This is a genomic window from Streptomyces gossypii (assembly GCF_025165795.1).
Classification (GTDB): domain Bacteria; phylum Actinomycetota; class Actinomycetes; order Streptomycetales; family Streptomycetaceae; genus Streptomyces; species Streptomyces gossypii.
Genome location: NZ_JAJAGO010000009.1, coordinates 228,098 through 341,921 on the forward strand (window position 1 = coordinate 228,098; position 113,824 = coordinate 341,921).

104 protein-coding genes and 1 pseudogene (2 of these 105 cut by a window edge) are annotated in these 113,824 nt (G+C 71.1%); 79 read left to right on the top strand and 26 right to left on the bottom strand.

All coding sequences use genetic code 11. From position 1 onward, the window contains the following. From rplB to LHJ74_RS20675, 29 genes are all read left to right on the top strand, one after another. Window positions 1-181, top strand: the final stretch of a protein-coding gene (rplB, locus tag LHJ74_RS20535) for a 50S ribosomal protein L2 (RefSeq protein ID WP_260219567.1). Its footprint begins 656 nt before the window's first position; 181 of the gene's 837 nt are visible here — the last part of the coding sequence; the start codon falls outside the window, past its left edge; it ends in the stop codon at window positions 179-181. Between the two features lie 12 nt (window positions 182-193). After that, window positions 194-475 carry a 30S ribosomal protein S19 gene (rpsS, locus tag LHJ74_RS20540; RefSeq protein ID WP_260219568.1) on the top strand — a complete coding sequence of 94 codons (282 nt, stop codon included), beginning with the start codon at window positions 194-196 and terminating at the stop codon, window positions 473-475. Window positions 476-517: 42 nt separating this feature from the next. Then, window positions 518-865: a 50S ribosomal protein L22 gene (gene rplV / locus LHJ74_RS20545; protein WP_260219676.1), complete on the top strand. Its 348-nt coding sequence runs from the start codon at window positions 518-520 to the stop codon at window positions 863-865. Then, entirely contained in the window at window positions 865-1,734 is an 870-nt protein-coding gene (rpsC, locus tag LHJ74_RS20550; protein WP_260219569.1) for a 30S ribosomal protein S3, read from the top strand. Before rplV ends, rpsC begins: the two co-directional genes overlap by 1 nt. A gap of 3 nt (window positions 1,735-1,737) precedes the next feature. Continuing rightward, window positions 1,738-2,157: a 50S ribosomal protein L16 gene (gene rplP, locus LHJ74_RS20555; RefSeq protein WP_260219570.1), complete on the top strand. Its 420-nt coding sequence runs from the start codon at window positions 1,738-1,740 to the stop codon at window positions 2,155-2,157. Beyond that, complete coding sequence (rpmC, locus tag LHJ74_RS20560; RefSeq protein WP_260219571.1) at window positions 2,157-2,396, top strand: 50S ribosomal protein L29; 240 nt, start codon at window positions 2,157-2,159, stop codon at window positions 2,394-2,396. Before rplP ends, rpmC begins: the two co-directional genes overlap by 1 nt. Beyond that, entirely contained in the window at window positions 2,396-2,686 is a 291-nt protein-coding gene (gene rpsQ, locus LHJ74_RS20565) for a 30S ribosomal protein S17 (RefSeq protein WP_260219572.1), read from the top strand. Before rpmC ends, rpsQ begins: the two co-directional genes overlap by 1 nt. 160 nt (window positions 2,687-2,846) lie before the next feature. Next, window positions 2,847-3,215: a 50S ribosomal protein L14 gene (rplN, locus tag LHJ74_RS20570; protein ID WP_260219573.1), complete on the top strand. Its 369-nt coding sequence runs from the start codon at window positions 2,847-2,849 to the stop codon at window positions 3,213-3,215. Window positions 3,216-3,217: 2 nt separating this feature from the next. Next, the gene (gene rplX, locus LHJ74_RS20575) at window positions 3,218-3,541 is read left to right on the top strand and encodes a 50S ribosomal protein L24 (protein ID WP_260219574.1); all 324 of its coding nucleotides are present in this window, start codon (window positions 3,218-3,220) and stop codon (window positions 3,539-3,541) included. Continuing rightward, window positions 3,541-4,107, top strand: coding sequence for a 50S ribosomal protein L5 (gene rplE / locus LHJ74_RS20580; protein ID WP_260219575.1), 567 nt, complete (start codon window positions 3,541-3,543; stop codon window positions 4,105-4,107). The genes rplX and rplE overlap by 1 nt, the downstream gene beginning before the upstream one ends. A 2-nt stretch (window positions 4,108-4,109) precedes the next feature. Further along, a complete protein-coding gene (locus tag LHJ74_RS20585) occupies window positions 4,110-4,295 on the top strand; it encodes a type Z 30S ribosomal protein S14 (RefSeq protein WP_027749272.1) in 186 nt (61 codons plus the stop codon). A 266-nt stretch (window positions 4,296-4,561) separates the two neighbouring features. After that, window positions 4,562-4,960 carry a 30S ribosomal protein S8 gene (rpsH, locus tag LHJ74_RS20590; protein WP_260219677.1) on the top strand — a complete coding sequence of 133 codons (399 nt, stop codon included), beginning with the start codon at window positions 4,562-4,564 and terminating at the stop codon, window positions 4,958-4,960. Between the two features lie 20 nt (window positions 4,961-4,980). Continuing rightward, a complete protein-coding gene (gene rplF / locus LHJ74_RS20595; protein WP_260219576.1) occupies window positions 4,981-5,520 on the top strand; it encodes a 50S ribosomal protein L6 in 540 nt (179 codons plus the stop codon). Between the two features lie 3 nt (window positions 5,521-5,523). Continuing rightward, on the top strand, window positions 5,524-5,907 hold the full coding sequence (rplR, locus tag LHJ74_RS20600; protein ID WP_260219577.1) for a 50S ribosomal protein L18: 384 nt from the start codon (window positions 5,524-5,526) through the stop codon (window positions 5,905-5,907). 81 nt (window positions 5,908-5,988) lie between these two features. Continuing rightward, window positions 5,989-6,591 carry a 30S ribosomal protein S5 gene (gene rpsE, locus LHJ74_RS20605; RefSeq protein ID WP_260219578.1) on the top strand — a complete coding sequence of 201 codons (603 nt, stop codon included), beginning with the start codon at window positions 5,989-5,991 and terminating at the stop codon, window positions 6,589-6,591. Further along, the gene (rpmD, locus tag LHJ74_RS20610; RefSeq protein WP_260219579.1) at window positions 6,591-6,773 is read left to right on the top strand and encodes a 50S ribosomal protein L30; all 183 of its coding nucleotides are present in this window, start codon (window positions 6,591-6,593) and stop codon (window positions 6,771-6,773) included. Before rpsE ends, rpmD begins: the two co-directional genes overlap by 1 nt. 1 nt (window position 6,774) lies before the next feature. Next, window positions 6,775-7,239: a 50S ribosomal protein L15 gene (rplO, locus tag LHJ74_RS20615; protein ID WP_260219580.1), complete on the top strand. Its 465-nt coding sequence runs from the start codon at window positions 6,775-6,777 to the stop codon at window positions 7,237-7,239. A gap of 389 nt (window positions 7,240-7,628) precedes the next feature. After that, entirely contained in the window at window positions 7,629-8,942 is a 1,314-nt protein-coding gene (gene secY / locus LHJ74_RS20620) for a preprotein translocase subunit SecY (RefSeq protein WP_260219581.1), read from the top strand. Beyond that, entirely contained in the window at window positions 8,942-9,592 is a 651-nt protein-coding gene (locus tag LHJ74_RS20625) for an adenylate kinase (protein WP_260219582.1), read from the top strand. The genes secY and LHJ74_RS20625 overlap by 1 nt, the downstream gene beginning before the upstream one ends. A 128-nt stretch (window positions 9,593-9,720) precedes the next feature. Continuing rightward, window positions 9,721-10,563, top strand: a complete 843-nt coding sequence (gene map / locus LHJ74_RS20630; protein WP_260219583.1) for a type I methionyl aminopeptidase — start codon at window positions 9,721-9,723, stop codon at window positions 10,561-10,563. Between the two features lie 210 nt (window positions 10,564-10,773). Further along, window positions 10,774-10,995 (top strand): translation initiation factor IF-1, encoded by a 222-nt coding sequence (gene infA / locus LHJ74_RS20635; protein WP_003948620.1) that lies wholly within the window; start codon window positions 10,774-10,776, stop codon window positions 10,993-10,995. 62 nt (window positions 10,996-11,057) lie between these two features. After that, complete coding sequence (gene rpmJ / locus LHJ74_RS20640; protein WP_003956441.1) at window positions 11,058-11,171, top strand: 50S ribosomal protein L36; 114 nt, start codon at window positions 11,058-11,060, stop codon at window positions 11,169-11,171. 219 nt (window positions 11,172-11,390) lie between these two features. Next, complete coding sequence (gene rpsM, locus LHJ74_RS20645; RefSeq protein WP_260219584.1) at window positions 11,391-11,771, top strand: 30S ribosomal protein S13; 381 nt, start codon at window positions 11,391-11,393, stop codon at window positions 11,769-11,771. A 68-nt stretch (window positions 11,772-11,839) separates the two neighbouring features. Then, on the top strand, window positions 11,840-12,244 hold the full coding sequence (gene rpsK, locus LHJ74_RS20650) for a 30S ribosomal protein S11 (protein WP_004571845.1): 405 nt from the start codon (window positions 11,840-11,842) through the stop codon (window positions 12,242-12,244). Between the two features lie 106 nt (window positions 12,245-12,350). After that, window positions 12,351-13,373: a DNA-directed RNA polymerase subunit alpha gene (locus LHJ74_RS20655; RefSeq protein ID WP_260219585.1), complete on the top strand. Its 1,023-nt coding sequence runs from the start codon at window positions 12,351-12,353 to the stop codon at window positions 13,371-13,373. A gap of 135 nt (window positions 13,374-13,508) precedes the next feature. Next, complete coding sequence (gene rplQ, locus LHJ74_RS20660) at window positions 13,509-14,045, top strand: 50S ribosomal protein L17 (RefSeq protein ID WP_260219586.1); 537 nt, start codon at window positions 13,509-13,511, stop codon at window positions 14,043-14,045. Between the two features lie 91 nt (window positions 14,046-14,136). Beyond that, the gene (gene truA / locus LHJ74_RS20665; protein WP_260219587.1) at window positions 14,137-14,988 is read left to right on the top strand and encodes a tRNA pseudouridine(38-40) synthase TruA; all 852 of its coding nucleotides are present in this window, start codon (window positions 14,137-14,139) and stop codon (window positions 14,986-14,988) included. Window positions 14,989-15,134: 146 nt separating this feature from the next. Next, the gene (locus LHJ74_RS20670) at window positions 15,135-15,473 is read left to right on the top strand and encodes a hypothetical protein (RefSeq protein WP_260219588.1); all 339 of its coding nucleotides are present in this window, start codon (window positions 15,135-15,137) and stop codon (window positions 15,471-15,473) included. Next, window positions 15,470-18,541 carry a tetratricopeptide repeat protein gene (locus tag LHJ74_RS20675; protein ID WP_260219589.1) on the top strand — a complete coding sequence of 1,024 codons (3,072 nt, stop codon included), beginning with the start codon at window positions 15,470-15,472 and terminating at the stop codon, window positions 18,539-18,541. The genes LHJ74_RS20670 and LHJ74_RS20675 overlap by 4 nt, the downstream gene beginning before the upstream one ends. Window positions 18,542-18,569: 28 nt before the next feature. On the opposite strand, the gene LHJ74_RS20680 is transcribed toward LHJ74_RS20675, so the two are convergent. From LHJ74_RS20680 to LHJ74_RS20700, 5 genes and pseudogenes are all read right to left on the bottom strand, one after another. Further along, window positions 18,570-18,944: a nuclear transport factor 2 family protein gene (locus tag LHJ74_RS20680; protein WP_260219590.1), complete on the bottom strand. Its 375-nt coding sequence runs from the start codon at window positions 18,942-18,944 to the stop codon at window positions 18,570-18,572. A 132-nt stretch (window positions 18,945-19,076) separates the two neighbouring features. Then, window positions 19,077-22,049 carry a helix-turn-helix transcriptional regulator gene (locus tag LHJ74_RS20685; RefSeq protein WP_311203333.1) on the bottom strand — a complete coding sequence of 991 codons (2,973 nt, stop codon included), beginning with the start codon at window positions 22,047-22,049 and terminating at the stop codon, window positions 19,077-19,079. 207 nt (window positions 22,050-22,256) lie between these two features. Further along, window positions 22,257-24,308: a S8 family serine peptidase gene (locus tag LHJ74_RS34240; protein ID WP_311203331.1), complete on the bottom strand. Its 2,052-nt coding sequence runs from the start codon at window positions 24,306-24,308 to the stop codon at window positions 22,257-22,259. Window positions 24,309-25,029: 721 nt separating this feature from the next. Continuing rightward, window positions 25,030-26,163 (bottom strand): annotated as a pseudogene (locus tag LHJ74_RS20695) (M28 family metallopeptidase); the annotation flags it as partial. Between the two features lie 181 nt (window positions 26,164-26,344). Continuing rightward, entirely contained in the window at window positions 26,345-27,181 is an 837-nt protein-coding gene (locus LHJ74_RS20700) for a hypothetical protein (RefSeq protein WP_260219592.1), read from the bottom strand. 107 nt (window positions 27,182-27,288) lie between these two features. On the opposite strand from LHJ74_RS20700, the gene LHJ74_RS20705 reads away from it, so the two are divergent. The 6 genes from LHJ74_RS20705 to LHJ74_RS20730 all read left to right on the top strand — a co-directional run bounded on the left by LHJ74_RS20705 (window position 27,289) and on the right by LHJ74_RS20730 (window position 33,718). Further along, a complete protein-coding gene (locus tag LHJ74_RS20705) occupies window positions 27,289-28,908 on the top strand; it encodes an ABC-F family ATP-binding cassette domain-containing protein (protein WP_260219593.1) in 1,620 nt (539 codons plus the stop codon). A gap of 277 nt (window positions 28,909-29,185) precedes the next feature. After that, a complete protein-coding gene (rplM, locus tag LHJ74_RS20710) occupies window positions 29,186-29,629 on the top strand; it encodes a 50S ribosomal protein L13 (protein ID WP_260219594.1) in 444 nt (147 codons plus the stop codon). A 42-nt stretch (window positions 29,630-29,671) separates the two neighbouring features. Further along, window positions 29,672-30,190 carry a 30S ribosomal protein S9 gene (gene rpsI / locus LHJ74_RS20715; protein ID WP_260219595.1) on the top strand — a complete coding sequence of 173 codons (519 nt, stop codon included), beginning with the start codon at window positions 29,672-29,674 and terminating at the stop codon, window positions 30,188-30,190. A 190-nt stretch (window positions 30,191-30,380) separates the two neighbouring features. Next, a complete protein-coding gene (gene glmM / locus LHJ74_RS20720) occupies window positions 30,381-31,739 on the top strand; it encodes a phosphoglucosamine mutase (RefSeq protein WP_260219596.1) in 1,359 nt (452 codons plus the stop codon). 150 nt (window positions 31,740-31,889) lie between these two features. Beyond that, window positions 31,890-32,906 carry an ATP-binding cassette domain-containing protein gene (locus LHJ74_RS20725; protein WP_260219597.1) on the top strand — a complete coding sequence of 339 codons (1,017 nt, stop codon included), beginning with the start codon at window positions 31,890-31,892 and terminating at the stop codon, window positions 32,904-32,906. After that, the gene (locus LHJ74_RS20730) at window positions 32,903-33,718 is read left to right on the top strand and encodes an ABC transporter permease (protein ID WP_260219598.1); all 816 of its coding nucleotides are present in this window, start codon (window positions 32,903-32,905) and stop codon (window positions 33,716-33,718) included. The genes LHJ74_RS20725 and LHJ74_RS20730 overlap by 4 nt, the downstream gene beginning before the upstream one ends. Window positions 33,719-33,730: 12 nt before the next feature. Here the strand turns inward: LHJ74_RS20730 and coaA are convergent, their stop codons facing one another. Beyond that, complete coding sequence (coaA, locus tag LHJ74_RS20735; protein WP_260219599.1) at window positions 33,731-34,693, bottom strand: type I pantothenate kinase; 963 nt, start codon at window positions 34,691-34,693, stop codon at window positions 33,731-33,733. Between the two features lie 121 nt (window positions 34,694-34,814). Here coaA and LHJ74_RS20740 point away from each other — a divergent pair, with 121 nt between their 5' ends. The 8 genes from LHJ74_RS20740 to tsaE all read left to right on the top strand — a co-directional run bounded on the left by LHJ74_RS20740 (window position 34,815) and on the right by tsaE (window position 42,891). Then, window positions 34,815-35,054: a hypothetical protein gene (locus tag LHJ74_RS20740; RefSeq protein ID WP_260219600.1), complete on the top strand. Its 240-nt coding sequence runs from the start codon at window positions 34,815-34,817 to the stop codon at window positions 35,052-35,054. A 58-nt stretch (window positions 35,055-35,112) separates the two neighbouring features. Continuing rightward, entirely contained in the window at window positions 35,113-36,960 is a 1,848-nt protein-coding gene (gene glmS, locus LHJ74_RS20745) for a glutamine--fructose-6-phosphate transaminase (isomerizing) (protein WP_260219601.1), read from the top strand. Between the two features lie 112 nt (window positions 36,961-37,072). Then, complete coding sequence (locus LHJ74_RS20750) at window positions 37,073-37,441, top strand: holo-ACP synthase (RefSeq protein ID WP_260219602.1); 369 nt, start codon at window positions 37,073-37,075, stop codon at window positions 37,439-37,441. Between the two features lie 84 nt (window positions 37,442-37,525). Further along, complete coding sequence (locus LHJ74_RS20755) at window positions 37,526-38,971, top strand: NAD(P)H-hydrate dehydratase (protein ID WP_260219603.1); 1,446 nt, start codon at window positions 37,526-37,528, stop codon at window positions 38,969-38,971. A gap of 177 nt (window positions 38,972-39,148) precedes the next feature. Beyond that, the gene (locus LHJ74_RS20760) at window positions 39,149-39,871 is read left to right on the top strand and encodes a L,D-transpeptidase (RefSeq protein WP_260219604.1); all 723 of its coding nucleotides are present in this window, start codon (window positions 39,149-39,151) and stop codon (window positions 39,869-39,871) included. An 86-nt stretch (window positions 39,872-39,957) separates the two neighbouring features. Next, window positions 39,958-41,181 carry an alanine racemase gene (gene alr, locus LHJ74_RS20765; RefSeq protein WP_260219679.1) on the top strand — a complete coding sequence of 408 codons (1,224 nt, stop codon included), beginning with the start codon at window positions 39,958-39,960 and terminating at the stop codon, window positions 41,179-41,181. Beyond that, window positions 41,178-42,335, top strand: a complete 1,158-nt coding sequence (locus tag LHJ74_RS20770; protein WP_260219605.1) for an alpha/beta fold hydrolase — start codon at window positions 41,178-41,180, stop codon at window positions 42,333-42,335. Before alr ends, LHJ74_RS20770 begins: the two co-directional genes overlap by 4 nt. Beyond that, window positions 42,295-42,891 (top strand): tRNA (adenosine(37)-N6)-threonylcarbamoyltransferase complex ATPase subunit type 1 TsaE, encoded by a 597-nt coding sequence (gene tsaE / locus LHJ74_RS20775; RefSeq protein WP_260219606.1) that lies wholly within the window; start codon window positions 42,295-42,297, stop codon window positions 42,889-42,891. Before LHJ74_RS20770 ends, tsaE begins: the two co-directional genes overlap by 41 nt. Window positions 42,892-43,268: 377 nt before the next feature. Here the strand turns inward: tsaE and LHJ74_RS20780 are convergent, their stop codons facing one another. Beyond that, the gene (locus tag LHJ74_RS20780; protein WP_260219607.1) at window positions 43,269-43,829 is read right to left on the bottom strand and encodes a hypothetical protein; all 561 of its coding nucleotides are present in this window, start codon (window positions 43,827-43,829) and stop codon (window positions 43,269-43,271) included. A 257-nt stretch (window positions 43,830-44,086) separates the two neighbouring features. Here LHJ74_RS20780 and tsaB point away from each other — a divergent pair, with 257 nt between their 5' ends. From tsaB to LHJ74_RS20805, 5 genes are all read left to right on the top strand, one after another. Beyond that, the gene (gene tsaB / locus LHJ74_RS20785) at window positions 44,087-44,755 is read left to right on the top strand and encodes a tRNA (adenosine(37)-N6)-threonylcarbamoyltransferase complex dimerization subunit type 1 TsaB (RefSeq protein ID WP_260219608.1); all 669 of its coding nucleotides are present in this window, start codon (window positions 44,087-44,089) and stop codon (window positions 44,753-44,755) included. Continuing rightward, on the top strand, window positions 44,752-45,297 hold the full coding sequence (gene rimI, locus LHJ74_RS20790; RefSeq protein ID WP_260219609.1) for a ribosomal protein S18-alanine N-acetyltransferase: 546 nt from the start codon (window positions 44,752-44,754) through the stop codon (window positions 45,295-45,297). Before tsaB ends, rimI begins: the two co-directional genes overlap by 4 nt. Further along, window positions 45,294-46,454 carry a tRNA (adenosine(37)-N6)-threonylcarbamoyltransferase complex transferase subunit TsaD gene (gene tsaD / locus LHJ74_RS20795; protein WP_260219610.1) on the top strand — a complete coding sequence of 387 codons (1,161 nt, stop codon included), beginning with the start codon at window positions 45,294-45,296 and terminating at the stop codon, window positions 46,452-46,454. The genes rimI and tsaD overlap by 4 nt, the downstream gene beginning before the upstream one ends. After that, window positions 46,451-46,717, top strand: a complete 267-nt coding sequence (locus tag LHJ74_RS20800) for a hypothetical protein (protein WP_260219611.1) — start codon at window positions 46,451-46,453, stop codon at window positions 46,715-46,717. The genes tsaD and LHJ74_RS20800 overlap by 4 nt, the downstream gene beginning before the upstream one ends. A 91-nt stretch (window positions 46,718-46,808) precedes the next feature. Further along, window positions 46,809-47,498, top strand: coding sequence for a DsbA family oxidoreductase (locus tag LHJ74_RS20805; RefSeq protein ID WP_260219612.1), 690 nt, complete (start codon window positions 46,809-46,811; stop codon window positions 47,496-47,498). Here the strand turns inward: LHJ74_RS20805 and LHJ74_RS20810 are convergent. After that, entirely contained in the window at window positions 47,488-48,867 is a 1,380-nt protein-coding gene (locus LHJ74_RS20810) for a THUMP-like domain-containing protein (protein ID WP_260219613.1), read from the bottom strand. The two genes, LHJ74_RS20805 and LHJ74_RS20810, sit on opposite strands and share 11 nt — an antisense overlap. A gap of 34 nt (window positions 48,868-48,901) precedes the next feature. Here LHJ74_RS20810 and LHJ74_RS20815 point away from each other — a divergent pair, with 34 nt between their 5' ends. The 3 genes from LHJ74_RS20815 to groL all read left to right on the top strand — a co-directional run bounded on the left by LHJ74_RS20815 (window position 48,902) and on the right by groL (window position 52,206). Further along, on the top strand, window positions 48,902-49,903 hold the full coding sequence (locus LHJ74_RS20815; RefSeq protein WP_260219614.1) for a polysaccharide deacetylase family protein: 1,002 nt from the start codon (window positions 48,902-48,904) through the stop codon (window positions 49,901-49,903). A 223-nt stretch (window positions 49,904-50,126) separates the two neighbouring features. Next, window positions 50,127-50,480 carry a co-chaperone GroES gene (groES, locus tag LHJ74_RS20820; RefSeq protein ID WP_260219615.1) on the top strand — a complete coding sequence of 118 codons (354 nt, stop codon included), beginning with the start codon at window positions 50,127-50,129 and terminating at the stop codon, window positions 50,478-50,480. 106 nt (window positions 50,481-50,586) lie between these two features. Then, window positions 50,587-52,206, top strand: coding sequence for a chaperonin GroEL (gene groL / locus LHJ74_RS20825; protein WP_260219616.1), 1,620 nt, complete (start codon window positions 50,587-50,589; stop codon window positions 52,204-52,206). 137 nt (window positions 52,207-52,343) lie between these two features. On the opposite strand, the gene LHJ74_RS20830 is transcribed toward groL, so the two are convergent. Together LHJ74_RS20830 and LHJ74_RS20835 are read right to left on the bottom strand one after the other, a co-directional pair. Then, on the bottom strand, window positions 52,344-53,138 hold the full coding sequence (locus LHJ74_RS20830; protein WP_260219617.1) for an SDR family NAD(P)-dependent oxidoreductase: 795 nt from the start codon (window positions 53,136-53,138) through the stop codon (window positions 52,344-52,346). A 142-nt stretch (window positions 53,139-53,280) separates the two neighbouring features. Continuing rightward, on the bottom strand, window positions 53,281-53,937 hold the full coding sequence (locus LHJ74_RS20835; RefSeq protein WP_260219618.1) for an MOSC domain-containing protein: 657 nt from the start codon (window positions 53,935-53,937) through the stop codon (window positions 53,281-53,283). A 91-nt stretch (window positions 53,938-54,028) separates the two neighbouring features. Between LHJ74_RS20835 and LHJ74_RS20840 the strand changes: the two genes are divergently transcribed. After that, complete coding sequence (locus LHJ74_RS20840) at window positions 54,029-54,928, top strand: LysR family transcriptional regulator (protein WP_260219619.1); 900 nt, start codon at window positions 54,029-54,031, stop codon at window positions 54,926-54,928. 148 nt (window positions 54,929-55,076) lie between these two features. On the opposite strand, the gene LHJ74_RS20845 is transcribed toward LHJ74_RS20840, so the two are convergent. Next, the gene (locus LHJ74_RS20845) at window positions 55,077-55,391 is read right to left on the bottom strand and encodes a WhiB family transcriptional regulator (protein WP_260219620.1); all 315 of its coding nucleotides are present in this window, start codon (window positions 55,389-55,391) and stop codon (window positions 55,077-55,079) included. 372 nt (window positions 55,392-55,763) lie between these two features. Here LHJ74_RS20845 and LHJ74_RS20850 point away from each other — a divergent pair, with 372 nt between their 5' ends. From LHJ74_RS20850 to LHJ74_RS20870, 5 genes are all read left to right on the top strand, one after another. Further along, complete coding sequence (locus tag LHJ74_RS20850; RefSeq protein WP_003948568.1) at window positions 55,764-56,375, top strand: response regulator transcription factor; 612 nt, start codon at window positions 55,764-55,766, stop codon at window positions 56,373-56,375. 644 nt (window positions 56,376-57,019) lie between these two features. Further along, on the top strand, window positions 57,020-57,595 hold the full coding sequence (gene shbA / locus LHJ74_RS20855) for an RNA polymerase sigma factor ShbA (RefSeq protein WP_311203332.1): 576 nt from the start codon (window positions 57,020-57,022) through the stop codon (window positions 57,593-57,595). 199 nt (window positions 57,596-57,794) lie between these two features. After that, complete coding sequence (gene guaB, locus LHJ74_RS20860) at window positions 57,795-59,297, top strand: IMP dehydrogenase (RefSeq protein ID WP_260219622.1); 1,503 nt, start codon at window positions 57,795-57,797, stop codon at window positions 59,295-59,297. A gap of 132 nt (window positions 59,298-59,429) precedes the next feature. Next, on the top strand, window positions 59,430-60,545 hold the full coding sequence (locus LHJ74_RS20865) for a GuaB3 family IMP dehydrogenase-related protein (RefSeq protein WP_260219623.1): 1,116 nt from the start codon (window positions 59,430-59,432) through the stop codon (window positions 60,543-60,545). 163 nt (window positions 60,546-60,708) lie between these two features. Continuing rightward, the gene (locus tag LHJ74_RS20870; protein ID WP_260219624.1) at window positions 60,709-62,847 is read left to right on the top strand and encodes a catalase; all 2,139 of its coding nucleotides are present in this window, start codon (window positions 60,709-60,711) and stop codon (window positions 62,845-62,847) included. 93 nt (window positions 62,848-62,940) lie between these two features. On the opposite strand, the gene LHJ74_RS20875 is transcribed toward LHJ74_RS20870, so the two are convergent. After that, entirely contained in the window at window positions 62,941-64,203 is a 1,263-nt protein-coding gene (locus LHJ74_RS20875) for a nucleotide sugar dehydrogenase (RefSeq protein WP_260219625.1), read from the bottom strand. Between the two features lie 341 nt (window positions 64,204-64,544). Here LHJ74_RS20875 and LHJ74_RS20880 point away from each other — a divergent pair, with 341 nt between their 5' ends. From LHJ74_RS20880 to LHJ74_RS20905, 6 genes are all read left to right on the top strand, one after another. Beyond that, on the top strand, window positions 64,545-66,242 hold the full coding sequence (locus tag LHJ74_RS20880) for a glycerol-3-phosphate dehydrogenase/oxidase (protein WP_260219626.1): 1,698 nt from the start codon (window positions 64,545-64,547) through the stop codon (window positions 66,240-66,242). Between the two features lie 233 nt (window positions 66,243-66,475). After that, the gene (locus tag LHJ74_RS20885; RefSeq protein ID WP_260219627.1) at window positions 66,476-68,410 is read left to right on the top strand and encodes a serine/threonine-protein kinase; all 1,935 of its coding nucleotides are present in this window, start codon (window positions 66,476-66,478) and stop codon (window positions 68,408-68,410) included. 240 nt (window positions 68,411-68,650) lie between these two features. Continuing rightward, window positions 68,651-71,911, top strand: a complete 3,261-nt coding sequence (locus LHJ74_RS20890; protein ID WP_260219628.1) for a serine/threonine kinase C-terminal domain-containing protein — start codon at window positions 68,651-68,653, stop codon at window positions 71,909-71,911. 93 nt (window positions 71,912-72,004) lie between these two features. Continuing rightward, complete coding sequence (locus LHJ74_RS20895) at window positions 72,005-73,672, top strand: serine/threonine-protein kinase (protein ID WP_260219629.1); 1,668 nt, start codon at window positions 72,005-72,007, stop codon at window positions 73,670-73,672. Between the two features lie 131 nt (window positions 73,673-73,803). Next, the gene (locus LHJ74_RS20900) at window positions 73,804-75,429 is read left to right on the top strand and encodes a succinic semialdehyde dehydrogenase (RefSeq protein WP_260219630.1); all 1,626 of its coding nucleotides are present in this window, start codon (window positions 73,804-73,806) and stop codon (window positions 75,427-75,429) included. 18 nt (window positions 75,430-75,447) lie between these two features. Further along, a complete protein-coding gene (locus LHJ74_RS20905; protein ID WP_260219631.1) occupies window positions 75,448-77,370 on the top strand; it encodes a GMC oxidoreductase in 1,923 nt (640 codons plus the stop codon). Between the two features lie 58 nt (window positions 77,371-77,428). On the opposite strand, the gene LHJ74_RS20910 is transcribed toward LHJ74_RS20905, so the two are convergent. Both LHJ74_RS20910 and LHJ74_RS20915 read right to left on the bottom strand, forming a co-directional pair. Then, window positions 77,429-78,616 carry an LPXTG cell wall anchor domain-containing protein gene (locus LHJ74_RS20910; protein ID WP_260219632.1) on the bottom strand — a complete coding sequence of 396 codons (1,188 nt, stop codon included), beginning with the start codon at window positions 78,614-78,616 and terminating at the stop codon, window positions 77,429-77,431. Between the two features lie 901 nt (window positions 78,617-79,517). After that, window positions 79,518-79,886: a chorismate mutase gene (locus tag LHJ74_RS20915; RefSeq protein ID WP_260219633.1), complete on the bottom strand. Its 369-nt coding sequence runs from the start codon at window positions 79,884-79,886 to the stop codon at window positions 79,518-79,520. A gap of 380 nt (window positions 79,887-80,266) precedes the next feature. Here LHJ74_RS20915 and guaA point away from each other — a divergent pair, with 380 nt between their 5' ends. Further along, on the top strand, window positions 80,267-81,880 hold the full coding sequence (gene guaA, locus LHJ74_RS20920; RefSeq protein ID WP_260219634.1) for a glutamine-hydrolyzing GMP synthase: 1,614 nt from the start codon (window positions 80,267-80,269) through the stop codon (window positions 81,878-81,880). Between the two features lie 117 nt (window positions 81,881-81,997). On the opposite strand, the gene LHJ74_RS20925 is transcribed toward guaA, so the two are convergent. Further along, window positions 81,998-82,369 (bottom strand): hypothetical protein, encoded by a 372-nt coding sequence (locus LHJ74_RS20925; RefSeq protein WP_260219635.1) that lies wholly within the window; start codon window positions 82,367-82,369, stop codon window positions 81,998-82,000. A 72-nt stretch (window positions 82,370-82,441) separates the two neighbouring features. Between LHJ74_RS20925 and LHJ74_RS20930 the strand changes: the two genes are divergently transcribed. Then, complete coding sequence (locus LHJ74_RS20930) at window positions 82,442-82,903, top strand: GntR family transcriptional regulator (protein ID WP_260219636.1); 462 nt, start codon at window positions 82,442-82,444, stop codon at window positions 82,901-82,903. Then, a complete protein-coding gene (locus LHJ74_RS20935) occupies window positions 82,900-84,057 on the top strand; it encodes a DUF1648 domain-containing protein (protein ID WP_260219637.1) in 1,158 nt (385 codons plus the stop codon). Before LHJ74_RS20930 ends, LHJ74_RS20935 begins: the two co-directional genes overlap by 4 nt. 33 nt (window positions 84,058-84,090) lie before the next feature. On the opposite strand, the gene LHJ74_RS20940 is transcribed toward LHJ74_RS20935, so the two are convergent. Together LHJ74_RS20940 and LHJ74_RS20945 are read right to left on the bottom strand one after the other, a co-directional pair. After that, window positions 84,091-84,789, bottom strand: coding sequence for a response regulator transcription factor (locus LHJ74_RS20940; protein WP_260219680.1), 699 nt, complete (start codon window positions 84,787-84,789; stop codon window positions 84,091-84,093). 92 nt (window positions 84,790-84,881) lie between these two features. Then, entirely contained in the window at window positions 84,882-86,312 is a 1,431-nt protein-coding gene (locus LHJ74_RS20945) for an ATP-binding protein (RefSeq protein ID WP_260219638.1), read from the bottom strand. A 163-nt stretch (window positions 86,313-86,475) separates the two neighbouring features. Here LHJ74_RS20945 and LHJ74_RS20950 point away from each other — a divergent pair, with 163 nt between their 5' ends. Further along, window positions 86,476-87,954: a PspC domain-containing protein gene (locus tag LHJ74_RS20950; protein WP_260219639.1), complete on the top strand. Its 1,479-nt coding sequence runs from the start codon at window positions 86,476-86,478 to the stop codon at window positions 87,952-87,954. Next, a complete protein-coding gene (locus LHJ74_RS20955; RefSeq protein WP_260219640.1) occupies window positions 87,951-88,316 on the top strand; it encodes a hypothetical protein in 366 nt (121 codons plus the stop codon). The genes LHJ74_RS20950 and LHJ74_RS20955 overlap by 4 nt, the downstream gene beginning before the upstream one ends. 160 nt (window positions 88,317-88,476) lie before the next feature. Here LHJ74_RS20955 and LHJ74_RS20960 read toward each other — a convergent pair whose 3' ends face one another. From LHJ74_RS20960 to LHJ74_RS20970, 3 genes are all read right to left on the bottom strand, one after another. Next, complete coding sequence (locus LHJ74_RS20960) at window positions 88,477-89,010, bottom strand: DoxX family protein (protein ID WP_260219641.1); 534 nt, start codon at window positions 89,008-89,010, stop codon at window positions 88,477-88,479. 195 nt (window positions 89,011-89,205) lie between these two features. Further along, window positions 89,206-89,859: a hypothetical protein gene (locus LHJ74_RS20965; protein WP_260219642.1), complete on the bottom strand. Its 654-nt coding sequence runs from the start codon at window positions 89,857-89,859 to the stop codon at window positions 89,206-89,208. A gap of 152 nt (window positions 89,860-90,011) precedes the next feature. Beyond that, window positions 90,012-91,202: a C40 family peptidase gene (locus LHJ74_RS20970; RefSeq protein ID WP_260219643.1), complete on the bottom strand. Its 1,191-nt coding sequence runs from the start codon at window positions 91,200-91,202 to the stop codon at window positions 90,012-90,014. A 330-nt stretch (window positions 91,203-91,532) separates the two neighbouring features. Here LHJ74_RS20970 and pcrA point away from each other — a divergent pair, with 330 nt between their 5' ends. After that, complete coding sequence (gene pcrA, locus LHJ74_RS20975) at window positions 91,533-94,091, top strand: DNA helicase PcrA (RefSeq protein WP_260219644.1); 2,559 nt, start codon at window positions 91,533-91,535, stop codon at window positions 94,089-94,091. Between the two features lie 85 nt (window positions 94,092-94,176). Here the strand turns inward: pcrA and LHJ74_RS20980 are convergent, their stop codons facing one another. Beyond that, window positions 94,177-96,024, bottom strand: a complete 1,848-nt coding sequence (locus tag LHJ74_RS20980; protein WP_260219645.1) for a peptidoglycan DD-metalloendopeptidase family protein — start codon at window positions 96,022-96,024, stop codon at window positions 94,177-94,179. Window positions 96,025-96,425: 401 nt separating this feature from the next. Between LHJ74_RS20980 and icmB the strand changes: the two genes are divergently transcribed. Next, window positions 96,426-96,836: a coenzyme B12-dependent isobutyryl CoA mutase small subunit gene (gene icmB, locus LHJ74_RS20985; RefSeq protein WP_260219646.1), complete on the top strand. Its 411-nt coding sequence runs from the start codon at window positions 96,426-96,428 to the stop codon at window positions 96,834-96,836. A 37-nt stretch (window positions 96,837-96,873) separates the two neighbouring features. On the opposite strand, the gene LHJ74_RS20990 is transcribed toward icmB, so the two are convergent. Next, window positions 96,874-98,565 (bottom strand): DUF5691 domain-containing protein, encoded by a 1,692-nt coding sequence (locus tag LHJ74_RS20990; protein WP_260219647.1) that lies wholly within the window; start codon window positions 98,563-98,565, stop codon window positions 96,874-96,876. Between the two features lie 94 nt (window positions 98,566-98,659). Further along, window positions 98,660-100,138, bottom strand: coding sequence for an SWIM zinc finger family protein (locus LHJ74_RS20995; protein WP_260219648.1), 1,479 nt, complete (start codon window positions 100,136-100,138; stop codon window positions 98,660-98,662). 138 nt (window positions 100,139-100,276) lie between these two features. Here LHJ74_RS20995 and LHJ74_RS21000 point away from each other — a divergent pair, with 138 nt between their 5' ends. The 6 genes from LHJ74_RS21000 (at window position 100,277) to sucD (ending at window position 107,835) form a co-directional block, all read left to right on the top strand. Next, window positions 100,277-101,368 carry an ATP-binding protein gene (locus LHJ74_RS21000; protein WP_260219649.1) on the top strand — a complete coding sequence of 364 codons (1,092 nt, stop codon included), beginning with the start codon at window positions 100,277-100,279 and terminating at the stop codon, window positions 101,366-101,368. Then, the gene (locus LHJ74_RS21005) at window positions 101,365-103,803 is read left to right on the top strand and encodes a DUF5682 family protein (protein ID WP_260219650.1); all 2,439 of its coding nucleotides are present in this window, start codon (window positions 101,365-101,367) and stop codon (window positions 103,801-103,803) included. Before LHJ74_RS21000 ends, LHJ74_RS21005 begins: the two co-directional genes overlap by 4 nt. Beyond that, complete coding sequence (locus tag LHJ74_RS21010; protein WP_375546786.1) at window positions 103,800-105,023, top strand: VWA domain-containing protein; 1,224 nt, start codon at window positions 103,800-103,802, stop codon at window positions 105,021-105,023. Before LHJ74_RS21005 ends, LHJ74_RS21010 begins: the two co-directional genes overlap by 4 nt. A 139-nt stretch (window positions 105,024-105,162) precedes the next feature. Then, the gene (locus tag LHJ74_RS21015) at window positions 105,163-105,525 is read left to right on the top strand and encodes a hypothetical protein (protein WP_260219652.1); all 363 of its coding nucleotides are present in this window, start codon (window positions 105,163-105,165) and stop codon (window positions 105,523-105,525) included. Between the two features lie 230 nt (window positions 105,526-105,755). Beyond that, a complete protein-coding gene (gene sucC / locus LHJ74_RS21020) occupies window positions 105,756-106,928 on the top strand; it encodes an ADP-forming succinate--CoA ligase subunit beta (RefSeq protein ID WP_260219653.1) in 1,173 nt (390 codons plus the stop codon). Between the two features lie 22 nt (window positions 106,929-106,950). Further along, window positions 106,951-107,835, top strand: a complete 885-nt coding sequence (gene sucD / locus LHJ74_RS21025; RefSeq protein ID WP_260219654.1) for a succinate--CoA ligase subunit alpha — start codon at window positions 106,951-106,953, stop codon at window positions 107,833-107,835. A gap of 136 nt (window positions 107,836-107,971) precedes the next feature. Here the strand turns inward: sucD and LHJ74_RS21030 are convergent, their stop codons facing one another. After that, window positions 107,972-108,841 carry an RNA polymerase sigma factor gene (locus LHJ74_RS21030; protein WP_260219655.1) on the bottom strand — a complete coding sequence of 290 codons (870 nt, stop codon included), beginning with the start codon at window positions 108,839-108,841 and terminating at the stop codon, window positions 107,972-107,974. 326 nt (window positions 108,842-109,167) lie between these two features. Between LHJ74_RS21030 and LHJ74_RS21035 the strand changes: the two genes are divergently transcribed. Beyond that, complete coding sequence (locus LHJ74_RS21035) at window positions 109,168-110,661, top strand: cell division protein PerM (RefSeq protein WP_260219656.1); 1,494 nt, start codon at window positions 109,168-109,170, stop codon at window positions 110,659-110,661. A gap of 188 nt (window positions 110,662-110,849) precedes the next feature. Here the strand turns inward: LHJ74_RS21035 and LHJ74_RS21040 are convergent, their stop codons facing one another. Together LHJ74_RS21040 and LHJ74_RS21045 are read right to left on the bottom strand one after the other, a co-directional pair. Continuing rightward, window positions 110,850-111,470, bottom strand: coding sequence for a helix-turn-helix domain-containing protein (locus LHJ74_RS21040; RefSeq protein ID WP_260219657.1), 621 nt, complete (start codon window positions 111,468-111,470; stop codon window positions 110,850-110,852). Window positions 111,471-111,719: 249 nt separating this feature from the next. Next, window positions 111,720-112,595, bottom strand: coding sequence for a hypothetical protein (locus LHJ74_RS21045; RefSeq protein ID WP_260219658.1), 876 nt, complete (start codon window positions 112,593-112,595; stop codon window positions 111,720-111,722). Window positions 112,596-112,875: 280 nt separating this feature from the next. Between LHJ74_RS21045 and purN the strand changes: the two genes are divergently transcribed. Together purN and purH are read left to right on the top strand one after the other, a co-directional pair. Next, complete coding sequence (gene purN, locus LHJ74_RS21050) at window positions 112,876-113,514, top strand: phosphoribosylglycinamide formyltransferase (RefSeq protein WP_260219681.1); 639 nt, start codon at window positions 112,876-112,878, stop codon at window positions 113,512-113,514. Then, window positions 113,511-113,824 carry the 5' portion of a bifunctional phosphoribosylaminoimidazolecarboxamide formyltransferase/IMP cyclohydrolase gene (gene purH / locus LHJ74_RS21055; RefSeq protein WP_260219659.1) on the top strand. Its footprint extends 1,285 nt past the window's final position, so only the first 314 of its 1,599 coding nucleotides appear in the window; its start codon is at window positions 113,511-113,513; its stop codon lies beyond the right edge, outside the window. The genes purN and purH overlap by 4 nt, the downstream gene beginning before the upstream one ends.

The window sequence follows — 113,824 nt, forward strand, 5'->3', positions numbered from 1 at the left end:
GACCGTCCGCGGTGTGGTCATGAACCCGATCGACCACCCGCACGGTGGTGGTGAGGGGCGTACCTCCGGTGGCCGCCACCCGGTTTCGCCGTGGGGCCAGAAGGAGGGCCGGACGCGCTCGCCGAAGAAGGCCAGCAACAAGTACATCGTCCGCCGCCGCAAGACGAACAAGAAGCGCTAGGAGCGGGTTCAGATGCCGCGCAGTCTCAAGAAGGGGCCCTTCGTCGACGACCACCTGAGCAAGAAGGTGGACGTGCAGAACGAGGCCGGTTCCAAGAACGTCATCAAGACCTGGTCCCGCCGCTCGATGATCGTCCCGGCCATGCTCGGTCACACGATCGCGGTGCATGACGGCCGCAAGCACATCCCGGTGTTCGTCACCGAGTCGATGGTCGGCCACAAGCTCGGCGAGTTTGCGCCGACCCGCACCTTCCGCGGCCACGTGAAGGACGACCGCAAGTCGCGGCGTCGCTGACCGGCGGGTGTGAAGACTATGACTGACACCGAAGGGACAACCATGGAAGCCAGGGCCCAGGCGCGCTATGTGCGCGTCACGCCCATGAAGGCCCGCCGGGTGGTGGACCTTGTCCGTGGCATGGATGCCACGGAGGCACAGGCGGTCCTGCGCTTCGCCCCGCAGGCCGCGAGCGTGACCGTCGGCAAGGTGCTGGACAGCGCCATTGCCAACGCCGCGCACAACTACGACCACACCGACGCCGGCAGCCTCGTCATCTCTGAGGCCTATGTCGACGAGGGCCCGACCCTGAAGCGGTTCCGACCGCGTGCTCAGGGCCGTGCCTACCGGATCCGTAAGCGGACCAGCCACATCACGGTGGTCGTCAGCAGCAAGGAAGGAACCCGGTAATGGGCCAGAAGGTAAACCCGCACGGGTTCCGGCTCGGCATCACCACGGACTTCAAGTCGCGGTGGTACGCCGACAAGCTGTACAAGGACTACGTCAAGGAAGACGTCGCGATCCGCCGCATGCTCACACAGGGCATGGAGCGGGCCGGCATCTCCAAGGTGGAGATCGAGCGCACCCGTGACCGGGTCCGCGTCGACGTCCACACCGCCCGCCCGGGCATCGTCATCGGCCGCCGCGGCGCCGAGGCCGACCGCCTGCGGGGCAACCTGGAGAAGCTGACCGGCAAGCAGATCCAGTTCAACATCCTTGAGGTCAAGAACCCCGAGACGGATGCTCAGCTGGTGGCCCAGGCCGTCGCCGAGCAGCTCTCGTCCCGTGTCTCCTTCCGTCGTGCGATGCGCAAGAGCATGCAGACCACGATGAAGGCCGGCGCCAAGGGCATCAAGATCCAGTGCGGTGGCCGTCTCGGCGGCGCCGAGATGTCCCGCTCGGAGTTCTACCGCGAGGGCAGGGTTCCCCTGCACACCCTGCGTGCGAACGTCGACTACGGCTTCTTCGAGGCCAAGACGACCTTCGGCCGGATCGGTGTGAAGGTCTGGATCTACAAGGGCGACGTCAAGAACATCGCCGAGGTCCGTGCCGAGAACGCCGCGGCCCGTGCGGGCAACCGCCCGTCGCGTGGTGGCGCCGGTGGCGCCGGCGGTGGCGGCAGCGAGCGCCCCCGTCGTGGTGGCGAGCGCGGCGGCCGTGGCCGCAAGCCGCAGGCACAGTCCGACGCGGCACCCAAGGCCGAGGCGGCCGCAGCCGCTCCGGCTGCTGCTCCGGCTGCCGAGGCCGGTCCGTCCGGCTCCGCCGGAAAGGAGTCCTGACCAATGCTTATCCCGCGCAGGGTAAAGCACCGCAAGCAGCACCACCCGAAGCGCAAGGGCATGGCCAAGGGCGGCACTGAGCTTGCTTTCGGTGAGTACGGCATTCAGGCCGTGACTCCGGCGTATGTGACGAACAGGCAGATCGAGGCAGCTCGTATCTCCATGACGCGTCACATCAAGCGTGGTGGCAAGGTGTGGATCAACATCTACCCGGACCGCCCGCTGACCAAGAAGCCCGCCGAGACCCGCATGGGTTCCGGTAAGGGTTCGCCGGAGTGGTGGATCGCGAACGTCAAGCCCGGACGGGTGATGTTCGAGCTGTCCTACCCGAACGAGAAGATTGCCAAGGAGGCGCTCATCCGCGCCGCCCACAAGCTTCCGATGAAGTGCCGGATCGTTCGGCGCGAGGCAGGTGAGTCGTGATGGCGGCCGGTACCAAGGCGACCGAGCTCCGTGAGCTCGGCGACGAGGAGCTCGTCGGCAAGCTTCGCGAGGCCAAGGAAGAGCTGTTCAACCTCCGCTTCCAGGCGGCGACCGGACAGCTTGAGAACCACGGCCGGCTGAAGGCCGTCCGCAAGGACATCGCCCGGGTCTACACCCTCATGCGCGAGCGCGAGCTGGGCATCGAGACGGTGGAGAGCGAGACGGTGGAGAGCGCCTGATGAGCGAGACTAATGTGACTGAGACAGAGCAGCAGCGGAGCCGCGGCTTCCGCAAGTCCCGCGAGGGCCTGGTCGTCAGCGACAAGATGGACAAGACCGTCGTTGTCGCGGTCGAAGACCGCGTCATGCACCCGCTGTACCGCAAGGTCATTCGCCGTACCAACAAGCTCAAGGCTCACGATGAGCAGAACGCCGCAGGCGTCGGCGACCGTGTCCTCCTGATGGAGACCCGGCCGCTGTCCGCCACCAAGCGGTGGCGGATCATCGAGATCCTCGAGAAGGCGAAGTAAGACATTCCCCCCGGGATTCCCCGGGGGATCCGGTGATCAACACCGGAAACAACAGCCTGGTTTTGCCAGGAAAGGTTCCGCCAGGCTCGGTGGGGTGTGAGAGGTCCGCAGGTCGGCCCGCACACCCCGCCGGGAACCGGCAGACGATCAGGAGATAGACGTGATCCAGCAGGAGTCGCGGCTTCGTGTCGCCGACAACACGGGTGCGAAGGAGATTCTCACCATCCGTGTTCTCGGCGGTTCAGGCCGCCGCTACGCGGGCATCGGTGACGTCATTGTCGCTACCGTCAAGGACGCGATCCCGGGCGGGAACGTGAAGAAAGGCGACATCGTCAAGGCCGTCATCGTGCGCACCGTCAAGGAGCGCCGTCGCCCCGATGGCTCGTACATCCGCTTCGACGAGAACGCGGCCGTCATCCTCAAGACCGATGGCGACCCCCGCGGCACCCGAATCTTCGGCCCGGTGGGCCGTGAGCTGCGCGACAAGAAGTTCATGAGGATCATCTCCCTCGCGCCGGAGGTGCTGTGAGCATGAAGATCAAGAAGGGCGACCTGGTTCAGGTCATCACCGGCAAGGACCGCGGCAAGCAGGGCAAGGTCATCGTTTCCTACCCCCGCGACAACCGTGTCCTGGTCGAGGGTGTCAACCGGGTCAAGAAGCACACAAAGGCCGGTCAGACCGCTCGTGGTTCCAAGACCGGCGGCATCGTCACGACCGAGGCGCCCGTCCACGTGAGCAATGTTCAGCTCGTCGTGGAGCAGGACGGCAAGAAGGTCGTGACCCGTGTCGGGTACCGCTTCGACGACGACGGCAACAAGATCCGCGTTGCCAAGCGGACCGGTGAGGACATCTGATGACTGCCGCCACCTCCAGCACCGCACCGCGTCTCAAGACGCGCTACCGCGAGGAGATCGCGGGCAAGCTGCGTGACGAGTTCAAGTACGAGAACGTCATGCAGACCCCGGGTCTCACCAAGATCGTGGTCAACATGGGTGTGGGCGACGCCGCCCGCGACTCCAAGCTGATCGAGGGCGCCATCCGCGACCTCACCACGATCACCGGTCAGAAGCCGGCCGTGACCAAGGCCCGCAAGTCCATCGCGCAGTTCAAGCTGCGCGAGGGTCAGCCGATCGGTGCCCACGTGACACTGCGTGGCGACCGGATGTGGGAGTTCCTGGACCGTCTGCTGTCGCTCGCGCTGCCGCGCATCCGCGACTTCCGCGGTCTGTCGCCGAAGCAGTTCGACGGCGCGGGCAACTACACCTTTGGTCTCACTGAGCAGGTCATGTTCCACGAGATCGACCAGGACAAGATCGACCGGGTCCGGGGCATGGACATCACCGTGGTGACCACGGCGACCAACGACGATGAGGGCCGTTCCCTCCTCCGTCACCTCGGCTTCCCGTTCAAGGAGAACTGAGCATGGCGAAAAAGGCTCTGATCGCGAAGGCGGGCCGTAAGCCGAAGTTCGCGGTGCGTGGCTACACGCGCTGCCAGCGCTGCGGCCGTCCGCACTCCGTCTACCGTAAGTTCGGCCTCTGCCGCGTGTGCCTTCGTGAGATGGCACACCGTGGAGAGCTGCCGGGCGTCACCAAGAGTTCCTGGTAATTCCCTCGTGGCCGCGGTGGCATCCGCCCCGCGGCGACAGCGGAACCAGCCAGAACTCTCGGTAAGCACCAAGGCAGGCGAGCGCCCGGCCTCACATCCCGTAGGATCGTGGGGTTGGGCACCCGCCACCGCGCATCGCGGGCGGGCACGCTCGCATGAAACGCTTACTACGCCGTAGGTCCCCGCGCCGCACCCGTCCCGACCCAGATCGGGGAGAGGGATGGCGCATACAGGAAACCCCGGTGAGAGAGGCCGAAGGCCATCACATGACCATGACCGATCCGATCGCAGACATGCTGACGCGTCTGCGAAACGCGAACTCGGCGTACCACGACACCGTGTCGATGCCGCATAGCAAGATCAAGTCGCACATCGCGGAGATCCTCCAGCAGGAGGGCTACATCACCGGCTGGAAGACCGAGGACGCCGAGGTGGGCAAGAGCCTCGTCCTCGAGCTGAAGTTCGGTCCGAACCGCGAGCGTTCGATCGCAGGCATCAAGCGGATCTCCAAGCCGGGTCTGCGGGTCTACGCAAAGTCCACCAACCTGCCGAAGGTTCTCGGCGGCCTGGGCGTGGCGATCATCTCCACGTCCCACGGTCTCCTGACCGGTCAGCAGGCTCAGAAGAAGGGCGTGGGTGGGGAAGTCCTCGCCTACGTCTGGTAGTCGGGAACGGAGGTAAAGCAATGTCGCGAATCGGCAAGCTCCCCATCCAGGTTCCCGCCGGTGTGGACGTCACCATCGATGGCCAGACGGTCGCCGTGAAGGGCCCCAAGGGGTCCCTCGCGCACACCGTTGCCGCGCCCATCGAAATCGCCAAGGGTGAGGACGGCGTCCTGGCCGTCACCCGCCCCAACGACGAGAGCCGGAACAGGGCCCTGCACGGCCTGTCCCGCACGCTGGTGGCCAACATGATCACTGGCGTGACCCAGGGATACAGCAAGGCCCTTGAAATCAGCGGTGTCGGCTACCGCGTCCAGGCGAAGGGCTCCAACCTGGAGTTCGCGCTGGGCTACAGCCATCCGATTGTCGTCGAGGCGCCTGACGGCATCTCGTTCAAGGTCGAGTCCCCGACCAAGTTCTCGGTCGAGGGCATCGACAAGCAGAAGGTCGGCGAGGTCGCCGCCAACATTCGCAAGCTTCGCAAGCCCGACCCTTACAAGGCCAAGGGCGTGAAGTACGCGGGTGAGGTCATCCGCCGCAAGGTCGGAAAGGCTGGTAAGTAAGCCATGGCATACGGCGTGAAGATCGCTAAGGGCGACGCGTACAAGCGTGCCGCCGCCAAGCGCCGTCACATCCGCATCCGCAAGAAGGTCTCCGGTACGCCGGTGCGCCCTCGGCTGGTGGTGACGCGTTCCAACCGTCACATGGTGGCGCAGGTCGTCGACGACATCGCGGGGCACACGGTTGCCTCCGCGTCGACCCTCGACAGTTCCATCCGCGGTACCGAAGGTGACAAGAGCTCGCTGGCCAAGCAGGTCGGCGCACTGGTCGCCGAGCGTGCCAAGGCAGCGGGCGTCGAGACTGTCGTCTTCGACCGCGGTGGAAACAAGTACGCAGGGCGGATTGCCGCTCTGGCTGACGCCGCCCGTGAGGCCGGACTCAAGTTCTGACCCGGTGAGCGAGCCTTCGGGCGGGTTCAACGCCCGAAGGCGCGCCGAGCCGAGCGGCTGTAAACGAGAGAGGTAAATCCAATGGCTGGACCCCAGCGCCGCGGTGGCGGCGCCGGTGGCGGCGAGCGGCGGGATCGTAAAGGCCGGGACGGCGGCGGAGCCGCCGAGAAGACGGCCTACGTCGAGCGCGTGGTCGCGATCAATCGCGTCGCCAAGGTTGTAAAGGGTGGTCGTCGCTTCAGCTTCACCGCGCTGGTCGTGGTGGGTGACGGTGACGGCACCGTGGGTGTCGGTTATGGCAAGGCCAAAGAGGTACCGGCCGCCATCGCCAAGGGTGTCGAGGAGGCCAAGAAGAGCTTCTTCAAGGTCCCCCGCATCCAGGGCACCATCCCCCACCCCATCCAGGGTGAGGAAGCCGCGGGTGTCGTGCTGCTGAAGCCGGCTTCGCCTGGTACCGGCGTGATCGCCGGTGGCCCGGTGCGTGCCGTGCTGGAGTGCGCGGGCATCCACGACGTGCTGAGCAAGTCGCTCGGCTCGTCCAACCCGATCAACATCGTGCACGCCACACGGGCGGCTCTGAAGGGCCTTCAGCGGCCTGAGGAGATCGCCGCCCGCCGTGGCCTGCCGCTCGAGGACGTGGCTCCCGCCGCACTGCTGCGGGCGCGTGCCGGGGTGAGTGGCTGATGACTCGCCTCAAGATCACGCAGAAGCGTTCCCTGATCGGGACGAAGCAGAACCACCGCGACACGCTGCGGACCCTGGGTCTGAAGCGTGTGAACGACGTCTCCGTCAAGGAGGCCCGTCCCGAGGTCGTCGGCATGGTGCACACCGTGCGGCACCTCGTCACGGTCGAGGAGGTCGACTGACATGACTGAGCCTCAGGGTGTCAAGCCGCTGAAGGTCCACAACCTCCGCCCTGCTCCCGGTGCCAAGACTGCCAAGACCCGTGTGGGTCGCGGTGAGGGCTCCAAGGGCAAGACGGCTGGTCGTGGTACCAAGGGCACGAAGGCGCGCTATCAGGTGCCGGAGCGCTTCGAGGGTGGGCAGATGCCGCTGCACATGCGGCTGCCCAAGCTTCGTGGCTTCCGTAACCCGGCGCACAAGCAGTTCCAGGTGGTGAACCTGGAGAAGATCGCCGATCTCTACCCCGAGGGGGGCGAGGTCACGGTGGCCGATCTGGTCGCCAAGGGCGCGGTCCGCAAGAACGAGCTCGTGAAGGTGCTCGGCGACGGCGACATCTCCGTAGCGTTGCAGGTGACCGTGGACAAGGTTTCCGGTACCGCCAAGGAGAAGATCACCGCCGCCGGCGGTACCGTCACCGAGCTTGGCTGAGCTCGATGGCCGACCTGCCGGGGATGTCCTTCAAGGGCATCCCCGGTCGGTCGTTCAGGGAGCGCCGTCCACGGGGAGTCGACCGCCCCGGGGTACGGCGCTCACGGCGCGTGGTGCGTGCGGCTGCATGACGGAGACGGGTCCTCCTCTTGGACGACCCGACTCGGGTCCTCCTCTTGGACGACCCGACTCGGGTCCTCATCGTGAACGACCCGACGCTTCGGCAACACAGCGGATGCGCGTTCCAGGTGTCGCGAGCAAGGCGAAACGTCGACGACACTGCCTAGGTGGGCACGGTCGCCGGTAAGGTGTCGTGCACTGTTGATATCCGTCGATCCTCAAGACCGTCACCTCTCGCGTAGTTGATCGCGGGGGGCGCAGGAGGCCCCGTGCTCACCGCGTTCGCCCGGGCGTTTCAGACGCCCGACCTGCGCAAGAAGCTGCTGATCATGCTCGGCATCATCGTGCTCTTCCGGCTGGGGCAGCACGTACCGGTGCCGGGCGTCAGCTTTGAGAACGTCAACCAGTGTATTGACGAGGCCGAGGGAAACAGCGGTCTCTTCGGTCTGGTGAACATGTTCAGCGGTGGCGCTCTGCTGCAGCTGACCATTTTCGCCCTCGGGATCATGCCGTACATCACGGCGAGCATCATCCTGCAGCTGCTGGTTGTCGTGATCCCACGGCTGGAGTCCCTGAAGAAGGAGGGCTCTGCCGGGCAGGCGAAGATCACCCAGTACACCCGTTATCTGACCGTGGCGCTGGGCATTCTCCAGGCCACCGGCCTTGTCGCCACCGCGCGCAGCGGCACCCTCTTCCCCCAGTGCCAGGTGCGCGACGAGATCGTCCCCAACGACAGCATCTTCACGACGATCACCATGGTCGTGTGCATGACGGCGGGTACCGCGCTGGTCATGTGGCTCGGTGAGATCATCACCGACAAGGGCATCGGCAACGGCATGTCCATCCTGATGTTCATCTCGATCGCCGCGGGCTTCCCCGGCTCGCTGTGGGCCATCAAGCAGCAGGGCAAGCTGGCTGACGGCTGGATCGAGTTCTTCGCGGTCATCCTCTGCGGACTGGTGATGGTCGGCCTTGTCGTCTTCGTCGAACAGGCACAGCGCCGCATTCCCGTGCAGTACGCGAAGCGCATGATCGGGCGCCGTTCGTACGGCGGTACGTCCACGTACATCCCGCTGAAGGTCAACCAGGCGGGTGTGATCCCGGTCATCTTCGCCTCGTCGCTGCTCTACATCCCGGCCCTCATCGTGCAGTTCAGCAATTCGCAGGCCGGATGGGCGACCTGGATCGAGCAGAACCTGGTCGGAAGCGACAGCCCGGTGTACGTGGTGACGTACTTCCTGCTGATCGTGTTCTTCGCGTTCTTCTACGTCGCCATCTCCTTCAACCCCGAAGAAGTTGCTGACAACATGAAGAAGTATGGTGGGTTCATCCCGGGCATCCGGGCGGGACGTCCCACTGCGGAGTATCTGAGTTACGTGCTGAACCGCATCACGTGGCCAGGCTCGCTCTACCTGGGGTTGATCGCCCTGGTGCCCACCGTTGCGCTGATCACCCTCAACGCCGATCAGAACTTCCCGTTCGGCGGGACGAGCATCCTCATCATCGTGGGTGTGGGGCTTGAGACGGTGAAGCAGATCGAGAGCCAGCTTCAGCAGCGCCATTACGAAGGGTTCCTCCGCTGATGCGAATTGTCCTCGTCGGACCGCCGGGCGCAGGCAAGGGCACGCAGGCCGCGTACCTCGCCGAGAACCTGTCGATCCCGCACATCTCCACGGGTGATCTCTTCCGGGCCAACATCAGCCAGGGCACACCGCTCGGGCTGCAGGCCAAGGAATACATGAACGCGGGCCACTTGGTGCCCGACGAGGTCACCATCGGGATGGCCGAGGACCGTATGCGGCAGGACGACGCCGCCCAGGGCTTTCTGCTGGACGGTTTTCCGCGCAACATCGGCCAGGCCGAAGCCCTGGACACCTTCCTTTCGGCACACCGTCTGAAGCTGGACGCGGTGCTCGACCTGGAGGTGCCGGAGGAGGAGGTCGTCCGGCGGATCGCCGGGCGGCGTATCTGCCGCAACGACAGCAGCCACGTCTTCCACGCGGAGTACAGCCGCCCCGTGAAGGAAGCCGTCTGCGACGAGTGCGGCGGAGAGTTGTACCAGCGCGAAGACGACAGTGAAGAAACGGTCCGTAAGAGACTCGCCGTGTATCACAGCGAGACGGAGCCGATCATCGATTACTACAAGAAGCAGGGGCTGGTGACCACGATCTCCGCGCTCGGCGCGGTGACAGAGGTCACCGAGCGTGCGATGCGCGCGCTTCCCCGCGGATAGCTGACGCAGACAGTACGGCCGTGGTCCCTCTGGGGCCACGGCCGTACTGTGTGAAGGTCGCACGGTCCGTCCGCACGGGGCGGACGCGCTGGGAAAGATTTGACGGAGCCGTTCAGGAAGGCAGTCGCATGGTGGAGATCAAGACCCCGGAGCAGATCGCGAAGATGCGGGCGGCGGGGCTGGTCGTCGCCGCGATGCACGAGGCGTGCAGTGAGGCGGCCGTCCCCGGCGCGAGCACCAAGGATCTCGACGAGGTCGCGGCGCGAGTGCTGGCCGAGCACGGCGCCAAGCCGAATTTCCTCGGTTATGGCGGCTTCACCGGCAACATCTGCACCTCGCTGAACGACGTCGTGGTCCACGGCATCCCGGACGCGGGCACGGTGCTGAAGTCGGGCGACATCATCGCGATCGACGCCGGTGCGATCATCGACGGCTGGCACGGCGACGCGGCGATCACCGTCTTCGTCGGCGAGGGCCACTCGGCCGAGCTGCACGAGCTGAGCCGGGTGACCCGGGAGTCGATGTGGGCCGGTATCGCCGCCATGAAGAAGGGCAACCGGCTTGTCGACGTCTCCAAGGCGGTCGAGGGCTACGTCCGTCGCCAGCCCCGTCCGGCCTCGGGTAAGTACGGCATCATCGAGGACTACGGCGGGCACGGCATCGGCTCGCAGATGCACATGGACCCGCACCTGCTGAATTACGTCGACCGCCGGCGCGGCCGTGGCCCCCGGCTGGTGCCCGGGATGTGCCTGGCGATCGAGCCGATGCTGAGCCTGGGCACGGCGAAGACCCACGTGCTCTCCGACGAGTGGACGGTCAAGACGAACGACGGCAGCTGGTCGAGCCACTGGGAGCACTCGGTCGCGGTGACCGAGGAGGGCCCGCTGGTGCTCACCGCGCCGGACGGCGGCAAGGCCAAGCTGGCGGAGTACGGGATCACGGCGGCGCCCGACCCGCTGGCCGTCCGCTGAGGTCTGTCCCGTAGGTTCAGCCCGGCCATGACAGCAGAACCGCGGCCCCGTTTGCGCGGGGCCGGGTGCTTAAGGATCTTGTTTGCGGGGGAGACTCCCCGAATTCGTCTTTCCGGATAGCGTGCCGTAGACTGGCTCGTCGGTCCAGGTCTACCCGTATGCCCTGGACCAGCCCAGGTAGCCGATCCCCGGAAGGTGAAGCGCTCAAGTATGGCCAAAAAACAAGGGGCCATCGAAATCGAGGGCACGGTCGTCGAGTCGCTCCCGAACGCCATGTTCAAAGTGGAGCTGCAGAACGGACACCAGGTCCTCGCGCACATCAGCGGCAAGATGCGGATGCACTACATCCGTATCCTTCCCGACGACCGGGTCGTAGTGGAGCTCTCTCCCTATGACCTGACTCGCGGGCGGATCGTCTACCGCTACAAGTAGATCTTGTCTGCCGCCCCGCAAGCCGCGGGGTGTCGGGCCCGGACCCGGAGAACTTCAATTTCATGAAGGTCAAGCCGAGCGTCAAGAAGATCTGCGACAAGTGCAAGGTGATCCGCCGCCACGGGCGGGTCATGGTCATCTGCGACAACCTGCGCCACAAGCAGCGCCAGGGCTGACGCAGTACCGACCACCACCTCGCACCTCGCATTTCTCGCGCGACGCAAGCGAAAAGTACATACGCAGTCACCCGGCCCCGTTGTGCAAGTGATCCGTCACCTGCCGATGGGGACGACACCCCCGGTCGGAGGCCGGGGACCCGTCGCGCAAGCCGTATCCAGGCTTGACGGGAGAGGTGCTGCGGAAGACCTCCGTCTCAGTCATCAGGAGTCACATCCATGGCACGCCTCTCAGGCGTTGACCTCCCGCGCGAAAAGCGCGTCGAGGTCGCTCTGACCTACGTCTTCGGTATCGGGCGCACCCTTGCCCAGCGGACTCTCAGCGAGACCGGGGTCAACCCGGACACCCGCGTACGCGACCTGGGCGAGGAAGAACTCCTCAGGATCCGCGAATACGTCGAGGGCAACTTCCGGACCGAGGGTGACCTCCGTCGTGAGATCCAGGCCGACATCCGCCGCAAGGTCGAGATCGGCTGCTACGAGGGCCTGCGGCACCGTCGCGGTCTCCCGGTCCACGGTCAGCGCACCAAGACCAACGCCCGCACCCGCAAGGGCCCGCGTCGCGCCATCGCCGGTAAGAAGAAGCCGGGCAAGAAGTAGTCCGCAGCGGACACGCTGACAAGCGGTCCCAGCTGTCGGACCGACCACCTCCATGGGAGTAAATGCATATGCCTCCGAAGGGCCGTACGGCCGGCGCCAAGAAGGTGCGCCGCAAGGAGAAGAAGAACGTCGCCCACGGGCACGCTCACATCAAGAGCACGTTCAACAACACGATCGTTTCGATCACCGACCCCACCGGCAACGTGATCTCCTGGGCCTCCGCCGGCCACGTCGGCTTCAAGGGCTCGCGCAAGTCGACGCCGTTCGCCGCTCAGATGGCCGCGGAGAGCGCTGCTCGCCGCGCTCAGGAGCACGGCATGCGCAAGGTCGACGTCTTCGTCAAGGGCCCCGGCTCCGGTCGTGAGACCGCGATCCGCTCCCTCCAGGCCACCGGCCTCGAGGTGGGTTCGATCCAGGACGTCACGCCGACGCCGCACAACGGTTGCCGCCCGCCGAAGCGCCGCCGGGTCTGAGACCCAGAAGACAGAGGGGCGGTACGGCTCCCTTTCGGGTCGTACCGCCCGTACTCTTGCAGTACGGCATCAAATAGTGGTTGCCGAAGACTGGAGGCACAATCCCATGCTGATCGCTCAGCGCCCCTCTCTGACCGAAGAGGTAGTCGACGAGTTCCGCTCCCGGTTCGTTATCGAGCCGCTGGAGCCGGGTTTCGGCTACACCCTCGGAAACTCCCTGCGTCGTACGCTCCTCTCCTCGATCCCCGGTGCCGCGGTCACCAGCATCCGGATCGACGGGGTCCTGCACGAGTTCACCACCGTGCCGGGCGTCAAGGAGGACGTCACCGACCTCATCCTCAACATCAAGAGCCTCGTCGTCTCCTCGGAGCACGATGAGCCGGTCGTGATGTACCTGCGCAAGCAGGGCCCCGGCCTGGTCACGGCGGCGGACATCGCCCCGCCGGCCGGTGTTGAGGTGCACAACCCCGACCTGGTCCTCGCCACGCTCAACGGCAAGGGCAAGCTGGAGATGGAGCTGACCGTCGAGCGCGGCCGCGGCTACGTCTCCGCCGTGCAGAACAAGCAGGTCGGCCAGGAGATCGGCCGCATCCCGGTCGACTCCATCTACTCGCCGGTCCTCAAGGTCACCTACAAGGTCGAGGCGACCCGAGTCGAGCAGCGCACCGACTTCGACAAGCTGATCGTCGACGTCGAGACCAAGCAGGCGATGCGTCCGCGTGACGCGATGGCCTCGGCGGGCAAGACCCTGGTCGAGCTGTTCGGCCTGGCGCGCGAGCTGAACGTCGACGCCGAGGGCATCGACATGGGCCCGTCGCCGACGGACGCGGCGCTCGCCGCCGATCTGGCGCTGCCGATCGAGGAGCTGGAACTGACGGTCCGCTCCTACAACTGCCTCAAGCGCGAAGGCATCCACTCGGTGGGCGAGCTGGTGGCCCGTTCCGAGGCCGACCTGCTCGACATCCGCAACTTCGGTGCGAAGTCGATCGACGAGGTCAAGGCGAAGCTGGCCGGCATGGGCCTGGCCCTGAAGGACAGCCCGCCCGGATTCGACCCGACGGCCGCCGCCGACGCGTTCGGTACGGACGACGACGCGGACCAGGGCTTCGTGGAGACCGAGCAGTACTGACCCGCCGCGAGCCACGGCTCACGGCTTTCCGGGGCGGCAGCAGACCGCCGCCCCGGGCCCGTACGGGCAGCAGTCCGTACGGACCCTGACACCGGTACCTGATACGGCCGGTGCAGAGACCCGAGGAGACAAGACATGCCGAAGCCCACCAAGGGCACCCGTCTGGGTGGCAGCGCGTCGCACCAGAAGGCGATGCTGGGGAACCTGGCGACCAGCCTCTTCCTGCACGGCCGCATCACGACGACCGAGGCGAAGGCCCGTCGTCTGCGCCCGTTCGCGGAGCAGCTGATCACCAAGGCGAAGAAGGGCGACCTTCACAACCGCCGGCTGGTCATGCGTACGGTCCTGGACAAGAGCGTGGTCCACACGCTCTTCACCGAGATCGGCCCGCGTTACGAGAACCGGCCGGGTGGCTACACCCGCATCACCAAGATCGGTCCCCGTCGCGGCGACAACGCGCCGATGGCGGTCATCGAGCTGGTCGAGGCCCTGACCGTGCAGCAGGCGGCGGTCGGCGAGGCCGAGGCGGCGACGAAGCGCACCGCGAAGGACGCGGCGGGCGACGACGCGATCGCGGACCTCAAGAAGGACGAGGCCCCGGCGGCGACTGAGGCTGCGGCCTCCGACGCCGAGGAGTCCTCGGAGAAGAAGGACGACGCGAAGGACGCCTGAGCGTCCTGAGCATCACGTCGGCGGTCCGCCCCCTGTGGGGGCGGGCCGCTTGGCGTTGGGGTGAGACAACAGCTTCTGAGAGGATCGGCGCGTGAGCGATGCGGTGGAGCCCGGACGGGTGCGGGTGCGGCTGGATGTCTCGTACGACGGCAGGGGCTTCTCCGGCTGGGCCCGGCAGCGGGAGCGGCGCACCGTGCAGGGGGAGTTGGAGGAGGCGCTGCGCGTCGTGCTGCGGCTGGACGCCCCCGTGGAACTGACCGTCGCGGGCCGCACCGACGCGGGTGTGCACGCGCGCGGGCAGGTCGCACACGTGGACCTGCCGGAGGCCCTGTGGGCGGAGCAGGGCGCGCAGTTGCCGCGCAGGCTGGCGGGGCGGCTGCCGATGGACGTGCGGGTGTGGCGGGTGGCCGAGGCTCCCGCGCACTTCAACGCCCGCTTCGCCGCGATCTGGCGCCGCTACGCCTACCGCGTCAGCGACCACCCCGGCGGCGTCGACCCGCTCCAGCGCGGCCATGTGCTGTGGCACAACTGGCCGTTGGACCTGGACGCGATGAACGCCGCCGCCGAACGGCTGCTGGGCGAGCACGACTTCGCCGCGTACTGCAAGAAGCGCGAGGGTGCCACCACCATCCGTACGCTCCAGGGGTTCCACTGGGTCCGGCGGGCGGACGGTGTGCTGGAGGCCACCGTCAAGGCGGATGCCTTCTGCCACAACATGGTGCGTTCGCTGGTCGGCGCCATGCTCTTCGTCGGGGACGGGCACCGCCCGCCCGCGTGGCCGGGTCAGGTGCTGGCGGCGGGCGTACGGGACTCGGCCGTGCATGTCGTACGGCCGCACGGGCTGACGCTGGAGGAGGTCGGCTACCCGGCGGACGTCGACCTGGAGGCCCGTAACGCCGCCTCCCGCAACAAACGGACCCTGCCGGGCGCGGGCTGCTGCTGACCCGCGGCTCCCCCCCCTCGACGGGTAACAGCTCGGACACGTTCGGTGCCCAGGGGCACGTCCCGGCCGCATGGGGCGCAATTCTTGGTGCCATGACGGGGCGGACGCAGGCGTGGGCCGGGGGAGTGGCCGCAGGAGTGGCACTCGTGGCATTGGCCGTTTATCTGGCCTCGGTGGGGCTGGACGCGGCCAACCAGTGGGCCGGGGTGCTCGGGTTGTTCGTGGCGTTGGCCGGGCTGGCGGTCTCCCTGGCCGGAATGAGGCGCGGCGCCTCGGGGCCCGACCCGGGGCAGGGCGTGCGGGACAGCTTCGTCCGCGGCGGGGTGGCCCTCGTGGGGAAGGCCCGGAACGTACGCATCAGCCAGCATGGGTCCGCTGCTGGTGGCTCCGGGAGCGGCCCTTCCGTTTCCGGCAGCCGGGTGTCGGGACCGGTCGCCGAGGTGACCGAGGCGGCCGGGGACGTCGAGATCGAGCAGGGTCCGTGAGCAGGACCCGTGGGCCGTGGGTGGCGAACTCGGTCGTGCACGACTCGGTGGTCATCGTCGACGGCGCCCGTGGTGACGTGAACATCAGCACGGGCGGGCGGTCCCTGTACCGGGTGGACGACTTTCCCCGCGCACCGTCCCCGCTGACCGTGGAGCAGGCCAGGGCGCAGCCCGCCGGGCTGCTCCAGGCCGGCCACCAACTGGTGCCTTTCACCGGACGGGCCGCCGAACTGGAGCAGTTGGCGCAGTGGCGGGACGGTCCGGAGAGGCAGTCGGTGCTGCTCGTGCACGGGGTGGGCGGTCAGGGCAAGACCAGGCTCGCCGCCCGGTTCGCGGCCGCCAGTCGCCGCGAGGGCTGGCGGGTGCTTCAGGCGCGCTACATCGGCGACCCCGCTCCCGTACCGACAGAAGCGGCAGCAGGCACAGCGGCGGCCCCGGCAGCAGGCACAGCGCCGGATACGGCAGCCGACGGATCGCAGGGCAGGGCGGCGGGTGTCCTGATGGTGGTGGACTACGCGGAGCGCTGGCCGCACAACCATCTGACGGAGATGCTGACCGATGCCTGCAAGCAGGGCAGCCGCACCCGCGTGCTGCTGATCGCGCGCCCGTCCGGTGCGTGGTGGCACGTGCGGGCCCACGGTCTGGAGCGGCTCGGTCTCACCGCCTCCGCCCTGCCGCTGCCGCCATTGACGCGCGACCCGGACACCACAGTGGAGCAGCTCTTCACGGCTGCCCGGGACCGGTTCGCCCGAGCCCTGGACGCTCCCGGCAGCGGCGGAGTCGCCGTGCCACCGGCCGTCCTGGCGGGGGAGGGCGGCTTCCGCCAGGTCCTGGCGGTGCACATGGCTGCGCTCGCCGCCGTCGACCAGCACCGGCGGTCCGCCGGCCAGAGCGCCGCCCCGGCCCGGCTGGACACTCCGGCGGACATCTCCGCCTACCTGCTGAACCGTGAATGGGGTTACTGGCACCTGCTCCACGAAAACGAACGCATACCCACCAGCAAGGACTTCATGGCCCGCGCCGTCTACACGGCCGCCCTCTGCGGCGCCCTTCCCTACCAGGAGGGACGGGCAGCTCTGGCCGCGATCGACCCGGACTCCCCCCAAGGCACCGACCAGCTGCTCATCGACCACGCGGTCCTGTACCCGTCCGCCGACGCGCACGCCGGTACGGTCCTGGAACCGCTGTATCCCGACCTGCTCGCCGAGGATTTCCTTGCCCTGACCGCACCCGGCCATGCTCTGGACCATCCGGTTGACCCATGGGCCGTAGAGGCACCCCGGCGTCTGCTCGACCCCTCCGCCACGGCCGCCGCGCAGGAAGGTCCGGTTCCCGTCTGGACCCGTCCGGCTCTGACCACCCTCATCGCCGCCGCCACCCGGTGGCCCCACCTGGCCAGGGGACAGCTCGCCTCGCTGCTCACCCGCCACCCCGCACTGATGCGGCATGCGGGCGGTGCCGCACTGACCGCACTCGCCGAGGTGCCCGAGCTGCCCGTCAGCGTTCTCGACGCCGTCGAGTCCTGCCTGCCCGAGGGCAGGCACACCGAACTGGACTCCGGTGTCGCCGCCGTCACCGCGCGCCTCACCGAACACCACCTGGCGACCACGACCGATCCGGCTGAGCGGGCCACTCGCCTGCACACCTGCGCCGTACGCCACTGGTACGCGGGCATGTACGAACAGGGCCTGAAGACCGTTCAGCAGTTGGTGGAGCAGTGCCACCGGGTGGTGGAGGAGCATCTGGACGCCCGCGGGCACCGGGCGTCCAGTGCGTCGGATCTCGGTTTCCACGTGGTGGCGGTGGGGCCCGACGACTCTGTGGTCAACGTCGGGCGGCCGGTGCCCGCAGTCCATCAGGGCAATCTCGCGAGTGCGCTGTCACTCCTGAGCACTTATCTGACGGAGGCCGGGAGCGCCGACGAGGCGCTCGACGCCGCCGAGCATGCCTGGGTGATCTACCGCTGGATGGTGGACGCGGGCCGGAGTGCGTACGAGCCCGACCTGGCACGCACACTGATGGTTCTGGGCGCGCTGGAGGGAACTGCCGAGCGCCGGAGCGCGGTGGCCGACGCCAACGAGCAGGCGGTGGCGATCTACCGCCAGCTGGCGGCCCGGGAGCCGGCCGTCTACGAACCCGAACTCGCCGTGGCGCTGTCGAACCTGGGTGCCCGCGAGGCGGAGAAGGGCCGTTACGAGGAGGCGCTGGCGGCCGACTTCGCCGCGGTCAAGATCCAGCGTGGCTGGGTGGAGACCGCACCGGAGGTCTACGAGCCCGATTTCGCGGTGTCGCTCTCGCACCTGGCCGCCGGCCTGTCGAGGATCGAGCAGTGGGGCGAGGCGCTGGCGACCCTGGAGCAGGCGGTGCAGATCTACCGTCGGCTGGCGGAGAGGAACCTGCTCGTCTTCGGGCCCGACCTCGCCGCCTCGCTGTCGAGGGTGTCGATTCACCTGTTGCGGGCGGGAAGGCGGCAGGAATCCCTGGCGGCAGGCAGGGAGGAGGTGGACGTCCTGCGGCGCCTGGCCGAGAGGGAACCCGCCGCCCGCGAACCCGCGTTCGCGGACGCCCTGTCAGCCCTCACCGCCCGCCTCTGGGACCAGGGTGGCGCGCCGGAGGCGGTGGCCGTGGCCCGGGAGGCGGTGCGGGTCTGGCAAGGGCTGACGGCGGGAGACCGCGCCGCACACGAGCCCCGCCTCGCGGGGGCGTTGTCGGATCTGGGCATCTGCCTGTCCCGGACGCAGCGGACCGAGGCGTTGGCGGTCACCGAGCAGGCGGCCGGGATCTTCCGGAAGCTCGCGAAGGAGGACCCGGGGATCCATGAGTCCGGGTTGGCACAGTGCCTGCTGAATCTGAGCGAACGACTGTGGGCGAGGGGGCGTACGCAGGAGGCGGTGACGGCCGCCGAGGCGGCCGTGGACATCTACCGCCGGCTGGAGCAGTACGACCCGGCCGCCTTCGGCGCCGAACTGGCGGAGGCGGTCGAGCTCTGCGCCGGCATGCTCACCGGCCTCGGCCGTGCCGAGGAGGCGGCGGCGGTCCGGCGGCAGGGCGGTGACGCGGGCCAGTGAGAGCCGGGGCGGTCACCGCCGCCGGGTGTCAGAACATCGTGTTGTCGTTCGCCGACGTCTCCGGGATGGGCTGCTGGACGTCCCAGTGCTCGACGAGCTTGCCGGCCTCGTCGAGGCGGAAGATGTCCACGACTGCCATGCCCCGGTCGTCGTCCGCGATCGTCATCAGGCTGTGCATGACCACGGTGTCGCCCTCGGCGACGAGGCGTTTGATGTCGAACTTCAGGTGCGGGAAGCGGCTGACGAAGCCCACGAACGAGTCGGGGCCGTCCACCGCCCTCGGGTTGTGATTGATGTAGGTGGCGCCGATGTACTTGGCGACGGCATCGGCGGGCTGCCTGTCGACGAAGGCAAGTCGGACGAAGGCTCGAACGGTCTGCTTGTTCCGCTCCGGGTCGCTCATGACGATCTCACCAACCAGTCTGAGGGTCAGGAAAGAAGAAGAAGTTCGCCCCCCGTGGCGCTACCGTCCGATCATCGCGCGTCCTGGGCGGGAGGGGAGGCGGCGGCCATGTCAGAGCTGTGGCCCAGGACGTCAACTCTTCGCCGGCGGCCCGCCCGGTCCGCCCGGTGCGCCCGGTGCGCCGCGCAGCCAGGAGCTGAGCTGGGTGCGGGAGCGGACGCCGAGCTTGCGGTAGATGCGGGTGAGGGACGCCTCGATCGTCTTCACGCTCAGGAACATCCGTGTCGCCACCTCCTGATTGGTGGCACCCTCACCGACCAGCACCGCGATGCGCTCCTCGCTGTCCGTCAGGGGGGAGGGCGTCTGCAACACGCGGCCGTTTCCGCCCGCGCCGGTCTCCGCGCCGCCTCTGCCCGTACCGCCCCCGGCGTCGACGGCGTCCAGGCTGCGGCCCGCCTGCTCCGCCCAGGGCCGGGCGCCGCAGCGGGTGAAGAGGGCGAGCGCCTCGTCCACCGCCGCACGGGCCGCCGAGTGCCGTCGGCGGCGGCGCTCGATGCGGGCCTGCTCCAGCAGGCAGTGGCCGGTCTCCAGGGGCTGGCCGAGGCTGGTGAAGCGTTTCGCCGCCCCGCGCAGCAGCCCCAGCGCCGCCTCCGGTTCGCCGTGCGCGACCCGGACGGCCGCCTCGGCGCGGTCGAGTTGGCCGGTGACCGCGCCGCCGTCGGCACCGCGCCCGAGGGCGGCGCGGGCCGCGCGGACGACCTCCTGCGCCTGGTCCGGTTCGCCGAGTGCGGCCAGCCCGGAGGCGAGGTCACCGTGCCAGCGCAGCACCTGCGGTGAGCGCAGCCCCTGCGACCGGTCCAGCTGCTGGATCCTGCGCAGCATCGCCACGGCTCCGCGGAGGTCTCCGGTGCGCAGCCGGGCCACGCCCAGCACATGCAGGTGGCGGCAGCGGAAGATGGCGTCGCGCTCCTGTTCGGAGGCGCGCAGGCCGTGTTCCGCGTAGCCGGTCGCGCGGGCGAGGCTGCCGCCCGCCAGCTCGGCGACGGCGGCGTTGTACCAGCCCGGTCCCGGACTGAGCGACGCCTCCTCGGCGATGCGGACTGCCCGGTCCGCGAAGTCCAGTGCCTCCTGGCAGCGGCCCATCCGCACGGAGACCTCCGAGAGGCCGCGCAGCACATGGACGACCTCCTCGCCGGAGCCGCGTTCCACCATGGCGAGCATGCGTAAGAGCGACTTGCGGGCGTCTTCGAGCCGGTCGTCGAAGACCGCGAAGCGGGAGGCGAAGAAGCGGGGCGCCATGTGCAGCCAGCCGCGCAGCGGCGGTTGGGGCAGGCGCAGGGCCTGCTCCAGGTGGGTGTCGTAGTCGGTGTGGCCCATGATCCGGGAGGTCATCGCCCGGTTGCCGAGTGCCATCGCCTCGGTGGCGGTGTCGCCGACGGTACGGGCGTGCGCGAGGGCGCGTTCCGACTCGCGCGCGCTGCGCTCGGGCTGTCCGTCGACGAGGGCGGCCCAGGCGAGCCGGAGCCGTACCAGGGCCATCAGGGCGGGGTCGCCCTCGGCGTCCAGCAGCGCGGCGGCCAGGATCTCGTCCATCTCGCCGAGGCCCTGTCCGGACAGGTCGATCAGCGCGATGCGGACCCGTACGCGCTGGGATCTGGGCGAGTCGGCGGCGAGTACGGCGTCGGCGGCCCTGTGTACGAGTTCGGGCAGCGAGGCGGAGGCGCCCGCCTCGGCGGCGGCGACCAGCCATTCGAGGCGCTGCGCGTCGAGTTCGCACGGGGTGCGGTCGGCCGCCAGCAGGTACAGCTCGGCGGCCATCCTGTGCGAACCCTGCCGGGAGGCGGCCTCGGCGGCGGTCACCAGGGAGCGGGCGACCTCGGCGTCCGGCCCGGCTTGGGCCAGCGCCCGGTGGCGCACCCGGCCCGCGGCGTCCGGGACGACGGTGGCGAGGGCGGTGTGCACCTCGGCGCGGTGGGCGGGGTCGGCGTACTCGGCCAGTACGGTGCCGACGGCGGGCGGGGTGAAGCGCAGATCGCCGCCTTCGGTGACGAGCAGGCCGGCGGCTGCGGCGAGCCGGATGTCGTGTGCGGCGTCCGCGCGGCCCGCGCGCAGCAGCAGGGAGACGGTGGGGCGGGTGGCGAACGCGGCCATCAGCAGCGTCTCGCGGGTCTCGGCGGGGAGGGTGTCCAGCCGTTCGCTGATGAGGGCGTGCACGCGCTGGGGGAGCGGTGCGGGGCGCCAGTGGCGGGGGATGCGGTCGGTGAAGGCGCCGCCCAGGGCGAGGGCGAGGTAGGGGTTGCCGCCCGAGTCCGCGTGCAGCTTGGTGGCGACCCGGGCGGGGAGGCCGTACTGCTCGAACAGTTCGGCCAGCACGTGCGGGGCCAGCGGGGGCACGGCGAGCTGGACGGCGGTCGGGGTCGGTGACCAGGGCGGCGCTCCGCCGGGACCGGCGCTGCCGGGGCCGGGGCCGGAGCCGCCGGGGGTCGCGTCCGGCCAGCGGCCCGCCACCACGACCCGTACGCCGCGGCCGGTCAGCCGCCGGCCGGCGTAGCGGACGGCCTCGACGGTGGCGGTGTCCAGCCACTGGGCGTCGTCGATCAGCACCAGCACGGTGTCTGTCGTCGCGCAACGGCCGAGCAGTTCGCGCCAGGCCAGTTGGCACACGGCCGTCGCCTCTCCGGGCGCGGTGGCCGCCCGGCGGTCGCGCAGCAGGATGCCGTGGAGCGCGGAGCGGTGGGGTTCGGGGAGCCCGGCGAGCCGGGACGGGGGGATCTGGTCGAGCAGGTCGGCCAGCACGGCGTACGGGATCCAGCGCTCGGTCTCCGCTCCCGCCGCCCGCAGGACCAGCTCGCCGCGGGCCGCCGCCGTCGCGCCGACCGTCTCCATCAGGGCGGTCTTGCCGATGCCGCTCGGTCCGGTCAGTACGGCGCTGCCGTTCGCGGCGAGCCGTGCTTCGAGGGCGGCCAGCAGCGCGTCGCGGCCGACCAGTGGCGGGGGCGGCTCGCTCCGGCGGTGCCCGTACGGCCGTGCGGAGTCGTCGGCGTGTCCGGGGCGCTCCGTGAAGTCGGCGAAGTCGGCGAAATCGGTGATGGGTTCCCCCTCCAGGCCGAGCGGGACATCGCGCTGACCCTAGCCATCCGGAATGCGGAGCTCAATGGTCGGTCAGCAGAAATCCGCGCAGAGGCGCCGGTGTGCGGGGGAGGGCACACCGGCGCCTGCGGGGCGCGTGGGGTTCAGGCCAAGATGCGGGCGTGATTCAGGCCATGTCCACGCCAAGAATCGCGTCGGCAGTCCCGCCGTGGCCCCGGTAGATCACGACACGTCGACCGTCGTGTCGTCGATCACGAAGGACGTCTGCAGATAGGCGTCCTCCTTCCCGACGAACCGGATCTGGATGTCCCGGCCCGCGTATTCGCCCAGGTTCAGCGACTGCTTTGCGTAGCCGCTGTCCGCGTCCTCGTTCGAGTACGTCCGCAGCGTCCCCAGCACGTTGGAGCCGCTCTCGTCGAGCACCTGCACCGCGAGGGTGTCGTACGGGGTGCCCGGCGCCTCGTCCGTGTCGGTGTGCAGGTAGAAGCCCAGCGTGTACTGCGAGCAGTTCGCCGGGAGTGAGACGCCCTGCTGGAGGGTGTTGGTGTTCGTGCTGCCGTAGCCGTTCAGCCAGGCGTTCCAGCTGCCGGTGCGCGGGGCCTGGCCGGAGGACTGCCACTGGCCGATCACGTTGGCCGAGGCGTTCCAGGAGGCAGCACCGGATTCGAAGCCCGGGTTGGAGAGCTTCTGGCCCGGGTTCACGCACTCGTCGCTGCCGCCGCCGGTGACGGTCAGCGCGAAGGTGACGCTGTGCTCGCCGGACGCGGAGGTGCCGGTGATCGTCACCGTATGAGTGCCGGACGGTGTACCCGCCGAGGTGGAGAGGGTCAGCCCCGAGGACTCGCCCGCCGTCACCGAGGACGGGTCGAACGCCGCCTCGACACCGCTGGGCAGACCGGACGCGGTCAGGCGGATGGACTCCGCGTCGCCCTTGGCCACCGAGGTGAGCACCTTGGTGGTGGCCGGCTGGCCCGCCTCGACCGTACGGGCCGCCGGGTCGGCCTCCAGCGCGAAGTCGTTGTCCGGGTCCGGGTCGCCGCCGCCGTCGTTGATCACGCGCAGCAGCCTGTTGGGCGAGCCGGTGCCCGGGTTGCCCACGACCCCGGCGGTGGAGTTCTCCACCAGGTAGTCGCGGATCTGCTGCGGGGTCCAGCCCGGGTTGGCGCCCGCCACCAGCGCGGCGGCACCCGCCACATGCGGGGAGGCCATCGACGTGCCGCTGATGGTGTTCTGCGCGGTGTCGCTGGTGCTCCAGGCGGAGGTGATGTCGGAGCCCGGGGCGAAGAGATCCAGGCACTGGCCGAAGTCGGAGAAGCTCGACCGGCTGTCGTTGCGCGTGGTGGCGCCCACCGTGATGGCCTCCGCCACCCCCGACGGCGAGCCGGTGCAGGCGTTCTCCCTCTCGTTGCCCGCGGCCACGGCGTAGCTGATGCCGGTGCCGATGGAACGGCGCACGGCGCTGTCCAGGGTGGGCGAGGAGCCGCCGCCCAGGCTCATGTTCGAGACGGCGGGCTTGACCGCGTTGGCGGTCACCCAGTCGATGCCCGCCACGACACCGGCGGTGCTGCCGGAGCCCTGGCAGTTGAGCACCTTGACGGCGACCAGCTGGGGACTCTTGGCCACGCCGTAGTCGGTGCCGCCGGTGGTCCCCGCCACATGGGTGCCGTGGCCGTTGCAGTCGGTGTTGTTGCTGTCGACCGTGTTGGTGCCCCAGGTCGCCCGGCCGCCGAAGTCCTCGTGGGTGACGCGGATTCCGGTGTCGATGATGTACGCGTGCACGTTCGAGGACGAGTCCGGATAGGTGTAGCTGTCGTCCAGCGGCAGTTGTGCCTGGTCGACGCGGTCCAACCCCCAGGACGGCGGGTTCGGCTGCGTGCCCAGCGCCTGCATGCGCTGGTCCGCCTCGACGCGGGCGACCGCGGGATCGGCTGCCAGTTCACGCGCGGACGCTTCGTCGGTGCGGAGGGCGAAGCCGTGCAGTGCGGCCGAGTAGGTGTGGGTGATCTCGCCGCCGTGCTCGGAGGCGAGCCTCTTGGCGGCACTCGCCACCGAGGGATCACCCTTGAGCGTGACGAGATAGCTGCCGTCGATCCGGTCGGGGCTGGCGGCCTCGGCGATGCCGCCCTTCTCCGCCGCCGGTGCGGGGTCCGCCGGTGTGGGGTCCGCCGTCGCCGCGCCGGTGGCGGCGACGAGCATGGCGGTCACGGTGGTGGCCACCAGCGCGCATTTCGCGGCGAGTTGTCTTCGGGCCGGGGCCCGGGTCCTCTGGTACATGGATTCCTCACTTCGGAGCGGTCACTACTCGACGTGGGGGGTGCGTCGCGTGGCACCGGCGGGGAAGAGGCGCGAGGGGGTGAGCGGGGGGTGAGCGGGAACGCGCGGCTCGCCGGGCCGGGCATGACGTCCGGTCAGGGGGTGCTGCATCACAGTGGGTGCGGGCTTTGCGGGTGTGCGGCGGGTCTGTTCAGGGAGCGCCCCGCGCTCAGGGGCTGTCGTAGCCCAGCGTGTAGCTGCCGCCGCCCGAGTAGGCGTGGACCCGGTAGCGGTAGTAGCCCGCCGAACCGCTGTAGCTGAGCTCCTCGTCGGCCTCCGGGGTGGTGCCCTGGCCGACCTCGGACCAGCCGGAGCCGTTCCACTTCTGGAGGTAGAGGTCGAAGTCCGTGCCGTCCGGGGCGTCCAGGCAGGCCCGGTGAGTGCCGGAGGTGCCGGAGTAGTAGTAGCTGCCGTCCGGCTGGATTGCGGCGCCGCCGCTGTTCAGGCTGCCGGTGCGCTGGTTCTGCAGGCTGGAGCAGCTGGAGGTGCCGTTGACCGTGAGGGTGTAGGTGGCGCTGTTCGTGGCCGCGCTGCCCTTGCCGGTGACCGTCACCGGGTACTCGCCGGAGGGCGCGTCGTCGGCGGCGGTCAGTGTGAGTTCCGAAGAGCCCCCGGAGGTCACCGAGTCGGGCTCGAACCCCGCGGTCACCCCGTCGGGGAGTCCGGCCGCGGAGAGCTGCAGGGCCTGTGCTTCCCCGTTGGTCGTACGGGTGGTGACGGAGGCGGTGACGCTCTCACCGGCGTCCAGCGACCCGGACTGCGGATCGACCGACACCGCGAAGTCGTTGGCCGACTCCGAGCCGCCCAGCGTCCACATCGCGTAGGCGATCGCATCCGCATTGCGGTTCAGCGCCGTGTCGTTGATGTTGCTCGTGGTGTCGCAGGAGGCGTGGTAGCACTGGTCGTACGCCTGCCCGGCCGTACCGCCCCACAGCTGTGCCTCCGCCGAGGTCTTGCGCCCCTCGGCCCCGGTGAAGGTGCCGCCCGCCGCTATGCCGACCCGGATGAACGGACCGTAGTCGCTGCGGCCGTCGAAGTCGGTGCCGCGGGTGGCCACGTTGATCGACCCGAAGTAGTCCTCCAGCACGCCCTCCATCTGGGCCGAGCCCTCGGGGCCCGGACCGGAGCCGGTGCCGTCGGAGTTGTCGCCGTCGTAGAGGAAGTACCCCGCGTTGGGAGAGCCGACCATGTCGAAGTTGTAGTAGCCGTCGATACGGGCCCGCTCCGCCGAGGAGAGCTCGTCGACGTAGTGGGTGGAGCCGATCAGCCCCAGCTCCTCCGCGCCCCACCAGGCGAACCGCAGGTGCTTGTCCGGCTGGTGGCCGGACCGGGCCACCTCCAGCGCCACCTCGAGGATGGCCGCCGAACCGCTGCCGTTGTCGTTGATGCCCGCGCCCCGGCTCACGCTGTCCAGATGCGCACCGGCCATCAGCACCTGGTCGGCCTGGCCGCCGGGCCAGTCCGCGATCAGGTTGTAGCCGGTCCGCCCCGAGTAGGAGAAGGACTGGATCTCGGTCTGGAAGCCCACGGCGTCCAGCTTCTGCTTCACGTAGTCGATGGACGCCTTGAAGCCGGGCTGCCCGTGCGCCCGGTTCCCGCCGTTCGCGTTGGCTATCTGCTGGAGCTGGTTGAGGTGCCCCTTCACGTTGGCGAGCGAGATGTCCGGTGTGGCGGCAGCGGAAGCGGCCTGGGTGGCCGCTCCTTTGGCGTGCGCCGTCGTACCGGTGGATGGTGCCGCCGTCGCACTGCCCGCGAGCGCCGCGCCCGACAGGGACAGCGCAAGGACCGCGACGGACGCCGTAAGACGTCTCAGCATCCCGTCCTCCCTTCCTCAGTCCGTCCCCGCACAGCGATGGGCGGGGACGTAGGCCGCCGTGGCCCATGGAGAGGCTAGAAAGGGAACGGGTGTACGGAATCGGGGAAAACCCTTGCGAGCCCCCAGGAGTACGCGAAGCGGAACGGCGGCCGGCGGCCGAACGGAACGGGCCGCGTGCGCGTCAGCCCGACTGGGCGTCGGCCTCGGCCTGGTCCTTGCCCCGCTGGAGGATGCGCGCGTAGCCGAAGTCCGAGCCGTCCAGCGCCGCCTCCACGGCCTTCTTGTCCGACTCCGGGGCGGGCTTGCCGTCCGTGTGCCCGGCGATCGTGAAGAAGGCGTACCGGCCAAGGGCGTTGACCGTCGTACGGCAGGTCACCGTGCGGCAGTAGGCCGGCACGTCGCCCCCCGCGAGTGAGGCGATGTTGGGCACGTAGTCCGCCTTCACCTCGGACGCCTTCGCCTGGGAGTCGAAGACGGCGATGCCGAGCGTGAAGGCCAGGGTGTCGCGCTGGTACGTCGCGCGGAAGACCATGCCGCAGCCCTGCTTGCGCAGCACCGGGCCGAGGCCCGCCTGCGTCGCCTCCTCGCACTTCTTCGTGGAGTCCTTGGCGGCCAGGCGGTACTTCTTCCCGTTGACGGTGACCGTCTTGCTCGGGAAGAGGGTGTCCTCGCTCAGCGGCGCCTTGTCCTTCTTCGGGCTGTTGAGATAGTCCTCCGGCGGCGCGGGCGGCAGATCCTTCTCGAACGACGGCTCCGGGCCGGGGCTGGACGGCAGATCCTCCGGCGAGGGCAGCGCCTCCGACGGCTTGTCCGAGGCGCCCGAACCGCCGCCGCTCTCGCTCACCACCGCGATCGCGACGATCCCCGCGACGGCGGCCGTCGCCAGAGCCCCGCCGCCGACCACCAGCCAGCGTCTGCGGCGCCGCCGACTGCGCGCGGTCTCCTCCGCCATGGCCGACCAGTCCGGTGTGCCACCGCCCCCGGCCCCCCACTGGGGACCCCCCTGCCCAAAGCTCATGCGCGGCATCTTACGACTTGGTGTGCGACGGGGAGCGGGCTCCCTGTCGCACACCACGTCGTAATCCGGTTGGCTCCCGGGCCGCGGCACAGAGACAATCCGTCCCCATGGGACATCTTGAGGCGGCGCATCTGGAGTACTACCTGCCGGACGGAAGGGTGCTGCTGAGCGACGCGTCCTTCCGGGTGGGCGACGGCGCGTCCGTCGCCCTCGTCGGGGCGAACGGCGCGGGCAAGACCACGCTGCTCCGGCTGATCGCCGGGGAGCTGCAACCGCACGGCGGCTCGGTCACCGCCACCGGCGGGCTGGGTGTCATGCCGCAGTTCGTGGGCTCCGTGCGGGACGACTCCACGGTGCGCGACCTGCTGGTCTCGGTGTCACCGCCGCGCATCCGGCAGGTGGCGGCGGAGGTCGACAAGGCCGAGCTGGGGATCATGGAGGTGGACGACGAGGCCGCCCAGATGCACTACGCGCAGGCCCTCAGCGACTGGTCGGAGGCGGGCGGCTACGAGTCCGAGACCGTCTGGGACATGTGCACGACGGCCGCGCTCGGCATCCCCTACGACACGGCGCAGTGGCGGAAGCTGACCACGCTCTCCGGCGGCGAGCAGAAGCGGCTCGTCCTGGAGGCGCTGCTGCGCGGCACCGACGAGGTGCTGCTGCTGGACGAGCCGGACAACTACCTGGACGTGCCGGGCAAGCGCTGGCTGGAGGCCCGGCTCAACGAGACGAAGAAGACCGTCCTGTTCGTCTCGCACGACCGCGAGCTGCTGGCCCGCGCGGCAGACAAGATCATCAGCGTGGAGCCGAGCCCGGCCGGCAGCGACGTATGGGTGCATGGCGGCGGCTTCGGCACGTACCACGAGGCCCGCAAGGAGCGCTTCGCACGCTTCGAGGAACTGCGGCGGCGCTGGGACGAGAAGCATGCACAGCTCAAACGGCTGGTCCTCGACATGCAGCAGTACGCGAAGCGCAGCGACGACATGGCCTCCCGCTACCAGGCGGCCAAGACGCGGCTGCGGAAGTTCGAGGAGATCGGACCGCCGCCGGAGCCGCCCCGCAAGCAGGACATCACCATGCGGCTGCACGGCGGACGGACCGGCATCCGGGCCATCACCTGCCAGGGACTCGAGCTGAGCGGCCTGATGAAGCCCTTCGACCTGGAGGTGTTCTACGGCGAACGCGTGGCCGTCCTCGGCTCGAACGGCTCCGGTAAGTCGCACTTCCTGCGTCTGCTGGCGGGGGACGACGTCGCCCACACCGGCCACTGGAAACTCGGCGCCCGCGTGGTGCCCGGCCACTTCGCCCAGACCCACGCGCACCCGGAGCTGCTGGACCGCACCCTGCTCACCGTCCTGTGGGAGGACCACGCACGGGACCGCGGCAAGGCGATGAGCGTGCTGCGCCGGTACGAGCTGACGGGGCAGGCGGAACAGCGCTTCGGCAAGCTCTCGGGCGGGCAGCAGGCCCGCTTCCAGATCCTGCTGCTGGAACTGGCGGGCAGCACGGCCCTGCTCCTGGACGAGCCGACGGACAACCTGGACCTGGAGAGCGCGGAGGCGCTCCAGGAGGCGCTGGAGGCGTACGAGGGCACGGTGCTGGTGGTCACCCACGACCGCTGGTTCGCACGGACGTTTGACCGCTATCTGGTCTTCGGTGCGGACGGGCGCGTACGGGAGACGCCGGAGGCGGTCTGGGACGAGGCGCGGGTCGCGCGCGAGCGGTAGGGCGGGCCGCGGCGGCACCGGTGCGGGGGCCGGTTTTGACCCCTGTCCCCGGGACCGGGTATTCTGCGGGTTCGTTATGTGTATTGGTTGCTCATTCTCACGTGAGGGGCCCTTACACCGGCCCATCTGCCGATGAGCGGCGATCAGCACTCGGTTGCGTCACCGATGTGCGGTCAGTGCCGCTGTGATCGGTCGGATGGCCTTGTCAGGACCTGTCCCCTGAGCCCTCGCGGGCGCAGGGGCGACCCCAATTCACTGAGAAACGAAGGCTACGACCGTGCGTACGTACAGCCCCAAGCCCGGCGATGTCCAGCGCCAGTGGCACGTCATTGACGCCCAGGACGTCGTCCTGGGCCGTCTGGCCACTCAGGCCGCCACTCTTCTGAGGGGCAAGCACAAGCCCATGTACGCCCCTCACGTCGACACTGGTGACTTCGTCATCATCATCAACGCCGACAAGGTGCACCTTTCCGGCAACAAGGCGACCCAGAAGATGGCCTACCGCCACTCCGGGTACCCGGGCGGCCTGCGTTCCGTCCGCTATGACGAGCTGCTGGCGAAGAACCCGGAGAAGGCCGTCGAGAAGGCCGTCAAGGGCATGATCCCCAAGAACACCCTCGGCCGTCAGATGCTCTCGAAGCTGAAGGTCTACGCGGGCGACCAGCACCCGCACGCTGCACAGCAGCCGGTCCCGTTCGAGATCACCCAGGTCGCGCAGTAAGTCCCGGCCACCACCCCAGACGTACAGAAACCAGGAGAACTCGTGGCCGAGACCACCGCTGAGACGCCCGTCAACGAAAGTGTCGACGAGGAAGTCCAGGAGTACACGACCGAGACCCCCGAGGTCCCGGAGGAGCTCACCGCCGAGGCTCTCACCTCGCGCTTCGGTGACCCGCAGCCCGCCGCCGGCACCGGTCGGCGGAAGAACGCCATCGCCCGTGTCCGGATCGTTCCGGGCAGCGGCAAGTGGAAGATCAACGGTCGCACCCTGGAGGGGTACTTCCCCAACAAGGTGCACCAGCAGGAGGTCAACGAGCCCTTCAAGGTGCTCGAGCTGGACGACCGCTACGACATCGTGGCCCGTATCGCGGGTGGCGGCATCTCCGGTCAGGCCGGTGCGCTGCGCCTCGGTGTCGCCCGCGCCCTGAATGAGGCGGACACGGACAACAACCGTGCCGCGCTCAAGAAGGCGGGCTTCCTGACGCGTGACGACCGTGCCGTCGAGCGTAAGAAGGCCGGTCTGAAGAAGGCCCGTAAGGGCACGCAGTACAGCAAGCGCTGACCCAGGCGCTGGCACGGCTGCACGCCGTTTCGTGGCAAGCGCCCCGACGACACGTTCCGTGTCGCCGGGGCGTTTGCTGTAAGGCCGTCCGGCAGGTGGGGGTGCAGGACGCGGCCCCCGGATGCCGGACGGTCTAAGTTGAGGGAAGCCGGAAGCCATCGGACACCCGGCGCGATCTGGAGGACGACAAGTGGCACGACTCTTCGGTACGGACGGTGTGCGCGGAGTGGCCAACGGGCATCTGACTGCCGAGATGACACTCGGCCTGTCCGTCGCCGCGGCCCATGTGCTCGCCGAGGTGGGGTCGTTCGAGGGACATCGCCCGGTGGCGATCGTCGGACGGGATCCGCGCGCGTCCGGAGAGTTCCTGGAGGCCGCCGTGGTGGCGGGCCTCGCCAGCGCCGGCGTGGACGTGCTGCGGGTGGGCGTGCTGCCGACCCCTGCCGTCGCGTATCTGACGGGTGCGCTCGGCGCCGATCTGGGCGTGATGCTCTCCGCCAGCCACAATCCGATGCCGGACAACGGCATCAAGTTCTTCGCGCGCGGCGGCCACAAACTGGCCGATGAGCTGGAGGACCGCATCGAGCGGATCTACCACGAGCACGCGGCGGGTGAGCCGTGGAACCGGCCCACCGGCGCCGACGTGGGCAGGGTCCGTGAGTACGACGAGGGCTTCGACAACTACGTCGCGCACCTGGTGGGCGTCCTGCCGAACCGGCTCGACGGGCTGAAGGTCGTCATCGACGCCGCGCACGGCGCCGCCTCCCGGGTCTCTCCCGAAGCCTTCGCGCGGGCCGGCGCCGAGGTGATCACCCTCGGCACCGACCCGGACGGCCTCAACATCAACGACGGCTGCGGATCGACCCATCTGGACGGGCTGCGCGCAGCCGTCGTCGCGCACGGTGCGGATCTGGGCGTGGCGCACGACGGCGACGCGGACCGCTGTCTGGCGGTGGACGCGGCGGGCGACGAGATCGACGGCGACCAGATCCTGGCCGTGCTCGCGACGGGCATGTTCGAGGCGGGGACGCTGCGCAAGAACACCGTCGTGGCCACCGTCATGTCGAACCTCGGCTTCAAGCTGGCAATGGGGCGCGAGGGCATCGGGCTGCTCCAGACGGCGGTGGGTGACCGCTATGTGCTGGAGGAGATGAAGCGCGGCGGCTACTCGCTGGGCGGTGAGCAGTCCGGGCATCTGATCGTGCTGGACCATGCGACCACCGGGGACGGCACGCTGACCGGGCTGATGCTGGCGGCCCGTGTCGCCGCCACCGGGCGGCCGCTGTCCGCGCTGGCGGCCGTGATGGAGCGGCTGCCGCAGGTGCTGGTCAATGTTCCGGATGTGGACAAGGCGAGGGTCGCTACGTCCGCCGAGTTGGCCACCGCAGTGTCGGAGGCCGAGCGCGAGCTGGGCGAGACCGGGCGGGTGCTGCTGCGTTCCTCGGGCACGGAGCCGCTGGTGCGGGTGATGGTCGAGGCGCCGGAGATCGAGGTCGCGCGGACGGTGGCCGACCGGTTGGCGGACGTGGTCAAGCGCGCCCTGGGCTGAGTCCGGTCGCTTTTGGGTGCTGCCGACTGGAATGTCAGTGGGGTGCGTCACAGTTGTGCAGGAAGTGAGCGTCGTGCCTGGCGCTCGCCACTTCAAGGCATGACAGCGATCCGACACATCCGGCAAAAGGGACACAGCAGGGGTCACAGCATGACGTACGCGATCCAGGCGGAAGACCTGACCAAGAGTTTCAAGGGGACGCAGGCGCTGGCCGGAATCGACCTGGCCGCTCGTACGGGCTCGGTTCTGGGCCTGCTCGGGCCGAACGGCGCGGGGAAGACGACCGCGGTGCGGATCTTCGCCACCCTGGTTCGGCCGGACGGCGGCCGGGCGACGGTCGCGGGCCACGACGTGGTGCGTGAAGCGGGCCGGGTGCGCTCCCGCATCGGCCTCACCGGCCAGTACGCGGCGGTGGACGAGAACCTCACGGGTACCGAGAATCTGCTGCTCATCGGCCGTCTGCTGGGCATCCCGAGAGGCGGAGCGCGAGCGCGGGCCGCCGAGCTGCTGGAGCGCTTCCAGCTGAGCGACGCCGGAGGCCGTGCCGTGAAGACGTACTCGGGCGGTATGCGCAGGCGGCTCGACCTCGCGGCCAGCCTGGTCGGCCGGCCGGAGATCCTCTTCCTCGACGAGCCGACCACGGGGCTCGACCCGCACAGCCGCGGAGAGGTGTGGGAGATGCTGCGCGGCCTGGTGGCCGAGGGCGTCACCGCCCTGCTGACGACGCAGTATCTCGACGAGGCGGACAAGCTCGCCGACGAGATCGTGGTCATCGACAAGGGCCGGGTGATCGCCGACGGCACACCGGACGAGCTGAAGTCCGCCGCGGGCGGTCAGGTGCTCCAGGTGCGGCCGCTGCACGGCGAGGACCTCGGAGCGGTCGCCGCACTGGTCGCGGAGGCGGCGGGTCCGCAGACCCAGATCGAGGGCGAGCTGATCACCGCTCCCGTCATGGACCCGGCACTGATGCCCGCGGTCGTCCGGAGCCTGGACCACGAGGGGATCGAGGTGGGCGAACTGGCGCTGCGCCGCTCCTCGCTCGACGAGGTCTTCCTGGCGCTCACCGGTCACCGGGCGCGGCCGGAGTCGGCAGCCGGTGAGGACGCGGGCGTCGGCGTGGGCGCCGAAGGAGCGGACGCGCTCGCAGGGGCGGAGCGTGTGCCATGACGACGACGGCCTTCACCCAGCCACTGACGAAGAAGGGCCGGGTGCGGCCCGGCAACGGAGTGCGGCAGACAGGCACGATGGCCTGGCGGAGCCTGGTCTCCGTCAAGCACAATCCGCTGGAACTGATCGACTACAGCATCACGCCGATCATGTTCGTCTTCCTGTTCACCTATGTCTTCGGTGGGCAGATGGCGGGTTCACCCAGGGAGTACCTGCAGTACGCACTGCCCGGCATCATCGTGCAGAACACGCTCTTCATGAGCATGTACACAGCCATGTCGCTGAACAGCGATCTGACGAAGGGCGTCTTCGACCGGCTGCGCAGCCTGCCGATAGCCCGGTCGGCGCCGCTGTTCGGGCGGATAACCGCCGACCTGGCCAAGCAGGTCTGGGCAATGGTGCTGATGATCGGGCTCGGTGCAGCGCTGGGCTTCCGGATCACGGCCGGGGCCGGGGTCACCGGCTTCCTCGGCGCCGTGCTGCTGCTGGTGGTGTTCGCGGCGGCCGTCTCGTGGAGCGCCGTGCTGATCGGGATGCTGGCGGGCGATCCGGAGAAGGTGCAGGTGTTCGCCTTCACCCTGATCTTCCCCATCACCTTCACCAGCAGCGCCTTCGCCCGGGTCGAGACGATGCCCGGCTGGCTCCAGTCGTGGGTGGACGTCAATCCGGTCACCCATCTCTCGGACGCCTTCCGCGGGCTGCTGGTCGGCGGCGAGGTCGCCTCTCCCGTCCTGTGGTCCCTGGTGTGGGCCGCGGCGATAGCGGCGGTCTTCATCCCGCTGGCGATGCGGGCCTACCGCTCCCGGGTGTGAGCCGGTGACCGGTCAGAGCTTGCGCAGCGAGAGGCGTTCGACCTTGTGGTCGGGCCCCTTGTGCAGCTGGAGGGTCGCGCGGCCCCTGGTCGGTGCGATGTTCTGCCGCAGGTTCGGCTCGTTGATGGTGCGCCAGGTGTTGCGGGCGTAGTCCAGCGCCTCCTCCTCCGTGACCCGGGTGTACTTGCGGAAGTACGAGGCGGGGTCCTGGAAGGCGGTGGCGCGCAGCGCGCGGAAGCGCTCCAGATACCAGCTGCGGATGTCGTCCGTGCGGGCGTCCACGTAGACGGAGAAGTCGAAGTAGTCGGCGAGGGCCAGCCGGGCTCGCCCGTCCTGCCCGTAGCGGGCGGGCTGAAGCACGTTCAGTCCTTCCACGATCAGGATGTCCGGCCGCCGCACCACCAGGCGTTCGCCGGGGACGATGTCGTAGATCAGGTGGTCGTAGACGGGCGCGGTCACCTCCTCCCGGCCGGATTTCACGTCCGCGACGAACCGGGTGAGCGCCCGGCGGTCGTACGACTCGGGGAAGCCCTTGCGGGACATCAGCCCTCGCTCGCGCAGTTCGGCGTTGGGGTGGAGAAAGCCGTCCGTCGTCACGAGTTCCACCCGGGGGTGCTCCGGCCACCGTGCGAGCAGCGCCCGCAGCAGCCGCGCGGCCGTCGACTTGCCTACCGCGACGCTGCCCGCGACGCCGATGACGAACGGGGTCCCGTGCTGGGGGCCCTGGCGGTTGGCGGCGTCACCGAGGAAGGTGTTCAGTGCGTCGCGCAGGCCGTGGGTGGCGCCCACGTACAGGTTGAGCAGCCGGGAGAGCGGCAGATAGACCTCCCGCACCTCGTCCAGATCGATGACGTCACCGAGCCCGCGCAGCCGCTCGACCTCCTCGGCGGTCAGCGGCAGCGGTGTCCGCTCGCGCAGTGCGCTCCACTCGGCGCGGGAGAGATCGACATACGGCTTCGCCGTCTTGGTGGCCACCTCCTCATTCTGCGTCGCACACCCGAGCGATTCCTGTAGGGGGTGCCATAAGGCTCGGGGGGTGTACGTGTGTGCGATTCATCGCTACGGTCCCTCCACCCGACCCGCCCCTGGGGGGACCATGGCATCCCTGATCGCGCGCGCCCGTCTGCGGAGGCGCGGAAGCCGTGCCGCACGGCCGAGCAGCTGCGCCACCCGCGCCTACGAGGAGATCTCCGCCGAGCTGCCCGAGGAGGATCTCCGGGAGGACCTCTCCGAATCGCTGGACCTCTACGTGATGGGCAGCAAGCCGCGCTGCGAGGAGGTCGAGTATCTGGACCTCGTACACGACGCGATGGACCAGATCGGCCACGAGGACTGACCTCCACCGCCCGGCGCACCTGCACCCGGCACTGCGGGGGAGGTCGTAAGCTGCGCATATGTGCGGAATCATCGGTTATGCGGGTGGACAGCCCGCCCTCGATGTGGTCCTGGCCGGGCTCCGGCGGCTGGAGTACCGGGGCTACGACTCGGCCGGAGTCGCTGTGCTCGCCGACGGCGGGCTGGCCGCCGCGAAGAAGGCGGGCAAGCTCGCCAACCTGGAGAAGGAACTGGCCGACCGCCCGCTGCCGACCGGGCCGACCGCCATCGGACACACCCGCTGGGCCACCCACGGCGCCCCGACCGACGCGAACGCCCACCCGCACCTGGACAACGCCGGACGCGTCGCCGTCGTACACAACGGGATCATCGAGAACTTCGCGGCCCTGCGCGCCGAACTCGCGGAGCGCGGGCACGAGCTGACCTCGCAGACGGACACCGAGGTCGTCGCGCATCTGCTCGCCGAGTCCTTCTCCGCCTGCGGGGACCTCGGGGAGGCGATGCGGCAGGTGTGCCGTCTGATGGCGGGAGCGTTCACCCTGGTCGCCGTCTCGGTGGATGACCCGGAGGTGGTGGTCGGCGCCCGCCGCAACTCGCCGCTGGTGGTCGGGCTCGGGGACGGGGAGAACTTCCTGGCGTCCGACGTGGCGGCCTTCATCGAGCACACCCGGGACGCGCTGGAGCTGGGGCAGGACCAGGTGGTGGAGCTGCGCCGGGACGCCGTCACGGTCACCGACTTCGACGGCGTGGCCGCCGAGGTGCGCGCCTACCACGTCGACTGGGACGTCTCCGCCGCCGAGAAGAGCGGCTACGACTACTTCATGCTCAAGGAGATCGCCGAGCAGCCGAAGGCCGTTGCCGACACGCTCCTCGGCCGGATCGGCGCCGACGGTGCGCTGACTCTGGACGAGGTACGGCTCCCCGCCGCCGAACTGCGGGAGATCGACAAGGTGGTGATGGTCGCATGCGGCACGGCCTATCACGCCGGTCTGATCGCCAAGTACGCGATCGAGCACTGGACGCGGACCCCCTGCGAGACGGAGCTGGCCAGCGAGTTCCGCTACCGCGACCCGATTCTGGACTCGCGGACGCTGGTGATCGCCGTCAGCCAGTCCGGCGAGACGATGGACACACTGATGGCGCTGCGCCACGCGCGGGAGCAGGGCGCGAAGGTCCTGGCCATCTGCAACACCAACGGCTCGACGATCCCGCGCGAGTCGGATGCCGTGCTCTACACCCACGCGGGGCCGGAGGTGGCCGTCGCCTCCACGAAGGCGTTCCTCACCCAGTTGGTCGCCTGCTATCTGGTGGCCCTCTATCTGGGCCAGGTGCGGGGCACCAAGTGGGGCGACGAGGTGATCGCCGCAATCCGCGAGCTGTCCGCGATCAGCACCCAGGTGGAGGAGGTGCTGACCACCATGGAGCCGGTACGGGAACTGGCCCGGAGCCTGGCGGACAAGGAGACGGTGCTCTTCCTGGGACGGCACGTGGGTTACCCCGTCGCGCTGGAGGGGGCGCTCAAGCTCAAGGAACTGGCGTACATGCACGCCGAGGGCTTCGCGGCGGGGGAGCTGAAGCACGGGCCGATCGCGCTGATCGAGGAGGACGTGCCGGTGGTCGTGGTGGTGCCGTCACCGCGCGGGCGGTCGGTGCTGCACGACAAGATCGTCTCCAACATCCAGGAGATCCGCGCCCGCGGCGCACGTACGATCGTGATCGCGGAGCGCGGCGACACGGCCGTGCTGCCGTACGCGGATCATCTGATCGAGGTCCCCCGGACACCGGTGCTGCTGCAACCGCTGGTGGCGACCGTCCCGTTGCAGGTCTTCGCCTGCGAACTGGCGACAGCTCGCGGGAACGAGGTCGACCAGCCGCGGAACCTCGCCAAGTCGGTAACGGTGGAGTGAGAAGCTGTTGTCCTGCCCCGGTTGAGGCTCGGCCCCGACCGGGGCAGGACAACAGCTTCGGAGCAGCCCCCGGTGCGTGCGGGACTGGTTGTGATGTGAGACAGGGAGCCCGGTGATCGTAGGGGTGGGGATCGACGTCGCGGAGATCGACCGTTTCGCGGCGGCGATGGAACGGACGCCGCAGCTGGCCGAACGGCTGTTCCTGGACGGCGAGTTGCTTCTGCCGAGCGGCGAGCGCCGGGGCATGGCCTCACTGGCCGCGCGTTTCGCGGCGAAGGAAGCCCTGGCGAAGGCGCTGGGCGCGCCCAGCGGGCTGCGCTGGACGGACGCGGAGGTACTGACGGCCGACTCCGGCCAGCCGTCGCTGGTCGTACGGGGCACGGTCGCGGCGCGCGCCGCCGCGCTCGGCGTGCTGCACTGGCACGTTTCCCTGAGCCACGACGCGGGGGTCGCGTCCGCGGTGGTCATCGCTGAGCGTTAGCGGAGCATCGGGCGGGGGCTGAGCGTTAGCGGAGCATCTGACGGGGGCGGAGCGTGAGGCCGCCTCGTTCGTCACACTGGTCTCATGAGGACCGCATACAGCGTGGAGACCGTACGGGCCGCCGAGCGTGCCCTGATGGCGCGACTTCCGGAGGGGGAGCTGATGCGGCGCGCCGCCGCCGGGCTGGCCGCCGCCTGCACCGGGCTGTTGGGAGGCACCTACGGCGCCCGGGTGGCGCTGCTGGTCGGCAGCGGCGACAACGGCGGCGACGCCCTGTACGCCGGGGCGCGGCTCGCCCGCCGGGGCGCCGGGGTGACGGCCGTGCTGCTCGCGCCGGAGCGGGCGCACGCGGGGGGGCTGAGCGCGCTGCGCGCCGCAGGCGGCCGGGCCGTGGGCACGGGGGAAGCCCGGCCGGTGCTGGCGCGGGCCGCGCTGGTGGTGGACGGGATCGTCGGCATCGGCGGCAAGGGCGGACTGCGCGCGGAGGCCGCGGAGCTGATGCGCCTCGTCGCCGAGTCGGGGGCGGCCGTCGTCGCCGTCGACCTGCCCAGCGGTGTGGACGCCGACACCGGTGAGCTGCACGGCACCGCCGTCCGGGCGGACGCGACGGTGACCTTCGGCGCGTACAAGCCGGGCCTGCTGATCGATCCGGCGCGGGAGCACGCGGGCGCGCTCCGTCTCGTCGACATCGGGCTCGGCCCCCATCTGCCGCCCGCGCCCGAGGTGGAGGCGCTCCAGCACGCCGACGTGGCAGCGCTGCTGCCCCGGCCCGCTCCGGAAAGCGACAAGTACCGGCGCGGCGTCGTCGGAGTGGTCGCCGGGTCCGCGCGCTATCCGGGTGCCGCCGTGCTGGCCGTCGCGGGCGCGCTGCGCGGCGGTGCCGGGGCGGTGCGGTATGTCGGGCCCGCCGCCGAGGCGGTGGTGGGGCACTTCCCGGAGACCCTGGTCTCCACCGCTTCGCCCTCCAAGGCGGGCCGGGTCCAGTCCTGGGTCGTCGGGCCGGGCCTGGGCGACGGGCCGGGGCCGCAGTCCACCGTCGACGAGGTGCTGGACGCCGACGTGCCGGTGCTGGTGGACGCCGACGGGCTGCGGCTGCTCGACCACGACGCGGTACGCGCCCGTACGGCACCGACCGTGCTCACCCCGCACGCGGGCGAGGCGGCGGCGCTCTACGGCGAGTCCCGCCCGGAGGTCGAGGCGCGGCGGCTGGATTCCGTGCGGACGCTGGCCGGGCACCTGGGTGCGACGGTGCTGCTGAAGGGCTCCAGCACGCTTGTCGCCTCGCCGCGGGACGGCGATCCGGTGCGGGTCAATCCGACCGGCACCTCCTGGCTGGCCACGGCGGGCAGCGGCGACGTGCTGGCCGGGCTGATCGGCGCGCTGCTGGCGGCGGGCCTGCCCGCCCGGGAGGCGGCCTCCGTGGGCGCCTATCTGCACGGCCTGGCGGCCCGTCTCGCGGGCCCGCCGCTCACCGCCTCCGACGTGGCCTCGCAGCTCCCCCGCGCCTGGCGGGAGGTGGAGCGGGTGTGAGGGGCAGGGGGCGATCTTGTTCGGTCGACGCTTCGACCGCGTCCACGCCCTGATCATGGGTTCTCCGTCGACCGATGAAGATCGCTGTTGGGCTCGGCGAGGGAAAACGGCGCGGCGGCGGGGTGGTTCCCCCACCGGTCGAGGGGCAGTGCGGGCCTGCCTGTGCATGGCTGAGGCGTGCGCAGAACTCATGGTGAGAAAAGACTCGGTGCGGCGGTGCTCGCCGCGGTGACGGTGGTGCCGTTCTTCGTGCTGGGAGGCGCGGCACGGGCCGGAGCGGCCTCCCAGGAGGGGCGGCAGCGGGCGGCGAAGCCCGCCTGCACCCGCTGGACCGGTCCCTACCAGCGGAAGGTCGAGGGCTATCTGAAGCTGAAGGTGGACGGCAGGCAGTCCCGGTCCGACTGCCTGGCGATCCAGAAGTACCAGACGAACGTCGGCATCCATCCGAACAACGGCTTCGCCGGTCCCACCACCTGGAAGGTCATGACGCTGCGCTGGGCGCGCAAGCATCCCTACCGGCTGAGCGGGTGCCCGGCGGCGAGCGGCCGCGTGATCTGCATGGACCTCAACCGGCAGCTGCTGTGGGTGCGGAAGGGCGAGCGGATCATCTTCAAGCCGGTGCCGATCCGCACGGGGAAGCCCGGCTACGAGACCCGCACCGGCTGGAACCGGATCTACCGCCGGGTGCGGCACGAACACTCGCGGCTCTACGACGCGCCGATGCCGTTCAGCCAGTACTTCAACGGCGGCCAGGCCCTGCACGGGGTGTACGACGACGTGTACACCACCAGTGGCTCCCACGGCTGCGTCAATCTCGAATACCAGGACGCCAAGCGCGTGTGGCAGCTCACCCGCAAGGGTGACCGTGTCTACAGCTGGGGCCGCAAGCGGTATCCGTGATCCCCGGTTGAGAGACTGGACGGGTGAACGACCTGAACGGCCTCAACGATTCGCCCCGTGCGCCGCAGCTTCCCGGCCCCGGCCCCATCCCGGCCCATGCGCTGCGCGCACGCGCCGAGGTCGATCTCGGCGCGGTGCGGGCGAACGTACGGGAGCTGCGCTCGCGCGCACCCCGGTCGGAGCTGATGGCCGTGATGAAGTCCGACGGCTACGGGCACGGCATGCTGCCCTGCGCCCGTGCCGCCCGCCAGGCGGGCGCGTCCTGGCTGGGCACCGCCACTCCCGAGGAGGCGCTGGCGCTGCGCGCGGGGGGCGACCGCGGGCGGCTGCTGTGCTGGCTGTGGACGCCCGGCGGCCCCTGGCGCGAGGCGGTCGAGGCGGACGTGGACGTCTCGGCGAGCGGGCTCTGGGCGATCGAGGAGATCGTCGAGGCGGCGCGCGCGGCCGGCCGTAGCGCCCGCGTGCACCTCAAGGCGGACACCGGCCTGGGCCGGAACGGCTGCCAGCCCGCCGACTGGCCCGCTCTGGTCGCAGCGGCCCGTGCCGCAGAGGCCGAGGGCGCGCTGCGGGTCACCGGCATCTGGTCGCACTTCGCCTGCGCCGACGAGCCGGGCCATCCGGCCAACGCGGCACAGCTCGAAGCCTTCGACGAGGCACTGGCCACCGCCGCCCGCGCCGGACTCGACCCGGAGGTGCGTCACCTGGCGAACTCTCCCGCCACACTCACCCTTCCCGCCTCGCACTTCGACCTGGTCCGGCCGGGCGTCTCGGTCTACGGGCTCTCGCCGTCCCCGGAGGTCGGCATCGCGGCGGAGCTCGGGCTGCGCCCGGCGATGACCTTCAGCGCCTCGCTCGCCCAGGTGAAGCGGGTGCCGTCCGGGCATGGGGTCAGCTACGGCCACACCTATGTCACCCCGGCCGGTACCACCCTCGCCCTGGTCCCGGCGGGCTACGCCGACGGCGTGCCCCGGCACGCCTCCGACACCGGCCCGGTGCTGGTCGCGGGAAAGTGGCGGACGATCGCGGGGCGGGTGGCGATGGATCAGTTCGTTGTCGATCTGGGCGGGGACTCGGCGGCAGTCGGGGACCGCGCGGTGCTGTTCGGGCCCGGTGACCTGGGCGAGCCGACGGCCGAGGACTGGGCACGGGCGGTGGGCACCATCTCCTACGAGATCGTCACCCGCATCGGTGCCCGGGTGCCCCGGGTGTACACGGGCGCGCTCACGGGAACCGATGGGCTCACGAGCGCGGAACGACCGCCAGCGGCGGGAGGGGGCTCGGACTCGGACGCGGGAGGCGGAACCGGATGAGCGACGGGGGCGAGGGAGCGGGCAGCGGATGGCTGCGGCGCGCGGGCGTCACGGGCGCGGCGATAGGCGTGGTCGCGGCGGGCGTCGCGGTCGAGCGCCTGACCGTGCACCGTACGGTGCGCCGCCGGGCGCGGGCCGCGCTGGACGCGTCGGCTCCGTACGGCTCGCTGCGCGGTACGCCGGGCACGGCGACGGCGGAGGACGGCACGGCGCTGTACTTCGAGGCGGACGAGGCGGACGAGCCGGACGGGGAGGCTGGTGAGGCCGGTCCGGGCCGGACTGCTGCGGCGCCCACCGTCGTCTTCTCGCACGGCTACTGCCTCCATCAGGACTCCTGGCACTTCCAGCGCGCCGCCCTGCGCGGTCTGGTGCGCACCGTCTACTGGGACCAGCGCAGCCACGGGCGCTCGGGCCGTGCCGGGGTCGGCGAGCCGGTCGGCATCGATCTGCTCGGCCGGGATCTGAAGGCGGTTCTGGACGCGGCGGTGCCGGAGGGGCCCGTCGTACTCGTCGGTCATTCCATGGGCGGCATGACGATGATGGCGCTGGCCGACCAGTACCCCGGTTTTGTGGCCGAACGAGTAGTCGGTGCCGCCTTCGTGGGGACGTCCTCGGGCGGTCTCGGCGAGGTGACGTACGGGCTTCCCGCCGCCGGTGCGCGCGCCGCGCGCCGGGTGGTGCCCGGACTGCTCAGGGCGATGGCGGGCCGCAGCGAGCTTGTCGAACGGGGGCGCCGGGCCACCTCGGACCTCTTCGCCGGGCTGATCAGGCGGTATTCGTTCGGCAGCCCTCGGGACGTCGACCCCGGTGTCGCGCGTTTCGCGGAGCGGATGATCGAGTCGGTGCCGGTCGATGTCGTCGCGGAGTTCTACCCGGCCTTCGCCGAGCACGAGAAGGCGGTGGCGCTGGCCGCGTTCGCCGGAGTCCCCGCGCTGGTGCTGGCGGGCGAACGCGACCAGCTGACCCCGCCCGCGCACAGCGAGGCGATCGCCGCGCTGCTGCCCGGTGCGGAGCTGGTCGTGGCCGAGGACGCCGGGCATCTGGTCATGCTGGAGCGGCCCGGACTGGTGGACGAATGCCTGGCGGCTTTGCTGGCGCGTACCATCCGGTCGCATGGAAGCAGTACACCCGAGCCACCACTCGAAGCCCGCTGAGCCGACTGAGCCGACTGAGCCGACTGACGCGGCTGAGCCGACCGTGCGAGCCGCGCACCGCGTCACCCTGGAGACCCCGGACCGCATGCGGGAGCTGGGCGCGCGGCTCGCGAAGCTGCTCCGTCCGGGTGATCTCGTGCTGCTGGCCGGCGAGCTGGGCGCGGGCAAGACGACGCTGGCGCGCGGGCTCGGCGAAGGGCTGGGCGTGCGCGGTGCCGTCACCTCGCCCACCTTCGTGATCGCACGGGTGCACCCCTCACTGACCGGCGGCCCCGCCCTCGTCCATGTGGACGCCTACCGGCTGGGCGGCGGTCTTGAGGAGATGGACGATCTGGACCTCGACGTGTCGCTGCCCGAGTCCGTGGTGGTCGTCGAGTGGGGCGAGGGCAAGGTCGAGGAGCTGTCGGAGGACCGGCTGCACGTACGGATCGACCGCTCCGTCGGTGCGGGAGCCGACCCCGCTGCGCATTCGTACGAGGTGGACGACGTGCGTGAGGTGACCGTGACCGGCGTCGGCGAGCGCTGGGCGGGGGAGGACCTGACCGGGCTCGGGTGATTCCGACAACGTGTCGGCAAGCAGTTGCGCGCATCACGCGTCCCGTGGTCACATGGAGACACCGAGAGCTGGTTAGGTCTGCCTAACTTACAGGAGTGCCCATGTCGGCAGAGGAGCACGAAAATCCGCCGGCGCGGCAGCGGCGGCCACCGCCGATGAGCGAACTGCTCGCGTCCTGCGCGGCGGCCCAAGCGGTGTCCACGCCCCCCGCGCGTCCCGACCCGCCCGCACGCCCGGAGGCCGAGTCGGCGCCGGAAGCGGCGCCGGGCCCGGCACCGCACGAGCAGGTGCGGGAAGCACACGCGCGGGAAAACACGCGGGAACAGACGGAGGAGCACAGAGGCCGCCGCGCGGCTTAGGGTCTGCGGGATCCGCAGTCAGGGGACTACGACGATCTTCGTGTTGATCGGGGCGAACAGCCACATCGCCTGCCCGTCGTCCCGCTTCTCCCGGATGCCGCCCGTCTTCTCCGCCGGGTCGAGTTCGGGCTTGGAACCGTCCACAGCGGCGCTGAAGCCGATGGACGTGCCGTCCTGGATGGCGAACCGCACGACGTTCTCCACCGCCTTGCCGTCCGAGCCCGTGACGTGTGCGGCGCGAGAGGTGACCTGGTAGCGGCCCGGCTCGGGGCTGACCGTGCTCGGCCACACCTCGTACGTCCGCTTGACCTTGCCGCTCTTGGCGACCAGCCAGACGCGCTTCTTCTCCAGCCCGTAGACCACCCGCTCACCCTTGCCCGAGCGGGCCGGGAGCGCCTCCTCCCGCTTCTTGCGGTCGGCGCTGTCCTTCGAGGGCGACGCGCTGGACTTCCTCTCGTTGGCCGGCCGGACGTCCTTCGCGGCGGCCTGGAAGGCGAGAAAGGCGACAACGGCGAATGCCGCGACGGTGAGCCCGGCCACGACCTTTCCCGCGCTGTTGCCGCCGCTGCCGCGTGTCATCCTGCCGCCACCTCTCCGTCTCTCCCGTACGAGTGCCGTCTCTCGCCTACGAGCGCCCCGGCGCTGACGTTAGCAGCCGGAACGCGCCGTACGGGGGTGGACCGGCGGAGTCCCGAGCCGGGCCGGTGGCGGGCGCCCGGCGGCCTGCGGCGCGCCGGTGTCGGGTCCCGGTGGCGGCCCGGCCGTGCCCCGGCGGCGGCCCGTCAGTCCCACCCGGTGGTCGGGCGCGGCCGCCCGCCGGTCGTAGGCTGGGGACCGTGCTGCTGCTCGCTCTTGACACCGCGACCCCCACCGTCGCCGTCGCTCTGCACGACGGCGACCGGGTGCTCGCCCAATCCCACCAGACCGACGCGCGCCGCCACGGCGAACTGCTGCTCCCGGCCGTCGACAAGGTGCTGCGCATGGCGGACCGTGCGCTGCCCGAGGTCACCGGCATCGTCGTCGGGGTCGGCCCCGGCCCGTACACGGGGCTGCGCGTCGGGCTGGCCACGGCGGCGGCGTTCAGCGCCGCGCTCGGCACCCCGGTGCACGGCTTGTGCACGCTGGACGGCCTCGCGTACGCCTCCGGCCTCGACATCCCCTTCGTGGTGGCCACGGACGCGCGCCGCAAGGAGGTCTACTGGGCGCGGTACGCCGATGCGCGCACGCGGATCGGCGAACCCGCCGTGGACCGTCCGGCCGAGCTGGCGGAGGCGGTGGCGGGTCTGCCCGCCGTGGGCGCGGGCGCGCTGCTCTACCCCGACACGTTCACCGGTGCGCGGGCCGGACTGCCCGCACACCAGTCGGCCGCCGCGCTGGCCGAACTGGCCGTCGAACGGCTCGCCGCGGGCGCCGAGTTCCTGCCGCCCCTGCCGCTCTATCTGCGCAGGCCGGACGCCCAGGTCCCCGCCAACTACAAGGTGGTCACTCCCAGGGGTGCGCCATGAGCACAGCGGGCACGGTGAACGCCAGCGCCAACGTCAACACCAGCGCCGTCGCACTGCGCGAGATGCGCTGGTGGGACATCGACCCCGTGCTCACCCTCGAACAGCGGCTGTTTCCCGAGGACGCCTGGTCGGAGGGCATGTTCTGGTCCGAGCTGGCACGCGCGCGCGGCCCGCACGCCACCCGCCGCTACCTGGTCGCCGCCACCGGGGACGGAGAACTCGTCGGCTACGGCGGGCTCGTCGCGGTCGACCGGACCGGCGACATCCAGACGATAGGCGTGCTCCCCTCCCACCGGGGGACGGGCCTCGCCGCCCGGCTGCTGACCGCGCTGCTCGCCGCCGCCACGCAGGATTTCGACTGCCACGAGGTGCTGCTGGAGGTGCGCGTCGACAACACTCCGGCACGGCGGCTGTACGAGCGGTTCGGCTTCGTGCCGATCGGCGTGCGCCGCGGCTACTACCAGCCGGGCAACATCGACGCGTTGGTGATGCGCAACGACCGGCCCGGATCGAGCGCCACAGGAGGCGAAGGGAAGCCATGAAAGACGAGCCGCTGGTCCTCGGCATCGAGACCTCCTGCGACGAGACCGGCGTCGGTGTGGTCCGGGGTCACACCCTGCTCGCCGACGCGGTCGCCTCCAGCGTCGACGAGCATGCCCGCTTCGGCGGCGTCGTGCCGGAGATCGCCAGCCGCGCCCATCTGGAGGCGATGATCCCCACCGTCGAGCGCGCGCTGCGCGAGGCGGGCGTCAGCCCGCGCGACCTCGACGGGATCGCTGTCACCGCGGGCCCCGGCCTGGCCGGAGCGCTGCTCGTCGGCGTCTCGGCCGCCAAGGCGTACGCCTACGCACTGGGCAAGCCCCTCTACGGCGTGAACCACCTCGCCTCGCACATCTGCGTCGACCAGCTCGAACACGGCGCACTCCCGGAGCCGACGATGGCCCTGCTGGTGAGCGGCGGCCACTCCTCGCTGCTGCTCGCCCCGGACATCACCACCGACGTCCGTCCGCTGGGCTCCACCATCGACGACGCTGCGGGCGAGGCGTTCGACAAGGTGGCCCGCGTGCTCCAGCTGGGCTTCCCCGGCGGGCCGGTGATCGACCGCTACGCCCGCGAGGGCGACCCGCGTGCCATCGCCTTCCCGCGCGGGCTGACCGGCCCCCGGGACGCGCCGTACGACTTCTCCTTCTCGGGTCTCAAGACGGCGGTCGCCCGCTGGATCGAGGCGAGACGCGCGGCGGGGGAGGAGGTGCCGGTCGCCGATGTCGCGGCGTCCTTCCAGGAGGCGGTCACCGACGTGCTCACCCGCAAGGCGGTCCGTGCCTGTGCGGAACAGGGGGTGGACCACCTCATGATCGGCGGCGGGGTGGCGGCGAACACCCGGCTCCGGGCGATGGCCGAGGAGCGCTGCCGCCGCGCCGGGATCATCCTGCGGGTGCCACGGCCCAAGCTCTGCACGGACAACGGTGCGATGGTCGCCGCGCTCGGAGCGGAGATGGTGGCGCGGGGCCGGGCGGCCTCGGACTGGGAGCTACCCGCGGACTCGTCGCTCCCGGTCACCGAGCCCCACGTCCCGGGCACCGGGCACGGTGACGGTGACGGTCACAGCCACGGTCACCGTCACAGCGACGGCAACCAGGGTCCGCATGCCCACGACCACGTGCACGAACTGAGCAGAAGGAACCTGTACGAGTCATGACTGTCGCACTGATGTGGGAAGCCAAGGCCGCCGAGGGACTCGGCCCGGAACTGCTGTCCTGGTGCCGGGAGCACGCTCTCACCCCGCCGCCGATCCGCCGGGAGACCTACTCAGCGCCCGGAGACCGGGTGCTGGTGATCACCTGGTGGCGTGCGGCGTACGAAGCGGACCTGCCGGAACTCGCCGACCCGCCCGCCGAGCTGACGTCCCGCCCCGTCCACCGCTGGCGCTTCGAACAGGTCCAGCCGAAGGACACCCACTAGGCCCTGTCCGGCGCAGGGCAGCGTGTCGGCCCGGGTGGCGGGGGAACCCGCGGGGAGAATGCCGGAGCCTGCGGAGGCGAGGAGAGCGCCCATGAACAACAACGCCACGGACCCGCGTACCGTCACCGTCTGGTCCGACATCGGGTGCCCCTGGGCGAGCCTCGCCCTGCACACCCTGCGCGCAGCCGCCGGTGAGCGCGGCGCGGACATCCGGATCGACCACCGGGCGTTTCCGCTGGAGCTCTTCAACGACCAGCCGACCCCCAGGTTCATCGTGGAACCCGAAGTGATCGTGATCGGGGCGCGCCGTCCGGAGCTGGGCTGGCGCGTCTGGTCCGGCCGCGAGTCGGACTACCCGTCGAGCACCCTGACGGCGCTGGAGGCCGTCCAAGCGGCCAAGGCGCCCACCGTCGGTGGCCTGCGCGGCAGCGACGAACTGGACGCGGCACTGCGGCGCGCCTTCTACGCCGAGAGCCGGTGCATCAGCATCATCCCGGTGATCCTCGAAATCGCCCGGGAATGCGCCCACGTGGACGCCGAGGAGCTGGCCAAGGCGCTGGAGCGGGGGGCCGGGCGGCCCGAGGTGTACGCGCAGTGGCGGGTGGCCCAGGGGCCGGAGATCCAGGGGAGCCCCCATCTCTTCGCGTCGGGCGGCTACACCCGGCACAATCCGGGCGCGTCCTTCGAATGGACCAGGGACCCGAACAGGGGCGGGCTGCCGAGACTGGACGGCTACGACGACGGCTGGACGCGCGAGCTGCTCGACCTGCTCACCGGCTGACGCTTCCGGCACTCCCGGCACTCCCGGCCGCAGGGTGGCCCAGCAGCATGCTGGGGGCGCCGTCGACGCGTGTCAGGAAGACGGTCGCGGAGCGCGGACCGCGCGGCTTGATCCGCCTGCGCAGCTCCTCCGGCTCGACTGCGGAGCCGCGCTTCTTCACGGTCAGGGTGCCCACCTCACGCTCGCGCAGCAGCGCCCGCAGCCGCTTGAGGTGGAAGGGCAGCACATCGGTGATCTCGTATGCGGTGGCGTACGGCGTGGGCAGCAGCGCGTCGCCGGTCACATAGGCGATCGTCGGGTCGATCAGCCGCCCGCCGACCGCCGCCGCCACCTCGGCGACCAGATGGGCGCGGATCACGGCGCCGTCCGGCTCGTACAGATAGCGCCCGACCGGCCCGGCCGGAGGGTCCGGCAGACCGGTGTCGGCCAGCGAGGCGCCGCCCGGCAGCAGCGTGGCCCGTATGCGCGGCCCGTCGGGTGCGCCGTCGGCGCCGCCGTCCGGGGTGCCGTCGCCGTCCACCTGCCCGCCGCCGAACCAGAGGACCGCCTCCTTCACGTCTCCGGCGTGTGAGATCCACTCCGCCTCGGCGTCCTCGGGGACGGCCTCGTGCGGGATGCCGGGAGCCACCTTGAGCGCGGCCCGCGGTGCCGTACGTGCCGTCGCGACGGCCCAGCTCAGCGGCGGCGCGTACGCCTCCGGATCGAAGATCCGCCCGCGCCCGCCCCGCCGCGCCGGGTCGATGAAGACGGCGTCGAATCCGTGCGTGTCGATGTCGGTGACGTCTGCGCAGCGCACCTCGATCAGCGCGCCGAGACCCAGAGCGGTCGCGTTGGCCTGGGCGACGGCGCAGGTCAGCGGGTCGCTGTCGACCGCGAGTACGGAGATGCCCGCGCGCGCCAGCGCGATCGCGTCGCCGCCGATGCCGCAGCACAGATCGGCGAGCCCGCGTACGCCGTGCGCCGCGAAGCGCTCGGCGCGGTGGGCGGCGACAGCGGTGCGTGTCGACTGCTCCAGGCCGTTCGGCGTGAAGTACATCCGGGCCGCGTCCTCGGCGCCGAACTTCGCCACGGCGCGCTGTCGCAGTCGCGCCTGGCCGAGCGCGGCGGTCACCAGCGCGGCGGGCCGGTCCCGGCGGAGCCGGGTCGCGACGGCCAGTTCCTGCGCGGGGTCGTACTCCCGCAGTTCGGCCAGCAGCCGGCCGCCCTCGTCGGTGAGCAGCGACCGGAAGGCGCTGAGGGCGTCGGCGGCGGGTGCGTCTGTCCGGTCTGGCGGGGTTGGTGCGTCGGGTACGGCCACACGGGCCATTCTCCCCGGCGCGCCGGGATGCCGTGCACGGGTGCCGTCGGCCGCGGTGACACGATCCGGCATTATGCGCAAAATACTACAAACAGGAAATCGGACTTTGCGGGCCTCGCGGCGAGCGCTGGCCGCTTCGGGCATCGCGCTGCTCGCCACGGTCTGCGCGGCGGTGGAGGTGCGGGCGGTCCCCGGCGGCGTACGGGCGGCGGACGAGGCGCGGCCCGCCGAAGAAGCGCCGCCGGGGCCCGGTGCGGGCACCCGTGCGGGCACCCGTGCGAGCACTGCCGACGCAGGCGCCCCGGGCGGCGGTCCGCCCCCCTTCCGTCCCGCCGCGCCCGCCCCCGGCCTCGGGCTCGCCGCCCAGCTCGCCGACGCCCGGTTCACCGCCAACGCTCTCGGCGCGCACGCGGAGCGCATCCAGCAGCGCCTCCTCGCGTACCGCCGCTGGGGGCTGAAGCGGCCGCTGCCCGCGCGTCCCGCGCCGCCCGTGCTGAAGCCGAGGGTGCGCGACGCCCAGCTCGTCTCGCGGGTGCCGACCGACGACAAGGTCATCTTCCTGACGGTCGACGACGGCGCCGAGAAGGACCCCGAGTTCCTCGAACTCGTCCGCGAACTCGACCTTCCGGTGACGTCCTTCCTGACCGACCAGGAGGCCCGACGGGGCGCCGGCTACGACTACTTCCGCACGCTGGGCGGCATGGGCGGCACCGTCCAGAACCACACGCTCCACCACCCCTACCTGCCCGCGCTCTCCTACCAGGAGCAGCGCCGCGAGATCTGCGGCCAGCAGGCCAGCCTCAAGGAGCAGTTCGGCGGCCCGGAGCCCCGCCTCTTCCGGCCGCCGTACGGGGCGTACGACGGGAACACGCTGCGCGCGGCGCGGGACTGCGGACTCGACGCGGTCGTGCTGTGGGGAATGGAGGCATGGGCGCAGCGGATCGACTTCCAGGAACCCGGCCGTCGCCTTTACCCCGGCGCGGTCATCCTCACCCACTACCGGGGCGTGGAGGAGTGGAACGGTTCGATGGCCGACATGACCCGCCGCCTGCTCCGCCTCGCGTCCGAACAGGGCTACACGCTGGCCCGCCTGGAGGACTACCTCTGATCGGCAGAAGCGGCACCGAGCCTCCGGAGGCGGCGCGCCTGGCACTCTGGTTGACGGAGTGCTAACCGAGGCATAATCTCAGACCTGGCACTCGCTAGCATGGAGTGCCAGCACGTGAGCGAGTCGTCGGGTGCGCCTCAAAAGCGCCCCGCAGGCGAGTGAGCGTGTAGCGAAGGACAGACCCGGCACCCGCGACGACGGTTCTGGCCGACGCCACCCAGACATGAGTTACCCCGCTGAGATCTCCGAAGGGGGAGGTCGGATCGTGACGACCGCCACCAGCTCCAAGGTTGCCATCAAGCCGCTTGAGGACCGCATTGTGGTCCAGCCGCTCGACGCTGAGCAGACCACGGCCTCGGGCCTGGTCATTCCGGACACTGCGAAGGAGAAGCCCCAGGAGGGGACTGTCCTCGCCGTTGGTCCGGGCCGCTTCGAGGAAGGCAACCGACTGCCGCTCGACGTCTCCGTCGGCGACATCGTGCTCTACAGCAAGTACGGCGGCACCGAGGTGAAGTACAACGGCGAGGAGTACCTCGTCCTCTCGGCGCGCGACGTTCTCGCGATCATCGAGAAGTAAGTAACCAAAGCCAGTCACCTGAAGCCGAAGACTGCTTTGATCTGCGCCCTGGTACCCGCGAGCCGGGGCCGGGGCGCAGTTCGTTCGAGAGGACCCGGAAGCTCCCATGGCGAAGATCCTGAAGTTTGACGAGGACGCCCGTCGCGCCCTCGAGCGCGGCGTCAACCAGCTCGCCGACACCGTGAAGGTGACGATCGGCCCCAAGGGCCGCAACGTCGTCATCGACAAGAAGTTCGGCGCCCCGACCATCACCAACGACGGCGTCACCATCGCCCGTGAGGTAGAGGTCGACGACCCGTACGAGAACCTGGGCGCCCAGCTGGTGAAGGAGGTGGCGACCAAGACCAACGACATCGCGGGTGACGGCACCACCACCGCCACCGTTCTGGCCCAGGCGCTGGTCCGGGAGGGCCTGCGCAACGTCGCCGCCGGTGCCTCTCCGGCCGCCCTGAAGAAGGGCATCGACGCTGCGGTCAAGGCGGTCTCCGACGACCTTCTCGCCTCCGCCAGCCCGATCGACTCCAAGGAGGACATCGCGGCCGTGGCCGGGCTGTCCGCCCAGGACAACCAGGTCGGCGAGCTCATCGCCGAGGCCATGGACAAGGTCGGCAAGGACGGTGTCATCACCGTCGAGGAGTCGCAGACCTTCGGCCTGGAGCTCGACTTCACCGAGGGCATGGCCTTCGACAAGGGCTACCTGTCCCCGTACATGGTGTCCGACCAGGAGCGTATGGAGGCCGTCCTCGACGACCCGTACATCCTGATCCACCAGGGCAAGATCGGCTCGATCCAGGACCTGCTGCCGCTGCTTGAGAAGATCATGCAGTCCGGTGGCTCGCGCCCGCTGCTGATCGTGGCCGAGGACGTCGAGGGTGAGGCACTCTCCACCCTGGTCGTCAACAAGATCCGCGGCACGTTCAACGCCGTCGCCGTCAAGGCGCCGGGCTTCGGCGACCGCCGCAAGGCGATGCTGGGCGACATGGCCACGCTCACGGGCGCGACCGTCATCGCCGAGGAGGTCGGCCTCAAGCTCGACCAGTCCGGCCTGGACGTGCTGGGCAGCGCCCGCCGCGTCACCGTCACCAAGGACGACACCACGATCGTCGACGGCGCCGGTGACAAGTCCGAGGTCGAGGGGCGCGTCGGCCAGATCAAGGCCGAGATCGAGTCCACGGACTCCGACTGGGACCGCGAGAAGCTCCAGGAGCGGCTGGCGAAGCTCGCGGGCGGCGTCTGCGTGATCCGTGTCGGTGCCGCGACCGAGGTCGAGCTCAAGGAGAAGAAGCACCGTCTCGAGGACGCCATCTCGGCGACCCGCGCGGCGGTCGAGGAGGGCATCGTCTCCGGCGGTGGCTCCGCGCTCGTCCACGCCGCGAAGGTGCTGGAGGGCTCGCTCGGCAAGCTGGACGACGAGGCCACCGGTGTCGCCGTCGTGCGCCGCGCCGCCGTCGAGCCGCTGCGCTGGATCGCGGAGAACGCGGGCGTCGAGGGCTACGTCATCACCTCGAAGGTCGCCGACCTGGAGAAGGGCTTCGGCTTCAACGCGGCCACCGGCGAGTACGGCGACATGGTCAAGGCCGGCGTCATCGACCCGGTCAAGGTCACCCGTTCCGCGCTGGAGAACGCCGCCTCCATCGCCTCCCTGCTGCTCACGACCGAGACGCTGGTCGTCGAGAAGCCTGCCGAGGAAGAGGAAGCCGCGGGCGGCCACGGCCACTCGCACTGACGCGCTTCCGCGTTGAGGCGCCCCGGCCCCGCGGCCGGAGCGCCGTACGCGCCGGGCGAGCTGGTTTCCCAGCCCGCCCGGCGCGTTCGCGTGTTCAGCAGCTGTTACTCAAGGGGCTGTTGTCGAGGAGCTGTTGCTCAACGGCCAGCGGCAGGGGCGTTGACCCGCCCGTACCTGGGTCCGCTGTTGGCGGTGGAGCGGGACAGCATGCCGCGGGGTGTCAGCTTCGCCAGGGCCATCATCACCTTGTAGCGCGGGTCCGGGATGGACAGGGACCGGCCGCGTGCCAGGTCGGCGAGGGCGGCGTCGACCACCCGCCCCGCGTCGAGCCACATCCAGTCCGGCACCGGGCTGGTGTCCATGCCCGCCCGATCGTGGAACTCCGTCCGCACGAACCCCGGGCACAGTGCCATCAGCCGTACCCCGCTGCTCTTCAGGTCGCCCGCCACGCCCTGGGTGAACTGCACGACCCACGACTTCGAGGCGCCGTACGTCCCGCGCGGCACGAACGCCGCCACCGACGCGACGTTGATGATCCCGCCGCGCCCACGCTCCCGCATCGCCTCGGCCGCCGCCGAGGTCGACCGCAGCACCGCCTCGCAGTGCACCCGGAGCATGGTCAGTTCGTCCGCGAGCGGAATGTCCAGATAGCCGCCCTTGTTGGCGAAGCCCGCGTTGTTCACCAGCAGGTCGACCGGGTGACGGCGGTCCCCGGCCCGCTCCTCCAGCGCGGCGATGCCCGCATCGGTCCCGAGGTCGGCGGCCAGCACCGATGCCTCGACGCCGTGCCGGTCGTGCAGTTCCGCCGCCTGGGTACGCAGCCGCTCGGAGTCCCGTGCGACCAGCACCACATGATGTCCGTCCCGTGCGAGCCGCCGTGCGAAAGCGGCACCGAGCCCCGACGTCGCTCCCGTGATCAATGCTGTCGTCATGCGGGAAACGCTATCCGCACCACCGGCTCCTCGCCCGCCCCTTCACCGCCTCTGCCTACGCACTTCGCCCGACCGCCGTCTACGAGCCGCCGCCATCCGGCCCAGCCGCGCAGGCGTTCGCCCCGCCCGTTCGCCCATCCGCTTACGCAGTCCGCCGCCGCACCCGGTCCAGTACCTCCTGCTCCAGCGCGTCCTCGGCCGCCAGCAGCCGGGGCAGCAGCTCCGGCTCGCTGGTCAGCGCCCGGAACCAGAAGGAGACCGACACCTCGTGATCCGGCCGGTGCACCACCTCGACCGGGTCGCTCGCACGGATCTCCCCGGGCTCGACCACCCGCAGGTACGCGCCGGGCGCGGCCTGCCGGGTGAAGCGTTTGATCCAGCCACGCTCGCCGAGCCAGCCCGCGAAGGTGCGGCAGGGAATGCGCCCGCTGCGGACCTCCAGCACCAGATCCGGGCCGATCCGCCAGCGTTCGCCGATCCGGGCGTCGTTCACCCGCACACCGCTCGTGGTGAGGTTCTCGCCGAATACGCCGTTCGGCAGTTCCCGGCCCAGCTCACGGGCCCAGTCGTCCAGGTCCTCGCGCGCGAACGCGTACACCGCCTGCTCGTCACCCCCGTGGTGGCGCAGATCGCCGATGGCGTCCCCGGCCAGCCCGCTGCCGCCCGATCCCTTGGGGCCGGGGGCGCGCACGGTGACGGGTCCGCCGGTCGGGCGTTTGTCGATTCCGGTGAGGTTTCCCCTGGCGTCGCTGTGCTCTGAAACGTGGGGGATGCCGAGGTTCACTGACAACAGGTGCATGTCCGCACGCTAACCAGGCCGTGGGCAAAGCCGCCAACGAATAATCCGGTTGACCTCCAAGTTTTCCTTATGCTTCGCCTATGCTCGAAGGATGATCGAAGCTCGTCATCTCCGGGTGCTGCGCGCGGTGGCCGGGACCGGATCCTTCTCCGCCGCCGCCCGCGAGCTGGGCTGCACCCAGCCCGCCGTCAGCCAGCAGATGAAGGCTCTGGAGCAGTCCGCCGGTACTCCGCTGCTGGTCAGGGCAGGTCGTGAGACGCGGCTGACCGAGGCGGGCGAGGCGCTGCTGCGGCACGCCACCGGGATTCTGGCCGGGCTCACCGCGGCGGAGGAGGAGGTCGCGGCGCTGGCCGGGCTGCGGGCGGGCCGGGTGCGGCTGGTCTCCTTCCCCAGCGGCAGTTCCACGCTCGTGCCCTCGGCCGTGGCCGCGATGCGCGCCGATCACCCGGGCACCCGGATCTCGCTCGTGGAGGCGGAGCCGCCCCGGTCGGTCGAGATGGTGCGGGAGGGCGATGCGGAGATCGCCCTCGCCTTCCGCTACGGCCCCTCGCCGGAGTGGGACGACCTGGCGGTACGTCCGCTGCTGAACGACCGGCTGGTCGGCCTGGTGCCCAGGACGCACCGCTTCGCCGGGCGGGAGGAGGTCGGGCTCGCCACGCTGGCGGAGGAACCATGGATCGCGGGCTGCCCGCGCTGCCGCCGCCATCTTGTCGAGGTGTGCGAGGAGGCCGGATTCACTCCGCGGATCGACTTCGCGACGGACGACTATCCGGCGGTGGTGGGCCTGGTCGGTGCGGGTCTGGGGGTGGCGGTGCTTCCCGAGCTCGCCGTCGCCTCGGTCCGTACGGAGGGGGTCGGGACGGTGCGGGTCACCCCGCTGATGCCGCGTGAGGTGGTGGCTCTGGCGCTGCCCGATCTGGCGCGGGCACCGGCGGTCGCGGCGATGCTGGACCGGCTGGCGCTGGCCGCGAACGCCACCGGGCGGACCTGACGGGTCGCTCTGATGCGGCCTGGCGGCCTGAAAAGACCTGCCGGCGGAACGTCGGAGATTGCGCCGATCGAGTGAAAGGCTCGGGTGAACAACCCGGGTGGACCGTGCAGCCGGCGATTCCGGTGAACGGGTGCGGAAAAACGTTCCGTCACCTGCTCGGGCCGCTCGACGCGGTGAGGAGGCGGCTGCGCGCCCGCCCCATCAGCTCTTCGCGTTCATCCTCGGTGAGACCACCCCATACGCCGTACGGCTCCCGCACCGTCAGGGCGTGCGCGGCGCATTCGGAGCGGACCGGGCAGCGCATGCACACCTCTTTGGCGGAGGTTTCGCGTGCGCTGCGGGCGGCTCCGCGCTCTCCTTCGGGGTGGAAGAACAGTGAGCTGTCGACGCCCCGGCAGGCAGCGAGCAGCTGCCAGTCCCACAGATCGGCGTTCGGGCCCGGGAGGCGGGAGAAGTCTGCCATTGCGTGTCCTCTCGGATATGTGCGCGGAAGCGGACTGGAGGCGCGGAGTCGCTCATCTGTAAATATGACTCTTTGCCAAATCTAGCTATTACCCGAACGAAGCGAAAGAAACCATGAGCAAACAGGGCATTTAGGGATGATCTGCGCGGCTGTGCGATATCGGAGTTCTGTATCCGTACACTCACCTAGAGTGTGCAAAGTGGCCACTGAAGCCCGTAACTCTTTTGGGTGACCGTCGTTGAGAGTGCGGAGGCGATTGATGGACGAGGTTCGGGCGCCGAGTGCCCAGACCGTTGACTGTCAATCGCACAGGTGACGATTCGTAACAGCCTGGAGGCTCAAGGTGATGCGCATCAGCTGCGGGGGGCGGTCATGACGTCCGTCCTCGTATGCGACGACTCCCCGCTTGCCCGAGAGGCGCTCCGCCGCGCGGTCGCGACCGTGCCCGGTGTGGAGCGTGTGACGACGGCGGCCAACGGCGAGGAAGTGCTCCGCCGCTGGGGTGCTGATCGCTCCGATCTGATTCTCATGGATGTCCGGATGCCCGGACTGGGAGGCGTGGAGACCGTACGGCGGCTGCTCTCCGCCGATCCCGGTGCGCGCATCATCATGCTGACCGTGGCCGAGGACTTGGACGGTGTGGCGCTGGCCGTCGCCGCCGGAGCCCGCGGGTACCTGCACAAGGACGCCTCGCGCGCCGAACTGCGGGCCACGGTCACCCAGGCCCTGGCCGACCCGACGTGGCGGCTGGCGCCGCGTCGGCTGCGGTCCGCCGAGATGGGGGCGGCCCCGACCCTCACCGCACGTGAGATCCAGGTACTCGAGGGGATGAGTCACGGCAGATCGAACGCCGAGATCGGGCGGGAGCTGTTCCTGTCCGAGGACACGGTGAAGACTCACGCCAGGCGGCTCTTCAAGAAGCTGGGCGCCTCGGACCGAGCGCACGCCGTTGCGCTCGGCTTCCGCTGGGGCCTCGTCCGCTAGGGCCCCTCCGGCGGGTCAGGGTGATCCGCCGCCTTGCGGGACGTGCTGTGCCCGAGGAGCTGAGCCGCCTCCCCGCCGGGAGGCGGCGTCTGGCTCCGTCCGCCGTCGGCGTTCCCCGCTGACGGCTTTCTCATTTCGCCCGTCGTCAGTGTTCTTTCCCACGCCTCCGCGCCGCCCCGGCCCGTCGTGGCAGCTTCGGCGAAGGCCGGGGTTTGCGCCGCCGCCACGCGGTGACCAGGGGTTCGGCCCCGGGCCCGGCGGGCTGCTGCCGCCGTTCACGTACGCGGCGGGACGGGGCGCGGAGAGGCGTATCCGCCGCGGCCGTCACCGGCGGGGGCAGTGCACCCGAGACGCGTCTTCGTCGGAATGCCGTGCGATGCCGCATGCTTGAGGAGTGCGACTCTTCCCCGGCTGCCGCCGGGGTCTCTCACCCAGCCGCGACGGGGCCCTCATGACGGACGAGCCCTGCCCGGTGCCTTCAGGCAGCGGGCCGAAGCGACCAGATCGCCGGTCGGCGCGGTGCGGATCCACCCGGAAGGGGGCGGGCTAGCGGCATGGCTACGGGAGCACTCCGTGATAACGCTTCAGCGCACAAAGGGGGCCGCGATGCGGCGGATCGCGCGGCGTCGGTGCACCATGGACCGATGCGCGATGACGAGCACCCGGCGGTCGGCGCCCTCGTGCAGCGTGCGGTCGAGGGGGACGAGCGGGCGACTCACGACCTGCTCGCGCGTGTCCACCCGCTGGCCCGGCGCTACTGCCGTACGCGGCTGACCAGGCTCCCCGGCGACGCTCGGCATTTCGTCGACGACCTGGCCCAGGAGGTCTGCCTGGCCGTTCTGTACGCGTTGCCCCGCTACCGCGACACCGGCAAGCCCTTCGAGGCGTTCGTGGTGGCGATCGCTCAGCACAAGATCGCGGATCTCCAGCGGGCCGCCATGCGCGGCCCCGGAAGCACCGCCGTCCCCTCCGACGAGATGCCGGAGCAGCCGGACAGCTCGCTCGGGCCGGAGGAGCGGGCACTGCTCAGCAGCGACGCCGAGTGGGCCAAGCAACTCCTCGCCAATCTGCCCGCGCATCAGCGCGAGCTGGTGCTGCTGCGGGTGGCGATCGGCCTCTCCGCCGAGGAGACCGGCCGGATGCTCGGCATGTCACCGGGCGCCGTACGGGTGGCGCAGCACCGGGCGCTCAGCAGGCTCCGCACCCTGGCCGGGCAGTAGTCCCGCCAGTAATCCCGTCAGTAATCCCCTCAGTGGTCCCGTCAGCAAGTCCCTCAGCAACCCAGCTGAACACGGCAGGGAACACGGCTCGAACCCCGTTCCGACTCGGCAGCGGAACAGCGCTCAGGGGCCGTGCCCGGCGGGTGCCGGGAGACAGATAGCATGGACATCCGCGCCGCGCAAGCATTGGGAAGGTGTCATGACAGACAACGTCGACGGAGTGCCCGCCAAATTCGCCATGCTCGGGCTGACCTACGACGATGTGCTGCTCCTGCCGGGTGAGTCGAACATGGCCCCGCAGGACATCGACACCGGATCCCAGGTCTCCCGCAACGTCCGGGTGAACGTACCGCTGCTCTCCGCCGCGATGGACAAGGTCACCGAGGCCCGGATGGCCATCGCGATGGCCCGCCAGGGCGGTGTGGGCGTGCTGCACCGGAATCTCTCCATCGAGGACCAGGCACTCCAGGCGGACCGGGTCAAGCGCTCCGAGTCCGGCATGGTGACGGACCCGATCACCATCGGCCCGGACGCCACCCTGAGCGAGGCGGACGCGCTGTGCGGCCGCTTCCGGATCAGTGGTGTGCCGGTGACGGACGCCGCGGACCGGCTGCTCGGCATCGTCACCAACCGCGACATGGCCTTCGAGATGGACCGCGCCCGGCAGGTCCGCGAGGTCATGACCCCGATGCCGCTGGTCACCGGCAAGGTCGGCATCTCGCGGGACGACGCGATGGAGCTGCTGCGCCGCCACAAGATCGAGAAGCTGCCGCTCGTCGACGGCGAGGGCGTGCTCAAGGGACTCATCACCGTCAAGGACTTCGTGAAGGCGGAGCAGTACCCGAACGCCGCGAAGGACGCCGAGGGCCGCCTCGTCGTCGGCGCGGCGGTCGGCGTGGCGGGGGACGCGTACGACAGGGCGCAGGCGCTGATCGAGGCGGGCGTCGACTTCCTCGTGGTGGACACCGCGCACGGCCATTCGCGGCTGGTCGGCGACATGGTCGCCAAGATCAAGTCGAACTCCTCCGTCGATGTCATCGGCGGCAACATCGCCACGCGTGACGGCGCCCAGTCCCTGATCGACTCCGGCGCGGACGCCGTCAAGGTCGGCGTCGGCCCCGGCTCCATCTGCACGACCCGGGTGGTTGCCGGTATCGGAGTCCCGCAGGTCACGGCGATCTACGAAGCCGCGCAGGCCGCCCGGGACGCCGGCGTCCCCGTCATCGGCGACGGCGGCCTGCAGTACAGCGGCGACATCGCCAAGGCCCTGGTGGCGGGCGCCGACACGGTGATGCTCGGCAGCCTGCTGGCGGGCTGCGAGGAGTCGCCCGGCGAGCTGCAGTTCATCAACGGCAAGCAGTTCAAGTCGTACCGGGGGATGGGCTCGCTGGCCGCGATGCAGTCGCGCGGCGACTCCCGCTCCTTCTCCAAGGACCGCTACTTCCAGGAGGACGTCGGCTCCGACGAGAAGCTGATCCCCGAGGGCGTCGAGGGCCAGGTGCCCTACCGCGGCCCGCTGTCGGCGGTCGTGCACCAGCTGGTGGGCGGGCTGAAGCAGTCGATGTTCTACGTGGGCGGGCGCACCGTCCCCGAGATGAAGGAGCACGGCCGGTTCGTCCGGATCACGGCGGCGGGCCTCAAGGAGAGCCACCCGCACGACATCCAGATGACGACCGAGGCACCGAACTACTCCCGCCGCTGAGCGGCTGTTCTCTGTGCTCGATCTCCACGCGTGGCCTGCAGCCTGGCCCCCGTGGAGGAGTGACATGCGGTGACGTCCCCGGGATCCCCTTCGGTGATACTGGGGGCGTAACCATGAGGAAGGGCCACATTCGTGACTGAGATCGAGATCGGGCGCGGCAAGCGCGGCCGTAAGGCGTACGCCTTCGACGACATCGCCGTCGTGCCCAGCCGGCGCACCCGCGACCCGAAGGAGGTGTCGATCGCCTGGCAGATCGACGCCTACCGCTTCGAGTTGCCGTTCCTGGCCGCGCCCATGGACTCGGTCGTCTCCCCGGAGACCGCCATCCGGATCGGCCGCCTCGGCGGCCTCGGCGTCCTCAACCTCGAGGGCCTGTGGACGCGGTACGAGGACCCGGAGCCGCTGCTCGCGGAGATCGCCGAGCTGAGCGAGGATTCCGCGAACCACCGGATGCAGGAGATCTACGCCGAGCCGATCAAGGAGGAGCTGATCGGCCGGCGGATCAGGGAGGTCCGCGAATCGGGTGTGGTGACGGCCGCCGCGCTCTCGCCGCAGCGCACCGCGGAGTTCTCCAAGGCCGTGGTGGACGCGGGTGTCGACCTCTTCGTCATCCGGGGCACCACCGTCTCCGCCGAGCATGTCTCCTCGGCCGCCGAGCCGCTCAACCTCAAGCAGTTCATCTACGAGCTGGACGTGCCGGTGATCGTCGGCGGCTGTGCCACCTACACGGCGGCGCTGCACCTGATGCGTACCGGCGCGGCCGGTGTCCTCGTCGGCTTCGGCGGCGGCGCCGCGCACACCACGCGGAACGTTCTGGGCATCCAGGTGCCGATGGCGACGGCCGTCGCGGACGTCGCCGCCGCCCGCCGGGACTACCTGGACGAGTCGGGCGGCCGCTATGTGCACGTCATCGCCGACGGCGGTGTCGGCTGGTCGGGCGACTTGTCCAAGGCCATCGCCTGCGGCTCGGACGCCGTGATGATCGGCTCCCCGCTGGCCCGTGCCACGGACGCGCCGGGGCACGGTCACCACTGGGGCATGGAGGCGGTGCACGAGGACGTACCGCGCGGCAAGCGGATGGACTTGGGCGCGGTCGGTACGACCGAGGAGGTGCTGCTCGGCCCCTCGCACACCCCGGACGGCTCGATGAACTTCTTCGGTGCCCTGCGCCGTGCGATGGCGACGACCGGCTACTCCGACCTGAAGGAGTTCCAGCGCGTCGAGGTCATGGTCGCCCCCTCCAACTGAGCCCTGACGACTGCTCCCGTCCCGCCCGCCGCGCCGTCCTCGCACGGCCGTCCGGGTGGGGCGGGCGCCCCAACGGGTCACGCGGTGTTTCCTCGGCCCCCTTGCGGGCTACCCAGCGACAGAACCGGCCGTGGTGCCGGCCGTCGTCGAGGAGCAGAGGACCATGGCAGATGAGCAGAACCGTCCGAAGGACGCGAAGCAGCGTCAGCGCGACGAGCACCGCGCCGCCGACCCCGAGAGCGGTCCGCTGACCACTGATCAGGGTGTCGTCGTCGATCACACAGACGATTCGCTTCAGGCGGGTGAGCGCGGCCCGACGCTGCTGGAGGACTTCCACTTCCGGGAGAAGATCACCCGCTTCGACCATGAGCGCATTCCCGAGCGGGTGGTGCACGCCCGTGGCGCGGGGGCGTACGGATACTTCGAGCCCTACGAGTCGTGCTCCCGCTTCACCCGTGCGGCGTTCCTCCAGGATCCGTCCGTACGCACCCCGGTCTTCGTGCGGTTCTCGACGGTCCAGGGGCCGCGCGGGTCGGCGGACACCGTGCGGGACGTGCGCGGTTTCGCGACGAAGTTCTTCACCTCCGAGGGCAACTACGACCTGGTCGGCAACAACTTCCCGGTGTTCTTCATCCAGGACGGCATCAAGTTCCCCGACTTCGTGCACGCGGTGAAGCCCGAGCCGCACAACGAGATCCCCACCGGTGCCTCCGCACACGACACCCTGTGGGATTTCGTGTCGCTCCAGCCGGAGACGCTGCACACGATCATGTGGCTGATGTCGGACCGGGCGATCCCGCGCAGCTTCCGGATGATGCAGGGCTTCGGCGTGCACACCTTCCGTTTCGTGACGGCGGACGGCCACGGGACGTTCGTGAAGTTCCACTGGAAGCCCAAGCTCGGTGTCCACTCGCTGGTGTGGGACGAGGCGCAGGAGTGCATGGGCCGCGATCCGGACTTCAACCGGCGCGACCTGTGGGACGCGATCGAGTCGGGCGCCTACCCGGAGTACGAGCTCGGGGTGCAACTGGTGTCGGAGGAAGACGAGTTCGCCTTCGACTTCGATCTGCTCGACGCGACGAAGATCATTCCGGAGGAGCAGGTACCCGTCCAGCCCATCGGCCGTATGGTGCTCGACCGCAACCCGGACAATTTCTTCGCCGAAACCGAGCAGATCGCCTTCCACACCGCGAACATCGTGCCGGGCATCGACTTCACGAACGACCCGCTGCTCCAGGCACGGAACTTCTCCTATCTGGACACGCAGCTCATCCGCCTCGGCGGCCCGAACTTCGCCCAGATCCCGGTGAACAGGCCGGTCGCCCCGGTGCGGACGAACCACCGGGACGGCTTCCACCAGTCCGCCATCCATCGGGGCGTCAGCTACACGGAGAACTCGCTCACCGGTGGCTGCCCGGCGATCGCCGGTGCGGGCGGGGAGGCGTTCAGCCACTACGCGGAGCGCGTCGACGGCGCGAAGATCCGCAAGCGCAGCCCGAGCTTCGAGGACCACTACAGCCAGGCCGCCCTGTTCTGGAACAGCATGAGCGGCTGGGAGCGGGAGCACATCGTCCAGGCGTTCCGCTTCGAACTGGGCAAGGTCGCCACGATGAGCGTGCGCGAGCGGGTGGTCGCGGAACTGGCCAACGTGGACGCGGAGCTGACGGCCGCCGTGGCCGCGGGCATCGGAGTGGCGACACCCCCGGCCGCCGCCGGTGGCGGTGCGGCGGGCGGGGGTGCGTCCAGCGGGCGGGCCGCCTCCCCGGCGCTGAGCCAGGAGAACCTGCCGGGTGACGGCTCCATCCGCTTCCGGCAGATCGCGGTGCTGGTCACGGACGGCGTCGACGCCGACCAGATCGGCAGGCTCAAGGCGGCCCTCGGCGGAGACGGAGCCGTCGTCGAGGCGCTCGCCCCGCAGGACGGCACGGTCACCGCCTCCGACGGCGGCGACATGCCGGTGGACCGTGCCCTGCCGACGGTCGCCTCCGTGCTGTACGACGCGGTGATCCTGCCGGACGGCCCGGCCGGCGCGCTCGCCTCCGCCGCCGAGGGCGCGGCGCTGCGCTTCGTACGGGACGCCTACCGGCACGGCAAGCCCGTGGGGGCCCTCGGGTCGGGCGTCGGCACCCTGGCGGAGCTCGAGCCGGGCGTGCGGTTGGCCGCGGACAGCGGCGGCGTGGAGGTGGACCGGGGCGTGATCACCGACCGGTCCACGGGCGGTCCGAGCCAGGAATTCCACCGCGCGTTCGCCTCGGCCGTCGCCGCCCACCGCGACCGCAGCCGCCCGTCGCTGCGCGGCTGACACCCGCCACTGACACCCGCGACGGAAACCGTGGCGGAAACCGTGGCGGATTACGGCCGGCTGATGGCCGTGATCCGCCACGGTCCGACCGGCCTACAGCCGGTGGGCCGCCCCGGTGGGGCTCGCGCCGCGGGTGTCCAGCAGGAGCTGCGCCTTGGCGGCCAGGCCCTGGAGGTCGTAGGTGCGGTGGTGCTGGAGCAGCAGGGTGAGGTCGGCCGCGGCGGCGGCCTCGTAGAGGGAGTCCGCGCGGGGGACGGCGCGGCCCGCCGCCTGCCAGTGCGGCACGTACGGGTCGTGGTAGCTGAGCTGGGCGCCCAGGTCGCGGAGGCGGGTGGCGATCTCGGCGGCGGGCGCGCCCTCCTGGTCGGCGAGGTCGGCCTTGTAGGTGACCCCGAGGAGCAGTACGCGGGCGCCGCGCGCCGACTTGCCGTGTTCGTTGAGCAGGGCCGCTGCCCGCTGTGAGACATAGCGCGGCATCCGCGCGTTGACCTCCTGCGCCAGTTCGACGATGCGGAGCGGGTAGCCGAGGGCGCGGCTCGGATAGGAGAGGTGGTTGGGGTCGATCGGCACGCTGTGGCCGCCGACGCCCGGCCCGGGGCGGAAGGACTGGAAACCGAAGGGCTTGGTCTCCGCGCAGCGGATGACGTCCCAGATGTCGACCCCGATGTCGTGGCAGAACACGGCCATCTCGTTGACCAGCGCGATGTTGATCTGCCGGTAGTTGGTCTCCAGGAGCTTCGCCGTCTCCGCCTCGCGCGGCCCGCGCGCCCGTACGACCTTCTCGGTGAGCCGTCCGTAGAACGCGGCGGCGGCCTCCGTGCAGGCGGGGGTGAGGCCGCCGATGACCTTGGGGATCTGCGCGTAGCCGTGCGAACGGCTGCCAGGATCGAGGCGGCTGGGCGCGTAGGCGAGATGGAAGTCGCGGCCCGCGCGCAGGCCCGAGCCCTCTTCCAGCACGGTGCGGAGGAATTCTTCGGTGCTGCCCGGGTACACGGTCGACTCCAGTACGACGGTGGAGCGGGCGCGCAGGCTGGAGGCGAGCGTGTGGGCGGCGGTGCGTACGGGGCGCAGATCGAGCGTGCGGTCCGGCCCGAGCGGGGTGTCGACGCAGATGACCACGGTGCGGGCGCGGCCCAGGGACGCCGGGTCGGTGGTGGTGCGGAAGCCGCGGGCCAGCATCCGGCGCAGCCCGGCGGCTTCGAGCGAGCCGTCGGCTGGCGGGCGGCCCGCGTTGAGGTCGGCGACGGTGCGCGGGTCGGGGTCGTATCCGAGGGTGCCGATGCCTGCGGCGGTGGCCGCCTGGGCCAGCGGTAGACCCGAATGGCCGAGGCCGATGACGGCGAGATCTGCGGGCATGGTGGCGGGCATCCCTTCCCCCGGCTCCCCCGGCGGACGCGGTGAACGGCGGTCAGTGGTGATCGGTGGCAGTCAATGGCGATCAGGGGTGGTCTGTGGTGGTGAACGGTGGCCAGGGGCGCATGGAAGGGCGCGCCGCGTGGTGACGTCCGCACTGTCAGGTTAAGCGCCTATATGACAGATACGCGGTATTGATGGCGAAGACGTGCCCGCAACCGGCCAAATTCAGCGGGATGGGGGACCATCGTCAGGAGGCGAGCTGCCGGCACAGGGCCCCTCGCACGGCACACGGACCCTTGCGGACAGCCGTCAGGCCAGCTGGACGATCACAGGAGGTAACGGTGAGGACAGCGACACTGGGGCCCGAGCAGCGCGCCGGCGCGCTGGCGAGGATGGCCGAGGGCGAACTCGACGTGCTGGTGGTCGGCGCGGGAGTGGTCGGCGCGGGCACCGCGCTGGACGCCGCGACCCGCGGGCTGACCACCGGCCTCGTCGAGGCGCGTGACTGGGCGTCGGGCACCTCCAGCCGCTCCAGCAAACTCATCCACGGCGGGCTGCGCTATCTGGAGATGCTGGACTTCACTCTCGTCCGGGAAGCACTCAAGGAGCGCGGGCTGCTGCTGGAACGGCTCGCCCCCCACCTGGTGAAGCCGGTGCCGTTCCTCTATCCGCTGCGCCACAAGGGCTGGGAGCGCCTGTACGCGGGTTCGGGCGTGGCGCTCTACGACGCCATGTCGCTCTCCTCCGGGCACGGGCGCGGGCTGCCCACGCACCGCCATCTGAGCCGCTCGCACGCCCTGCGCGTGGCCCCCTGCCTGAAGCGGAGCGCCCTCGTCGGCGCCCTCCAGTACTACGACGCGCAGATGGACGACGCGCGCTATGTCGCCACCCTGGTGCGTACGGCCGCCGCGTACGGCACGCATGCGGTGAACCGTGCGCGGGTGACCGGCTTCCTGCGCGAGGGCGAACGCGTGGTCGGTGCGCGGGTGCGGGATGTGGAGCAGGGCGGCGAGTTCGAGGTGCGGGCCCGTCAGGTGGTCAACGCCACCGGCGTGTGGACGGACGACACACAGGGCCTGATCGCCGAGCGCGGCCAGTTCCACGTACGCGCCTCCAAGGGCATCCACCTGGTGGTGCCCAAGGACCGCATCCACTCCTCGACAGGGCTGATCCTGCGTACGGAGAAGAGCGTGCTCTTCGTCATCCCCTGGGGACGGCACTGGGTCGTGGGGACCACGGACACCGACTGGGACTTGGACAAGGCGCACCCGGCCGCCTCCAGCGCGGACATCGACTATCTCCTCGAACACGTCAACTCGGTGCTCTCGGTGCCGCTCACCCGGGACGACGTGGAGGGCGTCTACGCCGGTCTGCGCCCGCTGCTGGCGGGCGAGTCGGAGGCCACGAGCAAGCTCTCCCGCGAGCACACCGTCGCCCATCCGGTGCCGGGACTGGTGGTCATCGCGGGCGGCAAGTACACGACCTACCGCGTGATGGCCAAGGACGCGGTGGACGCGGCCGTACACGGTCTGGACCACCGGGTCGCCGAATGCTGCACGGAGCAGGTGCCACTGGCCGGGGCGGAGGGCTACCACGCGCTGTGGAACGCGCGGGCCCGCGTCGCGGCCCGCACCGGGCTGCATGTCGCACGCGTGGAGCACCTGCTGAACCGGTACGGCTCGCTGACCGAGGAGCTGCTGGAGCTGGTAGCCGCCGACCCGAAGCTCGGCGAACCGCTGCCCGCGGCCGACGACTACCTCAAGGCCGAGATCGTCTACGCGTGTACGCACGAAGGGGCCCGCCATCTGGATGACGTGCTGACCCGCCGTACGCGTATCTCCATCGAGACCTTCGACCGGGGCACGCGCAGCGCGCGCGAGTGCGCGGAGCTGATGGCGGTGGTGCTCGGCTGGGACGCCAGCCAGATGGAGCGGGAGATCGAGCATTACGAGAAGCGGGTCGAGGCCGAGCGCGAGTCGCAGCGGCAACCGGACGACCTCACGGCGGACGCGGCCCGGTTGGGGGCGCCCGAGATCTAGGACCTGTCGTTTCGGTCGTGCTGGACGAGGTCGCGTGCCAGACCCCGCGAACCCGGCAAGACCCGAACGACAGGCCGTGGCAACACCTTCCCAACTCCCCCAGTACACGGGTTGTCAGAGCGGTAAGCCACAATGAAGGCTCTACTGAGGGCTGAGGGCTCGGCTGCTTGAGAAGCTGTTGTCTCACCCCCACCGGGGTGAGGCAGCACTTCTGAGGGGATGCAAGGGGATTCATGGGCCAGGACGTTGAGGACGGGCGGCTGGTAGGCGGCCGCTATCGGCTCGAAGGTGTGCTGGGTCGCGGGGGCATGGGCACCGTGTGGCGCGGGAGGGACGAAACCCTCGGCCGTACGGTGGCGGTGAAGGAGCTGCGCTTCCCGTCGAGCGTCGACGAGGACGAGAAGCAGCGACTGATCACCCGGACTCTGCGCGAGGCGAAGGCCATCGCGCGCATCCGTAGCGGCAGCGCCATCACCGTCTTCGACGTGGTGGACGAGGACGACCGGCCGTGGATCGTGATGGAGTTGATCGAGGGCCGCTCGCTGGCCGATCAGATCCGCCAGGACGGTCCGCTGGATCCGAAGCGGGTCGCGGAGGTCGGGCTCTCCGTTCTCGACGTGCTGCGCGCCGCGCATCACGAGGGGATTCTGCACCGCGATGTGAAGCCCTCCAACGTGCTGTTGGAGGACGAAACCGGCCGGGTGATCCTCACGGACTTCGGCATCGCGAAGGTCGAGGGCGATCCGTCGATCACCTCGACCGGCATGCTCGTCGGTGCCCCTTCGTACATCTCGCCGGAGCGGGCGCGCGGCAAGCCGCCGGGCCCGCCCGCCGATCTGTGGTCGCTGGGCGGCCTGTTGTACGCGGCGGTCGAGGGCCGTCCGCCGTACGACAAGGGTTCGGCGATCTCCACGCTGACGGCGGTGATGACGGAGCCGCTGCCGCCGCTGGAGCGGGCCGGCGCGCTGAGCGAGGTCATCTTCGGCCTGCTGGAGAAGGACCCGGACAAGCGGCTCGACGTCGCCGGCGCCCGGGTGCTGCTGGAGATGGCGCTCAACAGCGAGGAGACCACCGGGGTCCAGCCAGGCGGCATGGAGGCGACTCGTGTGGTGGCGAAGCCGCCCCCACCGGCCGTACCTCCGGCGCCCCCCGGGCAGCCCGGCGAGGGCCGCGGCCGTGACGGTGCGTCCGGCGCGGCGGCGTCCGGGACGGCCTCCGGCGACCGCCTGCGCGGCGCGCTCCAGTCCGTACGGAACGCCGGGGCCGCGAGCGGCAGCGGAGCAGTCGGGGCGGGCGGCAGCGCCGGCCCGACCCAGAGCGCGAGCGCTTCCGGGGGATACGGGCCGCCGTCCTCCGGCGGCAGCGGGCGGGGCGGGAAGCCCGCGTTCGGGGATATGGTCTCGCGCCGCAAACTGGCGGTCGTGGCGGCTGTGGTGGCGGTGCTCGTCGTGCTGGGAATCGTCCTCGCCACGGCTGTCAGCGGTGGTGAGGACGACAAGGCCACCGACTCCCAGGGCCAGTCCGGCGGCGACAAGAAGGGCGAGGGCAGTACGGGCGACAAGGGCGCCGACGACGGCAAGGACCCGGCGAAGCCCACCGACGGCGCGGATGACAAGCCCACCGACGGTACGGACGGCGCGGGCGACGAGCAGAGCGAGGAAGACGACGACGGCGGGGACGACGGGAGCGGGAAGCCCGGTTCCCCCGAACTGCCGGAGGGGTACGAGAAGGTCACCGACACCCGCTTCCACTTCTCCATGGCGATGCCCGAGGGCTTCGAACGCACCGGCATAGCGGGCAGCAACTCGGGTGGCAAGTACGGCCGGTCGGGGGACAGCTACCCGCGCGTCCAGATCGACTTCAACGGCAGCCCGTCGGCGGACGCACTGATGGCCTGGAAGGGCCTGGAGCCCGCGGTGAAGCGGAGCAGCCCGGGATACCGGAAGATCTTCATGAAGGAGCTGAACTGGCGCGCCTACCCGACCAGCGCCGACTGGGGCTTCGAGCGGAACGAGAACAACCGGCAGGTGCGGGTCCTCAACCGGGGCTTCAAGGTGAACGACAAGCGCGGCTACGCGATCATGGTGACCTGCGAGGCGGGCACGTGGGACGACGACGAGTGCCGCGAGCTGCGTCAGACGGCGTTCAAGACCTTCCGCCCGGAGTGACGGCACCCGACAGGCTCTGAGCCCTCGTGGTGTTGGGATGCTCCTGTGCCGGGAAAGCTGACGGGGCAGGGGAGTTGAACCGGGCGGAGGGAGAGGCGAAGCGGCCGGACGGGCTTGCGCCGTCTTGCGGCGCCGGGCCGGTTCGGCACGTATCGTGAAAGACCGTAGACCGTACGCATCCGTATCGAGGCGGATCAGGATCAGCTCTGACGGTCTGCTCGCGCGCTGTGGGGAGGTGTCGTGGACGACTACGCGGACTATTCGGATTACTCCGATTACTCGGGGCGGCTGCTCGCCGACCGCTACCGCCTGCCCAGACCTCCCGCCGAGGAGTACGAACTGGCGGAATCCCGTGCGTACGACACGGCGAGCGGCCAGGAAGTGCTCGTGCGTCAGGTCCCGTTGCCGGAGGTCGTGGACGCGGAGTTCATGGACGACGCCCCGCGCCGCGGCGGCCGTCCGGCGGCGGGCGGCTCGTACGGCCACGCCACCCGGCGCCCCGCGGACCCGGCGGTGCGGCGCGCCCTGGAGGCGGCGGTGGCCGCCTCCCAGGTGCCGGACCACCCGAGGCTGGACCAGGTCTTCGATGTCTTCCTCGAGGGCGACGGCCTCTGGATCGTCAGCGAACTCGTCCCCGGGCGCCCGCTGGCCGCCCTGCTGGCCGAGCGCCCGCTGAGCGCACACCGCGCGGCGGAGATCGCAGCGGATCTGCTGGCCGCGCTGTACAACGTCCACGCGCACGGCTGGGTCCACCGCAACATCACCGCCCGTACGGTGCTGATCTGCGATGACGGGCGCGCCCTGCTCACCGGCCTGGCGGCCGGCGCGGCGGAGGAGGCGCTGTGCGGTTACGACACACTTCCGGAGTACGGAGTGCCGGGCCTGCCGGAGAGCGCGGAGGAAGAGGCCGACGGGCCGGCCCGGCCCGCGCCCGACCCCGGTGCGGGGATGCCCAGCGGAGTGCCCAGCGGTGTGCCCAGGGGAGCGACTCCGGCGCTGCCGCCCGGCTACGCCCGTGACACCTCGGGCGGGGGTGGCGGTGGCCGTGCCGCGATCCCGCAGCCGCGCGGCGACTCGGGTGGGCCGGGTCCCGAGTTCGGGCAGGGCGGTTACCACCCGGACTATCCGGACGACGGCATTCCGGACGGCGGCTACGGCGGCGGCCGGTACGGCGACGGCGGCTATGCCGGTGGCGGTCCCGCCGGAGGCGGGCCGGGCGGTGACGACGCGCAGCGCGCGGGCATCTTCGGTTTCGAGGGCGCGGACTCCGGCGGCGGCGCGGCGGCGCGAGCCGCGCGGCGGGGTGCGATAGCGGCCTACCGGGCCGGGGCCCGTGCCGCTTCGGCACGTGTCGAGGCCGAGCACCAAGGGCGCGATCCGGAGGCGACGGAGCAGCACGCGGAGGTAGCGGGGCACGCAGAGCCCTCGGAGCACGCGGAGATCACGGACTGGTGGTCCACGCAGCAGGGCGGAGAAGGCTACGGCCCCGACCAGCCAGGTGTGGTCGGTGCCGGTGCCGGTGCCGGTGCCGGTGACGCGGGCCGGGGCGGCGGGGAGTACGGGCCGCAGGGGCAGCCGTACGGCCCGGCCGATGGCGGCGCGCGCGCGGACGGTGACGACCCGTCGGCACCCCGCGCCGAGCCCGGAGGGTGGGCGGGCGAGGGGCCCACGGCCCTGCCGGGCGCGCGTCGCGGCAGCGTGAGCGTCCCCGCGCCCTGGACTTCGCGTGCCCCGGAGCCGTACAGGCCGGAGCCGTACAGGCCGGAGCCGTACGCACCCGAGTCCTACGCGTCCGACCCCTACTCGCCGGAGCACACGGAGCACACGGAGCACACGGAGCACACGGCGCCCCCGACGTCCGAGCCCTACGCGCCGGAGCAGGGCCTGTCCGATGACGACGCTCCCGGTCCGTACGGCGAGCGGGTGCTCGACATCTGGGCCGATGACGCCCTGGACCCCCCGGTGCCCGGCGCCCAGGTCCCGCCCTCGCCGCCGCCCCCGGGGCCGGCGGCCCCGACCGAGTACGCGAGGGACCAGGACGCCCCCGGAGCTGCCTCGGAGCCCCTCCGCTGGGACGAGGTGCCGGACGACACCGGCGGCCGCTACCGGGGCCCCGTGACGGCGCTGGACGCGGAGCGGGCGCGGCAGGCGCGGATGATGGTCGTGGGTGCGGTTACCGAGCGCTGGGCGCCGGAGCAGGCCGGGCCGGTCTACGAGAACTGGCGGCTGGCACCGCCGGTCGGCCCGGCGGCCGACCTGTGGGCGCTCGGCGTGCTGCTCTTCCGCGCCGTCCAGGGCCACTCGCCGTATCCGGAGGACAGTGCCGCCGAGCTGGTGCAGATGGTGTGTGCCGAGCCGCCGGCCTTCGCCGAGGAGTGCGGCGCGCTGCGGCCCGTCGTCGAGTCGCTGATGCGGCAGGACCCCACGGAGCGCCCGGACTTCGAGGAGCTGCGGGGCTGGCTGCGCTCGCTGACGCGCTCCGCGCCGGAGCCGGAGGTGGGGCGCCGTCCGCTGGCGGCACCGCCGTCGCTGGAGCCAGGCGGCCCCGCCGATCCCCGGCGGCTGCCGATAAAGCGGCGGCGTGGGGAGCTGGTGCGCAAGCGGCGGGCCGCGAAGGCGGCCTCCGCCCTTCGCGGCGCGGAGAGCGAAGCACATGAGGAGCCGCCCGAGCCCCGCGAGCCGCGTCCGCGCAGAGAGCCGCGTCTGCCCCGTGAGCCGCGTCCGCGCCGGGAGCCCGGCGAGGGCGGTCCGCGCAAGCTGGGGCGGCTGCTGGTCGGGGTGGTGCTGCTGGTGCTGACCCTGGTGGTGCTGATCGCCGTGCTGTTCATGCCCGAGCAGGACGACACGAGCACCGACGGCAACCGCAACCAGAAGGGTTCCGTAGGGGAGCAGTCGGACGAGTCCGGCCAGTCCGAGCCGTCCGCCGAACCGCAGGGTGACTCCGGTGAGCAGGCTACCGAGGAGCAGGACGGGGCCAAGGACTCGGACAAGGACGAGGACAAGGACGAGGCGAAGAAGGAGCAGCCCGCTCCGCCCGCTGGTGCCGCCGAGGGCTTCACGAGCCACAAGGACGCCAGCGGCTTCCAGATCTCCGTCCCCGAGGGGTGGGACCGCCGCCCTCCGAACGCTCGTGGCCAGGTCCGGTTCGACTCGGGCGAGTTCGAGATGGTCGTCGTCAAGGGCCGGGACACCACTGCGGAGTACGGCAAGGACCCGTTGGACTACCAGAGCGACAGCGAGCAGGAGTTGGACGCCTACGAAGCCTCCGGCTGGTCGTCGGCCACCAATCTGCGGCGGATCGACGTCGGCGAGACCGCGATGGCGGAGGGTACCTACACCTGGGAGGACGACAGCGGGCGCAAGGTCTATGTCCGCAACCGCGCGATGATCCTGGACGGCCGCTATCACCTGGTGCTGGTGATCGGCCCGGAGGACGAGAAGGACGCGGTGGACGGCTACTTCGACGGCGCGGCTGACACCTACCGGGTCCTGGAGCAGTGATCGCGCGGGTTTCGTTCCCCGGGTGACTAAGGCATGTCACAGCTGGGTGCCCCGGCTGGCGGACGTGACGCACCGCACGATACTGATGGTGTCATGACGAACCACGGGGGGCAGGCCGACGAGCCCACGAGCTACGGGCTGAAGCCGCCGACAGTGCCTGCGCAGCAGGAACACGCGGCATCCGCCGGAGACCGTGGCGCTTACGAGCCCACCCAGACCGCACCTGCCCCGGCACCCGCACCCGCCCCGGCGCCTGCCCAACCCGCCGTCGGGAGCGGTCAGGACACGGGCTCCGGCCGCCTCCTCGGCGAGCGCTACCGCCTCGGTGCCCGGCTCGGGCGTGGCGGCATGGGCACCGTCTGGCGGGCGCACGACATCGTGGTGGACCGCGAAGTAGCGGTCAAGGAGCCGCGGGTGCCCGACCATCTGTCGGAGCCGGAGCGGCAGACGATGTATCAGCGGATGCGCCGGGAGGCCCGCGCCGCCGCGCGTATCGACCACCCCTCGGTGGTGACGGTCCATGACGTGGTGGTGGAGGACGGCCGCCCCTGGATCGTGATGGAGCTGGTGCAGGGCCGTTCGCTGGCCGACGAGCTGAAGGACGGCACCCTGGACGCCCGCGAGGCCGCCCGTATCGGGGCGTCCGTACTCGGCGCGCTGAACGCGGCGCACGAGGCGGGGGTGCTGCACCGCGACGTGAAGCCGGACAACGTCCTTCTCGGGCGGTACGAGCGGGTGGTGCTCACCGACTTCGGCATCGCCCAGGTCGAGGGTGAGACGGGACTGACGGAGACCGGGGCGTTCGTCGGCTCGCCCGAGTACATCGCGCCGGAGCGGGTGCTCGGCCAGCGGCCCGGCCCCGCCTCGGACCTGTGGTCGCTGGGTGTGGTGCTGTACGCGGCGATGGAGGGCGTCTCGCCGTTCCGCCGCAGCAACACCCCGGCCACCCTGCAGGCCGTGCTCTCGGCCGAACCGCAGCTGCCCGCGCGGGCCAGCGGCGCGCTGGGCATGGCGGTCATGCAGCTGCTGCGCAAGGATCCGGGCGTGCGGCCGAGCATCGCCGAACTGCGGCAGACGCTGGAGGAGACGGCCCGGCCGCCGCAGGTCAAGCAGACCCAGTTGATGGACAACGGCGTTCCGAGGCGCTTCCGGCAGCTGCTCCAGCGCTACGTGCGCCGCCTGCGCGACAGCCGCAGGACGCAGTTCGGGACGGGCGGCGGGGTGTTGGTCGTCGCCGCCGCACTGGTGCTGCTTCTCGTCGATCCGTTCGCGAGTGACGGGCCGCCGGACGGCTGGAAGACGCGCGACGAGTCGAAGCAGGCGCAGGCGTCCCTCGCCGTCCCGGCGGGCTTCGTGCGGTCCGAGGACGACGGCGAGGTGACCTTCACGTCGAAGGACAAGGACTGGTACATCAAGCTGACCCGGCAGAAGGACGCGGAGAAGACCTCGGTCGGGGAGGCCAACAGCAGACTCGCCTGGTACAAGGACGACTTCTACAGCGAGATGGAGAACGTCGAGGGCACGGTCGAGAGCACCAAGTACCGGGGGAAGGACGCCGCCGAGCTCAACGCGACCTACACCCCCGTCGATTCGGCGAGCAAGAAGCGGAAGGTCCGTGAACTGGTCCACGTCAACGGCAACGCCGTGGAGTGGCACCTCGTACTGATGGCACCGGACGGTGACAAGGTGTCGCGCGACAAGGCGGAGGGGATGTTCGAGGACCTGGTGGCGAGCCTGGACATCAAGCCCGCCAAGTCCTGACCGCCGTCAGTCCTGACCGTCACGACCGCTCCGACCGTCACGACCGCTCCGACCGTGCCGGTCCGGCGGACTGGTAAAGACTGGTTACCCGCGGGTATGCGAGGGTGTGCGGGCGGTCGTACGCTCGGCTCATGACGGACACGGACACGGATACGCAGGACCCAGCCGACACCACAGGCAACCCGGTCGCCCCCGCCCCCGTGGGCGCCCGTACCGCCGCCGAGGTGATCACACCCGCCCTTGTCGCGCGTCTCGGCGCCGGGATCGTGGGCTCGGGCTCCACGGTCAGCCACGCACCCTTCACCGGCGAGCGGCTGACCGAGCTGCCCGCGTCCGCACCGGAGGACGTGGTGACCGCCTTCGCCCGCGCCCGGGTGGCACAGCGGGCATGGGCCCAGCGGCCGGTACGGCAGCGGGCCGCCGTGCTGCTCCGTTTCCACGATCTCGTGCTGCGGCGCCAGTTTGAGGTGCTGGACCTCATCCAGCTGGAGACCGGCAAGGCCCGGCTGCACGCCTTCGAAGAGGTGCTGTCCGTCGCCGTCGCCGCCCGCCACTACGGCCGCAGGGCCCCCGCGTATCTGAAGCCGCGGGGGCATCTGGGCGCCATCCCGGCACTCACCAAGGTCACCGAGCTGCGGCGGCCGCGTGGTGTCGTCGGCCAGATCGCACCCTGGAACTACCCCCTCGAACTCTCCATCGGCGACGCCCTCCCCGCCTTCGTCGCGGGCAACGCGGTCGTCATGAAGCCGGACACCGAGACCGCTCTCACCGGGCTCTGGGCCCGCGAACTGCTGATCGAGGCGGGCCTGCCCGAGGACGTCTGGCAGATGGTCGTCGGTGACGGCCCCGTCATCGGCCCGGCCGTCGTCGAGCTGGCCGACTACGTCTCCTTCACCGGATCGACGCGCACCGGGCGCGAGGTCGCGCAGAAGGCCGCGGCCCGGCTGGTCGGCTGCTCGCTGGAGCTCGGCGGCAAGAACGCGATGCTCGTACTGCCGGACGCCGATCTCGACAAGGCGGCGGCGGGCGCGGTGCGCGGTGCGTTCTCCTCGGCGGGGCAGCTGTGCATCTCCATCGAGCGGCTGTACGTGCACGAGTCGGTCGCGGACGCCTTCCTGGAGCGCTTCACCGCCCGCACCAAGGCGATGCGGCTCGGCAACTCCCTGGAGTACGGCGCCGACATGGGCTCACTCGTCTCCCGGCAGCAGCTCGACACCGTCAGCCGCCATGTGGAGGAGGCGGTCTCCAAGGGCGCCACCGTCCTGGCCGGGGGCCGCGCACGGCCCGACGCCGGACCGCTGTTCTACGAGCCGACGATCCTCGACGGCGTGGAGCCGCCGATGGCGGTGTGCGCCGAGGAGACCTTCGGCCCGGTCGTCTCCGTCTACCGCTACTCCAGCGAGGACGCGGCCGTCGCGATGGCCAACGCCACCCCGTACGGCCTCAACTCCAGCGTCTGGAGCCGGAGCGCGCGGCACGCCCACCGCGTCGCCGCCCGGCTGAACACCGGCACCGTGAACGTCAACGAGGGCTATGCCTCCGCGTACGGCAGCGTGCAGGCGCCGATGGGGGGCATGGGGGACTCCGGGCTGGGGCGGCGGCACGGTTCGGAGGGAATACTCAAGTACACCGAGGCGCAGACGATCGCCCACCAGCGGCTGCTGCCGATGGGCCCCGCCTTCGGCATGGACGATGAGCGGCACGCCGCGATGATGAGCCGCTCGCTCAAGGCGCTCAAGGCGCTCCGCTTCCGCTGACGCAGCCGAGGGAGAACTGTGCACGCATACGACTATGACGTGATCGTCGTCGGCTCCGGTTTCGGCGGCTCCGTGTCCGCGCTCCGGCTCACGGAGAAGGGCTACTCGGTCGGCGTCCTGGAGGCCGGGCGCCGGTTCACCCGGGAGACCCTGCCGAAGAACTCCTGGGACCTGCGCAACTACCTCTGGGCACCCGCCCTCGGGCTGTACGGCATACAGCGCATCCATCTGCTGGACAAGGTGATGATCCTGGCCGGAGCGGGCGTGGGCGGTGGCTCGCTCAACTACGCGAACACGCTCTACGTCCCGCCCGCGCCCTTCTTCCAGGACAGCCAGTGGGGCCACATCACCGACTGGCAGGACGAGTTGAAGCCCTACTACGACCAGGCGCAGCGGATGCTCGGCGTCCGGACCAATCCGACGCTGACGCCCTCGGACATCCATCTGCGGTCCGCTGCCGAGAAGATGGGCGTGGGCGACACCTTCCACATGGCGCCGGTCGGCGTCTTCTTCGACGACGGCCGGGACGCGGTCCAGCCTGGGGAGGACGCCGAGCCTGCGGCCGACGGCAGGCCGCCGACCTCCGGAAAGGCGGTGCCCGACCCGTACTTCGGGGGCGCCGGGCCGGAACGGCGCGGCTGTACGGAGTGCGGCGAGTGCATGACCGGCTGCCGTCACGGCGCCAAGAACACGCTGACCGAGAACTACCTGTACCTGGCCGAACGTGCGGGGGCGGTGATCCGCCCCATGACCACCGTGCTCGGCGTCCGGGAGGACGGCGAGGGCGGGTTCGCCGTCGCCGTCGCCCCCACCGACGCCCGGCGCAGAGGCCGGGGGACCGGCCTGCGCGGGCGCAGCAACGGGCGCGGACCCGGGCGCAACGCCAGACCGACGATCCTGCGGGCCCGACGGGTCGTCCTCGCCGCCGGTACGTACGGCACCCAGACGCTGCTCCACCGCATGCGCGACAGCGGCGCGCTGCCGCATCTGTCCGCCCGGCTCGGCGAGTTGACCCGTACCAACTCCGAGGGCCTGGTGGGCGCCCAGACGGCTCCGCGCCGCTACCGCCGGAAGTACGGCAGCGACGCGGAGCTGGACTTCACCCGAGGGGTGGCGATCACTTCGTCGGTCCACCCGGACGCCGCCACCCACATAGAGCCCGTCCGTTACGGCAAGGGCTCCAACGCGATGGGCGCGCTCACCACGCTCCAGGTGCGGCATCACACCCGGCTCCCGCGCGCGCTGGCGCATGTGGTGACCTGCCTGCGGCACCCGGCGCTCTTCGCCCGCTCGCTCTCCCAGCGCAAATGGTCCGAGCGGACCATCATCGGGCTGGTCATGCAGACCCTGGACAACTCCCTCACCACCTACCGGAAGGAAAAGGGGCTCGGCAAGGGACTGCTGACGGCACGTCAGGGGCATGGTGCGCCCAACCCGCTGCACATCCCGGAGGGCGCCGAGGCCGCCCGCAGGCTGGCCGAGGAGATCAACGGCTTCCCCGGCAGCAACATCGGCGAAGTGATGGGCACGCCGCTGACCGCACACTTCCTCGGCGGCTGCGCGATCGGCGCGGACGCCGCGAACGGGGTGATCGACCCGTACCACCGGCTGTACGGGCACCCGGGCATCTCGGTCGTCGACGGTGCGGCCGTCTCCGCGAACCTCGGCGTGAACCCCTCGCTGACCATCACCGCGCAGGCGGAGCGAGCGGTCGGGCTGTGGCCCAACAAGGGCGGGGAGGACGCCCGCCCGCCGCAGGGCGAGCCGTATGTCCGGCTTCCCGCCGTGGCTCCGCGCAGCCCTGCCGTCCCGGCGGAAGCCTTCGCCGCGCTCCGGCTTCCCGTCGTCCTGCCGGTCCCGGCCGTCCCGCCGAGGACACCGGCCTCGCAGAAGCAGGCGCTCAAGGAGCAGGAGTCGAAGAAGCAGGAGTCGAAGGACTGACGGCCGGGCCGCGGCGGTCTGATCCGGCCGCCGCGGCCCACGCCTCACCTCGAACGCGTCACGCCGTCGAGCCGCTGCCCGCACCCTCGTCGGCATCCTTGCGGCGGCGCACGATGAACATGCCGCCGGCGCCGAGCGCGATCGCCGCGCCACCCGCCAGGGCGAACATCGGCAGTTGCGAGGAGGAGCCGGTGGCGGCCAGCTCGCCCTTCTCCGGGAGCGTTTTCAGCTCCTTGCTGCCACCCTGCGGCGTCGGGCGGTTCGCCTTCTTCTTGTCCTTGTTCTCCTCGCCCTTGGCGTCATCGACCTTGCCAGGGCTGGCGCCCGCGGCCAGCACGTCGAACTCGTACTGCATCCACTCGCCGAACTCGCAGTCGCCGCTGTCCGGGACGTGCAGGCCGGTGGTGAAGAGCAGGCCCTCGCCCGCCGGGGCGGACTTGTCGATCTTCAGGCGCATCTTCGCACCGGCGTACGTGCCGGGCTTCAGGTTCTGCGCGGCACCGAAGTAGCCGAGCGTGTCGCTGATGTCGACCCAGGCGTCCGCCTCGTCGTCGAACCACTGCAGGGTGACCTGGTCCGTGGTCAGGTCACCGCTCTTGCCGTCGGTGGTCTCCACATCGGCGAAGACCTCGACGCTCTTCATCGTCCTGTCGGAGTTGTTCGTCACCCGGAAGGTGAAGTCCTCCCACCCGGAGCCCGCGACGACCTTGCCGGGCAGGCCGATCAGTTTGGTGTCGATCTTGGCGTCGAGTGAGACGTCCTCGCACAGCGGGGGCTCCGACTCGGAGGGCGACGGGCTCGGGCTGGTGCCGGGCTCGCCGCTCGAACCCTCGGTGTCCGCACCGCCGTCAGCGCCACCGTCGGCCCCGGTCCCGCCATCGGCGCCGCCGTCTGCCCCGCCGTCGGTCTCCGTGCCGCCGTTCGTCTCGCCGGTGTCCGCCCCGCCGTCGTCCCCGCCGCCGGTTGTTGCGTCTCCGGAGGTGTCACCCGTCGTCGCCTCGCCCGTCGTGGTCTCACCCGTGGTGTCACCGGTCGTCGTCTCCCCGGTGCTCCCGTCCGAGCCGCCGTCGGCCCCGGCGGCGGCTTCACCTCCGCTGTCCCCGCCTCCGGCTGTCGTCTCGCCGGTGCTCGTCGAGTCCCCGGCTCCGCCATCGGTGGTGGCGTAGGCGGCGGGTGCGGCCAGCAGTGCTGCCGGGGCTATGACGGCCGTCGCGGCGGCAACCGCCAGGGCGCGGCGAATTCTCATCTGTGACCTCATCTGTTCCGTAACGACTGGTGATGACTGGAACTGTCGCCTCGCGGCGGTGGGGCGCAGTCAGGCTGGGCCAGAACATTAAGTCGGAAGTAAAGGCTGTGTCAGCAACAGTCGGAGGTGTTGTGATCACTATGTGATTGTCCTGCGCCGGTCATAGTGGACAAATCGCCGTAGTTGTCCGGGTGAACGGTAATTCTCTGTGAGGTATGTCTCCGCGGACGAGAGGCGATGGCTACGGCGAAGGGCCCCGTGTGCCTGCCGGGTGGGTGGCGGCTTCACGGGGCCCTCGGCGGCCGGCATCGACGCCAGGGCAGCGTCGATGCCGGCGGGCGGCGCCGGGGGGTAGCGCCGCCAGCTGGTGGCTTCCTTGGCGATTCGGTTGCCCGGGTCCACCAACATGCCTGCGTACGAAGGGTTTTACCTCCCTGCATCGTCCTTGATGCGACAGGTTCCGCGCAACCGGTTCGGCCGATTCGGGCCGCGCGGTCGAAGCGGGCACGAAGCTGGAGCGGCCGGTCCCGGGCGTCCCCGGGACCGGCCGCTGGGCCCTCCGCCGCGGCAGAGGGACGTGACCGGGCTGCTGTCCCCTGCTGTCCGGTCACAGCACCGGAGCGAGGTCCCACAACGCGTACGTCCCCTCGCGGGGAGCGAGCGTTTCATCGCTCCGGTGGCACAGTCCCCGTGCCAGCCTGGCGCTCGGCGGGCCTCGGGGACACACCTTCCAACGAGAGGCTCCGAGGCTGGTCACGCGCCGTACGGGTGACCGGTTTACGGCTGTCGCCGGGCCGGGAGCCGAGCCCGCCTGACGCACGGGCAACATCAGGGCATTCCGGGCTCATCGGACTCTCCGGCCCATTCAGTGCGGGGGCGCGGGGATGCCGGGGTGCGACCGTCACACCCGCCCGCGGCTCAGCTCCAGCAGCGTCATCGCGAGCGTGGTGCCCGGCCTGCCCAGCCGCTCGCGGTAGCGGGCCAGGATCTCCATCTCGCGGGACAGATTCACGCGGCGCCCGCCGGACGCGATCCGGGCCCGCTGGATATGGGCCGAGACGCTCAGCCGTTCCTCGACGAGGTCGAGGATCCGCGCGTCCAGCGCGTCGATCCGCTCGCGGCTGCCGATGATCGCTTCCGCCGCCTCGCCGGTACGGGCGCCGGTCTCCTGACCGCCGCCCCGCCCCGTGCCGTCCTTGGCGTCCGTGCCGCTCGCGCCGGTGCGGCTGCTCGTGCTCGTGCTGGTGCTGCTCGTGCTGGTGCTGCTCATGCTGGGCTCTCCTGGGCTCGTGGCGGAGCCCGGTCCCGATGCGCGGCCCGGAGCGGGAGGACGACGCAGCGCGCCCCGGGCCTTGACCGGCCCGGGGCGCCTGGGATGTCGCTTGTCAGTGGTTCAAGCAGCACGACCATGGCAGCCGGACGGGCCGGTGCCATAGGTAAACCAGAAGGTCGTGTGCGAGAACATGCGGGCCAGTATGCCCGCGTCCACCGACCGGGTCCAGCCGGTCCGGCTGGGCCCCGTCCGGGGCACGGCTGCGGAGTCCCCTGCCGCCACCGGTAGAATTAGGCGGGTACACCCTCCCCCGCCGCGCGCGTCCCGCCCGCCCGGAGGGTGCCGCCCCGCCCGTACCACCGCCGGAAGGCAGCCCCGTGGCCCCAGCGTCCCCCGCAGCAGTCTCCGCCGCCGTCGACTCCGGCCACGCGCCGGAAACCGTCCTGGTCGTCGACTTCGGCGCGCAGTACGCGCAGCTCATCGCCCGCCGCGTGCGTGAGGCGCGGGTCTACAGCGAGATCGTCCCGTCCACCATGCCGGTGGCGGAGATGCTCGCCAAAGACCCCAAGGCGATCATCCTCTCCGGCGGCCCCTCCTCCGTGTACGCCGAGGAGGCGCCCTCGCTGGACCGTTCCCTCTTCGAGGCCGGAGTCCCCGTCTTCGGCATGTGCTACGGCTTCCAGTTGATGGCCCAGGCCCTCGGCGGCACGGTCGACAACACCGGCGGCCGCGAGTACGGACGTACGGATCTCTCCGTCTCCAAGCCCGGCTCGACCCTCTTCGAGGGCACCCCCTCGGAGCAGCAGGTGTGGATGTCGCACGGCGACGCCTGCTCGGCCGCCCCGGAGGGCTTCACCGTCACCGCCTCCACCGCGCTGGTGCCGGTCGCCGCCTTCGAGAACGACGAGCGGAAGCTCTACGGAGTACAGCACCACCCCGAGGTCATGCACTCCACCCACGGCCAGCAGGTGCTGGAGCACTTCCTCTACCGTGGCGCCGGGCTCGCCCCGTCCTGGACGACGACCAGCATCGTCGACGAGCAGGTCGCGGCCGTCCGCGCCCAGGTCGGCGGCAAGCGGGCGATCTGCGGGCTGTCCGGCGGGGTGGACTCGGCGGTCGCCGCCGCGCTCGTGCAGAAGGCGATCGGCTCCCAGCTCACCTGCGTGTACGTCGACCACGGGCTGATGCGCAAGGGCGAGACGGAGCAGGTCGAGAAGGACTTCGTGGCCGCGACGGGCGTGCAGCTCAAGGTCGTCGACGCCTCGGCGCAGTTCCTGGACGCGCTCGCCGGAGTCTCCGATCCGGAGCAGAAGCGGAAGATCATCGGCCGCGAGTTCATCCGCGTCTTCGAGCAGGCGCAGGCCGAGCTGGTCGCGGAGGCGGGCGCGGCGGGCGAGGACGTCGCGTTCCTGGTCCAGGGCACGCTCTACCCCGATGTCGTCGAGTCCGGCGGCGGCACCGGCACGGCCAACATCAAGTCCCACCACAACGTGGGCGGGCTGCCCGAGGACCTCGAGTTCGAGCTGGTCGAGCCACTGCGCCAGCTGTTCAAGGACGAGGTGCGGATGGTGGGCCAGGAGCTGGGCCTGCCGGAGGAGATCGTCCAGCGGCAGCCGTTCCCCGGCCCCGGTCTGGGCATCCGGATCGTCGGCGACGTCACCCGTGAGCGGCTCGAACTGCTCCGGGAGGCCGACGCGATCGCCCGCGAGGAGCTGACGGCCGCCGGGCTGGACCGCGACATCTGGCAGTGCCCGGTCGTCCTCCTCGCCGACGTCCGCTCGGTCGGCGTCCAGGGCGACGGCCGCACCTACGGCCACCCGATCGTGCTGCGCCCCGTCTCCTCGGAGGACGCGATGACGGCGGACTGGTCGCGGCTCCCGTACGACGTGCTGTCCCGCATCTCCACCCGCATCACCAACGAGGTCCGCGAGGTGAACCGCGTGGTCCTCGACATCACGAGCAAGCCCCCGGGCACCATCGAGTGGGAGTGACCTTCCCGTCCACCCCGCTCTAGCGTCAACCCCGCGCCGCCCCTCACCCACATGAGCGGGCGGCGCGGCGGTCTGGGCCCCTCCGGATGACCTCTGACGCAGAGCCGCCGATCGTGGTCATCGCGCTGACTGATCGCCCGTACGGGCCGAGGCGATCGCGGTCAGGGTGGCCTCCGGGTGGGTGACCTCCACCAGGAGGCGGTCGTACTTCTCGTCGGTCAGTTCGATGACGATCGCCTTGCGGGGGTCCCGTACGGCCCAGAAGTCGCGGCGGCCGGAGCGGCGGAAGGAGCCGAGGGTGACGACGCCCGGCACATTGGACGCGACGCCCCAGCGGGCGCCGGGGTGGGCGCGGGCCGCCTGCTCGTCGGCGTACGCCCGGTGGACGTGGGGCCAGGGGATCACCAGCGGGCGCCGCCTGCCGAACGCGCGCTGCGCGGCCTGCAGCCGGATCACCAGGTGGGCGGGTGTCATCTCCACGTGTGCCATGCGGACCCCTCCAGTCTGTCTATCTACCTGTCTTCCTGTTCTATTACATGTATAACAGGTAGAATTCTGGGCGTGCAACTGAGTCTCGATGTCGACAGCGATGTCCCGATCTACCAGCAGATCCGGGACCGGATCGTGGAAGCCCTCGCCGAAGGCGAGCTGGCCGAGGGCTCCGCCCTGCCGTCGACCCGGCAGCTGGGGTCGGATCTGGCCGTCAACTTCCACACCGTCAACAAGGCGTACGACCTGCTGAGGCACGAGGGCCTGATCCGGGTCAACCGCAAGAGCGGCGCCGTGGTGCGCCGCGATCCGGAGTCCGGTCCGCCCGATCCCGCGTTCCCGGACGAGTGGCGGGCCCGGCTGCGCACGCTGCTCGCCGAGGCCGTCGCGCAGGGGCTCGACCCGGGAGAGGTGGGACAGCGGGTCGGCGAGGTACTGGAGGGGTTCGGCCATGAGGGATTCAGTCATGGGGAGTCCGGCCGTGAGGAGTTCAGCGGTGCGGGGAACGCCGTCGTGAAAGGGGGCCCGACGTGATCATTCTTGTCGCCGATCTGCTCATCGTCGTGCTGGTCAGCGTGGTGGCGTGGGTGCTTCCCATGCTCGCGCGTCCGGACCTGCCGTTCGGCGTACGGGTGCCGCCCGGCCGTGCGACGGACCCCGTCGTCGTGCGGCAACGGCACCACTACGTGCGCCGGGTCACCGGTCTCGGCGGGCTCGCCGCCGCGGTCTGCGCCGCGATGGCCGTACTCGACCGGCCGGAACACGCGCCGAGCATGATCGCGGCCACCCTGGGGACTGCCGACGGGATCGCGTACGTCCTCGCGAACCGCCGTATCCGTGCGGCCAAGGCACGCGAGAACTGGTACCTGGGTCTGCGGCAGGGCGCCACCACCGACACGGCACTGCGCACGCAGCCGGTACGGGTGTCCGTCTCATGGTTCCTGCCCGCGGTGCTGGTGCTGCTGGCGACGCTGGCGGTGGGCCTGGCCCGCTACGGAGGGCTGCCCGAGACCCTGCCCGCCCCGCGCAGCCTGGGCGTGGACAGCGGCGACCGGGTGACCACCTCGCCGACCACCGCCTTCGCTCCCGTCCTGATGCAGGCGGTGCTCGCACTCCTGATGCCGCTGCTGGCCGTCGGGCTGACGCGTGCGCGCCCCGAACTGGATGCCGCCCGGCCCAGGGCCTCGGCCCGGCGCTACCGCGTGTATCTCACCCGGGTGATCCGGCTGATCGCCGTCACCGCCGGGTGCGGAAACCTGGCCGCGCTCTTCTTCGCGCTGCAACTGTGGGAGCTGTGGACGCCGTCGGCGCCGCTGAACGCGCTGACCTGCCTGCCGCTGCTCGCGGCCTTCGCGGTCTGGCTCCGCTTCGAGTTCCGCGTCGGCCAAGCAGGGCACCGGCTGCCCGCCGAGCCGGGGGAGGAGACCGGGGAGGCCGAGGAGGCAGCCACCTGGCGCCTCGTCCAGCGCGACGACGACCGGCACTGGCACCTGGCCGGATTCGTCTACGCCAATCGCACGGATCCCGCGCTCTTCGTCCACCAGCGGGCGGGCGGCGCCAGTTGGACGTTGAACCTGGGGCACCCCGTCGCCTGCGCGGTCCTCGGCGCGCTGGCCCTCCTCGGCCTGCTCTCCGCCGTGGGCGTCATCCCGTTGTCGACCGGAGTCGTCAGCGCGGGTTCGGGCTGACGCCGGCTCAGCGCCGGGCCGTGGAGGGGCCGCTCATACCAGCCGGCGGGCCGTGGCCCAGCGGGTCAGTTCATGGCGGTTGGAGAGCTGGAGCTTGCGCAGGACGGCCGAGACGTGGGACTCGACGGTCTTCACCGAGATGAACAGCTGCTTCGCGATCTCCTTGTACGCGTACCCGCGCGCGATCAGCCGGAGCACCTCCCGTTCGCGCTGGGTGAGGCGGTCCATGTCCTCGTCGACTGGGGGCGCGTCCGTGGAGGCGAAGGCGTCCAGGACGAAGCCCGCGAGGCGCGGCGAGAAGACCGCGTCGTCGTCGGCGACGCGGAAGATCGCGTTGACCAGGTCGCCGCCCGTGATGGTCTTGGTGACATAGCCGCGCGCCCCGCCCCGGATGACGCCGATGACGTCCTCGGCGGCGTCGGAGACCGACAGGGCGAGGAAGCGCACCGGTGCCTCGGCCGCCGCCATCAGGGGCGAGCTGCGGCGCAGCACCTCCACGCCGCCGCCGCCGGGAAGGTGGACGTCGAGCAGGACGACGTCGGGGCGAGTCGCGTGGATGACCGTCATCGCCTGGTCCACGTCGCCCGCCTCGCCGACGACCTCGACGCCCGTCGAATCCGTACGCCCGATCTCCGCCTGCACGCCCGCACGGAACATCCGGTGGTCGTCGACGAGGACGACCCGTGCCCGCCGCGCCTCCCCTTCGGAGGCGGTCCCGCCACCTGGGCCCATGCCCGAGCCCATGCCTGGGTCCATGCCTGCGCCCATGCCCGAGCCCGTGCCTGCGCCCGTTCCCGTACGCGGTGCTGGTGCCTTCTTGTCGCTCACGACTCCGCCGACCTCTCCATCTCGAGCTCCACCTCTGTGCCCTCGCCCGCAGCTGAGCGGATCCGAGCCGTGCCACCGTTGCGTTCCATGCGGCCGATGATGGACTGGCGTACGCCCATCCTGTCGTCCGGCACCGATTCCGGGTCGAAGCCCGGACCCCGGTCGCGTACGGAGATGAAGACCGTACGGCCCTCCACCTCCGCGAAGACCTGCACCGGACCGCCGTCGCCACCGTACTTGGCGGCGTTGACCATCGCCTCGCGCGCGGCCTGGGTCTGGGCGGTCAGCCGTTCGTCCAGTGGACAGTCACCGACGCAGACGACCTCGATCGGCACCCCGTGATAGTCCTCCACCTCCGCGACCGTCGCCTTCACCGCCTCCGCCAGGGTCTCCGGCTCGTCCTCCTCCGCACGGTCCCTGCCGCTGCCCTCCGGCTTGTAGAGCCATGCGCGCAGGTCGCGTTCCTGGGCGCGGGCGAGGCGGGTGACCTCGCGGGCGTCGTCGGCGTTGCGCTGGATCAGGGTGAGGGTGTGCAGCACGGAGTCGTGGACGTGCGCCGCGACCTCGGCACGCTCCTGCGCCCTGATGCGCATCAGCCGTTCCTCGGAGAGGTCCTGCACCAGGCGTACGAGCCAGGGACCCATCAGCAGGGCGATACCGACGAGCACCGCCAGCGAGGCCTGCAGCACGGGGCCCAGATGCCGGGCCGAGCCCTGCACCACCACGATGCCCGACACCCCGACCGCGACCAGCACCACCCCGGCCGCGCTGCGGGCGACCGGCAGCACCCCCTTGCGGCGGCTGACCTCCGCCCAGTGGGCGCGGCGGGCGTTGTCCGCCTGCCGCCAGACCAGGGCGACACCGAGGGCCATCACGATCAGCGGCCACAGGTAGGTGTTGGCGCGGCCGAAGGGGAGGTTGAGGCCGAGGGTCGTGATCACGACGCCCATGCCCAGCAGCCCGATTGCCTGGCCCCGGTCGATGCGGCGGAGCGCGCCGCATCCGCCTCGCTTTCCGCATCGGCGGCGCTTCGCGCACCTGCCTGCCTTCCTGCCGTCCCCGCTGTCCTTGCCGTCCGTCCCGTCGTCGCCGTCGGAGCACGCCGGGCACGTGCGGCCGGAGCCGGTGTGGGGCTTCGCCGCGGAACCGACACCGCCGGTGCCCAGCGGTACGAAGAACCAGAAGGCGGCGTACAGCAGCACCCCCAGGCCGTTCGCCATGCACAGCGCGGCGAAGAAGACGCGTACCCAGGAGACCGGCAGGCCCAGATGCCCCGCGAGCCCGCGTGCGACTCCGCCGAGCATGCGGCCGTCTGCCGAGCGGTACAGCTTCCGCAGCGGCAGCTCGTCGCCGCCCGGCGGGGCGTGCGAGGCAGGCGAGGCGTGCGAAGCGTGTGCGCTCGGCGCGGTCGGGGCGGGGGCGGTCATGACCCGATCGTCACACGGGTTCGGCCATACGGGCATCAGGGTGCGTCCCTGAGCCGTCCCGGAGCTTTGCGGGCCCCGCAGGGTGGTGCCGCTCAGGATCTCAGGGTTGCGTCCGGGACGCCCCCCGATGCCCGGGCAGGGCAGCAGGCGCCACCATGGGCGAATGGCCGAAGACCAGCAGTTGCCGACGGACGGCGAACCGGCGCCCCCGCCGCCCCGTCCCGCGCAGGACGCGCCCCAGCCGCCCGGCGGCGAGTGGAGGGGTGCCCCCTCCGGTCCGGGTGGCAGCGCGCCGACGGTGGAGCAGCCCGAGCGGAAGCTCGTGCGCAGTCGCAAGCACAGAGTCGTGGGCGGCGTGTGCGGCGGACTGGGCCGCCACTTCGACGTGGACCCGATCGTCTTCCGGGTGACGCTCGGCGTGCTCTCCGTGCTCGGCGGCCTCGGCCTCATCGCGTACGGCTTCGCCTGGCTGCTCGTCCCCGCCGAGGGGGAGCGGGAGAACGAGGGGCGGCGGCTGCTGTCCGGGCGGGTGGAGGGGACCTCGCTGACCGCGATCCTGATCGCCCTCGTCGGCTGCGGCATGTTCCTGGCCTCCATCGGCAGCAACAGCTCGCCGGTCTCCCTCGCCGTCGCGGCGTCCGTCATCGGAGCCGCCTACTGGTCCCGTCGCCGCCGCACCACGGAGACCCTCACGGAGGGCGCCCCCCACCATCCGGCCGCCGCCCAGACGGTCGCCGACGCACCCCCGGAGACACAGGCGCCCCCCGTACCCTCCATGCCCTCCTGGTGGCGCGACCCGCTCGCCAAGGACGACGACGGGCGGCGCGGGACCGGCTATCTCTGGGGCCCCGACGAGGAGGGCCTGACGGACCTGACGGAGGAGAAGGGCCGGCCGGGGGGTTTCGCACCGCATCCGGGCCGTGCCAAGGACCGTCAGTCCCTCGGCGGCCCGGTGTTCCTGGTCGCCTGTCTCGCCGCCGTGCTCGGTACGGCCGCGACCTGGGCCGACCAGCCGCTCGGCTCCAGCCTGGCGGTCGGATTCGGCAGCGCTCTCGCCGTCTTCGGGCTCGGCCTGGTGGTCAGCGCCTTCGTGGGCCGGGCCGGGATCGGCACGATCGCCGCGATCGTCGTCACCGCCGTGCTGCTGGCCGGCGCCTCGGTGCTCCCCAACGACATCTCGACCGACTGGGACGAGCGGCACTGGGCGCCCACCTCGGCCGCAGAGTTGCAGGACCGCTACCAGCTGGGGACCGGGCGTGGAGTGCTGGACCTGACCGAGTTGCGGCTGCGCGACGGCCAGACCGTACGGGTGGAGGTGCGGGTCGGTGCCGGGGAGCTGAAAGCACTGGTGCCTCTCGACGCGCGAGTGAAGGTGCACGTCAAGGTCGGACTCGGCAGCTACGGACTGCCGGGTGGCGCGGGGTCGGACTCCGGCGGCGGCGTCGACCGGTCCCAGCGCCGTACGCTGGAACCGGCGAACGGGGAGAAGGCGCGCGGCACGATCGAGGTCGAGCTCGATGTGGGCATCGGGGACGCCTCGCTCGTACAGAGCCTCCCGGGCGCACCGGGCGCACCGGGCGTGGACCAGGGCCCGGACGCGGGCTCCGTCCAGGAGAAGGAGAAGGAGGGGGCGTCGCTATGACCCGGCACCCTTTCGAACCTGCCCGGCTGCTGTTCGGCCTGCTGCTGCTGGCCGCGGGCGTGCTGTATGTGCTGGACGCCGTCGGCGAGGCCGACGTGAACACCGTCTTCCTGCTGGCGCTGGTCCCCGCCGCACTCGTCGTGGGCACGCTCGCGAGCGTGACCACCTTCGCCGTCCGGCGCGGCCTGGCCCGCCGGCGGGGTCTGCGGGAGCAGGGCGATCAGGTCGGTCACGGTGAGCACGGCGGCCAAGGCCCAGAGGGGAGGGAGGCCCCCGCACCGGACGGCGGCGAACGGCAGCTGCCCGACCTCCCGTTCGACGAGCTGCGCCTCGGCTACAGGCGTTCCCGGGACACGCCCTGAGGGCTGTCCCGTAATCCCTGGTGGATCAGCGCGCGGCGTCAGATGCGGTGCTTCGCAAGGCGGAGGGGCGTCCTCATACTGGGCGTATCCGGGCGTTCCGGCAACGCAGCGAGGTGCCGTAGCTGTCGTCGTGCGCCCGCCAGGGATTACGGGACAGCCCTTAGCCGAAGATGTGCCGTCCCCGGCGCCGCCGCCGCGCCGCCAGCAGCGCGTCCAGCGACAGCAGCGGCGAGCCGCTGAGCAGGAGCGGCGTCCAGGCCATCATGTAAGGGAGGTCCTGCCCGTAGTAGTACGGGTCGGCCGACCAGCTCACCGTCAGCCAGAAGGTGAGCGAGATCAGCATGCCGCCGAGGGCCGCCAGTCGCGACCACAGGCCCAGCAGGGTGCCGACGCCGACCGCGATCTCACCCGCCGAGATCGCATAGCCGAAGCCCTCGGGGCTCTCCAGCGCGAGGTCGACCAGCCAGGGCGCGGCGGCCGTCTCCCGTACGCCGTGCAACAGCTCGGTCAGTGAGCCGGGGCCGGAACCGGAGAGGAACGTGGAGTCGGTCAGCTTGTCGAGCCCGGCGTAGAGGAAGGTGAAGCCCAGGAAGAGGCGCAGGGGCAGCAGGGCGTAGTGCGCCGCGGTGGCCCGGATTCCGCCGGGGCCCCCGCTGGGGCCCGCCACCGCCGGCCCGCCCACGCCGGAGCCCATGCCCGACCCCACGCCCATACCGGGGCCACCGCCTTCGCCGCCTGTGCTGTACACGCGTGGCATGACCGGTCCCGCCTTCCGGGGGTGCGTTCGGTGTGCGGTGGAGATTCTTCCGTCCCCACCCGCCCCGTACGCAGCAGGCGCGCCCGTGCCGCGGCTACCCGCCGGGTCGGCCGTCCTCGTCCGCCGGGCCGGTCAGCCGCCGAGTTTGCCGTCCGGGTAGCGGTCGCGGCTCCTCCGCACCACGTCGCCGATCAGCTTCATGTGCCGTTCCGCGTTGCGGTAGCCCGCCTCCCAGCTCGCCCGGCCGCTGGGCCGCGGTGCTCCGTTCAGCGAGGGGCCGGACTGCAGGTGCCCCGCCTCCGTCCACCCCAGCTTGCCCTTGCCGAGCCGGAGGGCGTACTCCGGATCGAGCCCGTAGACGCAGACGCTCTGCTTGGTGAAGAGGGAGTGCCGGTAGCGGCGGTCGGGGGCCCGGTGGTCGGCCTTCCACTCCGCTTCCCAGTCGAGGTGGTGCTGCCGGATGCGCAGCGCGTGGGGCAGCACCGTGTAGTGGGGCACCACATAGGTGGGCGTGCCGATCAGCATGGCGCGGAAGACGATGCCGTGTTCGTACAGCCGGTGTTCGAGCAGCAGCAGTTTGCCGAGGCCGTACGCGAGCGGGATGAGCAGGCACACGAAGACCGGCAGGCCGACGAGGACGATGATCGCCTCTGAGGCCAGCAGGAGGAAGATCAGCAGGATGCTCAGCGGCAGCGTGGTGATGATCGCCCAGCCTGCGGCAGGGTGCAGGGGACGATGGACCTCGATCAGCGCACCCAGCTCAGGCGGTGGTTTCCGTCGCAGCATCCGGGACATTGAAGCATGCGCACGCTGAGTCGCACACGGTTCACGCCACCCGGAGCGTGCAGACCGGACCAGAGAACACCAGACCAGAGCACACCAGGCCTCACCGTTGCCCGCCCCGCCCCGGTCCGGCCGGGCCGGGCCGACGGCGGGGATCAGGCCGGGCGGACGGCGCTGTGGAAGGGCATGTAGTCGATCGACTCGTACTTCACGTCGTCGCCGGGCTTGGAGGCGTGGATCATCTGGCCGTCGCCCACGTAGATGCCGACATGGCTGATGTCGTCGTAGAAGAAGATGAGATCGCCCGCCTTCAGCTGTGACTTGGCGACCTTGGTGCCCACTTCCACCTGGTCGAACGTGGTGCGCGGCAGCGAGACGCCTGCCGCCTTCCAGGCAGCCTGGGTGAAACCCGAGCAGTCGTACGAGTTGGGCCCGCTGGCGCCCCATACATAGGGCTTGCCCAACTGGGCCTTGGCGAACGAGAGGACCTTCTCGACCTTCCCGGCGGCCGGGTCGTCCGGAACATCGGGGGTCTCGGGGGCCTCGGGCTCCGGGGTGTCCGCGCCGTCGTCCGGATTCTCGGCGCCCTCGTCCGGCGCTTCGGGCTCCGGCTCCCGCTCGCGCTCCGCCTCCCGCCGCTGCCGCTCCTGCTCCGCCCGTGCCTCGGCCTTGCGCTGCGCCTCCGCGCGCTTCTCGGCCTCGATCTCGGCCAGCCGCGCCTTCTCCTCGGCGGTCAGCCGGGAGAGCAGCTTGCGGGCCTCGGTGAGCTTGGACTGGACCGCGGTCTTGCTCGACGCCAGGGTCTTCTGCGAGGAAGTGAGCGAGCTGAGCTGCTTGGTGGCCTCCGCGCGCTTCTCGCCCGCCTCGGCCTGGCGGCTCTGGTACTGGGTGACCGCCTCCTTCTGGCTGCCGGTCATCCGGTCCATCAGGTGCTGCTGGTCGAAGTAGCTCTGCGGGTCGTCGGCGAGCAGGAGCGTCGCCGTCCCCGAGACGCCGCCGGTGCGGTACTGGGCGGCGGCGTACTGGCCCAGGGTGCGGCGCGCCTCGTTCACCTTGGCGGTGCGCTGGGCCACGGCGTCGAGCGCCTTGTCGGCCTTCACGCGCTGGGCCGCCGTCTTCTCCTTCGCCGCGTTGTACTTCTGCGTCTGCGAACCGGCCTGCTGGTAGAGCTTGTCGACCTTCGCCTTCACCTCTTCGACGGACGGCTTGTCGTCGTTCGGGGCGGCGCTCGCGCTCTGGCTGAGGAGCGTGACGGAGGCGAGTGCGGCGGTGGTGACGCCCACCGCGCTCGTACGGGACGCGGCGGACTGCATGATGCGGGTGCGCGGCTTGCGATGCGACGCCAAGGCCAGCGACTCCTTCCAGGGACCGCCTGCCGGGCCGGGCTCTGAGGCCTGAATTGTCGGCTCCCGGATCCGGCGGTGTGCGCCCGGACTCGGCGGAGGCGGCCCGTGTCGGCGCTTTCACCGACTGGGGGCACGGGCTGCCTGGCACGGCACGCTAGCGAAGGTGCGGGGCTGGTGTGAAGGCTGATGGTCGATACGTCCGATATCTTTTTGTGACCCTCCCGCTTTCCTGCTGCTTTCTTCGGTCCCGGCTCGAGCCGCACCGTCCCATGCGTGGAGTGTCGGTGCGCCCGCCAGGGGTTACGGGACACCCCTTAGACTCGGACAACGATGAGCAGCCTCTTCGATGACAGCTTCCTGGCGAACCTCGAGCACCAGAATCCCGGGGATGACGCGCCTCCGCCGCCCGAGCAGGCGGACTCCGAGCAGGCGGACGCAGAGCCCCTGCCGGACGACCTCTTCGCGGGCACCTTCGCCGGCGGCGGCCGCGACGCCTACTACCGGGACGGCGCGCCGCGGCCCGTCGTGGACACGGCCGCGCTGCTGGAGGGGATGAACGAACAGCAGCGGGCCGCCGTGGTGCACACCGGCTCGCCGCTGCTGATCGTCGCCGGTGCCGGTTCCGGCAAGACGCGGGTGCTGACGCACCGGATCGCCTATCTGCTGGGAGAGCGGCGGGTGCACTCCGGCCAGGTTCTGGCCATCACCTTCACCAACAAGGCCGCGGGCGAGATGAAGGAGCGCGTCCAGGAACTGGTCGGGCCGCGTGCGGCCACGATGTGGGTGTCGACGTTCCACAGCGCGTGTGTGCGCATCCTGCGCCGGGAGAGCAAGAAACTGGGCTTCACCTCCAGCTTCTCGATCTACGACGCGGCGGATGCGAAGCGGCTGATGGCGCTGGTCTGCCGGGATCTGGATCTCGACCCGAAGCGCTTCCCGCCGAAGTCCTTCACCGCCAAGATCTCGAACCTGAAGAACGAACTGGTGGACGCGGAGGACTTCGCCGCCCAAGCGCTGGACGGCTTCGAGAAGACGCTGGCCGAGGCGTACGCGATGTATCAGTCGCGGCTGCGCGAGGCCAACGCGCTGGACTTCGACGACATCATCATGACGACGGTGCACCTGCTGCAGGCGTTCCCGGACGTCGCCGAGCACTACCGCAGACGCTTCCGGCACATCCTGGTGGACGAATACCAGGACACCAACCACGCGCAGTACACGCTGATCAAGGAGCTGGTGGGGCCCGCAGGCGGCGGCGAGGGTGATTCGGGCGAGGGCGGTCCGGGCGAGGGCAGCGCGGGTGGCGGCGACGCCGCGACCGAGCGCGCCGAACTGTGTGTCGTCGGCGACGCCGACCAGTCGATCTACGCCTTCCGCGGGGCGACGATCCGCAACATCCTCCAGTTCGAGGAGGACTACCCGGACGCCACCACCATCCTGCTGGAGCAGAACTACCGCTCGACGCAGACGATCCTGAGCGCCGCCAACGCCGTGATCGAGCGCAACGAGAACCGTCGCCCGAAGAACCTGTGGACTCAGGCGGGCGAGGGCACCCCCGTCTCCGGCTATGTGGCCGACACCGAGCACGACGAGGCGCAGTTCGTCGCCGAGGAGATCGACCGGCTGACGGACGCGGGGAAGACGACCGCCGGTGACGTCGCCATCTTCTACCGCACGAACGCGCAGTCCCGGGTCTTCGAGGAGATCTTCATCCGGGTGGGACTGCCGTACAAGGTCGTGGGCGGGGTGCGCTTCTACGAGCGCAAGGAGGTCCGCGATGTGCTGGCCTATCTGCGGGTGCTGGCGAATCCCGAGGACGCGGTGCCGCTGCGGCGCATTCTGAACGTGCCGAAGCGGGGAATCGGAGACCGTGCGGAGGCGATGATCGACGCGCTCGCGCTGCGCGAGAAAATCACTTTTCCGCAGGCGCTGACGCGGGTCGACGAGGCGTACGGAATGGCCGCCCGTTCGGCGAACGCGGTGCGGCGTTTCAACACCCTCATGGAGGAGCTGCGGACGGTCGTGGAATCCGGCGCGGGCCCGGCGACGGTGCTGGAAGCCGTCCTGGAGCAGACCGGTTACCTCGCTGAGCTGCAGACTTCCACCGATCCACAGGACGAGACGCGGGTGGAGAACCTCCAAGAGCTGGCCGCTGTCGCGCTGGAATTCGAGCAGGACCGTGGCGAGGAGAATCCCGGAACTCTCTCCGACTTCCTGGAGCAGGTCGCCCTCGTCGCGGATTCCGACCAGATCCCCGACGAGGACGCGGGAGAGGAGAACACCGGTGTCATCACGCTGATGACGCTGCACACCGCCAAGGGCCTGGAATTCCCGACGGTATTCCTCACCGGCATGGAGGACGGCGTCTTCCCGCACATGCGGGCACTTGGCCAGACGAAGGAGCTGGAGGAGGAGCGGCGGCTCGCGTACGTCGGCATTACCCGCGCCCGCGAGCGGCTCTATCTGACGCGTTCGACGATGCGCAGCGTATGGGGGCAGCCCTCCTACAATCCGCCGTCGCGCTTTCTGGAGGAGATTCCCGACGAATTCGTGCAGTGGAAACGCACGGGCGCGTCAGCGGTGGCGTCGGCCGCGGGGGGCGGCGGCCGGGGCGCGGGCGGCGGTGGTACCGGGCCGACGTCCGGGATCACCTCGTCCCTGGCGTCCGCCTCCGCGCGGCGCGGCGCGAGCGGCTTCGCGACAAGGCGGGCCACCGAGCGGCCGGTCGTGGCCCTGACGGTGGGAGACCGGGTGACGCATGACAGCTTCGGGCTGGGCACGGTCATGGCCGTCAACGGCAGCGGGGACAACGCGGAGGCGACCATCGACTTCGGTGACGAGAAGCCGAAGCGGCTGCTGCTGAGGTACGCGCCGGTGCAGAAACTCTGAGAGTCGCCCTTGGCGGACGGCAGGGGCCGTCCGCCAAGAGGTGTCCGTCGAAGGGCACCCGTCCAGGGCGGGCAAGGGCGGTGCGTCAGCCGGGCTCGATGCCGTGCGAGCGGAACCACGCGAGTGGGTCTATGGCGGAGCCGCCGCCGGGCCTGACCTCGAAGTGGAGGTGCGGGCCGGTCGACTTGCCGGAGTTCCCGGAGTAGGCGATGACGTCGCCCGCCTGGACGGTGCCAGCGCGGATCTTTGTGCTGCTCAGATGGCAGTACCAGGTCTCGGTGCCGTCGGCGGCGGTCACGATCGCCATGTTTCCGTAACTGGCGTCCGACTGTGTGCGCACGGTGCCGTCCGTCGCCGCCTTCACGGGAGTGCCGTAGCTGACGGGGAAGTCGATGCCGGTGTGCACGGAGAGCCAGTTGACGCCCGCCTGGCCGAAGTACGCGCTGATTCCCGTGCCGGACACGGGGGCGGCGAACTTGGGCCGGGCCGCTTCCTGGGCGGCGGCGGCCTCCGCCTTGCGGATGCGCTCCGCCTCCTTGCGCTCCTTGAGGTCGATGCGCTCCTGGGTGCGGCTCGCGCGGTCGGCGAAGTCGTCGGCATCGGCGGAGAGGCCGGCGAGCTGGGTGTCGAGCTTGTCGTTCGCCGATGAGGGCTTGGCGGAAGCCGGGTCCGGGGCGGACTGGGTGGTCTCCTCGGTGCCGGGCTTCTCCTCACCGGTGACGCTGGTGACGGAGGCGGCGGCGATGCCCGCGACGCCCAGCACGCAGACGGAGGGGACGGCCACGGTCAGCAGGGCGGAACGGCGGGGCTTCGCGGAACGGCGGCGGCCACGGTTCGGGGGGATGGAGCCCTCGTGGAGCGGGGTCGCCGCCACGGGTTCAGGCTCCGCCTCCGTGCCGGGCACGTCGGGGGCGTCCAACGCGTCGGCGGTGACGTCCTCGTACGGACTGTAGAGGTCGTCGGGCTGGCCGTGCGCGACCTCTTCGTAGGCGCTTCCGTACGCTGCGGCGGGCTGTTCGTAGGCTGCGCCCTCGTACGGGCCGCCCTCGTACGTCGCTGTGTTGAGAGCGCCGGTGTCCCAACCGGTGGCGTCCCAGGCGCCGGTGTCGTACCCGCCCGTGCTGTACGCACCAGTGTCGTACGTGCCGGTGTCGTACGCACCGGTGTCGTACGTGCCGGTGTCGTACGTGCCGGTGTCGTAAGCGGCGTCGTAGCCGGTGGCTTCGTGGGCGAGGCCGTACGCACCCGAGTCCCACTCGGCCCCCGCGTGGGAGCCCGGGTCCTGGGGGTCGCGCTGCGGCGGGATGAGGCCGGTCGCCTGCTGGCCGGTGTCGGTCCAGTTCCAGGAACCGGTGTCCTGCGGAGCGGGCTGGCCGTATGCGGCGGTGCCATAGGACCCGGTGTCATACAGGTTCGGATCGTAGGCACCCGGATCATGGGCGGCGGTCGGGTATCCGCCGGTGTCCCACGCGGCAGCCTCGTATCCACCGGGTTCGTAGCCGCCGGTTTCGTATGCGCCGACCGGATAGGCGCCCGTGTCGTATGTCCCGGTGCTGTATGTCCCGGTGTCGTACGCCCCGGTGTCGTATGCCCCGTTGGGGACGTCGTAGGCACCGGTGGCATAGGAGCCGGTGTCCCAGCCGACCGCGACGGCGTGCGCGCCCGTGTCCGGGCCGCCGTCGGGGTAGGGGGAGCCGAAGAGGGCGTCGCCCTGGCCGTGCTGCGCGCCGTACTCCGCAGTACTCGGGTCCTGGTAGACGCCGGTGTCGTAGCTGCCGGTGGAGTAACCGTCGTACCCGGTGACGGGGTAGCCGCCGGTCTCGTAGCCGCCGTACGGCGACTGCCCGTAAGGGGTAGTGCCATAGGCCGCGTGCGAGGAGTCGGCAGCGGAATCTGTCGGGATGGGGGAACCCGACGGGGGACGGTCGTTCACCACCACTTCTCTTTCGCCTCGACAACAGGGGCGGAGCAGTGCGGTGACTGTACCCGGCGGTACGCGACGGCGACAATCTTCGGCAGGTTTCCGTCAGTCAGGAAGCGGGCATTCGGCAGTGTTTCGGCGGACTACGGGCGGATACTCGGCCAGTCGTTCGAATTGCGTTCGATAAAGAACTCCATGGAGAGGCGCCGAGAGGCCACGCCGAGGCTCGGGGTATTCCGAGGACGTGCGAGCACGGCCAGGCCCCGGGGCGGCCCTCAGGGGCCGCTCATGTGATTTCCCCCTCTGTGGGCCCCCGTGATCGGGCTTGATGGGAGATGCTGGAGATAACGTTCGTTCACTCCGGCGGTCGGAGATGCCGAGGATGCCGCCGCAGTTCGCAGATGGAGGCAGTCATGGGTGTGTCGGGTCCGATCCGGGTGGTGGTCGCCAAGCCGGGTCTCGACGGCCACGACCGAGGTGCCAAGGTCATCGCGCGAGCACTGCGCGACGCGGGCATGGAAGTCATCTACACCGGGCTGCACCAGACGCCCGAGCAGATCGTGGACACCGCGATCCAGGAGGACGCGGACGCGATCGGGCTCTCCATCCTCTCCGGCGCGCACAACACCCTCTTCGCCAAGGTGCTGGAGCTGCTCAGGGAGCGTGAGGCCGAGGACATCAAGGTCTTCGGCGGCGGCATCATCCCGGAGGGTGACATCGCCCCGCTGAAGGAGCTGGGAGTAGCCGCGATCTTCACTCCCGGCGCGCCCACGGGCGAGGTCGTGCAGTGGGTCCGCAGCCACGTACGCCAGGTCCCCGCCTGAACACGCCCCGCCTGAACACGCCCGTTGCCCCGTCCGCTCACCCTTCCGCTGCGACGGCCTGCGCCGCGACGCCAAGTGCCTCGCCCCGCAGCTCGGCCCGCATCTCGGCGCGCAGCCGCAGCGTCGACACCAGCCTCTGGAACGCCTCCGACCAGTAGCTGCCCGCTCCGGGCGAGCCGTCCTCCGGCTCGTCCGGAACCGCTGCCAACGGGGCCAGCCGGTCCGCGTCGACGGGGTCGAGACAACGCTCGGCGAGGCCCATCACCCCGCTGAAGCTCCACGGGTAGCTTCCCGCGTCGCGGGCGATCTCCAGCGCGTCCATCACCGCGCGCCCCAGCGGGTCGGACCAGGGCACCGCACACACCCCCAGTATCCGGAAGGCTTCCGAGAGGCCGTGCGCGGCGATGAACCGGGCCGCCCACACGGCCCGCTCCTCCGGAGGCAGCACCGCCAGCAGCTTCGCCGGGTCTCCCGGGCCCTGCGCGGGGGAGGCGCCGGGGGCGCCGACCAGGGCACGCGCCCAGCCCACGTCCCGCTGCCGGACGGCGGCCAGGCACCAGGCGGCGTGCAGGTCCTGCTGCCAGTCGTCGGCCACCGGCAGAGCGATGATCTCGGCAGGCGTACGGCCGCCGAACCGCTCCGTCCAGGTGGCCAGCGGAGCGGTCTCGACCAACTGCCCCAGCCACCAGGCCCGCTCGCCCCGGCCCGCCGGCGGCTTCGGCACCACGCCGTCCCGCTGCATCTCGGCATCGCACTCATGCGGGGCCTCGACGAGGATGCGGTCGTCAGGGCCGTCGGGCACGGGATCGAGGCTCACGCAGGAACTCGCGCGCCGCGCCATCCGGCCCGCGAGTGCGGAGCCGGGCAAAGCGGACAGCAGCTCGGCGCCGGTGGCCCGGACCGTACGGCTGCGGTCGGCGAGGGCCTGCTCCAGGAAGGGTTCGTCGGCCGGCGAGAGGCCGTCGCGCAGCGAGTCGAGGAACATCAGCCTGTCCTCCGCCCGCTCGGCGGACCAGCTGCTTGCCAGCAGCGCGAGCCCGGCGGCCGGGTCCCGGCGGCGGAGCGAGGCGAGCAGCGTGACGCGCTCGGCGAACAGCCCCTCGTCCCAGAGCGCCTGCACCACCTCGGTGGTGACGGCCTCTGCGCCGGTGCTTGTGCCGGTGCTTGTGCCGGTGTCCCCTGGACCGGCCGAGCCCGTGTGCCCGGTGTGTTCGCCGCCATTGCGCAGGGCGAACTTCCAGTCCGGATTGAGCCGGGCGAGCCACCGGCCGCGCGGCCCGGCGAAGGCCAGAGTCTGCGGACGCAGATCCGTACGCGCCCGTGCCGCGTCGAGCAGCGCGGGCAGCTTGGCCTCGGGCGCCCGGTAGCCGTGTGCGTTGGCGGCGGCGAGCCACTGCGGGAGCAGCTCGCCGAGATCCGGAGCCGTGCCGCGCCTGCCCCCGCCGCCGCCGGAGCTTGCGCCGCCTCGCGCCAGCAGCAGCGAGAGGCGGTGCTCGGCGGCGGCGGGCAGCGGGGGCCGCTCATCGGCCGGGGAGGGCTCCGGGCGTGGCCCGGCGACTGCGGGACGCATCCCGGCCCGGCGCCGTACGGTCTCGACGGCGGCGGCGTCCAGCAGCGCCGTCACGCTGCCGCCGGGCGGTGTCCGCCGCTCGGCGCCCAGCAGCGCCGCGGTGACCAACTCGCTCCACGGCGTGCCAGCGGTCGGCGGAGTGCTTGCTGTCGTGTCCATCCGGTCTCCTCGCGCAGTAGCTGGTGCCGTGCCAGGGCGGCGAGCGGGTGAACCTTCCCTGACGCGGCGCTGGGGTGGTGGCCGGGCCCGTGGGTCACAGCGGGATCGCCTCGGGGTGATCCGCCGTCGGACTCCAAGCCGTGTACGGGGTGAAGCCGCGGTGGCCGCAGTCGCCGAAGACGGTGAGCGCCGCGCCGCCGGAGAGGGCCGTCAGCTTCCACAGCCCGGCGGGCGGGGAGTCCGGGGCGAGCGGAAGAGCCCCCTCCCCCTCCGAGTCGGCCAGCTGCCAGGCGCCCTGGCCGCCCGGTATCGGCACCACATCCGTCAGCACGACCGGCCAGGCGTCGAGCCACGGGTCCTCGCACAGCGCCGCCGCGTAGGCAGCCAGCGCGGCCGCCACGGAGCTTCCGCCGCCTGCCGCTCCGGCAGCGGCCGGCAGGAAGCCCGCTCCCGGCGGGCCGTGCCGCTCGCCCAGCGCGGCGCGCAGCGGAGCCGTACCCGGATAGAAGGCGAGGTCGCAGTCCAGCACGCTGCCCACCGGCAGCGACAGTTGTGGCGCGCGCCCCGCGACGGCGAAGGAGAGCAGCAGGGCGGGGCGCCGCGAGCGCCGCCCGGACAGCCAGATCCTGCGCACCGTCAGCTTGCCCTCGTCGGTGTCCCGTTGGGCCAGCACCAGCCAGTCGTCCCGCACGCGCGCCTCCTCGTCGGCGAGCAGACGGGCCGTGTCGACCGTGAGCCCGACCCGGCTGCGCACCGTCGCCGCGAGCGGCTCCGGCAGTCGGCTGCCGGACGGCGGGGTGCCGGGCTGCGAGCGCTCAGGAGCGGTGCCGCCAGAAGAGGAACCCTCGGGCTGCTCCAGGCCGAGGACGCCCTGGGCCAGCAGATGCAGGAGGGCGCTCTCCGAGAGCAGCCGCTCCGGCCAGCCGGGGCCCGAGGAGGGGATGGCTCCCAACTCCCGCAGCCCGTCCGCCAGCCCCTTCGCCTGCGCGTCGACCATCCGGGCCGCCATTTCGTCCCACGCGGCATACCCCTGGTGCTCCGCCGCCGCCAGACCGCCGCGCAGCAAATCCGTCAGCCGCTGCTCCAGCTCCGCCGCCCCGGCGCTCACCAGGCGGGCGCGGCGCTCGGCACGCCGCCGGGCCGCCTCCGGATCGGCGGGCTGCCCTGCCCCGCCCGCACCGCCCCCGGCGTCTCCCGCGCCGGCCGCCTGCCGCGCGCGCTGCCTGCGCCCCGCGAGCCACTCCTGAGCCCACTGGGGCACCTCCGGTGCGGGCCCGACGGATTCCTCGCCACCCGCCCACAGCAGCAGCAGGCCGAGTGCGTGCTTGCACGGAAACTTCCGGCTGGGGCAACTGCACGTGTATCCAGGCCCGTTCCCTCCGTCGACGTCCACCACCGTGCGGTACGGGGTCTTGCCGCTGCCCTTGCACAGCCCCCACAGTGCGCCGTCCGCCGTGCCTGCCTCCGACCATGGTCCGGGAGCTGCGAGCTTGCTCCCGCTCTTCCGCGACGCCGTGTCAGGCGCCAGCGCCAGCACTTGTTCCGCTGTCCAGCGGACCCCCTGTCCACTCATGTCCCTGACGGTAGGCGGGGCCACTGACATTCCTCCCCGCCACCGCCGCGACCAGGGCGGGTGCCGGGTCGAGGGGGATTGTCAGTGGCTCGGTGCAAGGTGGGAGCACATCGATCCGCGGCATTCCGAGGGGGATTTGTGACCGAGACGACGCATGCCCTGCGCCCGCACGCAGAGGACGCATTCGCGAGCGAGCTGAAGGCGCTCGCCGCAGCGGACGACCGGCCGCGGCCGGAGCGGTGGCGGCTCTCGCCGTGGGCCGTCGCCACCTATCTGCTCGGCGGCACCCTGCCGGACGGCACGGTGGTCTCGCCCAAGTACGTGGGCCCGCGCCGCATCGTCGAGGTCGCCGTCAGCACGCTGGCCACCGATCGCGCGCTGCTGCTGCTCGGCGTTCCCGGCACGGCCAAGACCTGGGTCTCCGAGCATCTGGCGGCAGCGGTCAGTGGAGACTCCACCCTGCTGGTGCAGGGCACGGCGGGCACCGCCGAGGAGTCGATCCGGTACGGCTGGGATTACGCGCGGCTGCTGGCACACGGTCCCAGCCGCGAGGCCCTGGTGCCCAGTCCGGTGATGCGGGCCATGGCCGAGGGCCTGACGGCGCGTGTCGAGGAGCTGACCCGTATCCCGGCCGACGTCCAGGACACGCTGATCACGGTGCTCTCGGAGAAGACCCTTCCCATCCCGGAGCTGGGCGAGGAGACGCAGGCGGTGCGCGGCTTCAACCTGATCGCCACCGCCAACAACCGCGACCGGGGGGTGAACGAGCTGTCCAGCGCGCTGCGCCGCCGCTTCAACACCGTGGTGCTGCCGCTGCCCGCCACCGCCGAGGCGGAGGTCGACATCGTCTCGCGCCGCGTCGATCAGCTCGGCCGCTCCCTCGACCTGCCCTCCGTGCCGGAAGGACTGCACGAGATCCGCCGCGTCGTCACCGTCTTCCGCGAGCTGCGCGAGGGCGTCACGGCGGACGGGCGTACGAAGGTCAAGTCACCCTCCGGCACGCTGTCGACGGCGGAGGCGATCTCGGTGGTGACGGGCGGGCTGGCGCTGGCCGCGCACTTCGGGGACGGCGTGCTGAGGTCCAGCGACGTCGCGGCGGGCATCCTCGGCGCCGTCGTGCGGGACCCGGCGGCGGACCAGACCGTGTGGCAGGAGTATCTGGAGGCCGTCGTTCGGGAGCGCGAAGGCTGGAAGGACTTCTACCGCGCGTGCCGTGAGGTCTCCGCGTGACGGGGCCGCTGCTGCTGGGCGTGCGGCATCACGGCCCCGGTTCGGCCCGAGCCGTGCGCGCGGCGCTCGACGCGTACGCCCCGAAGGTGCTGCTGGTGGAGGGCCCGCCGGAGGCGGACGGCGTCGTGGCCCTCGCGGGTGACGAGGAGATGCGCCCGCCGGTCGCGCTGCTCGCCCATGTGGTGGACGAGCCCGGTAAGGCGGCGTTCTGGCCCCTGGCGGAGTTCTCGCCGGAGTGGGTGGCGATCCGCTGGGCGCTGGAGCGCGGCGTCCCGGTGCGCTTCTTCGACCTGCCCGCAGCGCACTCGCTGGTCCTCGGAGAGGAGGGAGAAGGCGAGGGGGGAGAAGCGGCGGAGGGGGAGCCGGGCGGGGATGCCGAGCTGCGGCTCGACCCGCTCGCGGTCCTCGCCGAGACGGCAGGGTATGACGATCCGGAGCGCTGGTGGGAGGACGTCGTCGAGCACCGGGGCGCGGGCGGCCCCGACACCGATCCGTACGCCCCGTTCGCCGCGCTCGGCGAGGCGATGGCCGCGCTCCGCGAGGTGCACGGGCACGGCGGGCACCGCCGGGATCTGGTGCGCGAGGCGCACATGCGGCTGCGGCTCCGCGAGGCGCGCAAGGAGTTCGCGGAGCACGGTGAGCAGGCCGTCGCCGTCGTCTGCGGCGCCTGGCATGTACCCGCGCTGTCCGAATCCTCCACCGCCGCCGCCGACCGGGCGCTCCTCAAGGGCCTCCCGAAGGCGAAGGTCGAGGTCACCTGGGTGCCCTGGACGCACCGCAGGCTCAGCCGGCGCAGCGGATACGGCGCCGGGATCGCCTCGCCCGGCTGGTACGGCCATCTCTTCGCCGCCCCGGACCGCCCGCTCACCCGGTGGATGACGCGCGTCGCCGGGCTGCTGCGCGACGAGGACCACACCGTGTCGCCCGCGCATGTGATCGAGGCGGTCCGGATGGCCGAGACCCTGGCCGCCGTGCGAGGCCGCCCGCTGGCGGGGCTCGCCGAGACGGTCGACGCCATACGGGCGGTGCTGTGCGAGGGCTCGGACGTACCGCTGGCGCTCATCCAGGACCGTCTCGTCGTGGGCGACGAAATGGGGGAGGTGCCCGGAAGCGCGCCCGCCGTCCCGCTCCAGCGGGATCTGGCCCGGCAGCAGAAGAGCCTCCGGCTCAAGGCCGAGGCCCGCGAACGTGAGCTGGAGCTGGACTTGCGCAAGGAGATGGACTCCTCCCGCAGCCGCCTGCTGCACCGGCTGCGCCTCCTCGCCGTGGAGTGGGGCGATCCGGCGCGCTCCCGTACCGCCGGTACCGGCACCTTCCGCGAGAGCTGGCTGCTGCGCTGGGAGCCGGAGCTGTCGGTGCGGACAGCCGAGGCTGGGGTCTGGGGCACCACGGTGCTGTCGGCGGCCACGGCGAAGGCCGAGACCGAGGCGGCCGGGGCGACGACGCTGGCCGAGGTCACGGCGCTCGCCGAGCGCTGCCTGCTCGCTGAACTGCCGGACGCACTGCCGAGGGTGATGCGGGCCCTGGCCGACCGTGCGGCGCTCGACGCCGACGTCGGCCATCTCGCCCAGGCCCTGCCGCCGTTGGTGCGCTCCGTGCGGTACGGCGACGTCCGTGGCACGGACACGGTGGCGCTGGCCGAGGTTGCGGCCGGGCTGGCCGAGCGGGTGTGTGTCGGCCTGCCGCCCGCCTGCGCCGGACTGGACGCGGACGGCGCGGCGCAGATGCGCGGGCATCTGGACACCGCGCACCAGGCGATCGGCCTGCTCGCGCAGACCCGCGCGGAGAACCCGGAAAGCGCGAGCCCGGAAAGCGCGAGCCCGGAAAGGGGAGAGAGCGCGGAGGGCGGCGGCGCCGATGCACTGCTGTCGCGCTGGCGCGGTGTGCTGCGGCGTCTCGCGGCGCGCGACCGCACGGCCGGAGTCGTGCGCGGACGCTGCACCCGGCTGCTGCTCGACGACGGGCAGTTGGCGGAGGGCGAGGCAGCCCGGCTGATGGGTCTGGCGCTCTCCCCCGGCACGGCTCCGGCCGAGGCGGCGGCGTGGATCGAGGGCTTCCTCGCCGGCGGCGGCATGCTGCTCGTCCATGACCAGCGGCTGCTGTCACTGGTGGACGGCTGGCTGTCGCAGGTCCCGGCGGAATCCTTCACCGACGTACTGCCGCTGCTGCGCCGGACGTTCGCGGCGTACGAGCCCGGGGTGCGGCGCACGGTCGGGGAACTGGTGCGGCGCGGTCCCGCAGGGGAGGGCCGCGCCGGTCCGGTGCCCGCCGCCGCGCCGGACGGCATGCCGGGCTTCGGCCCGGGGCTGGACTCCGGGCGCGCGGACGCCGTACTGCCCACGCTCCGGCTGCTCCTGGGGCGGCGGAGGGTGATGGCTGGGAGCGCGGCAGGTGGGGACGAGCAGAGTGCGAATGCGAAGGGGAGGGCGGGATGAACCAGCGGAACGGGAGCGCGGTGCCGGTGTCAGCGTCAGTGCCAGTGCCAGTGCCAGTGCCAGCGCCAGCGCCCGGGGATGACGGTGCGGAGCGGTTGCGGCGCTGGCGGCTCGTGCTCGGCGGCGGTGAGGCCGACGACGGCACCGGCTGCCGGCTGAGCGGTCCGGACGCCGCGATGGACCGCACCCTCGAGGCGCTCTACGGCGCGAGTGGCGGCGGGCGTCCGGGCAAGCGGTCGGCCGGGCTGGGCGGCTCCGCCCCGAAGGTCGCCCGCTGGCTGGGGGACATCCGGACGTACTTCCCCAGCTCCGTGGTCCAGGTGATGCAGCGGGACGCAATCGACCGGCTCGGCCTCTCCGCACTGCTCCTGGAGCCGGAGATGCTGGAGGCGGTCGAGGCCGACGTCCACCTGGTGGGGACTCTGCTGTCGTTGAACAAGGCGATGCCCGAGACCAGCAAGGAGACGGCACGGCTGGTGGTGCGGAAGGTGGTCGCCGAGCTGGAGAGGAAGCTCGCGACCCGCACCCGGGCCACACTCACCGGGGCCCTCGACCGCTCCGCCCGTATCAGCCGCCCCCGCCACCGGGACATCGACTGGAACCGCACGATCCGGGCCAACCTCAAGAACTACCTCCCGGAGTACCGGACGATCGTGCCCGAGCGGCTGATCGGGTACGGCCGGGCCGCCCAGGCCGTGAAGAAGGACGTCATCCTCTGCATCGACCAGTCCGGTTCGATGGCCGCGTCCGTCGTCTACGCCTCGGTGTTCGGTGCGGTGCTCGCCTCGATGCGGTCGATCAGCACCCGGCTCGTCGTCTTCGACACGAACGTCGTCGACCTCACCGACGATCTCGATGATCCGGTCGACGTGTTGTTCGGCACCCAGCTCGGCGGCGGTACGGACATCAACCGGGCGCTCGCGTACTGCCAGTCGCAGATCAGCCGTCCGGCCGAAACGGTCGTGGTGCTCATCAGCGACCTCTACGAGGGCGGCATCCGGGACGAGATGCTCAAGCGGGTGGCCGCGATGAAGGCGTCGGGCGTGCAGTTCGTCACGCTGCTGGCGCTCTCGGACGAGGGCGCGCCGTCCTACGACCGTGAGCACGCGGCGGCGCTGGCCGCCCTGGGGGCACCGGCCTTCGCCTGTACGCCGGACCTCTTCCCGGACGTGATGGCGGCGGCCATCGAGAAGCGGGCCCTGCCGGTGCCCCCGGAGTGAGCGGCGGCGCGGCGTCCGGGGCGAGCGGTGGAGCGGGCGTGCGGAGCGGTGAACATGTCGTGACCACCGTTGCGCGCCGGGGCGAAGCCGTGCAGGGTCGGTCCGGCAGACCACCACGACCTCGCGGAGTGACCGCAGCATGAGCAGGAACATCCACCGTGCCTTCGCGGTACTCACCAGCGTCGGCGGTCTGCTGGCCTGCGGCGCCACCTCCGCCCAGGCGGACGGCGCGGGCGGCACGGGCGGCACGGGCACGGGCCGGGACTCCGTGCTCCAGCCGGCCCTCGAGCGGGCGATCGAGACCGTGCAGGGCGGTGTGCCCGCCGTCCCGGAGGGCTCGGGGGTCGGGGTGCCCTCCCTCGCGCCCGGGGTCCCGAGCGTGAGTGTGCTGCCGCTGTCGGTGCCCGAACTGCCCGTCACCCCGGAGGTCCCGCAGATCCCCGGCGTGCCGACGCTGCCCGGCAACCCGGCAGACCTGCCGGGCATGCTGCCCCTGCCCTGACTGAGGGGCCCTGACCGACGGCGCTCTGACCGACGGCGCTCTGAGCACGGGGCAGACAGACCCTAGCTGTGACCGGTCTCACCGCGCCGTTGTGAGCTGGAATTCATGCGCCGCTCACGGGCGGGGCTAACCTGCAAGGCGGACATGCCGCGCGCCCCTGGTGAAGCCGCGGCCACGCGGCACGCCCACGCTGACAACCGCGATACCACTGATTAAGGGGACGTACGCGCGTGGACCTGTTCGAGTATCAGGCGAGGGATATCTTCGCCAAGCATGACGTACCGGTACTGGCCGGTGAAGTCATCGAGACGCCGGAGGCGGCGCGCGAGGTGACCGAGCGACTCGGCGGTCGCGCGGTCGTCAAGGCGCAGGTCAAGACCGGCGGTCGTGGCAAGGCGGGCGGCGTGAAGCTGGCCGCCGACCCGTCCGACGCGGTCGAGAAGGCGACCCAGATCCTGGGCATGGACATCAAGGGCCACACGGTCCACAAGGTGATGCTGGCCGAGACCGCGGACATCGCCGAGGAGTACTACGTCTCCTTCCTCCTGGACCGCACCAACCGCACCTTCCTGGCCATGGCCTCCGTCGAGGGCGGTGTCGAGATCGAGGAGGTCGCCGTCACCAAGCCCGAGGCGCTGGCCAAGATCCCGGTCGACGCGATCGAGGGCGTGACGGACGCCAAGGCGCGCGAGATCGTCGCGGCGGCGAAGTTCCCGGCCGAGCTCACCGACCAGATCGTGAACGTCCTGAAGAAGCTGTGGGATGTCTTCATCAAGGAGGACGCCCTCCTTGTCGAGGTGAACCCCCTGGTCAAGACCGGTGACGGCAAGGTCATCGCGCTCGACGGCAAGGTTTCCCTGGACGCCAACGCCGAGTTCCGCCAGCCGGACCACGCGGCGCTGGAGGACAAGGCGGCGGCCAACCCCCTGGAGGCCGCGGCCAAGGCCAAGGGGCTCAATTACGTGAAGCTGGACGGCCAGGTCGGCATCATCGGCAACGGCGCCGGGCTGGTCATGTCCACCCTGGACGTCGTCGCCTATGCCGGTGAGGCGCACCAGCACGTCAAGCCCGCCAACTTCCTGGACATCGGCGGCGGCGCGTCGGCCGAGGTCATGGCGAACGGCCTGGAGATCATCCTCGGCGACCCGGACGTCAAGTCCGTGTTCGTCAACGTCTTCGGTGGCATCACCGCCTGCGACGCCGTCGCCAACGGCATCGTGCAGGCTCTGGAGCTTCTCAAGTCCAAGGGCGAGGACGTCACCAAGCCGCTGGTCGTACGCCTCGACGGCAACAACGCGGAGCTGGGACGCAAGATCCTCAGTGACGCCGACCACCCGCTGGTGCAGCAGGTGGACACCATGGACGGTGCGGCCGACCGCGCCGCCGAGCTGGCCGCCAAGTAAAGGACGAGGGACACCGACAACCATGGCTATTTTCCTCACGAAGGAAAGCAAGGTCATCGTCCAGGGGATGACCGGCTCCGAGGGCCAGAAGCACACCAAGCGCATGCTGGACTCGGGCACCAACATCGTCGGCGGCGTGAACCCCCGCAAGGCGGGCACGTCCGTTGACTTCGACGGCACGCAGGTACCGGTCTTCGGCACCGTCAAGGAGGCCATGGAGGCCACCGGCGCCGACGTCACCGTCGTGTTCGTCCCGGAGAAGTTCACCAAGAGCGCGGTCATTGAGGCGATCGACGCCGAGATTCCGCTCGCCGTGGTGATCACCGAGGGCATCGCCGTCCACGACTCCGCCTCCTTCTGGGCCCACGCGGGCCAGAAGGGCAACAAGACGCGCATCATCGGCCCCAACTGCCCCGGCCTGATCACTCCGGGCGGGTCCAACGCGGGCATCATCCCGGCCGACATCACCAAGCCGGGCCGTATCGGCCTGGTGTCGAAGTCCGGCACGCTGACGTACCAGATGATGTACGAGCTGCGGGACATCGGTTTCTCGACCTGCGTCGGCATCGGCGGGGACCCGGTGATCGGGACCACGCACATCGACGCGCTGAGGGCCTTCGAGGCCGACCCCGACACCGACCTGATCGTCATGATCGGTGAGATCGGCGGCGACGCGGAGGAGCGCGCGGCCGACTTCGTGAAGGCGCACGTGACCAAGCCGGTCGTCGGCTATGTCGCGGGCTTCACCGCGCCCGAGGGCAAGACCATGGGCCACGCCGGTGCGATCGTCTCCGGCTCGTCCGGCACGGCGCAGGCGAAGCAGGAGGCCCTCGAGGCCGCGGGCGTGAAGGTCGGCAAGACCCCGTCCGAGGCCGCGCGGCTGGCACGCGAGCTGCTCGTCGGCTGACTCCGGCACGGAGCGCCACAGCGCGGCACCGGGCCGCCCACACGTGGGAACGGGCCCGCACCCTCGGGGGTGCGGGCCCGTCGGCGTGTGCGGGTGCCGCCGCCTGGGGCGTGTTGGGGAAGTCCCGCGGCCCGCGCTACTTCTCCGACACGCCCTGCCCGTCCTGGGTGCCCGCCTCGTCGAGGTGCACCCGCTCGTTGGAGGAGCGCAGCTGCGGTGCGTAGATCTCCGGGGTGCCGCCGCCCTCGCCCCCTGACGGCGGCGCCACCGCAGGGGCGGGCCACTGGTGCTCGGCCGGGTCCACCGAGCGGGTCTCGGCCGTCACCGCCGTGGCCGCCACCGCCGTCACGACGAGCGCCGTCAGTCCGAACGACGCCCGGGTCCGGCGCCGGGTGGTGTGCTCGCTGCCGGTCCGTACGGCCTCGGCCGGGCGGATACGGACGGACTGGGCGTCGGCCAGCAGGCGCAGCCGGTCCCTGAGCAGCCCGGCGCGCTGCTCGGCGGGCGCCTCCCGCAGTTCCGGCACGAGGGCGGTGAGCGACTCCCGCGCGTGGAAGATCCGGCCGTAGGCGGCGGGACCGCTCGACTCGGTCTCGGCGGCGGTCTTCGCCACGCTCATCCCGAGCCCGTCATGCAGCAGCAACGCCCGCCGGTACGAGCGGGGCAGCGACATCCACGCGTCGAACAGCGCCCGGTCGGCGGGTGGACCCGGAGGGGTGCGGTGAGTCCGGTGCCCGGGGCGGCCGGGACGGAACCGGTGCCAGGGCGACAGCGCGTACTCGTACGCCGCGGCCCGGACCCAGCTGGTCGGGTCCTGGTCGACCGCCACCTCTGGCCAGCGTTCCCAGGCGAGGTGGAAGGCGTACCGGACGGCGTGCTCGGCGACGCGGTGGTGTCCGCAGAGCAGGTACGCCTGGCGGGTGAGCGCGGGGGCGTTGAGGGCGTAGAGGAGATCGAACGCCTGCGCGGCGGGGTGCGGTGGTTCCGCATCGCGGGTGGCCTCCACGGCCCGGGGTTCCTCTGGTTCGTCCGGTGGATCCGGTTCCTCCGGAGTCTCCGGCTCTCGCGGGGCTTCCTCGGTGATTTCCCCTGAGGCGGGGGCCGGCGCATCCGCTGCGGCCGATCCGTCCTCCGCCGGGGCGGTCCTGCCCTTCGCCCTCTGTCGGCGTCGCGCTCTCGTCAAGGTCGTCATGCCCGCCTCTCCAGGGGGTGGACCACCGATGGACCTGTTTTGGCATATCGTGTGAAAAAGTGCATAACTCCACACTGGGCGACACCACGACGATTCGCGCGCTACCTGGGCGAAACGTGTGTTGTTGGGAGCATGTCCGCGTGAGCGAACGGACGTACACCGGCCCGACAACGCACCCGGACGGCGGTACCGAGCCCCGGCCGCCTGTCCTGAGCGCCGACCCACCACGTCCCCGGTCCCTCGCCGGGCGCCTGCTGCTGGCGGGCATGCTCGCCGCCGGGCTCGGCCTCGGCACCCTCGCCGTCGTCGTGCTCCTCCTCTGGATCGTCTCCCCCTACCCGGGCAGCGGCCCCGGCGCGGCGCTCCACATCGCCGCCGACCTCTGGCTCCTCGCACACGGCGCTCAACTCGTCCGCGCCGAGACGCTCAACGGCGGCTCCGCGCCCGTGGCGCTGACACCCCTGCTGCTCGCCGCACTTCCGGCGTGGCTGCTGTTCCGGGTGACACGAGCGGCGCTGACGGCCCGCCACCAGAGCCCGGACGGCGGCACGGTACGGGCTGCCGCTTGGGTGTCGGCGGGTTGGGTGTCGGCGGGCTATCTCCTGGTGAGCGCCGCCGCCACGGCCTACGCCTCCACCGGCCCCCTCCGGGTGCACGTACTCAGCGCCACGCTCGCGCTTCCGCTGTTCATCGCCGCCCTGACCGCACTCGCCGCCGCCACCCTGGGGGCACCAGCCGACGGACGGCAGCTCCCGGACGCGCTCCGGGCGGCCGGTACCGGGGTCGGCGTACTGCTGGGCGGGGGAGCGCTGCTGTTCCTGCTCACGCTCGCACGCCACACCGGCGACGCCTGGCGCACCTTCGGGCAGCTCACGGGCGGACTGCCGGATCACCTCGCGGTGTCGCTGCTGCTGCTCGCGCTGCTGCCCAACGCCGTGGTGTGGGGTGCGGCCTACGGGCTCGGCCCCGGCTTCGCCCTCGGCACCGGCAGCGCGGTGGGACCGCTCGGCGCCGGATACCCCCCGGAGCTGCCGCGCTTCCCGCTGCTCGCCGCGCTGCCGCAAGAGGGGCCCGGCACGCCGTTGACCTGGGCGACAGGTGTCGTACCGCTGGCCGCGGGGCTGGCAGTGGGCTGGCATGCCGCCCGTACGGCCGTGCCGGTGCCGGGGCAGCGGGAGGACACGCGGAGCGTACGCGGCACGACGGCTGTCGCCGCACTCGCGGCCTGCGGCTGCGGGGTGGTGATGGCCCTGCTGGCGGGCTTCTCCGGCGGTGCACTCGGCACGGGGCGGCTCGCCCGGCTCGGGCCCAGCTGGTGGCTGTCCGGTGCGGCGGCGCTCGGATGGACGCTGCTGGCGGGCGTCCCGGCGGCGCTCGCCGTACGCGGCTGGCGCCTGCGCAGCGCGCTGCGCGTACCCGCACTCGCGTCCGGGGACGCGGTTGAGCCCACGGCCCACCCGCGTACTCGGCCGGTCCCGGCCGACGACTGGCACAGCACGGCTGCCCGTCGCACTCGCTGGGCCGCACTCAAGGAGGCGGGCGGCGGCCTGATGCCGGCCTTCGAACCCCTCTCACCGCGCGAACCGGAGGAACCCCAGGAACCCGTCGAGACCGGAAAGACCGAGAGACCCTGAGGGCTGTCCCGTGATCCCTGGTGGATCAGCGCGCGGCGTCAGATGCGTGCTTCGCAAGGTGGAGGGGCGTCCTCATACTGGGCGTGTCCGGGCGTTCCGGCAACGCAGCGAGGTGCCGTAGCTGTCGTCGTGCGCCCGCCAGGGATCACGGGACAGCCCTTGGGCTCCCGCGCCGCGACCTCGCCGCCTCATCTTCCGTCGACCCGGGCCCGCACGTGCATCCGCTCGCCCTGCGCCCCGAACAGGCTGAGGAACTCGACGGGCACGGCCCCGGCGTTGGCGAATCCGTGGGGCGTGCGGGTGTCGAACTCCGCCGCCTCGCCCGCGCCGAGGACCAGTTCGTGCTCGCCCAGCGCGAGAAGCAGGCGCCCGGAGAGCACGTACAGCCACTCATAGCCCTCGTGCACGCGTTGCTCCGGCCGCGGGTGCCCGGCCTTCTGCTGCTGCTCCGTCTGCTCCCATCCCTTCCGGACGGGCAGGATCTGCTTGTAGGCGTGCAGCCCGCCGAGGTGCCGGGTGAGCGGCACGAAGACCTGCCCGTGCCGGTTGAAGGGCCGCGGATGGATGCGGGGGTCGCCGGTGGGGGGCGCGCCCACCAGTTCGTCCAGCGGCACGCCATGGGTCTTGGCGAGTGGCAGCAGAAGTTCGAGAGTCGGTTTCCGCTGCCCGGACTCCAGGCGGGAGAGGGTGCTGAGCGAGATGCCGGTGGATTCGCTCAGCTCGGCCAGCGTCGCCCCGCGCTCGCGCCGCAGGGCGCGCAGCCGTGGGCCCACGGCGCTCAGTACGCCGGGAAGGTCGTCGTCTGCCATTCTCCCATTTGCCGACACGGCAAATACTTTTGTCAAGCGCGCGCCGGAGCCCCGCGAGCCCGCCAGGGATTACGGGACAGCCCTTAGAGCCCCTAACAGAATGGGCGGTCGGCTTGCGACGCCTGGCACGCGCGCTCGCCGCGTTGTCGGAGTCGTCCATGTACGCCCAGTACGAGGACGATCCTCCGCCTTGCGAGCGCACGCACCAGACGCCGCAAGCTGATCGACCGCCCATTCTGTTAGGGGCTCTTAGCCCTGGTTCTCCAGGACGGGAAGGATCTCGTCCGGCACCAGATCCTCGCACTGTTCGCGGGAGGACTGGGTCAGCGAGTCGTCCTTGCAGCTGTAGTAGTCGTTGTAGACCAGCTGAAGGCTGTACGTGCCCACCACGATCAGGAGGGCGAGGCCGCCCATCACCAGGCCGCTCACGGCCGCCGTCGTCCGCGCCTTCCTGGCCTGCGCCGGGGTGGCCGAGACCGGGACCGGCGGCGCGGTGGGCCGCGCCGGAGTGCCGGGGGAGGAGGGTGACGCCGTACGGTCGGTGCCCGCCACGTCCTCTGCCGTGGCGGTCGCCTCGGTGCCGCCGGAATGTCCCGCCGCCGCGCCCGAGCGGAACGGCTTGCCGCGCGCTCCGCTGATGCCCCAGTAGACCGCCAGCGCGCCGAGCAGGAGGGCGATCTCCACGAGACTGAAGAGGGCGAAGAAGAGCCCCCAGATCCCGGCGTGCAGGGCGTAGCGGGCGTGGCGCTGGTAGGGGTCGCTCGGGTCCCAGCGGAGGCCGCCGCGGCTCTTGCCGCCGTTGCCGTTCCCGCCGTTGCCGTTGCCATTGCCCTGCCCCTGTCCGGGCTGGCCGGGCCCGCCGAAGCCGCCGCCCTGGCGGCCGGGCTGGCGGGAGCTCCACTTGCGGCCCCAGCGGGACGAGCCGTTGCCGTTCCCGTCGTTGCTCCCGTCACCACCGCCGTTGCCGCCACCCGGTTCGTCGCCGTTGCCGGAGCCGCCGTCCGAGTTCGCCGGGCGGCGCGGTTCCCAGGGCTGGTCCGGCCTGCCCTCCGGCGGCGGCGCGAAGGGGTTGTCCTCGTGAGAAGGCTCGGCGTGGGCCGCGCGGCGGCGGCGTCGGTCGGTCATGTGGTGTGTGTCTTCCCCTTGCTCTTCCCGTGTCGGGCACGCAGCGCGTCAGGTACGCATAGGTATGCCTGACGCTACCTTCCGTGCCTCCCCCCGTCCCGTGGGGGTCGGCTTGCGGTGCCGGTATCGTTGCCGACGGTCGGCCGCTTTGGAGAGTTCCCCGGAATCCGCGTTCCACGAGCTTGTGCGACCGCACAAGGCCGGAGCAACACGCTGCCCCCGTCCTCACACCGTCTCGCCGTCCTCACACCGTCTCGCCAGAAAGAGCACCGTCGTGGCTGTGCCCGTCTTCCGGCCCGCTTCCCGCCCCGCCCGTGTGGTGGTGCTCGTATCGGGCTCCGGTACGAACCTGCAGGCCCTGCTCGACGCGATCGCCGTCCAGGGGGCGCCCGCGTACGGGGCTCAGATCGTGGCCGTCGGCGCCGACCGGTACGGGATCGAGGGTCTGGAGCGCGCCGAGCGCGCCGGCCTCCCCGCCTTTGTGTGCCGGGTGCCCGATCACGCCGACCGGGCCGCCTGGGATGCCGCCCTGGCCGAGGCGACCGCCGAGTACGCTCCCGACCTCGTCGTTTCGGCGGGTTTCATGAAGATCGTGGGTGAGGAGTTCCTCGCCCGCTTCGGGGGGCGGTTCGTCAACACGCACCCCGCGCTGCTGCCCAGTTTCCCCGGTGCCCACGGCGCACGCGACGCGCTCGCGTACGGCGTGAAGGTCACCGGGTGCACCGTCCACTTCGTCGACGACGGCGTCGACACCGGCCCGATTATCGCCCAGGGCGTTGTCGAGGTGCGGGACGAGGACGACGAAACCGCTCTCCACGAGCGGATCAAGGAAGTCGAGCGACGTCTGCTCGTCGAGGTCGTCGGGCGTCTGGCGCGCGACGGCTACCGCATTGAGGGACGAAAGGTAAGGATCCCGTGACCGCCGAAGGTGCGACTACACAGACCGCGAGCGCCGAGGGTGAGGGTACGAAGCGGCCCGTCCGCCGTGCGCTGATCAGCGTGTATGACAAGACGGGGCTGGAGGATCTGGCCCGTGGCCTGCACGCGGCCGGAGTGGAGCTGGTCTCCACCGGCTCCACCGCCGCGAAGATCGCGGCGGCCGGCGTACCGGTCACCCCGGTCGAGGAGCTGACCGGCTTCCCCGAGTGCCTGGACGGCCGGGTCAAGACCCTGCACCCCCGCGTCCACGCGGGCATCCTGGCCGACCAGCGGCTGGAGAGCCACCGGCG

Bases quoted from the DNA above. Each gene is read 5' to 3' on its own strand.
- rpsS (WP_260219568.1), top strand. From the start codon at position 194: ATGCCGCGCAGTCTCAAGAAGGGGCCCTTCGTCGACGACCACCTGAGC.
- rplV (WP_260219676.1), top strand. From the start codon at position 518: ATGGAAGCCAGGGCCCAGGCGCGCTATGTGCGCGTCACGCCCATGAAG.
- rpsC (WP_260219569.1), top strand. From the start codon at position 865: ATGGGCCAGAAGGTAAACCCGCACGGGTTCCGGCTCGGCATCACCACG.
- rplP (WP_260219570.1), top strand. From the start codon at position 1,738: ATGCTTATCCCGCGCAGGGTAAAGCACCGCAAGCAGCACCACCCGAAG.
- rpmC (WP_260219571.1), top strand. From the start codon at position 2,157: ATGGCGGCCGGTACCAAGGCGACCGAGCTCCGTGAGCTCGGCGACGAG.
- rpsQ (WP_260219572.1), top strand. From the start codon at position 2,396: ATGAGCGAGACTAATGTGACTGAGACAGAGCAGCAGCGGAGCCGCGGC.
- rplX (WP_260219574.1), top strand. From the start codon at position 3,218: ATGAAGATCAAGAAGGGCGACCTGGTTCAGGTCATCACCGGCAAGGAC.
- rplE (WP_260219575.1), top strand. From the start codon at position 3,541: ATGACTGCCGCCACCTCCAGCACCGCACCGCGTCTCAAGACGCGCTAC.
- LHJ74_RS20585 (WP_027749272.1), top strand. From the start codon at position 4,110: ATGGCGAAAAAGGCTCTGATCGCGAAGGCGGGCCGTAAGCCGAAGTTC.
- rpsH (WP_260219677.1), top strand. From the start codon at position 4,562: ATGACCATGACCGATCCGATCGCAGACATGCTGACGCGTCTGCGAAAC.
- rplF (WP_260219576.1), top strand. From the start codon at position 4,981: ATGTCGCGAATCGGCAAGCTCCCCATCCAGGTTCCCGCCGGTGTGGAC.
- rplR (WP_260219577.1), top strand. From the start codon at position 5,524: ATGGCATACGGCGTGAAGATCGCTAAGGGCGACGCGTACAAGCGTGCC.
- rpsE (WP_260219578.1), top strand. From the start codon at position 5,989: ATGGCTGGACCCCAGCGCCGCGGTGGCGGCGCCGGTGGCGGCGAGCGG.
- rpmD (WP_260219579.1), top strand. From the start codon at position 6,591: ATGACTCGCCTCAAGATCACGCAGAAGCGTTCCCTGATCGGGACGAAG.
- rplO (WP_260219580.1), top strand. From the start codon at position 6,775: ATGACTGAGCCTCAGGGTGTCAAGCCGCTGAAGGTCCACAACCTCCGC.
- LHJ74_RS20625 (WP_260219582.1), top strand. From the start codon at position 8,942: ATGCGAATTGTCCTCGTCGGACCGCCGGGCGCAGGCAAGGGCACGCAG.
- map (WP_260219583.1), top strand. From the start codon at position 9,721: ATGGTGGAGATCAAGACCCCGGAGCAGATCGCGAAGATGCGGGCGGCG.
- infA (WP_003948620.1), top strand. From the start codon at position 10,774: ATGGCCAAAAAACAAGGGGCCATCGAAATCGAGGGCACGGTCGTCGAG.
- rpmJ (WP_003956441.1), top strand. From the start codon at position 11,058: ATGAAGGTCAAGCCGAGCGTCAAGAAGATCTGCGACAAGTGCAAGGTG.
- rpsM (WP_260219584.1), top strand. From the start codon at position 11,391: ATGGCACGCCTCTCAGGCGTTGACCTCCCGCGCGAAAAGCGCGTCGAG.
- rpsK (WP_004571845.1), top strand. From the start codon at position 11,840: ATGCCTCCGAAGGGCCGTACGGCCGGCGCCAAGAAGGTGCGCCGCAAG.
- LHJ74_RS20655 (WP_260219585.1), top strand. From the start codon at position 12,351: ATGCTGATCGCTCAGCGCCCCTCTCTGACCGAAGAGGTAGTCGACGAG.
- rplQ (WP_260219586.1), top strand. From the start codon at position 13,509: ATGCCGAAGCCCACCAAGGGCACCCGTCTGGGTGGCAGCGCGTCGCAC.
- LHJ74_RS20680 (WP_260219590.1), bottom strand. From the start codon at position 18,944: ATGAGCGACCCGGAGCGGAACAAGCAGACCGTTCGAGCCTTCGTCCGA.
- LHJ74_RS34240 (WP_311203331.1), bottom strand. From the start codon at position 24,308: ATGTACCAGAGGACCCGGGCCCCGGCCCGAAGACAACTCGCCGCGAAA.
- LHJ74_RS20700 (WP_260219592.1), bottom strand. From the start codon at position 27,181: ATGAGCTTTGGGCAGGGGGGTCCCCAGTGGGGGGCCGGGGGCGGTGGC.
- LHJ74_RS20705 (WP_260219593.1), top strand. From the start codon at position 27,289: ATGGGACATCTTGAGGCGGCGCATCTGGAGTACTACCTGCCGGACGGA.
- LHJ74_RS20725 (WP_260219597.1), top strand. From the start codon at position 31,890: ATGACGTACGCGATCCAGGCGGAAGACCTGACCAAGAGTTTCAAGGGG.
- LHJ74_RS20730 (WP_260219598.1), top strand. From the start codon at position 32,903: ATGACGACGACGGCCTTCACCCAGCCACTGACGAAGAAGGGCCGGGTG.
- LHJ74_RS20740 (WP_260219600.1), top strand. From the start codon at position 34,815: ATGGCATCCCTGATCGCGCGCGCCCGTCTGCGGAGGCGCGGAAGCCGT.
- glmS (WP_260219601.1), top strand. From the start codon at position 35,113: ATGTGCGGAATCATCGGTTATGCGGGTGGACAGCCCGCCCTCGATGTG.
- LHJ74_RS20755 (WP_260219603.1), top strand. From the start codon at position 37,526: ATGAGGACCGCATACAGCGTGGAGACCGTACGGGCCGCCGAGCGTGCC.
- LHJ74_RS20770 (WP_260219605.1), top strand. From the start codon at position 41,178: ATGAGCGACGGGGGCGAGGGAGCGGGCAGCGGATGGCTGCGGCGCGCG.
- tsaE (WP_260219606.1), top strand. From the start codon at position 42,295: ATGGAAGCAGTACACCCGAGCCACCACTCGAAGCCCGCTGAGCCGACT.
- LHJ74_RS20780 (WP_260219607.1), bottom strand. From the start codon at position 43,829: ATGACACGCGGCAGCGGCGGCAACAGCGCGGGAAAGGTCGTGGCCGGG.
- rimI (WP_260219609.1), top strand. From the start codon at position 44,752: ATGAGCACAGCGGGCACGGTGAACGCCAGCGCCAACGTCAACACCAGC.
- tsaD (WP_260219610.1), top strand. From the start codon at position 45,294: ATGAAAGACGAGCCGCTGGTCCTCGGCATCGAGACCTCCTGCGACGAG.
- LHJ74_RS20800 (WP_260219611.1), top strand. From the start codon at position 46,451: ATGACTGTCGCACTGATGTGGGAAGCCAAGGCCGCCGAGGGACTCGGC.
- LHJ74_RS20805 (WP_260219612.1), top strand. From the start codon at position 46,809: ATGAACAACAACGCCACGGACCCGCGTACCGTCACCGTCTGGTCCGAC.
- LHJ74_RS20810 (WP_260219613.1), bottom strand. From the start codon at position 48,867: ATGCCGGATCGTGTCACCGCGGCCGACGGCACCCGTGCACGGCATCCC.
- groES (WP_260219615.1), top strand. From the start codon at position 50,127: ATGAGTTACCCCGCTGAGATCTCCGAAGGGGGAGGTCGGATCGTGACG.
- groL (WP_260219616.1), top strand. From the start codon at position 50,587: ATGGCGAAGATCCTGAAGTTTGACGAGGACGCCCGTCGCGCCCTCGAG.
- LHJ74_RS20830 (WP_260219617.1), bottom strand. From the start codon at position 53,138: ATGACGACAGCATTGATCACGGGAGCGACGTCGGGGCTCGGTGCCGCT.
- LHJ74_RS20835 (WP_260219618.1), bottom strand. From the start codon at position 53,937: ATGCACCTGTTGTCAGTGAACCTCGGCATCCCCCACGTTTCAGAGCAC.
- LHJ74_RS20840 (WP_260219619.1), top strand. From the start codon at position 54,029: ATGATCGAAGCTCGTCATCTCCGGGTGCTGCGCGCGGTGGCCGGGACC.
- LHJ74_RS20845 (WP_260219620.1), bottom strand. From the start codon at position 55,391: ATGGCAGACTTCTCCCGCCTCCCGGGCCCGAACGCCGATCTGTGGGAC.
- LHJ74_RS20850 (WP_003948568.1), top strand. From the start codon at position 55,764: ATGACGTCCGTCCTCGTATGCGACGACTCCCCGCTTGCCCGAGAGGCG.
- shbA (WP_311203332.1), top strand. From the start codon at position 57,020: ATGCGCGATGACGAGCACCCGGCGGTCGGCGCCCTCGTGCAGCGTGCG.
- guaB (WP_260219622.1), top strand. From the start codon at position 57,795: ATGACAGACAACGTCGACGGAGTGCCCGCCAAATTCGCCATGCTCGGG.
- LHJ74_RS20870 (WP_260219624.1), top strand. From the start codon at position 60,709: ATGGCAGATGAGCAGAACCGTCCGAAGGACGCGAAGCAGCGTCAGCGC.
- LHJ74_RS20875 (WP_260219625.1), bottom strand. From the start codon at position 64,203: ATGCCCGCAGATCTCGCCGTCATCGGCCTCGGCCATTCGGGTCTACCG.
- LHJ74_RS20885 (WP_260219627.1), top strand. From the start codon at position 66,476: ATGGGCCAGGACGTTGAGGACGGGCGGCTGGTAGGCGGCCGCTATCGG.
- LHJ74_RS20895 (WP_260219629.1), top strand. From the start codon at position 72,005: ATGACGAACCACGGGGGGCAGGCCGACGAGCCCACGAGCTACGGGCTG.
- LHJ74_RS20900 (WP_260219630.1), top strand. From the start codon at position 73,804: ATGACGGACACGGACACGGATACGCAGGACCCAGCCGACACCACAGGC.
- LHJ74_RS20910 (WP_260219632.1), bottom strand. From the start codon at position 78,616: ATGAGAATTCGCCGCGCCCTGGCGGTTGCCGCCGCGACGGCCGTCATA.
- LHJ74_RS20915 (WP_260219633.1), bottom strand. From the start codon at position 79,886: ATGAGCAGCACCAGCACGAGCAGCACCAGCACGAGCACGAGCAGCCGC.
- LHJ74_RS20925 (WP_260219635.1), bottom strand. From the start codon at position 82,369: ATGGCACACGTGGAGATGACACCCGCCCACCTGGTGATCCGGCTGCAG.
- LHJ74_RS20940 (WP_260219680.1), bottom strand. From the start codon at position 84,789: ATGGGCCCAGGTGGCGGGACCGCCTCCGAAGGGGAGGCGCGGCGGGCA.
- LHJ74_RS20945 (WP_260219638.1), bottom strand. From the start codon at position 86,312: ATGACCGCCCCCGCCCCGACCGCGCCGAGCGCACACGCTTCGCACGCC.
- LHJ74_RS20950 (WP_260219639.1), top strand. From the start codon at position 86,476: ATGGCCGAAGACCAGCAGTTGCCGACGGACGGCGAACCGGCGCCCCCG.
- LHJ74_RS20955 (WP_260219640.1), top strand. From the start codon at position 87,951: ATGACCCGGCACCCTTTCGAACCTGCCCGGCTGCTGTTCGGCCTGCTG.
- LHJ74_RS20960 (WP_260219641.1), bottom strand. From the start codon at position 89,010: ATGGGCTCCGGCGTGGGCGGGCCGGCGGTGGCGGGCCCCAGCGGGGGC.
- LHJ74_RS20965 (WP_260219642.1), bottom strand. From the start codon at position 89,859: ATGCTGCGACGGAAACCACCGCCTGAGCTGGGTGCGCTGATCGAGGTC.
- pcrA (WP_260219644.1), top strand. From the start codon at position 91,533: ATGAGCAGCCTCTTCGATGACAGCTTCCTGGCGAACCTCGAGCACCAG.
- icmB (WP_260219646.1), top strand. From the start codon at position 96,426: ATGGGTGTGTCGGGTCCGATCCGGGTGGTGGTCGCCAAGCCGGGTCTC.
- LHJ74_RS20990 (WP_260219647.1), bottom strand. From the start codon at position 98,565: ATGGACACGACAGCAAGCACTCCGCCGACCGCTGGCACGCCGTGGAGC.
- LHJ74_RS20995 (WP_260219648.1), bottom strand. From the start codon at position 100,138: ATGAGTGGACAGGGGGTCCGCTGGACAGCGGAACAAGTGCTGGCGCTG.
- LHJ74_RS21010 (WP_375546786.1), top strand. From the start codon at position 103,800: ATGAACCAGCGGAACGGGAGCGCGGTGCCGGTGTCAGCGTCAGTGCCA.
- LHJ74_RS21015 (WP_260219652.1), top strand. From the start codon at position 105,163: ATGAGCAGGAACATCCACCGTGCCTTCGCGGTACTCACCAGCGTCGGC.
- sucD (WP_260219654.1), top strand. From the start codon at position 106,951: ATGGCTATTTTCCTCACGAAGGAAAGCAAGGTCATCGTCCAGGGGATG.
- LHJ74_RS21040 (WP_260219657.1), bottom strand. From the start codon at position 111,470: ATGGCAGACGACGACCTTCCCGGCGTACTGAGCGCCGTGGGCCCACGG.
- LHJ74_RS21045 (WP_260219658.1), bottom strand. From the start codon at position 112,595: ATGACCGACCGACGCCGCCGCCGCGCGGCCCACGCCGAGCCTTCTCAC.